Raw genomic sequence first — 112,186 nt, forward strand, 5'->3', positions numbered from 1 at the left:
ATCGAAAGTGCCCGCAAGCGCGGTGAGGCGATGGACCATGTGCTGTTTCATGGCCCCCCCGGCTTGGGCAAGACCACCTTGGCGCAAATTATGGCGCGCGAATTGGGGGTGAATTTTCGCATGACCTCTGGCCCCGTTTTGGCAAAAGCGGGGGATTTGGCCGCGATCCTCACCAATCTTGAGCCGCGTGATGTCTTGTTTATTGACGAAATTCACCGCCTGAATCCCGCAGTCGAAGAGGTGCTTTATCCCGCGATGGAGGATTTTGCACTGGATCTGGTCATAGGTGAGGGGCCCGCCGCGCGATCTGTGCGCATCGAATTGCAGCCCTTTACCTTGATCGGGGCCACCACGCGCTTGGGGCTGTTGACCACGCCCTTGCGGGATCGGTTCGGCATCCCCACGCGTCTGGTGTATTATGACATGCCCGAGTTGGAGCAGATTGTGACCCGTGGCGCGCGCCTGATGGGCGCCCCTGCCGATGAGGAGGGGGCGCGCGAGATCGCCAAGCGCGCCCGCGGCACCCCGCGCATTGCAGGGCGCTTATTGCGCCGCGTGGTCGATTTCGCCGTGGTCGAGGGGGATGGCCGCGTAACGGCGGCGATTGCAGATCGCGCCCTGACACGGCTTGGGGTCGATAAGCTTGGGCTTGACGGGGCAGATCGGCGGTATTTGCGTCTAATTGCGGAGTCTTATGGCGGCGGCCCTGTCGGGATTGAAACGCTTGCAGCCGCCCTTTCCGAAAGCCGCGATGCGCTCGAAGAGGTGGTTGAACCCTATCTCTTGCAACAAGGCCTGATCGCGCGCAGCCCGCGGGGGCGGATGCTGACGCAATCGGCCTTTGCGCATCTAGGGCTGCCCGTTCCTACCCCGCCTGCCCAGACGGGGCTTTTTGAGTGATCAGCCAAATTTCTCGGCCCATGTGGGCAGGGGATCATGTGCTGCAGGGGTGGCCTCATAGACCGCGCGGGCAATCGCGCGGCTAAGGCACAGGGCTGCCGCATTTCCCAAATGCAGCGTATCCATGAGCGGATCGCGAAGGGCGCGCGCGCCGGTTGCAGCGGCAAAGACCAAATCCCCATCCATCGGCGTATGCGTGGGGTAAATCGCGCGCGCCATTCCATCATGCGCGGCGGTGGCCATGCGGGTGGCTTGCGCTTGGGTCAAGATGGCATCTGTCGCCACAATCGCGATGGTGGTTGCCCCGTCCCGATGACCTTTGACCAAGGGGCGTGCGGATGGATCGAACGCCCCTGTTCCAAGCCCGCCAAATTCTGCACCCATTTCAAATGGGGCTGCCCAGAATTGCGGGCCATCGCCGATAGTCACGCGGCCCAATGCGTTGACAGCGACCAGAGCGCCCACCGTGATCCCGTCAAAGGTGACCGAGGCTGAGCCAAGCCCACCCTTGAGGTCGGCGGTCAGCGCGCCAGTTCCTGTGCCCACTGTCCCAAGGTCAAAATCAGCCGATGCCGCCTCAAACGCCGCACGTCCCAAGACGGCATAGGGGTTCTGACCCCATGCTTTGTCACCGCCATTGATCAGATCAAAGAGAATTGCGGCGGGCACGATTGGCACCTGTTGATCCCCAACGGCGAAGCCGCGCCCTGCGGCCCGCAAGCCATCCATCACACCTGAGGCCGCATCAAGGCCAAAGGCAGACCCGCCCGAAAGAACCAGTGCATCCACCTCCTGCACCAATCGCTCAGGCGATAAGAGCGCCGTTTCTCGCGTGCCAGGCGCACCGCCCATGATATGCACCCCTGCCACAAACGGGCGCTCGGCTGTCAGAACAGTGACCCCTGTTTTGATCACATCATCCTGAGCGTGGCCGACATATAGGCCCGCGACATCGGTGATTAAGTTTTTCGCGCCTTTCTCAAACATCGCAATCCCCCTAGATGCAGCGCCCGCCATCAACCTCCAAGGCGGCACCTGTGATCATTGAGGCCTCATCCGAGCACAAGAAGCACGCGGCATTGCCCATATCCTCGGGCGTGGAAAAGCGGCCCAAAGGGATGGTTGATAGAAATTTTTCCCGCATTTCGGGCGTGTCCTCGCCCATAAAACTGGACAAAAGCGGGGTTTCCCCCGCCACAGGGCATAGCGCGTTGACGCGGATACCTTGCGGGGCCAGTTCCACCGCCATCGCCTTGGTTGCGGTGATCATCCAACCTTTTGAAGCATTATACCAATTCAGCTTTGGTCGTGGGCTGAGGCCCGCGGTTGAGGCGATATTGAGGATCGCGCCCGCTTTTGCAGTTTTCATATGCGGCACGATTTCACGGGCCATCAGATAAACAGATTTAGCATTCACCGCGAGGACGCGGTCGAACATCTCCTCGGTAACATCTTCCATCATCTGCGGCAGATGGGTGATGCCCGCATTGTTCACAACAACATCAATACGCCCCCACGCGGAGAGCGCAGATTGGGCGAGGGCGGCCACGCTCTCGCCCTTGGCGACATCGGTTTCATGGGCAAGGCTGCCCGTGACCTGTGCCATGTCATGAGCTGCTGCACCATTGAGATCGGCAATCATCACCTCGGCCCCTTCGGCGCGGAATTTGCGCACGATCCCTGCGCCAAATCCCGATGCGCCGCCTGTTACAATTGCGGTTTTTCCTGCAAGCCTCATGAAACTGTCCCTTTCTGTGGGGCCGCGTCCAAGCGGGGCGCGGTGTTGAGTAAGTTTTGTGTATAAGGATGTCTAGGGGCAGATAGAATTTGGGGCGCTGGCCCCTGTTCGACAATCACCCCATTTTCCATCACCGCAATAGTGTCGGCCATATGGGCCACAACCGTGAGATCGTGGGTGATGAAAATATACGAAAGCTGCAATTCCTGTTGCAGTGATTGTAGCAAATCCAAAACCCGTGCGCGCACGGAGACATCAAGGGCTGAAACCGCCTCATCAAGCACCACGATATCGGGGCGCGTGATCAGCGCGCGGGCAATGGCAATGCGCTGTCTTTGCCCGCCTGAGAATTGATGCGGGTATTTTTGCGCATCCTGAGGCGAAAGCCCGACCTGCTCAAGTGCAGTCGCAACGCGAGATGTGACCTCATTAGATGGGACATTTTGCAGATCAAGCGGTTCCGCGATCACGCGCCCCACCCGCCAACGGGGGTCAAAGCTGCCATAGGGGTCTTGAAACACAATCGACAGACGCCGCCGATTTTCAAGCGGCATGTTCGGATGCACCTCTGTGCCGTCTAAGACAATCTTCCCTGACTGCGCGGCCTCTAGCCCCAAAATGGCACGGGCGAGCGTGGATTTTCCGCATCCAGAGCCCCCAACGATCCCCAAACATTCCCCTCGCCTAAGGGTAAGATTTGCATCATGCACCGCAACGAAGGGTTCAGATTTGCGCAAGCCTAGGCGTTTGGGCGGATAGATGCGACTGACCCCTTCGACAGATAAGAGTGTCTCGCCTGTCAGGGGTTCGGTCTCTTTTGGGGCGGGGCGGGCGGCGGATAAGAGCGCCTTGGTGTAAGGGTCGCGCGGGCGGGACAAAAGCTGCTTTGTCTCGCCTTTTTCAATGATGCGGCCTTGGTTCATCACCGCCACCTCATCGGCCATCGAGGCCACAACGGCTAGATCATGCGTGATCAGTAAAAGCGCCATGCCATCCTCGGCAACGAGGGTTTTCAAAAGCGCTAAAATCCCCTGTTGGGTGGTGACATCGAGCGCGGTTGTCGCCTCGTCCGCGATTAAAACTTCGGGCGCTGCCGCGATCGCGGCGGCAATGGCCACGCGCTGCCTTTGTCCGCCAGACAGCTCATGCGGATAACGATCAAGCGCGATCTGCGCCAAGCCAACCCGATCTAAAACGGTGCGCGCCTGCGCCATTGCGGCCCGCCGATTGGGAGCGATCCGATGCACCATAAGGGTTTCGGCAACCTGTGCGCCGATTTGCAGAACGGGGTTCAGCGCGGTCATGGGTTCTTGGAAAATCATCCCAATCCTTCGACCGCGCAACTGGCACATTTTTCGATCTGACAGGCCCAAGAGACTGTCAGTGCCATTGAGCAGAACCGAACCATGCGCGCTGCATCCTTGGGGCAATAGGCCCATAATCGCCAGCGCCGTCATCGATTTGCCTGATCCAGATTCCCCAACCAAGGCCGTGATCCGATGCGCGGCGAGCGTCAGGGAAAGATCAGAAACCAATGCGCCCCCGTCATGGGTGATTGTCAGGTTCTTCAGTTCAAGGCGGTGCGAAGCGGTCATTTCAGGGCGCGCTCCAGTCTTGGGTCAAGGTGATCGCGCAGCCCATCCCCCGCCAAGTTCAAGCCTAGAACCAAGGCCATGATGCAGGCCCCGGGAAGAATGGCCAGCATCGGATGAGTGTAGATCATAGTTTGCGCCTCGGCCAACATGCGGCCCCAACTGGGGGTCGGCGGTTGTGCCCCAAGCCCAACATAGGAGAGCGAGGCCTCAGCCAGAATCCCAAGGCTGAATTGGATCGTGGCCTGCACGATGATCAGGTTCAGAATATTGGGCAAGATATGTTCAAGGCTGATCCGAAACTTGGATTTTCCCGCCACACGCGCGGCAAGGATGTAATCCAATGTCCAAAGTGGCAGCGCCCCCGCACGGGTCACGCGGGCAAAGACGGGGATATTGAAAATGCCAATTGCAAGGATCGCGTTAAACGCCGAGGGGCCGTAGGTTGCAGTGATCAGAATGGCGATCACCAGCGCGGGAAAGGCAAAGATCAGATCATTGCCCCGCATAATCAGTTCATCGCCAAAGCGCCCATGCTGTGCGGCTGCCAGCAGACCCAAAGGCACGCCAATGCTTGCCCCAATGCCAATGGCCGCCACCGCCACCGCAATAGAGGTTTGCGCGCCCACCATCAGCAAAGATAGGACATCGCGCCCGAATTGATCCGTGCCAAGCAGATAGGTGGCGCTTGGCCCATGCAGGCGATTGGCAATCGCAAGGCTTGTGACCTCATGGGGCACCCAGAGGAGGCTAAGGGTGGCGAGGGCAAGGAAAAACAGGCTAATCGCACCGCCAAGGATTAAGGATCGCTGCACCTTCATCTGCGCAGCCTAGGGTCAAGGGCCGCATAGGCCAGATCAACCAAAAAGGTCACAAGGATCACGGCGAACACAAGCAGCATGGTGACCGACTCGACCACGATTAAATCGCGTTGGGTGATGCCCTGAAAGATCAGGCGACCAAGCCCAGGAAGAAAGAAAACATTCTCGATGATAATGGCACCCGCAAGCAGAAACGAGAATTGCAGGCCCAAGATCGTCATCACGGGAATGCCTGCATTGCGCAACGCATGACGCCATAGGGTTTGCCTGCGGCTTAGGCCCTTGGCGCGGGCGGTGCGGATATAGTCTTGCTCTAATGTCTCTAAGAGGGCCGAACGCAAAACCCGCGCCAAAATGGCCGCCTGCGGCAGGGCCAAGGCGAAAGCGGGCAGCGTGAGCGAGGCGAGCCCCGCCCCAAAGCTGTCCCATCCCGCAAATCCACCCGCCGACACCCATTGTAATTGTATCGCGAACAGCAGCACCAACAGCATTGCAAACCAGAAATTGGGGATCGCAATGCCTATTTGCGCAGCCGCCATCACCCCAAGATCGGGCCATGCGCCGCGCTTGGCCGCGGCCAGCACCCCCACAGGGATCGCGAGGGCAGTTGACAGGATCAGCGCGTAAATGGCCAAGGGCAGTGAAACGGCAAGCCTATCTTGGATCAAATCGGCCACGGGCACGCGATAGGTGTAGGATAGGCCAAAATCTCCCTGCACTATGCCCCCGACCCATGCCAGATATCGGGGCAGAAGCCCCCCATCGAGGCCCAGTTCCGCCCGAAGGTTTGCAACCGCCTCGTTTGTGGCATTTAGGCCGAGCATGAAACTGGCGGGATCACCGGGGATCACCTCAATCAGGCAAAAGATAACCACGCTTGCCACGGCAAGGCTAAGGATCATCGCAAGCGCCCGATTGAGAAAATAGCTCAACATGGCAAAACCTTAGACCGAAGGCGTGCTAGGCCGCTAGAGGGGACTTGCGCGACTCAAGGCTTTCGCGGCAGATAGTGCCACGAGGTTGGGGACGATGGCGTCGTCCTATGGCAGACCTTAACAGCCCTGAACGCCGGGGTCTTCTGTCAAAGGAGGGTCGGCGATGCAGCGACCTGAATTCTTCCGTTTCCACAATGGCGAAAAAGCCATTCTTCCGTTTTCTCAAGCTGAGTATGATGCCCGCCTGATGGGGCTGCGCGCAATTATGGATGCGCAAGGCCTAGATGCGGTTGTGCTGAGTTCGATGCACAATATCGCCTATTACTCGGGTTTTCTCTACTGTGCCTTTGGCCGCCCCTATGCGTTGGTTGTGACCGCATCTGAGGCGGTCGTGATCTCTGCGGGTATTGATGCGGGGCAGCCATGGCGGCGCTGTGCCTGTGATGGGATCACCTATACCGATTGGCAGCGCAACAATTACTGGCGCGCCGTGGCCCATGTAGCGGGGCAGGGCAAGGCAGTTGGTTACGAATCCGATCATCTGGTCTTGAGCCAATTTGCGCTTCTCACTGAGTTCTTGGCGCCAAAATCCACCGCCGATGTCGCGCCTGCTACGATGCGCCAGCGCATGGTGAAATCTGTCGCCGAGCGCGAGTTGATCCGCGCAGGCGCGCAAGTTGCCGATGTGGGCGGTTATGCCATTCGGGACGCCGTGAAGGCGGGGGTGCGTGAGATTGATGTCGCCATGGCAGGGCGCGATGCGATGGAGCTGGAAATCGCCAAACGCTTTCCCGATGCCGAATATCGGGACACTTGGGTATGGTTCCAATCGGGGCTTAACACCGATGGCGCGCATAACCCTGTCACGGGGCGGGTTTTGCAGCGCGGTGATATCCTGAGCCTCAATACCTTCCCAATGATCTCGGGCTATTACACCGCGCTTGAGCGCACGATGTTTGTGGGCGAAGTGGATGCGGCAAGCCTTGGTTATTGGCAGGCGAATATCGAGGCGCATGAATTGGGTATGAGCCTTATGAAGCCGGGTGTCAGCTGTGCTGAGATCACCCATGCGATCAATGATTTCTTCGCGGAACGCGATTTGCTGCAATATCGCAGTTTTGGCTATGGCCATTCCTTTGGGGTGTTAAGCCATTATTACGGCCGCGAAGCAGGTCTTGAGCTGCGTGAGGATATCGACACTGTTCTTGAAGAAGGCATGGTGATTTCCATGGAGCCTATGCTGACAATCCCCGAGGGAATGGCAGGCGCGGGGGGCTATCGCGAACATGATATTTTGATAATCACCAAGGATGGGGCCGAGGATATTACGGGCTATCCATACGGCCCTGCCGAAAACGTGGTGGGGTAATTTATCGGAAGGGGCGGTCAGGTGGCCGCCCCGTTCCGTTAAAGTTTCTGCTCCAACCTTGCCCCCTGCATAGCATAAGCTGACATCAGGCTTGCGGAACGAACGGGGAATCGAGATTGCGATCATGACCACCCCGCAGGATCAAGCCCAGTTCAAAAGCGCCCTTGGTGATGGCAGCCAATGGGGCATTCGGTTGGACTGGATTGAACAACCCTCGCCCGATGGTTTGGCCCAAGCTTATCTTTTGGCGGAGGATTTCTTGGCAGGTGCGCCTTCGGCCATGATTTTGGGTGATAACCTTTTCTTTGGTCACGGATTGCCTGAATTGATGAAAGAGGCCGATCATGGCAAAGCAGGTGGCACTGTCTTTGGCTATCATGTGTCAGACCCTCAGCGATATGGCGTGGTCGGGTTTGATGCCGAGGGCCGTGTGCGCGAAATCATTGAAAAGCCAGAAGTGCCGCCTTCAAATTATGCGGTGACAGGCCTCTATTTTCTGGATGGCACGGCGCCTGCGCGCGCCAAATCAGTGACCCCATCGGCGCGGGGAGAGTTGGAGATCACCTCGCTTTTGCAAAGCTATCTTGACGATGGGCAGTTGGATGTTTGCCAAATGGGGCGCGGGTATGCGTGGCTTGACACAGGCACTCATGCCAGTCTGCTCGATGCTTCGGAATTCGTCTATACATTGCAAAAACGTCAAGGTTTGCAGACAGGCAGCCCCGATGAGATCGCCTATCACAAAGGTTGGATTTTGGCGGCCGAATTTGCCGCGCGGGCTCAGTTGTTTGGCAAGAATGAATATGGGCAATATTTGCAGGCACTCATTAAAGGGGGTTGACCTTCCAGTAACTGGAACCCTTATCTGAAGGGGGAGATACTCCAACTGAATGATAAGTGACCCTTTAGAATGCTAGACCACCAAGCGCAGCGCGTGATCCCTTTGACTGTTGAGAACCTCTCTTGTGGGGGCTGTGCTGCGCGGGCAGAAAAGGCGCTTGCGGCCTTGCCGCATATTCGTTCTGCTCAGGTCAATTTGACCACCAAAACCGCCCAAGTGACAGCCACGCCAGAGTTTGATCTGTCGGCGATGGATGCAGCGATGCGCAAGGCGGGGTATCCCGTTGCGCTTGACCCTGCGCAGACCAATCACTGGCGTTTTGCCGTGGAAAATCTCAGTTGCGGGGGCTGCACCTCCCGCGCTGAAAAAGCCTTAAATGCCCATCCCGCCGTGATCAAAGCCGAAGTCAATCTAGCCATGAAAGAGGCCTATGTCACCGCGACCCCCGATTTGGCCCTTTCCGATTTAACCGATATGATGCGCCAAGCAGGCTATCCAATCCTGCCTGAGCCATCCGCGGCAGAGGTGCAGCCCGAGAGCGGCGCAGAGGATGAAGGGCACCTGCTGAAGCGACAGTTGATCTTGGCGGCGCTCCTAACCCTGCCTGTCTTTATCATGGAGATGGGCGGGCATCTTGTCCCCGCATTTCATCACTGGCAGGATGCGACCTTTGGGGAATTTACAACCCGTCTGGTGCAATTCGCCCTGACCACCTTGGTCTTATTTGGCCCAGGTGCGGTGTTTTTCCGCCTAGGGGTGCCTGCATTGCTGCGCGGCGCGCCAGAGATGAATTCCTTGGTTGCGTTGGGGGCCACGGCGGCGTGGGCCTTTTCCACTGCGGTCACATTTGCACCAGACTTAATCCCAGAAGCCAGCCGTTTCATCTATTTCGAGGCCGCGGCGGTCATCGTCACCTTGATCCTCTTGGGACGTTTTTTGGAATTTCGCGCGCGCGGTCAGGCGGGCGCAGCTATTCGCAGCCTCATGGAACTGCGCCCTGACACCGCCACCCTCTTGCAAGATGGGGCCGAGCGGCAGGTGACAGCGTCTGAACTGCGGATCGGGGATCTGATCCGCGTCAAACCAGGTGAGAAAATTGCCACCGATGGCATCGTGACTGAGGGCGAGGCCTTGGTTGAAGAAAGCATGATCACCGGCGAGCCTGTTCCAGTGACGAAATCTGTGGGTGATAGTGTTGTGGGCGGCACGATGAACCGCGCGGGCAGCGCCATTTACCGCGTGACTGCAACAGGTGGGCAAACGGTTCTCGCGCAGATCGTGGATATGGTCACAAAGGCGCAGATGACGCGCCTGCCCATCCAATCTTTGATCAATCGCGTTGCGGCGGTTTTTGTGCCTGTCGTGATCGCTGTGGCGTTTGTAACCACGGCGCTTTGGTGGGTCTTTGGCCCATCCCCCGTGCAGGCTATGGTGATTGGCGTGTCTGTTCTCATTATTGCCTGCCCCTGCGCCATGGGTCTGGCGACACCTGTGTCTGTTATGGCAGGAACGGGGCGCGCTGCAGAATTGGGGGTGCATTTCCGCGAGGGGCGCGCACTGCAAGATTTGCGGCAAGCCGACATTGTGGCCTTTGACAAAACAGGTACCCTTAGCACGGGCGCGCCTGCGCTTGTGGCGTGTTACAACGCGCAGAACGAAGATCGCCTGATTGCCTTGGCTGCAAGTGTTGAGCGCGGATCAGAACATCCCTTCGCCCAAGCAATTGTGGCCGAGGCCGAGGCGCGTGGGCTGACCATCGCGGTGATGCAAGGGTTCCAGAACAGCATCGGTGGTGGCGTCCGCGCGATTGTCGAGGGCGCGGAGATCGCCCTAGGCACAGAGGCCTATTTGGCAGAGTTGGGTGTCAGTGTTCCAGACATTCCCCCTCAGGGCGCAAGCCTGATCCACTTGGCACAGGATGGTGCCTATGCCGGCAGTTTGGCCTTTCGTGACCCTGCTAAGAAAGATGCCCGCGACACGATTGATGCGTTGAAAAACATGGGTCTGAAGATCGCGCTTCTTTCAGGCGATGCGACGCCCGCGGTTGATGCGCTTGCCGCAGAATTGGACATCATAGAAGCCCATGCTCGCCTCAAGCCCGAAGATAAATTGGCACTTGTGGCGGCGTGGCAAAAGGCGGGGCAGCGCGTTGTTTTTGTCGGTGATGGGATCAATGACGCCCCTGTTTTGGCGCAAGCAGATGTGGGCATCGCGCTTGGCAGTGGCACCGATATCGCGATGCAGGCGGCAGATGTGGCTCTGGTGTCTGGCGCGCCATGGGGTGTTGTGGATGCCATGACCCTGTCGCGGGCCACTTTGCGCAATATTTGGCAGAATCTGTTTTGGGCTTTTGGCTATAATGTGGCGTTGATCCCTGTCGCAGCAGGGGCATTGGCCCTGATCGGAGGGCCGCTTTTGAACCCGATGTTGGCGGCGGGCGCGATGGCGGCAAGCTCGGTCTTTGTGGTGATGAATGCGCTACGCCTGCGTCATGTGGGGGGGCATTGATGAATATCTCGCAAACGGCCATGGCCACGGGGCTGCCCGCCAAAACCATCCGCTATTACGAGGAAATTGGTTTAATTGCCCCGGCGCGCGGCGAAAACGGATACCGCAGTTTTTCGCAACAAGATGTGCATAAGCTGGGCTTTCTTGGGCGCGCTCGTGAATTGGGGTTTTCCATCGAGGAATGCCGCGCGCTTTTGGCCCTGTACGAGGATCGCGGGCGCGCAAGCGCCGATGTGAAAGAGATCGCGCAACAACATTTGCAGGATATTGATGCGAAAATGGCTAAATTGGCCGCGATGCGGGCGACCTTGGCCGATCTTGTGTCGCGTTGTTCGGGGGATCACCGCCCCGATTGTCCGATCTTGGAGGATCTCGCGATTGAGCCAAGCGGGCGGGTGGATTGAAAAACTGCGCGGGCGCTTCGATTTTGAGGTTGACGCTTGCCCCCGCTTGTCCTACTTCCGCGATGCTTCTGGCGGAGTAGCTCAGTTGGTTAGAGCAGCGGAATCATAATCCGCGTGTCGGGGGTTCAAGTCCCTCCTCCGCTACCAATTCTCTTCACATAAACCCGAACATTTCTGCTGAACACAGCCTGTGTCGGTTATGTGTCTCACTCCTTATACATAGAACGCCATTGGTGAATTGTCACTCATAGGAGTGACAAATGAGTGACAAGCCAGAATAGCCAAGCGGGTTGCATGGTCATAATTGGCGGTTTTGGTGGCTGAAAGCCTCGTTTTAAAAAGATCGAAAAAAGTTGTTTGATAGGGACGACCGCTCCTGAGGGTGCATGAGATTGTGTGTTTGTGACGCCTTGTCACTTCACATGATGCAACCAAAGGAGACAATCATGAGACAACTTTTAACGGAAAGAGAAGCGGCTGAGTTTCTTGATCTTCAGCCTGCAACACTGCGTCACTGGCGCGTTCAGGAGCGCGGACCGCTCTATTACCGTATTGGCGGTGCTATTCGCTATCACCGGACAGATTTAGAAGATTTCTTACGCGATTGTCGCGGAGGGGAGGGGCTGGGCCTTTAAGCCCAGCCCTCAGCGGGCCATGACAGATCATACGTTACGCATCCTGACCCGTGATGAGGTAAAAAAGCGCAAGCCGCCAAGCTACCTCATTTCGCGCATTATTCCCGAAGGTGGCTTTGTTAGCCTGGTGGCGCAACCGTCTAACAAAAAGACATTCGTTGCCCTGAATATGGCTTGCTGCGTTAGCTCAGGCACACCTTTTCACGGCAAGCCAGTGAGACAAGGGAATGTGGTTTATATCATGGCAGAAGGTCAGTCCGGCATCGAGAAACGGCTTTGTGCTTGGGAGGCGCATAACAGCGTTGAAATTGATCCAAGCACTTTTGGCTTTATTCTAGAGCCGTTGCACCTCAACCAAACTGATGCCGTCGAAAGGCTTGTGGCCGCGCTTGATGCATATGTGGCAAGGGTCGGCCAGGTTGACTTGATTGTTGTAGATACACTGAACAGATCGCTGGATGGTGACGAGAACGCAGCTAGGGACATGTCTGATTTTGTTAAAGGCATAACGGCAATTATCGCTCGATTTAATGCAGCGGTTCTGGTGCTTCATCACCCGGCAAAGACAGGCACCGGTGGAGCCAGAGGGCATAGTTCTTTGAATGGCGCGGTCGATCTTGGTCTTGAAATTAAAAACGGCCAGAACATGAAGTTCAAATTGCACTGCGACGCCAAGCCACCAAAGGATGACGAGCCTGCGCACCCTATTGCTCTGGAAGCTGTGGTTGTAGACCTTAGTGATAAAATGGGATTTGACGACGAGGGGCACCCAATTACGTCACTAGCTCTTGAGCTTGTTGACATTGGATTGCTTGATCTTGTCAAAACTGCGCCAGTCTTAACTTTACGTCAGCAACTAGAAGAAACCTTACCCACCATCATAATTGGCTCTGTGATGAGCACGTCGGAAATCGTCGAACAGGTTCTTGATGTGGGTATTAAAGTATCACCAAAAACCGTGAACCGCTGTTTACGTAATCTTGTTAACCAAGGCGTCTTAATAAGGCCCGAAAAGGGCAAATATCAGTGTGTTGAGCCTCAAATTGACTTTGAGCCAGTGGAATAGACCATGATGGGACAAGCTCATGGGACAGCTTGTCCTTTTGTCCCAACGGACATGTCCCGAGGTATGATAGGACATGGGACAATCTCCCCGCCCCCCTTAAGGGGGCGGGGATGTTCTTTGTCCTTACCCAGAAAACTGGCTCAGAAAAATAAATAGATGAGTCACTTCAGGTATTTAGACCACGCGCAGAGGCCTTCTGGTCCCCTGCGCGGAACTTATGCCACTAGTGTTTTCAGGAGGTCGGATTTAGTGTTGTCTTCAATCCCAAGACTTGCTTCAAGTCGTTCGCACTCTGCCATGATGCCATCTAATTTTTCTACAATCCGCTTCATTTCTTTCAGTGGAGGTATAGGGATGAGCACTGCATTGAGAATCTTCAGGTTGATGTTTTTCTGGGCAGTCGCAGGTGCGTATTCAGCGAGGTTTGCTTTTGCAGTTCGCAAGAAATATTCAAAGAATCTCGCGTTATCAAATAGCTCATTTGGAATGAAACCTACAACACTGTCCGGAAAACAAGCATCGAAGGAAAGTATTCCAGTATCTGCAATATTTGCCGCTATTGTTATGCAGAGTGTGCCCTCTGGCCATAATCGACTTTGGTCTAAGCCTTTGTCGTTATACTTGTCGCTGAAGGTTGTGATCTTACCTTCCGATCTAGCAACATCACCCGTTTGAACAAAAGGATATGTTCCATTTGAATACAGCGTTGGGTCATTTCGCGGTCGGTGTTTAGACTTACCTCTTCCAAACTCCCCTAAACTTGAAAAATGAGCCCATGACCAGCCATCAGGTAAATCAAAAGGCTTGTCAGCGGGTGTTATTTCATCGCTGATCGTTTTGCCCATGTCATGTGCTATCTTTTTCAAAGTTACATGGGCTGGTTCGTCATCAGCTAATTGCTTGCAGAGCTTTCCGCGCATCGCAAGTTCCAGCATGGTCTGCTTATATTTCTCAATTTGGGTCTTTGTAGATAGTTGCAATTGTGTTGAGTAATTTAATACTTCGTTCTGAATTTGCCCCCCAGAAACTAGCTTAGAATTAGTTGAGCTGGTGAATTGAGATTTCAATTTCAGTTCTGTATCTCTGGCATCTTCCAACTCATCGCAAAGGGCCATGAGCTCATCGACCTTGGCCACGATGCGCTTTTGCTCTTCGAGAGGTGGCAGCGGAAATGGGCAGGCAGAGAAGTAAGCAGACGGAACGCGTTTTTGACCTGCGGTACCTGTCATCAATGGTATGCCGTTTCCAATAAAAAAACCTGATTTGAGGAATGCAAGGACGTAGCGTGGTTCGACCAGATAGGGGCGCACTACCAATAGCTCGGTCGTGCCCGCCCCAATTCCATTTTCCAAGTTTGTGAAAATCGCCGATTTGCCATTTTCAAAACACGGTGTGATTTTTGCCAAACCGACATCCCCTTCACAAAATCTTGTGAAACCAGTCTTGATTTTGGCCCATGGTTTAGCCTCGGACAGGTGAGAATGACCGTACTCAGCAAAGATAGATGCCATTTCCACAAAAGACGCGGTCTTATGATCATCAGCTTCTATTTTTGGATTGACGTGTCCAATCTCGGTCAGGGTAGTCCATTTCCAACTGTCAGGTATTTCATATTTCAGGTGATTGAACGCTTCTGTGTCGACGCGTCGCGCTCGTCCAGCAGCCGATGGATTTTTTGATTTAACGATTAGAATTCGCTTGAGCAATTCTGGAGCAGGTTCATCGAGTTTGTTCTGACTGACCAACTTGCCTTGTATTGCGACACTCAACACGTATCTGCGAATGGTCTCAAGACAGCCAGCCTCTGCCTTCACTTTCTCAAAAATCTCTTCAAATTGCTCTGGGGTCATCGTGCCAAAGCCTCAGACAGAATGGATTTGAGCTTGTCCTGCAAGGCAGCGGTTTCGGCTTCTGCTTCATGCAATTTGGCCAGCAGGGTTTCCGGGTCTTCCAGCTCAGCTTCAACGGTGTTCGGGTTTTTAATGTCGAGGTTGAAGTCACGCTCTTTCACGTCATTGATACTGACTTTCCAGGCCAGTTCGTTTTCTATGCGGCCTTCACGTTTTTCACCGCCCCACCAGTCTATACAATCCTGGAAATAGGCAAAGCGGATGGGCTTGGTCATGGAATAGGCTTTTTGCCCTGCCACCACTTGGTGTTCATAAAACCAGATGTCTTTGGTCGGCTCACCTTTTTCAAAGAAGAGCAAATTGGTGCCGATAGAGGCATAAGGCTTAAAGACAGAGTTCGGTAAGCGCACGATGGTGTGTAGATTACACTCTTCCAGCAAATGCTCTTTCAGCGCGTTTTTAATGCCATCACCAAACATGGTGCCGTCAGGCAAAACCACTGCCGCACGACCATCTTTTTTCAAAAGCCTAATAATGAGTGCCAGAAATAGATCAGCTGTTTCTTTGGTGCGGAAATTTGATGGAAAGTTGTTTTCAATTCCATCTTCTTCTTTGCCGCCAAAGGGTGGATTGGTCAGAACAATGTCAACGCGGTCTTTTTGCTCCCAGCTGATGTAAGGCCGCGCCAATGTGTTGTCATGGCGCACAAAGCTGGGGTCTTCTACACCATGCAGCAACATGTTTGTTGTGCAGAGCATATGGGGGAGAGGCTTTTTCTCTACCGCGCGCAGGCCGGATTGCATTTCTGCTTCCTGCTCTGGCCGTTTGACATAATGGTCACGCATATGGCGCATCGCACAAGTTAGAAAGCCACCCGTGCCGCATGCCGGATCAAACAGACTTTCACCCGGTTTTGGGTCAATGCGATCCACCATAAACTGCGTGACAGCACGCGGTGTGTAATATTCCCCCGCGTTTCCTGCATTCTGCAGATCATTCAAAATCTGTTCATAAACCTCGCCAAAATGACTGCGCTGGCTGAGGTCATTGAAATCAATCTCGCTGACTTTGTTGATAACCTGGCGTATGAGTTGACCCGACTTCATGTAATTCAGCGCATCTTCAAAAACGCTGCGAACAACACGGCGGCGCGGGGCGTTCGTGCCTTCGATGGGCAATTCCTTAAGCTCTGGAAACAGCTCATCATTTATGAAATTCAGTAAAGTTTCGCCGGTGATGCCTTCGGGGTCAGCAGCCCAGTTACGCCACTGAAATTCAGCTGGGACAGGGGATATATAATCACTTCGCAGCAGCTCTAATTCTTGGTCTTGGTCATCCAGAATTTTGAGAAAGAACATCCAGCATAACTGGCCAATGCGCTGGGCATCGCCGTCAACACCGGCATCTTTACGCATAATATTCTGAATGGTTTTGATTGAGTTGCTGACCGACATATTTACATTGCTTCTTTATAAAGTTCTGCCTGCAATTCCTGCACAGCCTTTTCAAATTCATCTTTTCCGCCAAACGCTTTCACAAGCTGGAGCGGCGTTCCCAGCTCACTAAATGGTGCAATACGCAATACATTGGCGTCATCAAGATTCATGACGCCTTCATCCGCATATTTGGCCAGCAGCGCGTCCAATACGGCTTTGGCTTGCTCACCATATTTTGTAAAGACATCGCGCTTCTTGACGTTCTCAGCGCGTTCGCGGCGAGTGAGAGGCTTTTTGTCAAAAGCCACATGGCAAACAAGGTCAAACGGGTCTAGTTCCTTGCCTATTTCGCTGGCTATTAACTCAAGAGGTAAGCCTTCAACTTCAAGTTCTTCTAGCAAAGCAGCCTTCCGCTTTGATGCTTCCCAGCGACGGATGAAATCATCCAGGCTGGCAAAATGCTTCGTTAGTGCGCGCTTGGTAAAGTCCCGTAAAGACTCCGTGACAAGCTTTCCATCTGCGTCGAGATATTGCACACGCTCGGTGACGATAGTCGCGCTTACGCCATCGACATACACCTTTTTGATTTTCCCGCCGCCAGGCGGTGGATCAGTGATTGTGCCTCCGCCGCCATCATCGCCCCCTGGCTCCGATGGATCATCTGGGTCGTCTTCGCCGCCGGTGGGTGGCTCTGGTGGGTCTATCGGGTCATCTGGCCCTGGTTCATATATTTGAACAGGATCACCATCAAAGTCAGGGTCAGCAAAATGGCTGGTTGCACCTCTAAAATCGATCAATGTGAAATACAGTTTGTTGGTATCTTCATGAACACGAGTGCCACGGCCAACGATTTGCTTGAACTCAGTCATCGAATTCACTTCACGGTCAAGGACGATCAAACGGCATGTCTGAGCATCTACGCCGGTTGAGAGCAGCCGCGATGTCGTTACCAGAACCGGGTATTTGGATTCAGGGTCAATGAAATTATCGAGTTGTTCTTGGCCTTCTTTATCATTGCCCGTTATGCGCATCACATAGCGTGAATTCTCGGCTACCAGTTTCGGGTTTTCATTGATAAGAGCCTGTCGCATGCGGCCTGCATGCTCTTGGTCGACACAAAAAATAATCGACTTCTGATAAGGGTCACCGCTCTCACGCAAGAAGTCAGAAATTTTCTTGGCGACGAGCTTAGTGCGCTCATCCAAGACAAGCTTGCGGTCAAAGTCTTTAGTGTTGTATTCGCGATCTTCGACTTCTTCTCCATCTCTATCTAGCTGCCCTGCCTCTGGCCTATAACCTTCGACATCGCGGTCAATATGAACCTTCACAACTTTATAAGGGGCTAGGAAGCCGTCTTCGATACCCTGCTTGAGTGAGTAAGTGTATACCGGCTCACCGAAGTAATCGATGTTTGAGATATATTTAGTTTCTTTAGGCGTTGCTGTAAGGCCGATTTGGGTTGCCGAGGAGAAGTGCTCTAGGATTTCACGCCATGCGGAGTCTTCCGCGGCACTTCCGCGATGGCATTCGTCAATCACAATCAAATCAAAGAAGTCAGGCGAGAATTCTTTGAACAGCTTCTTCTTTTCCTCTGGCCCTGTGATGGCTTGATAGAGTCCCAGATAAATCTCATAGGCGGTATCAATACGTCTCTTTTTCCCGATGGCCGTCGTGATCTCTTCGGTGCTACCGTCATCGCGTTCAATAACTTTTGAGCGGGTTGAGAGTTTGGCCATAGCTCCGCCAAAAGGGCGGAAGTCATTTACCATGGTTTGGTCTACAAGCACGTTCCGGTCAGCCAGAAACAGAATGCGTTTTTTCTTCCCCGCTTTCCATAAACGCCAAATGATTTGGAAGGCTGTGTAGGTCTTGCCCGTGCCAGTAGCCATAACGAGCAACAGTCGATCCTGGCCTTTTGCTATTGCCTCCATGACGCGATTGATTGCCGTCATTTGATAGTAGCGTGGTTCCTTACCGCTACCGTCGTCATAGTAATCTTGGAGGAACGTTGGCTCTTCAGCCGTTGTCAGTCCTTTCCACGCACGATAGCGCGACCACAGTTCTTCAGGGGATGGGAATTCATCTAATCCGAGATTCAATTCCGGTGTCGAGGTGCTTCCGGAAAGGTCGTGGAAAACGAAGCCATCACCATTTGACGAAAAAGCAAAAGGCACATCCAAAGACTCTGCATAGCCTATGGCTTGCTGGATACCGTCCCCTACGGCGTGGTTGTTGTCTTTAGCTTCCACAATGGCGATGGGAATTTTACTTTTGTAGTAGAGGACATAATCAGCGCGTTTCGCTTTGCCTCTTGAAACAAGCTTACCGCGAACTGTTATGCGGCCTTTGGTAATGGTGACCTCTTCTCGAATTTGTGACATTGCATCCCAACCGGCTTCGACCAGCGCGGGGCTGATGAATTTGGTGCAGATATCACGTTCGCTGAGAGATTTTTTGTCCATTTATTCGTCAAGCTCAACGTATGTTCGGTTGTATATGTCTTGGAGCAACTCACCATTAAACCGCCAGTGTGGGGTTGGCTGCACTGAATAGCTTAATCCCAGTAAATCTCGTGTCGCTCGGGTGAGTGACATTTCAGTGCCACGGAAAATTACTTTCTTTGGCCCAGAGACTTCGACGGTATCTTCTGTATTTGTGGATTGAAGAATAGAGCCTGGCGGAATAGACATTTCGTCAAAATTTAGATTGGGGCGGCGTGATATTAGCCTCTTCGCCGCGTCTCGAGATTGTTTGTCTATCGTCTCGTTCTCAGCATTAATTTGTGGCGTCACATCTTCAGTCCCAAGTTGATCAAGCAGAACTGAAGCTTGCACAGCATCAATTTCGAAAAATTCTCTCTGGCTATTAACGCGGCTTGGTCCAAAAGCTGTGTGGAGAGCAGACTCTATAGCGGCTTCGTCTTCTACCTTTACAGCCTTCACGCATTCGAATGGGACAGGCACACCAGTGGAATAAAGCTCGCTCATACGAACTTTGGGATCGTCTCTGGTTGTTTTTCCAATTTTTACCAATCCTGGCATTGCAGGGTTGGTAAGCAGATAGACTATTCCGGCCAAGGATCGCCTCACATTTCCAAATTTTGCTCTGCAATAGAGACAGGAAGGGGAGGTAACGAAACCTAAAGATACATAAGCCGGTGAGGTGCCCCGCCCCCTATCAAAACACAGAGCCGAATTTCGTCAGCACAGTGTTTCACTCAAACGATTACTTAAAGGCTACACCAATCAATATTTATAAACAATCTTAGACAGTTAGTTAGGGTAAAAAATTGAATTTTTAGGCAGTCCCTATCTCAGTTTTTTAGCTATTTGGATTGCATCCAGGTGGGTATATCGAAAGAGCATTCGGGGGTCTTTATGCCCTGATATCGCAGCGACCTCAGCGATTGAAAGACCTTTTTCGAAGAATCGGCTGATAGCTTCATGCCGTAAATCATGAAATCTCAAATCTGTAATGCCGGCGCGAGCTCGAAGTCGGTCCCAAGCAAGACGAAAGGCATTATCATTAATTGGAAAGGGGAGGACAGTCCCCCTTTCTCTTTGCTCGGACAGCACACACAAAGCCTTTGAGGACAGCGGCACGTTCCTTGATGAGCCATTTTTGGTATGTGCCAATGAAGCAATTTGATTGTCGAAGCAAATGCTCTCCCACTTGAGGCTCAGTATTTCGCCACGTCTCATGCCGGTCTCAATGGCAAACACGACCACAGGCCAGACATTTTGATTTGTCGTTCGTTTGGATGCTGCTTTTAATCTATCGAATTCAAACTGTTTTAAGCGTCTCTCTCTGGGTTTGGGTGACGGTGGCAGCTTTATCCGCTCTGCTGGATTGTTCTCAAGCAACAAGCCCCATTCACCGATCGCGACTTTTATACAATGACGAATGATTACCAAGTCATACTGGCTTGCCCTTACGCCGTCTTTGAGTCGCCGGTCTCGAAAGTTTGCCAGTAGTTGCGAGCTCAATTGGCTTATCTGAGTGGTGCTAATTGGGTCAGATAGTAATCGGTTGATCCGCCTATGCTCTGCTGCTTGTCCTCGTTTTTGGGGAGTGACAGTGTCACGATATTTTATGAGCAGTTCTTTTAAATCCACACCATCTGGCAACAATTTGCCAAAGCTCCCATTGGCTAATCTAAGTTCTTGTTCTCTTGACCATTGTTGAGCGAGTAGTTTGCTCGGAAATGTTTTGGCCAGGGTTCCAATTGACTTGTGTCTGACAATCGCTTGCCACTTTGCATTTCTTTTCCTGAAAGTTGCCACTTAAGCCTCCTTAAGTGACACAGAAGTGACAACAGAATTGTTATAGGTTCAAAAAGTGAAGAAAGTCAGTTAGCTCAGTTGGTTAGAGCAGCGGAATCATAATCCGCGTGTCGGGGGTTCAAGTCCTTCCTCCGCTACCAAGCCATTCCACATTCAGCACTGTGATTGACGCAGCAGCGGCGCTCGTGCGCCGCCACGTTCATCTTAGCCCAATTCCGCCAAACGCGCGAAGGCGGTTTTAATCTTGGCTTCTTCTTCCTCACGGGCCGCAAGGTTTTCGCGGGCCTCCGCGACCACATCTTCGGGGGCGCTTGCCACGAATTTGGGGTTGTTCACGCGGCCCCTCAGCCCGCCGATTTCCTTGGCCAACTTATCCAGCAGCTTTTGCAAGCGCGCCTTTTCCTCGGCCACATCAATCAGATCAGCCACGGGCAGGCCGAATGTGCCGCCCTCAACCGCAACTGTGACCGCCCCTTTGGGCATCGCCGTTACATGGGTCAGCTCCGAGATGCGGGCAAGCCGTTCGATCATCGCTGCGTTATTGTCCCACGCGGCCTGACCGCGCACATCGAGATCAAGTTGCAGCAATTGCACCTTAAGCCCTACGGGGACGTGCATTTGCGCGCGCACGGAGCGAATTTCTTCGATCAGCGAAATCACCCAAGTCATTTCGCGTGCGGCCTCGGCATCGACCAGGTCCGCGCCATAGTCGGGCCAATCTGTATGCACCAGCATCTTGGGACGATCTGCAATCTCGCCCCATAGGTCTTCGGTGATGAAGGGCATTGTGGGGTGCAAAAGGATCAGACATTGGTCGATCACCCATGCCATGGTCGCGCGGGTTTCGGCGATGACAGCCGCGTCATCAGAGGCAAAAAGCGGCTTGGCGAATTCGACATACCAATCGCATACTTTGCCCCAGACAAAGGCATAAAGCCCGTTTGCCGCATCGTTGAACCGATATTGCGACAGCGCCTCGTCATGGGCCGAACGCGCCTGCGAGGTTTCGCCGATGATCCATTTGTTCACAGTTTGGCTGACCGATTTTGGATCAAACCCTGCAACAGGTTTGCAATCGTTCATTTCCGCAAACCGCGCGGCGTTCCACAGTTTCGTGCCGAAATTGCGATAGCCTGCGATGCGGTCTTTCGACAGTTTCAGATCGCGCCCCATCGCGGCCATGGAGGTCAGCGTAAAGCGCAGCGCATCCGCGCCAAACTCGTCAATCAATTCGAGGGGATCAAGCACGTTGCCGATGGATTTCGACATCTTGCGCCCCTTTTCATCGCGCACCAGCGCGTGGACGTAAACGTCACGGAAGGGAATGTCATCGACCACGGCCAATTGCATCATCATCATCCGCGCAACCCAGAAGAAGATGATGTCAAAGCCCGACACAAGCGTTGAGGTCGGGAAATAGCGTTCCAATTCTGGTGTCTTTTCAGGCCAGCCAAGCGTGCCAATGGGCCAAAGGCCAGAGGAGAACCAAGTGTCGAGAACATCGGGGTCGCGGGTCAGGGATTTGCCGCCTGCCATCGCCTGCGCTTCCGCCTCTGTTGGCGCGCAATACATTCCGCCTTCGTCATCATACCACACAGGGATCTGATGCCCCCACCAGAGTTGCCGCGAGATCGTCCATGGCTCGATATTCTCAAGCCAGTGGAAATAAACCTTGCGGTGTTGTTCGGGCATGATCCGCGTGCGGCCCGTGCGAACGGCCTCTAGCGCAGGTTCCACGATCTTGGCGGTGTCGACAAACCATTGGTCGGTCAGCATCGGCTCGATCACGACCTTTGAGCGATCCCCGAAGGGCTGCGTGATGGTCTTTTCTTCGACCAAAGGCACCAAGGCATCCGCGCCCTCTGCATCCGCTTTCAGCGCGGTTTTGCCAAGGCGGGGATCATCGGCGCGCGTCATCACGGCCAGACCTTCGGCGGTGATTTCGGCCACAACCGCATCACGGGTGGCGTAACGCTCCATCCCGCGCAGATGGTCGGGAACAAGGTTCAGCGCGTCCACTTCGGCCTCGGTCAGGGTCTTGTCCCCATTGGCCACTTCCTGCGCAATCTTCGCGGCCTCGGCATAGGCTGCGCCATCGGCGCGCAGATGCGCGCGCGTGTCCATCAGGCGATAGCAGGGGATATTGCCACGCTTGGCCACGGCGTAATCGTTGAAATCATGCGCGCCCGTGATCTTAACCGCGCCCGAGCCAAAATTCGGGTCGGGATATTCATCGGTGATGATCGGGATCAGGCGGCGATGTTCCTTTGGCCCGACAGGAATTTCGCAGAGCATGCCCACGATGGGCTTGTAGCGTTCGTCATCGGGATGCACCGCCACCGCGCCATCGCCAAGCATGGTTTCGGGCCGTGTGGTGGCAATCGAGATATAATCGCGCGTCTCGCGCAAGGTGACGTTTCCGTCCTCATCCTTCTCGACATATTCATAGGTGGCCCCACCCGCGAGCGGATATTTGAAATGCCACATATGGCCTGTCTGGTCGATATTCTCAACCTCAAGATCGGAAATCGCAGTCTCGAAATGCGGATCCCAGTTCACCAACCGCTTGCCGCGATAGATGAAGCCTTTGTTATACATATCGACAAAGACCTTGATCACCGCATCGTGGAAATTGCCCTCTTCGCCTGCGGGCGCATTGGGTGCGCCTGACATGGTGAAAGCCTCGCGTGACCAGTCGCAGGAGGCGCCAAGGCGCTTGAGCTGTTCGATGATCGTGCCGCCAGATTTCTTTTTCCACGCCCAAACATGAGAGAGGAATTCCTCGCGGCTCATATCGCGGCGCGATTTGCCCTCCTTGGCCAATTCGCGCTCGACCACCATTTGCGTGGCGATGCCCGCGTGATCGGTGCCAGGCTGCCACAGCGTGTCAAAGCCGCGCATTCGATGCCACCGCACAAGCACATCTTGAAGCGTGTTGTTGAACGCATGGCCTACATGCAGCACGCCCGTCACATTGGGGGGCGGGATCATGATGCTAAATGCCTCAGAGCCTGCTTTGGCATTGGCCCCTGCCTTAAAGCATTCCCCTGCTTCCCATTTCGCGGAAATCCGCGCTTCGGCTGATTTTGCGTCGAATGTCTTTTCCATTTGATCTGCCTTCGGGCTGCATCGGCGTGTGGGTTCTAAGTGCCTCCCTTACCCAATGGGGCGGGTGAGGCCAAGGGGCAAGGGGGCGCTTCTCCACGGGAAATGATGAGAAAGCGGCGGGCGAGACTGGACAGATCGATCTGGCCCGCTACTGTGCGACATAAGCGAAGGCGCGTTTCGCAGGTCAGCGCCATGCCAGTAGGAGGGATCATGAAAAAGTTTGGATCAAGCCAATCGGTGAAACGCCTTGAAGATGCTCGTCTTTTGACGGGGCAGGGGCGCTATATTGATGATATTGCGCCAAAGGATGCCTTGGTGGGGTTCGTGCTGCGCAGTCCTGTTGCACATGGCACTATCACCACTCTTGATCTCGATGCCGCGCGTGCCGCGGATGGGGTGCATATGATCATCACGGGCGCTGATATCGAGGCGGCGGGGTATCTGAATGCGATGCGCTATGTCACCGTGAAAAACGGCGATGGCAGCGATGCGGCTGCCCCGCGCCGCCCCGTCCTGACCACCTCGCGGGTGCGGTTCGTGGGCGAGGCCGTGGCCTTTATCGTGGCAGATAGCCTTGCGCAGGCGCGCGATGCGGCTGAACTGATCGAATTGGATATTGATGACCTGCCCGTGAAATTAGATCTTTCTGCAGGCGGCGCGGCGCTGCATGACGAAGCGCCTGATAACGTGGCCTATAATTGGGAACATGGCGATGAGGCGGCTGTCAAAACTGCGATGGCACAGGCTAAACATCGTGTCAGTCTGCGCATTGAAGACAACCGGATCATCGTTAATTCAATCGAGCCGCGTGGGTGCTTCGCGGAACCGCAGGGTGAGCGTATTCATCTGGGCGTAAATGGTCAGGGGGTCTGGGGCACAAAGGGCGATCTATCCAAATTCTTTGGCATTGATCCTTCGCACGTCCGTGTGACCACGCCCGATGTCGGCGGCGGGTTCGGGATGAAGACCATGGGCTATCCCGAATATTTCCTAACCGCGATGGCCGCCCGCCATCTGGGCCGCCCTGTGCGGTGGATGTCCGACCGCACCGAGGCCATGTTGGCCGATAACGCGGGCCGCGATTTGGTCACAGTGAGCGAGCTTGGCTTTGACGAGAATTATCGCCTCGTGGCCTATCATTTGGACAGTTGGTCAAACCTTGGGGCCTATGTCTCGCAATATGGGCAGCTGATCCAATCAAACCTATTCGCCCGCGTTTTGACCGGCACCTATGACATTCAAAATGTGTTTTTCCGCAACCGTGCGGTATTTACCAACACTGCGCAGGTCGATGCCTATCGCGGGGCGGGACGCCCTGAGGCGATTTTCTGCCTTGAGCGCAGCATGGATCACGCTGCCCGCGTCTTGGGGGTGGATCCCGCCGAATTGCGCAGGCGCAATTTCATTTGCCCCGATCAGATGCCCTATCGCACCGCAACGGGGGAGTTATACGATGTGGGCGAGTTTGGGGCGCTTTTGGATCGTGCTTTGGAAAAAGCGGATCTGTCGGGATTTGACTCACGCCGTGCGGCCAGCGCCGCGAAGGGCAAACTGCGCGGCGCGGGAATTTGTTACTATATCGAGTCAATCCTAGGCGACCCCGATGAGCGGGCCAAGATCGAACTCACCGATGCCGGCGCGCGCGTTTATGTCGGGACGCAATCAAACGGGCAGGGCCACGAAACGGTCTATCCGCAGCTTGTCCATGATCAAACGGGCCTTCCGCTTGAGGCGATTGAGATCGTGCAGGGTGATAGTGATTTGATCGAAATGGGTGGCGGCACGGGTGGATCGCGCTCGGTCACTGTGCAGGGCATGGCGCTACGCGCCGCAGGTGATAGCCTCATCGGTGGCTTGCGCGATTTCATGGCGGATCATCTCGATGCGGATGATGTCAATTTCGATGCCGATGAAGGTGTCTTCCGTGCGCCTGGCTCAAATGTGGTGGTTACGCTCCTAGAGGCTGCAGAGGCCGCGCGCGGTGCGGGCCGTGCTGATCTGTGTGTGGTGCAGGAATATGTCAAACTGCCCGGGCGTTCCTATCCCAATGGGTGCCATATTGCTGAGGTCGAGATTGACCCCGAAACGGGTGTGATGGCCGTGGATCGCTACACTGTGGTAGATGATTTCGGAAATATGATGAACCCAATGCTGGCCGAGGGCCAAGTGCATGGTGGCGTTGCGCAGGGGATTGGTCAGGCGGTTTGCGAGCGCGTGGTTTACGACGCAGATGGTCAGCTGTTGACAGCAACCTTCATGGATTACGCGATGCCGCGCGCCGATAATATGCCCTTTATTGGCTTCTCCATCCGTCCTGTTCCTTCAACCGCGAACCCATTGGGGATGAAGGGCTGTGGCGAGGCAGGCACAGTGGGTGCGTTGGCGGCAGTTTCCAATGCGGTCAATGATGCGCTTGCGGATATGGGCGCCAAGGTTGAGATGCCCTTCACCCCCGCCCGCCTGTGGGAGGCCATCGAAGCCACCCGCGCGATTGCGGCAGAATAGGGTTATGTCCCGCGCGGTTTGGCCCGCAGGGTTGGGTCAGCCGCGCGTGGATCTTCGGGCCAAGGGTGGCGGGGATATTGCGCGCGCATATCCTTGCGCACATCCGCATAAGAGCCTTCCCAAAATTGCGGCAGATCTTGCGTCACCTGAATAGGGCGCTGCGCAGGAGAGAGCAGCGTGAATTTAATGGGCAAGCGATCTGGCCCTATGCGCGGATGCTCGGTCAAGCCAAAGACCTCTTGAATGCGCAGTGCAATGGCGGGTTGGGCATCGCCGTAGTCAATCGCGACTTGCCGCCCCAAGGGGGTTGTCCAATGCGCAGGTGCAAGGCGATCAAGCTCGGCCAAGGCCTCATATCCCACCAACAGCTTCAGCCCCTCGCTTGGGTCGAACCGCCCCAGATCATCTGCGGTGCGCGCCGTGCCGAGGAAGGGCAAAGCCCAATCTTCAAGCTGTGCCAAAAGCGCCTCATCGCTGACATCGGTCAAGCCCGCGAAGGCAATACGCGCCCGCAGAAATGTTGCGCCGCGTGTCCACCCTAACGCGTTTAGGCCAAGGTCGCGAATACCCGCGCAGAGGGCTTTTGCAACATCCGCGGGGTTTGGCTTGGGGTCATGCCTCTCGTCTAGGATGAGTGCGCCAAAGCGTTCTTGCAGCTTGGTTTCAACGCGCCGCAGGCGCGGGTTCCAGTCGCAAATCTTCTGCCATGCAATTTGATCGCCATAGATGTCGCGCAACTCGGCTTCGGTCAGGGCAAGCGCGCCCCTGATCCGGGCTTCGCGCGGGTTGCCATCAAGGTCACTGGCAACAATCAAGCGCGCGCCTGCCAATTCATCGCCTGCGTCAAAGATGGCACCTTTTCCACCTGAAAGAATATATCGCGGGGCGTCCCCCTTGCGGCGCATCCCGATGCGGTCGGGATAGGCCAAAGCCAGATATTGCGCGTCACTTAACCCGCGACCTTTGGCCAAGGGTTTGAGGCGCGCCATTTCCTGACGGATACGCGCAAGGGCAGGGGATTTTCCTGCAGGGCCATCCAAAAGGCGCAGACGGAGCTTCAGATCACTTTGCGAAGTTTGCCCCTGCAGGGGGTCACGCTCGCCCAAAAGGGCCGCAATTCGGGCGGCGCGCGCATCCCCAGACAACAGCATATGCGCGAGACGCGGGTGCAAGGGCATTGCAGCCATCGCGCGCCCGTGAGCCGTGATCCGCCCTTCGGCGTCCAAACCCCCAAGCCCCTGCAACAAGGCCCGCGCCTCGGCCAGAGCGTCCAGAGGGGGCTGTGTGAGAAAAGCCAAGCCATCCGCGCTACCCCAAAGGGCCAATTCCAATGCCAAGCCTGTCAAATTGGCGGCCTCGATTTCGGCGGGGGGGAAAGCGGGTAGCGCGCCTTCGCTGCCCTTTGTCCAATTTCGATAACAAATGCCTGCCGAGACACGACCCGCGCGGCCACGGCGTTGATCCGCCTCGGCGCGGCTGACGGGTTCGGTTACAAGCCGTGTCATGCCTGAGGCGGGGTCAAACCGCGCGCGCCTTGCGCAGCCACTGTCGATGACCACGGATATATCCGCAATGGTCAGTGAGGTTTCTGCGATGGATGTGGCAAGCACCAATTTTCGCGAACCATCTGCCTCGGGGGTAATGGCCGCGCGTTGCGCGGCTAAGGGCATTGCCCCATAAAGTTGATGCAGGCGAATATCGCGGGGTAAATCAAGCAGGGCTGCGGTGCGCGCAATCTCGCCTTGACCCGGCAAAAAGGCCAAGATGCCCCCCTCCGTTTTGTGTAGGGCCTGCAGGATCAGATCGGCCATCGCGCGCTCAAGCCGCGTCTCCTTGGGTAGGGGGGCGGGCAGATGATGGGTCACCACCTCAAAGGCTTGGCCCGCTGACGTGACAAGGGGCGCGTCATCAAGGAGTGCCGCCACGGGGGCCGCATCCAATGTGGCCGACATGACCAAGATCTTTAGATCTGGCCTAAGCGCGCCGCGTAATTCCCAACTCAAGGCAAGACCAAGATCAGCATTGAGCGACCGCTCGTGGAATTCATCAAAGATGATCGCGCCAATTTCAGGCAGGTCAGGCGCGTCTTGGATCATGCGGGTGAGAATGCCTTCGGTCACAACCTCAATCCGCGTGGAAGGGCCTGTTTTGCTGTCGCCGCGCATGCGGTAGCCGATGGCCTGCCCCACCCCCTCGCCCAAGGTTTGCGCCATGCGTTCGGCAGCGGCACGCGCGGCCAAACGGCGTGGTTCAAGCATGAGGATACGACCCTGCACCGCCCCCGCCTCAAGCAGGGCAAGGGGCACACGGGTGGTTTTGCCCGCGCCGGGCGGGGCCTGCAAAACAGCGCGGCCTGCGTGCGCAAGGGCGGCGATCAGCTCGGGCAGGATATCATCAATCGGCAGGCGCATGGGGCGGCAAAAGTCTTTCGGGGTGGACGTAGCTTGGCCGAACAGGCAGAAAAGCGCTTGTAAGGTCAAGGAGTAATCAGCCCTGATGACGGCAGAATTGGATATTCTCGATCTCAAGGATCGGATTTTGGCGGGTGAACGCCGTGCGCTCGCCCGTGCCGTGACCTTGGTCGAAAGCAGCCGCGCCGATCATCGTGCGCAGGCGGCCGCACTTTTGGACGCGCTGCGCGGCCATGGGCGTGAGGCGCTGCGCATCGGCCTCTCAGGCACGCCCGGTGTAGGGAAATCCACCTTTATCGAGGCATTTGGGATGATGCTGACCGATGCAGGGCTGCGCGTGGCGGTTTTGGCGGTTGATCCCAGTTCTGCGCGCTCAGGCGGGTCAATTTTGGGCGATAAGACACGGATGGAGCAGCTCTCGCGCGTGCCCTCTGCCTTTATCCGCCCCTCACCCAGTCAGGCAAGCCTCGGCGGCGTGGCGCGCCGTACCCGCGCGGCGGTGTCGCTGTGCGAGGCGGCGGGGTTTGATGTGGTCTTGATCGAGACAGTGGGTGTGGGCCAATCCGAAACGATGGTGGCCGAGATGTGCGATCTTTTCGTGCTGCTTTTGGCGCCCGCGGGCGGGGATGAATTGCAAGGGGTCAAGCGCGGGATCATGGAAATCGCTGATCTGATCTTGGTGAACAAGGCCGATGGTGATTTGCGCGCCACCGCCACCCGCACAGTGGCCGATTACGCAGGCGCGCTGCGGCTGTTGCGCAAACGCCCGCAAGACCCCGAAGGGTTCCCCAAGGCACTGGCCGTTTCTGCCGTGGAAGGGGCAGGGATTGAGACCGCATGGGCCGAGATGCAGAATTTGGCGCAGTGGCGAAGGGAGGCGGGCATCTGGGAAGAAACCCGCGCCACGCAAGCGGCCCATTGGTTCGAGACAGAATTGCGTGAGGGGTTATTGGCGCGATTGCGCGAGGATATAACTATCCGCGCCGCCATCGAGACCCGCGCGCGTGATGTGGCAGATGGCAAAATCAGCCCCGATGCGGCGGCGGCGGAGATTTTGGGAAAAATGACCCCTTAGCCCGTTTTCCGTATGAGCGCGACTTTGGCGATCAACAAAAGCCAAGGCAGGCCGTGCATTACTGATCCAAGAAACTCCGCAGCTTTCTGCTCCGCGAGGGGTGCTTCAGCTTCCGTAGGGCCTTGGCCTCGATCTGCCTGATCCGCTCGCGCGTTACGGAAAACTGCTGCCCCACTTCTTCTAGCGTGTGATCCGTGTTCATTCCGATGCCAAAGCGCATCCGCAGCACGCGTTCTTCACGCGGCGTGAGCGAGGCCAGAACGCGGGTCGTGGTTTCCTTCAGGTTTTCCTGAATGGCGCTGTCCAAGGGTAGAACGGCGTTCTTGTCTTCGATGAAATCGCCAAGCTGGCTGTCTTCTTCATCGCCAATCGGGGTTTCCAAGGAAATAGGTTCCTTGGCGATTTTCATAACCTTGCGCACTTTCTCAAGCGGCATTTGCAGCTTTTCGGCCAACTCCTCGGGCGTGGGTTCGCGGCCGATTTCGTGCAACATCTGACGGCCTGTGCGCACCAGTTTGTTGATCGTTTCAATCATATGCACAGGGATACGGATCGTGCGGGCCTGATCCGCAATCGAACGCGTGATCGCCTGCCTGATCCACCATGTCGCATAGGTCGAGAATTTATAGCCGCGGCGATATTCAAATTTATCCACCGCCTTCATCAGGCCGATATTGCCCTCTTGGATCAAATCCAAGAATTGCAGGCCGCGGTTGGTATATTTCTTGGCGATGGAGATCACGAGGCGCAAATTCGCCTCGACCATTTCTTTCTTCGCCTGACGCGCTTCTTTCTCGCCCTTTTGAACTTGGTTCACGATGCGGCGGAATTCGCTGATATCAAGGCCGACATATTGGCCAACTTGGGCCATATCGACGCGCAAGTCTTCGACCTTATCGCGGGAGCGTTCCATCAGGGCTTGCCACCCACGGCCAGGTTTTTCGGCCATGCGATCCACCCATGTGGGGTCAAGTTCATAGCCGCGATAGGCCTCGATGAATTCATGGCGATTGATGCGGGCCTGATCCGCCAGTTTCACCATGGCGCTGTCGATCGACATGATGCGGCGGTTGATGCCGTAAAGCTGGTCAATCAGCGCCTCGATACGGTTGTTGTGCAGGTGCAGTTCATTCACCAATTCCACAATCTCGCCGCGCAGTTTTTGATAGGTGGCCTCATCGCCCGAATCAAAGCTCGAATCTTCATTCAGCGTGGCCGAGATACGCTTGTCCTGCATTTCGGCCAGATAGATGTAATCATTGGCGATACGATCTAGGGTTTCCAAAACGCGTGGCTTAAGCGTGGCCTCCATCGCGGCCAAGCTCATATTGGCTTGATCGTCCTCGTCCTCGTCATCATCGCGGGCGATTGGGTTCCCATCCGCGTCCAATTCTGGTTCGTCACTCTGGTTCGATGCAGCACTGCCGCTGTCGCGGTTGTCGCCATCCAAACCACCAACCACGGGCGCATCATCATCTTCTTCACCGATTGAGCGGCCAAATGTGGCGTCTAGGTCAATCACATCGCGCAGAAGAATATCTTCTTCTAGCAATTCGTCCCGCCAGATGGTGATCGCCTGAAAGGTCAGGGGGCTTTCACAAAGCCCTGCGATCATGGTGTTGCGGCCCGCTTCAATGCGCTTGGCAATCGCAATTTCACCTTCACGCGAGAGCAACTCAACGCTGCCCATTTCGCGCAGATACATCCGCACAGGGTCATCTGTGCGATCCAGTTTTTCGGTCTCGCTGCTGGCCAAGGCCACTTCGCGCGAAGTGGAGGTTTCCACCAACTCACCGCCAGAGGATTTGTTTTCCTCGTCTTCGACCTCATCATCTTCGATGATATTCACGCCCATCTCAGACAGCATCGACATGACATCTTCGATCTGTTCAGAGGAGACCTGTTCAGGCGGCAAGACAGCGTTCAATTGATCATAGGTGATAAAGCCACGCGCGCGGGCCTCGGCGATCATTTTTTTGACGGCAGCTTGGCTCATATCTAGACCGATTTCGGTCTCTTCGCCTTCGGGTTTGCCGTCATCGCTGTCTTTGGCCATCGGCGATTATCCTTTTCGTTCAAGCTCGGCCAAGGTCGGCTGACGCTTGCACCTGAAATCATTGTAGTGCGAACCAGTGATTCGCAAAGCGGATTAACGTTTTTTCTTCTCCCACACACGCTCCTCTATCAAGTGGCGCAGGCGGTTTGAATATGCAGATGTGTCTTCACTGGCATCCGCTTGATCGTTTCTTTTCGGCTTTGTGGCTTGTTGTAACGCCTTTAAGGCCTGAGTTAAACGCCATGACAGGTGCGGATCGTCTTCGGTGCGATCCAACCCCTCAAGGGCTTCGGCCATTTCATGGTCGATCCCATGCCACGCGGCCAGTTTCGCGAATTCCTCCGTGAGGCAGTCTCGTGCTTTGTCTTCGGCGCCCTGTGATAAAACGGGCGGTGTAATGCGGACATGGCCCATTGAGAGCAGATTTTCAAGAAGGGGAGATAACCCAAAAGCCTCTAATTCTTGGTTAAGGCTTTCTTTGTCACGGCATCGCGTCCCCAAAAGATGCGCGCTCAGGCGGCGATATTCCTCCAGCTCAGGGTGCAGTCGGTCAAGCTGCGGCTCAAAATGATCGAGCAAGGTGGGGTAAAGACACAACAACGCCAAGATGACCGACCAACGCAGATCTTTTTCGCTAATTGCCCCTGATGCGAGGGCCGAGGCACGGGTTTCCGCCAAAGGTTCGAGAGGGAGGTCAGGGCGCATAAACCCAGCCTTGCGGGGGCTGCGGGCTGTTTTAGGTGCTGCTGAACTCTGCCGTTTTTGGCGGAACAGCTGCCATTTTAGGTCTTTGAATGCTGTATCATAGTGGTGGCGTAAATCAGGATCTTGGATCTGTGCCGTGGCGCGGCGCAAAGATTTGTCCAATTCGGCGCGCCGTTCGGGGCTGTCAAAAACACGGCCTTCGGTTTCGCGTTGCCACAAGAGGTTGACCAAGGGCTGCGCCCCGTCAATCAGGGTTTGCATTGCGCCGCGCCCTTTGGCACGGATCAGATCATCAGGGTCTTGGCCCTCAGGAAGGATGCAAAATCGCAGGGATTTTTGCGCACCCAACAAGGGCAGGGCCAAATCGATCAGGCGCATTGCGGCGCGTAAGCCCGCCTTGTCCCCATCAAGGGCGATGATCGGCTCGGGCGAAATGCGCCACATGAGTTGTAATTGATCGGCGGTGATGGCGGTGCCAAGCGGGGCCACCGCCGCCTCAAACCCTGCACGCCATAGCGCGATGACATCCATATAGCCTTCTGCCACGATCAAAGGCTGGCCCTTGCCCGCGGCTTCGCGGGCGGGGCCGTGATTGAACAAGGCGCGCCCCTTATCGAACAGAGGTGTCTCGCGACTGTTGAGATATTTGGCGCGCGCGTTCGGATCCATCGCCCGCCCGCCAAAGCCGATGCAGCGCCCGCGCGGATCACGGATGGGAAACATGATCCGATCTCGAAACGCATCATAAGGCGCGCCACCGTCATCGGGTTTGCTGGCAATCCCTGCGGTGATGATATCCTCGGCAGCGATACCTTTGGCCTGCAATGCCTCAAAGGTCCCGCGCCGTGCTGATGGGGCAAAGCCGATTTCAAACCGTGCAAGCGTGGCTTCATCTAGGCCCCGCTTTTCAAGATAATCCCGCGCGTCACGGGCCGCAGAGGATTTCAACTGTAGCTTATAGAATTGCACCGCCGCCTCGGTGGCCTGTGCCAATTTCTCGCGCGCGTCTGATTTTTCCTGTGCGCGTGGATCTCGTTCTGGCATGGGCATCCCTGCCTCACGCGCAAGAATTTCAATCGCCTCTATGAAGCTGACATTTTCAGTATCTTTCACAAAGCTGATTGCATCGCCTTTGGCCTGACAGCCGAAACAATAATAAAACCCCTTGCGATTATCCACATGGAAGGATGCAGTTTTCTCTTGGTGAAAGGGGCAAGGGGCCCACATATCCCCCTTGGCCGCATTGGATTTGCGGTTGTCCCACATGACTTTGCGCCCGACCACCTGCGACAGCGAGATGCGGGTGCGCAATTCATCCAAAAATCCAGGCGGCAAACTCATGGGACGAGTATCTGCGCGAACGCGGGCGCTGTCCAGATGCCGCCGTGCGATCCTCTGTGGAGAACCCTGTGGGCAAACTCATAGCGCGGCTGATCTGCGCGCGGCCACCCCTTGCATTGCATGGGTCAGTTCGGTCAGGGCTGATTGTGCCATGGATCGCATCACAAATATCTCGATGTGATCTCCGTTATCGAATGTCACAAATAGCGCATCAATATGGCCCAATAAACTGCGCGCAGAACGCCGTGGCCCGAAGGCGGATGGGCGCAGGTCCAAAGGACAAAGCCGCGCCAGAACCTCGGCCAGATCAGGCCCCGTCAGAGTGAACCGCGCCAAAGCCCCGCTTTGATCTGCCAAAAGCGCGTAAGGTGCCAAGGGGGCAAGGGGGGCCGAAACCCCCAAAAGAAGCGCATGATCTAACCCGTTCCAAATCAGCCGCAGTGTGTCGTTTGTGACGACTTCACCTGGCGCAGGAAATTTTAAGCTCAAATCAGATTTCAGGATCGTGTTCACTGCATCAAGGCAGTTTGGATGGGGCAAGAGTGCCGTGATGCTTTGGGGGGCATCAATGCTGAGCTGCATCGCGCCATGAGAGATTTCACTGGGGCCCGTTACAACTGGGGCTAGGGAAAGATCAGTCACGCATCCGCCCTCCGTCAGGGTCAAAGAAGGCAGGCGGGCAAATCTCGCAAAGGGTTTCTTGCCCGCGCAGATGATCAACCATTTTCACCTGATCCCCATGTCGTGAGCGCCCATCCACAAAGAAGCCAAGTGCGATTGGATGGCCCAAGGTTGGCGAGAAACAGGCGGAAGATACGTAGCCTTTTGAGGTTTCCCGACTGGGTTTTGCATCGGCCTCGACCAAATGCCCGCCCGCGAGAATTTTTGATTGGCCATCAACAGGGCGCAACCCGATTAATGCGGGGCGCGCAGGGTCAAGCAGCCCTTCGCGCGCTGCCCCTGCACGGCCGATGAAATCACTTTTCTTCTTGGAAAATAGCACCGCCATGCCCAAGTCGCCTGCGGTCACGCGGCCATTTATTTCGGCATGGGTGATAAAGCCCTTTTCAAGGCGCAAGACGTTGAGGGCCTCGACCCCATAAGGCCCGCCCCCCATCGCTTCTGCGCGGGTCAAAAGCGCGTCATAAAGGCTTGCGCCATAGCCCACGGGAACCGCAATTTCATACCCTTCCTCGCCTGAGAAAGAGATGCGGAAAATGCGGGCAGGCACGCCCAAAACATCCCGCGCGACCCATCCCATAAAGGGCAATTCATCTCGGCGCAGTCCTTTGGTCAGACCCGCCAAGAGGTCGAACGCCTTTGGCCCTGCCACCGCGAATTGCGCCCAAGCCTCTGTAGTAGAGGTCAGGCTGAGTTTCCAAGTAGGGCAAAAGACCTGTGCCACAAATTCCAGATGCGCCATGACCTCGGCTGCGGCGGCGGTTGTCGTGGTGATCACATAGTCATAGGGGCCAACGCGCGCGCAGGTTCCGTCATCCATAACAAACCCATCTTCGCGCAGCATCAAACCATAGCGCACACGCCCCTCTGGCAGGGTCGACATCATATTGCTGTAGACAAAATCAAGGAACCGCGCGGCATCAGGGCCTGACACGGCGATTTTGCCCAAAGTGGAAACATCGACAACACCGACTGCATTGCGCACATAGCCCACCTCGCGGTTGCAGGATTGCAGCCATGTTGTCTCGCCATTTTGTGGGAAATAGGACGCACGATACCAAAGGCCCGTGGCCACCATTGGGGCATTGCGGGCAATACTTGCTGCATGGCTGGTGGTCAGGCGTTCGGGTGCAAACCCTTTGCCTTGCGCGCCTGCGCCAATCGCACCAAGAGACACGGGCACAAAGGGTGGGCGATAGGTTGTCGTGCCAGTCTCGGAAATTCCACGACCCGTGGCATCTGCCAAAACCGCAATCGCGGTCGTGTTTGAACTGCGCCCTTGATCGGGCGCCATTCCTTGGGTCGTGTAGCGCTTCATATGTTCGACCGATTGATACCCTTCTTGCGCGGCAAGGCGGATATCTTTGGTGGTTACATCATTGGCGAAATCAATCCATGCCCGCTTTTTGCCAGAAACCACCCAATGGGGCCTCGCTGTCTCGCGCGAAGCGGGGGCGATTGGGCAGGGCGTATGAGGGGCCGTCAGGCCCAATTCGGACAGGGCATTGATCGCCGCTGCAAACCCCGAGGTGAAACACTCGGCGGTGCTGAAATATCCTGCAGCACTGCCTGCGTAATGCAGGGCAGGCACCCCGCCCTCAGGGGCAAGAAAACAGGATTTCTCCGCGTTCCAAATTGCGCGGGCGCCCATATGGCAGGCAAGGTGAATATTGGGGTTCCATCCCCCAGACATTCCCAAAGCGCCGATGTCCATATCGGTGGTTTTTCCCGCGGCATCACGAATGGTTATGCCCGAGATACGCGTGCGGCCGCGTGTCGCCACGACCTCCGCACCACTATAAAGGGGATAATCGCCAAGCGCAGGTGCATCGCTGCGCGGATCGATGACGGCGGCAAGGGTTGCCCCCGCGGCCTGCAAGGCAAGCGCATCGCGATGTCCTTGATCCGTGCTGACAAACAGCGCGATTTTGCGCGCAGGCAAAACGCCGTAGCGGTCGAGATAGGATCGTATTGCGCCTGCCATCATAATGGCGGGGCGATCATTGTCTGAAAATGCAATGGGCCGTTCAACCGCGCCCGTGGCCAAAATCGCAGCGCGTGCAGTGATGCGCCAGAAACATTCGCGCGGCACAGTGCCACTCGGGGCGTGCTCAAGTCCCACGCGCTCGATAATGCCATAGGTGCCACCATCATAGGCCCCCGTGACTGTGCAACGCGGCATGATCCGCACATTGGGCATGGCAGAAAGCTTGGCCGATATATGCGCGAGCCAAGTTTGCGCAGGCATATCGTCAATCGCAGCATCCTCAAGCCAAAGCCTGCCGCCGAGTTCTGTGTTCTCGTCAACAAGGATCACACCCGCGCCCGCCTCAGCCGCGACAAGGGCGGCAGTCAGGCCCGAAGGGCCAGCGCCAATGACCAGAAGATCACAATGCCCAAAGGCCTTTTCAGATGGTTCTGCCTGCATTTCGCGGGACAAGCGGCCCAAACCCGCTGCGCGGCGGATCAGGGGTTCGTAAACCGCTTCCCAAAAGCGGCGCGGCCACATGAATGTTTTGTAGTAAAACCCCGCGCTTAAGAAGGGCGCGGCCAGATCATTCACGGCCAAAAGATCAAACCCAAGCGGCCCGAGATGGTTTTGACTGTGCGCAACAAGCCCCTCATAGAGGGATTGCATCGTGGCGCGTGTGTTCGGTATTGCGGCCCCATATGGCCCGCGTGACAGTTCAACCAAGCCGTTTGGATCATCCGAGCCTGCCGTCACGATCCCGCGAGGGCGGTGATATTTGAAACTGCGCCCGACCAATGCGACATCATTGGCCAGAAGGGCAGAGGCAAGGCTATCGCCTTCGAACCCCTGAAAGGTTTTGCCGTCAAAGGTAAAATTGAGCGGCTTGTCGCGATTGATCCGTCCTTTGCCCTCAACCCGCATGATCTTGCCCTCGATCGCGTAGCAACTGTGCCCCTAGGATGGCGTGGCTGACTGTGTTTCGGGTGACAGATATCCACGCCCCGCAGCCGTGTGCATGGCGCCAAATCTCAACGATTTGGCCAGGTTGATTGTCTCGCAAATGCAGATAGCTGTGCCACGCCGCCGCGCCCGCCTCAGCCGCAGGGCGATCTGCATAGGTGATATCGCCTTTGGGACGAAATTCGCGGCTGTCTCTTTCGCCGCAAATGGGGCAGGGGATACGCATAACCGTCTCGATCTCTAATGCAAATTATGTTGGCTGCCGCGGCCTTCTTCATCCATGAGGCCCCGCCCCGTCTCAAACCGGTCGAGGCGATAGCGCTCGGCGCTTTGATGCGGCTGGTCTGTGGCCATAAGATGCGCGAAGGCATAACCCGATCCTGGCACGGCCTTAAAGCCGCCATAACACCACCCACAATTCAAATAGAGGCCATCAATCGGGCTTTTGTCGATAATGGGGCTGCCATCCGAGGACATATCCATAATCCCGCCCCAAGAGCGCAGTATTTTGGCCTGTCCGATCATCGGCATGAGCGTCATGCCTGTTTCCACCACATGCTCTGCGGTGGGCAGGTTCCCGCGCGAGGCATAGGATGCGTAAAAATCAAGGTCACCGCCAAAGACCAGTCCGCCCTTGTCAGACTGGCTGATATAGAAATGCCCCATGCCATAAGTGATCACATGGTCAATTGCGGGCTTTAGCCCTTCGGTGACAAAGGCCTGCAACACATGGCTCTCAATGGGCAGGCGCAGGCCTGCCATTGCGGCCACCTGAGAACTGCGTCCCGCCACCACAACGCCAATCTTTCGTGCGCTAATGGCACCCCGCGTGGTTTGAACACCCGTGACGCGGCCCTGATGCACATCAATCCCTGTGACTTCGCAATTCTGGATGAGGTCTACACCGCGTTGATCCGCAGCGCGGGCATAGCCCCAAGCCACCGCATCATGCCGCGCTGTGCCGCCGCGTTTGTGGTAGAGCCCGCCAAAAATTGGGAAACGGGTTTGATCATAATCGAGATAGGGTATCATGCGCCGCAATTCATCGAGATCCAACAAGATCGCATCATCGCCTTGATTGATCATCGCATTCCCGCGCCGCGCAAAGGCATCACGTTGCCCGTCTGAATGGAACAGGTTGATGATGCCGCGCTGGCTGTGCATGACATTGTAATTCAGGTCTTGCTCTAGCCCTTCCCATAGTTTCAGGGAATGGCTGTAAAATTGAGAATTGCCTTCAAGTAGATAATTTGCGCGCACAATGGTGGTGTTGCGACCGATATTGCCACCGCCCAAATAGCCTTTCTCAAGCACGGCAATATTTGTGATGCCATGATTTTTGGCGAGGTAATAGGCAGTTGCCAGACCGTGGCCGCCACCGCCAATGATAATCATGTCATACTGCGCTTTTGGAGTAGGATCGCGCCACGCGCGCGTCCATGATTTTTGCCCTCGCAATCCTTCGCTGATCACACGAAGGCCTGAATAGCGCATCTGACCTCTCCCTCTGTCCCTAGGCTCACCCTAGGACAGCAGCGCAGAAGGGTTTCGTCAAGTTGCGACAAACTCAGGTATTTTGCCGACCATCTTGGATGAAACAATCAGGGGTTAATCGCGAGGGCGTAATGTTTTGCGCGGTCAAATATTGTGTGACGATGCTAGAAACTTCGGCCTCATCATTGGCGGTGCCTGCCGCAGAAAAACCGCACGATCAATCGCGCTTTGCAATTGCGCCCGTTGAGATTTGAACCGGATCACATCCACCGCCAAGCCACCGAGGCTGACCATGACCATCGTCGACAGCACCACAAAGATCGTGACCGATCCCTGCTCGTCCCGCCAGAATCGGTTCGCGCCCAAACCATGGCGGCAAAGCTGTGCCGTTTTCGGTTTTCCCTGCATCATCCTCAATCCATTGACCTGACCCACCGCAGATTTGGCGGAGACTTTCCCGTCATGTCCCCAAAGAGCGGCGAAAATGCGGCGATTACGGGAAGAGTTTACGAAGTTTTTTGCAATCTTCGTGGCAAGGCGTAGGGTTTGAAGTGTGACACAGATCACAAACCCTTTTTGAGTGTCATGCTTTGGCAAAGTTTGGGTGCGATGAGGGGGATATGTAAATTTAATCGCACCCACGCCGTTTTGTTCGCTGTCTATGGAAGGAACAGCTATGGCCAGCATCCCTGCAAATGAACCGAGTTTTCGTCAATCCGTTGAACTGATGTTCAACCGCGCGGCCGCGTTGATGGATCTCTCCCCCGGATTGGAGGAGAAAATTCGCGTCTGCAATTCCACCTATGTGGTGCGTTTTGGCGTTAAGCTACGCGGTGAAATTAAAACCTTTACGGGTTATCGCTCGGTGCATTCCGAGCATATGGAACCTGTAAAAGGTGGCATCCGCTATGCCCCCAATGTCAATCAAGATGAGGTTGAGGCCTTGGCGTCCCTGATGACGTTTAAATGTGCGCTTGTAGAGGCGCCATTTGGTGGCTCGAAGGGTGGTCTGTGCATTGACCCGCGCGAATGGGATGCAGATGAACTCGACCGCATCACCCGTCGCTTTGCCTATGAGTTGATCAAGCGTGATCTCATCAACCCCAGTCAAAACGTGCCCGCCCCAGATATGGGCACGGGCGAGCGTGAGATGGCGGTGATTGCAGATCAATATGCTCGCATGAACACAACCGACATTAATGCAAAGGCCTGCGTTACAGGAAAACCCATTCATGCGGGGGGTATTCAAGGCCGTATCGAGGCCACAGGGCGAGGCGTGCAATATGGCTTGCGGGAATTCTTTCGCCATCCAGAGGATGTCAAGGCGGCCAATCTATCGGGCGACCTTGAGGGCAAGCGTATCATTGTGCAGGGCTTGGGCAATGTGGGCTATCATGCGGCGCTGTTTCTGCGTGATGAAGATGGCGCAAAGATTACCCATGTGATCGAACGCGATGGCGCGGTTCATAATGATCAGGGGTTGGATATCGAAGCCCTGCGCGCACAGATCGTTGCCACGGGCGGTGTGCGTGATTTCAAAGGCGGCACCTTCATCGAGAATGGCGCCTCTGCGCTTGAGGCTGAGTGCGATATCCTGATCCCTGCAGCGCTTGAAGGGGTGATTAACCTGTCCAATGCCGCGCGGATCAAAGCACCTCTCATCATTGAGGCGGCCAATGGCCCGATCACCGCTGGCGCGGATGATGTGCTGCGCGAAAAGAGCGTGGTGATCATTCCTGATCTTTACGCCAATGCGGGTGGCGTGACCGTGTCCTATTTCGAGTGGGTGAAGAACCTGTCACATATCCGATTTGGTCGGATGCAGCGTCGCCAAGAAGAAAGCCGCCATGAATTGATCGTAAATGAGCTCGAGCGGCTGTCGCGCGACACGGGCATTGGTTGGACGCTGTCGCCCGATTTTAAACAAAAATATCTGCGCGGCGCAGGAGAGTTGGAATTGGTGCGCTCGGGCCTCGATGATACGATGCGCACCGCCTATCAGGCGATGCGCGAGGTCTGGCACGATCGCCACGATGTGCCTGATTTGCGGATGGCGGGATTTTTGGTGTCCATTGCCCGTGTGGCGGCAAGCTATCGCGCAAAAGGGTTATGACCTCTTTCGGGGGCGGGTTCGCGCTTTAGGATTTCGCCCCCAAATCCCGCTCCGCCAATATGATTTTGATCAAATCAGCTACGGCCTTGGCTTCGCCTGCGGATGTGACGCCGCCCACGGCCACAGATTTCCCCCAACGCCGCCAAAGACCAGGGGCATAAACGCGGCCCCCTTCCTCGGGTTTGTGCAAAAATACGATAAAGCCCCCCGCGGGCTTCATCGCGAAAAACCCGCGATCCACGCTATCGACATTGTCGATATGGAACAGCACGCGGCCATTCTCTTCGCGTAGGCATTCGCGGGTTAGGATCAATTTGTGCGATGAGGCCTCCCACAATTTATAGGTCATCCCCAATGACCCCACGCCAAACACAATCAACAGCAAGAGCCAGAAGAGATGTTGGGGCGGGTTTGTGGCCGCAATCATGATCAGAAGAAACCCGAGGCCACCCAAACAAAACACCGCAAAGCTGCGGCGGGCAATATTGGGGGCGATATAGCCGATAATCTCGTCTTGGGCGCGTTTCTTGGCCACGAGGCATTCCTTTCGCTGAAATCTGCTCCCCGCTCATACATGGAATATCGGCCCTCGCAAAGATGCACATCTTTTTGCGGATTTGTGCAGATTGTCATGGTGCGGGATGCGCCCTAGTTTCACTCACAACACGCCCCAAAGATCTTACGGGGCATGAGAAGGAGAAAGTTTATGTCGATCCGTCCTGTTGTCGAAGCGCGCAGCGCAAAGCCCACGTTGGAAGGGGCAGGGGTGCATTTGCACCGTGCCTTTGGCTTTCAAGATCCAACCGAACTTGATCCGTTCTTGTTGTTTGACGATTTTCGTAACGAAGACCCCGCCTATTTCCAGAAAGGGTTCCCTTGGCATCCCCATCGTGGGATTGAGACCATCACCTATGTGCTGGCAGGCACGGTTGAGCATTCAGACAGCCTTGGCAATACTGGCAAATTGGGGGCAGGTTCGGTGCAATGGATGACCGCAGGGCGGGGCATCTTGCACCAAGAAATGCCGCTCGGAAACGCCAAAGGGCAAATGCACGGGTTTCAGCTGTGGGGTAATCTGCCGTCATCTATGAAAATGACAGATCCGCGCTATCAAGATGTCGCCGCGCAAGAAATCCCAGAGGTGATTGATGACGATGGCACCCGTGTCAAAGTGATCGTTGGGGAGTTTTGGGGCAAGAAGGGCCCCGTTGATGGCATTGCCGCTGATCCCCAATATTTGGACATTTCAATCCCTGCGGGCGTGAAGAAAACCTTCCGCATCGACACCTATCGCCGCGCCTTTGCCTATGTCTTCGAAGGTCAAGCCGCATTCGCGGATGCAAGCCAACCCACAGGCGTGCTTTTGGAAAAAGAGGTCATGGGGCAAGAAGTGAACATTCGCGATATGTCGGGCGATCGCACCTTGATCCGATTTGGCACAGGCGATGAGATCACTGTCCAGGCGGGGCCTGAAGGTGTGCGGTTCCTTCTGATTTCGGGTGCACCGATTGAAGAACCTGTCGCGTGGCATGGGCCAATTGTGATGAACACCCAAGACGAAATCCGTCAAGCCATTGCGGATTTGCGCAATGGCACCTTTGTGGCGCCCGCGCATTAAGTCACCTTTCCAAGGGGCGGGGGATCCCCTAAAAAGCGGTCTATGTTGAACATTGTCGAACATGGCACGCCGCAGGATCGCCCGCCTCTTTTACTCGCGCATGGTCTTTATGGATCCGCGCGCAATTGGGGTGTGATTGCGAAACGGGTCGAACGGCATTGCCTCACCGTTGATATGCGCAATCATGGCGCAAGCCCATGGTATGACAGTCACAGCTACCCTGATCTGGCCAATGATCTGGCCCAAGTGATCGAGGCGCATGGCGTCTGTGCCGATGTGGTTGGCCATTCGATGGGAGGCAAGGCGGTGATGATGCTGGCTCTGACGCGGCCCGATTTGATCCGCCGCGCCGTGATCGCGGATATTGCCCCAGTGACCTATGGCCATTCGCAACAGCCGATGATTGATGCCATGCGCGCAATTGATCTCACTGCGGTTGCAACACGCGGGGATGCAGATCGTCAATTGCAGGCCCATGTGGACGATGCGGGGGTGCGCGCGTTTTTGCTGCAATCTCTGGATGTTAAGGCACCGGCGTGGCGGCTAAACTTAGATGTTCTCTCGCGCGAAATGGCGAAGATCACAGGCTGGCCTGAGGGGGATTTCACCCCTTTTGAGGGGGATATCTTGTTCCTGTCGGGCGGGCGTTCCGACTATGTCCGCCCCGAGCATCGCCCTGCCATTAAGGCGCTGTTCCCCAATGCGAAATTCGCAAAAATTCCGCAAGCGGGGCATTGGCTGCATGCTGACACCCCGCGGGAATTTGTGGAAAGCCTCAAGGTGTTCTTGGGCTAACCTGTGCGTTTCATACGCTGCATGATATTGGTCTTCCAGGCAAATTGATGCACCAACACCGCGCCCACATGCACCAAGACCAAAAGCATGAGAAGCGACTTGAGAACCTCATGCACCTCGGCGCTTGCCTCAATCTGACCGCCCCATGCCAGCATCCCCGTGATTGGCAAGGCCAGCATCAGCGCATAAAAGGCCCAATGGGCGAGATGCGACAGCCGCGCGAAAATCGCGGGCTCTTCTGCGGGGGCATCAGGCGCGCCGCGCCGCAGGCGCAGAACAAGCCGCCAGATCACCAAAAGCAGCACCAAAATCCCAGGAATGGCGTGGCTCGCCCATCCCAAGGATTGCGCGTAAACGCCTGTTTCAAGCGCCTGCTCATAGGCCTCTTCAATGCCTTCGTGGTAGACGAATTGATAAATGATGAGGGCGGCTATGCCCCAATGCAGCGCAATCTGCGTGCCGCTATAGCCCAGTGGTTTTGACATCTCTTTTCCGTTCCTATCAGGTTAATGCCTTAATACGCCCCGCTATGATCCACGCGGCGGGCAAGGCAATGACCGCACCACCCCCTGCGGCAATGGCAATCGGCTGCCACCCGTCAAGACCTGCGGCCAACACAGCTGTTACGCCGATCCCCGCCAAAGCTGTCGCGGCCAATGTAAATATGAGGAAAAACAAGCGCATGATATGATCCTTTTGGTTCGTTCTGCACGTTTCCTAGAAGGTATCATTACCGTAAAGATCTGCCGAGCCTTGATTTAGATCAGGTTTGACGCGCCCAAAAGCGCCGACCGCCTGCAGGCCCCTACTGCCCCCACAAAGCGGTCGGTTACTTTGACAAACTTAATACACCCCAGCACACCTGCGCAACTCGCTGGCCACGATTGACGCATGAGAGGAGGTGACACGACTTATGGGGGATGTGTCAAGAGCGCAGACGCGAGAGAGGCGGGCATACCTGCCTCCCCGCGCCCTCAGTCATCCATCTTCAACGCGTTGATAAAGGCGCTTTGCGGGATTTCGACCTTGCCGAATTGGCGCATCTTCTTCTTGCCCGCTTTCTGCTTATCCAAGAGTTTCCGCTTGCGGGTGGCATCCCCGCCATAACATTTTGCGGTCACGTCCTTGCGCAGCGCGGCCAAGGTTTCGCGTGCGATGATGCGCCCGCCAATCGCGGCTTGGATCGGGATTTTGAACATATGGCGGGGGATCAGCTCTTTGAGCTTTTCGCACATCATGCGGCCCCGCTGTTCAGCGCGGTCCCGATGCACCATGGTTGATAGGGCATCAACTGGCTCATCATTCACCAGAATTTGCATTTTGACCAAGTAATCCTGCTGATAGCCCGTCATCTGATAGTCAAAGCTGGCATAGCCTTTGGTGACCGATTTCAGGCGGTCGTAGAAGTCAAACACAACTTCGTTCAGCGGCAAATCATAGACCACCATCGCGCGGTTGCCCGCATAGGTGAGGTCAAGCTGCACCCCGCGGCGGTCTTGGCAGAGTTTCAGCACATCGCCCAAGAAATCATCAGGCACAAGGATCGTGGCCTTGATCCGCGGTTCTTCGATATGATCGACATAGGTCAGGTCGGGCATATCGGCGGGGTTGTGCAATTCCACCATCGACCCATCCCGCATATGCACATGATAAATCACCGAAGGTGCGGTGGTGATAAGGTCGATGTCATATTCACGTTCGAGACGGTCGCGGATGACCTCAAGGTGCAAAAGACCTAAGAACCCGCAGCGGAAGCCGAACCCAAGCGCGGCTGAGGTTTCCATCTCATAGGTAAAGCTTGCGTCATTGAGGGCCAATTTCTCAATTGCATCGCGCAGGTCTTCGAAATCATTGGCATCCACAGGGAAAAGGCCGCAGAACACCACAGGGATCGAGGGCTTGAACCCAGGAAGCGCTGCCGCACAGCCGCCTTTATCATGGGTAATGGTGTCGCCCACACGGGTGTCGCGCACCTGTTTGATGGAGGCGGTCAAAAATCCGATTTCGCCTGGCCCGAGCTCTGCAATATTTTCCATCTGGGGGCGGAACACGCCGAGGCGGTCAATTTGATACAGCCCGCCCGTTTTCATCATACGGACGCGGTCGCCCTTTTTGATCTTGCCATCCACCACGCGGATCAGAACTACCACGCCGAGATAAGGGTCATAATAGCTGTCGATCAGCATGGCCTTGAGCGGTGCATTCGCGTCACCTGTGGGTGCAGGCAGGCGGGTGACGATTGCCTCTAGAACGTCAGGGATGCCCAAACCCGTTTTCGCGGAAATCATGACCGCGTCCGAGGCATCAATCCCGATCACATCTTCGATCTGTTCGCAAACCCGTTCAGGTTCGGCGGCAGGCAGGTCAATCTTATTGAGAACGGGAACAATCTCATGATCTGCTTCAATCGCCTGATACACATTGGCCAAGGTCTGGGCTTCAACCCCTTGGCTGGCATCCACAACCAATAGCGACCCTTCCACCGCCCGCATCGAGCGGCTGACCTCATAGGCGAAATCGACATGGCCGGGCGTGTCGATCAGGTTCAGAACATAGGTCTGGCCGTCCTTTGCAGGGTATTCGATCCGCACAGTATTGGCCTTGATGGTGATCCCGCGCTCGCGCTCGATATCCATCGCGTCAAGCAATTGCTCTTTCATATCCCGCTCGGCCACTGTGCCTGTCAATTGAATCAGGCGATCCGCCAAGGTGGATTTGCCGTGGTCGATATGCGCCACGATGGAGAAGTTACGAATGCGAGAAAGCTCGGTCATGTTGGCCCTAGGCTATGCGTGCAGTGAGCGGTCAGATAGCGCAAGGCGGGCCAATAGGAAAGAGGGCTCAGATGATAAACCCGCGCAAGCACATGCCCTGCCTGCGCGGGTTTGCGGGATCAGTTGTTATGGCCTTCGCCCATCGACCCGTGGCCGCTCATGGAATGGCCTTCGGGCATGCGATCAAGATCAACGGGGATGGTCACTGTCAGCGGGCTTGCCGTTTCGAAGGTGAACGTCACTTCGATCTCAGCGCCATTTTCCATCGGTGCATTCAGCCCCATGAACATCACGTGCTTGCCGCCACGTTCTAGGAAGATGGTTTCGCCGGCTGCAATGGGAAACCCCTCTTGGACATGCACCATACGCATCACCCCATCCCCATCGGCGATATGAGTGTGTAGTTCAACTTTGGCAGCCGCATCTGACATCACGCCTGTGATGACGTCATCTTGGCCCGTGTCGTTGGTGATTTGCATAAAGGCCGCACCTGTGGGGGCCGAAGGGCCTGTGCTGCGGGCATAGGCATCGCTGACGACCATATCGGCCAACGCAAAAGAGGGCAACGCGCTGAGGGCTGCCGCGAGGAAAAACTGTTTTTTCATTTTGGATATCTCCATCCAGATCTGTGTTGAAATTCAAATAGGGTTGAACTCACAGAAGGATGGGGGCGCGCGGGCCTGTTTGTGGCGAGGGAGAGAGGCCCCAATTAGGGTAGGGGTTTCGCGTGTCTGGTCAAATTTATGATAGCTTGCATTCGCCTGCCAACCTGGGCTCAGGATCAGCGGGGCAGCATGGGCCAGATGGCAATCAAGGCAGGCGTGTTTATGCGCGACAGGCGCCCCGTCTTGATCCAGAAGTGGCAAGCCCTGCGCATCGGTAGCGATCCAGACCTGCTCGGCCCCGAGGCATAATGTGGTTAAGTCGCCCCAAACCATTTGACCGCGCGCCATGGCATGGGCACTGCTCGTTAGCACCATCAGCGCAATCAGCGCTGTCATCAGCCAATTGGAAGCCTTGCGTGTCATGGCACCAAACAAAAACCACAAAAAATAATGTCTGGCCCTGCGCGATGGTGTCGCGCTGCCGCATAAAACCAAACACCCCGCAACCAAGGGTCGGGGGCGTTTCTTGCAGCATCCTCACCCGCGAAGGTCAGGATCTCGATAAGCGGTGATTAGGCTTGCGCAGCTTGCGCTTTGGCAATCTCGCGCTTAATCTTCAAGGCGCGGGGCGACAAGACGTCATCCTTCGCGCGCAGAAGAACAGCATCCAAACCGCCGCGCGCATCAACGGTGCGCAAAGCAGAGTTGGAAATACGCAGTTTGAAGCTGCGATCAAGAATTTCAGAGCCCAAATTCACTTCCGTCAGGTTTGGCAGGAAGCGGCGCTTGGTTTTGTTGTTGGCATGGCTGACATTGTTGCCAGACATCGGCCCCTTGCCAGTCAATTCGCAGACGCGTGACATTGGATCATCCTCGTCATAAGAACGGTGTATAACTATAAGGGGGCGCGGAAGGCTCCACGCCCCTTAATCTCGAGAGGGGATACGGGCCTTCGCCGCAGGTGTCAAGCGATTCATCGGCAAGATTTCTGCATCCGTCCGAGATCTTGGAGAGCGCAGTTTTGTCGCAAAATGCAGTAGTTTGAACCTGCCTCTACCCAATCCCTATTGATTCCCCTAGACTAGCTGTGGATAACTAACATCAAGATGCAGAATATTGAGCAGGGATAAGGAACCACCATGCGTTGCCCCTTTTGCGGAAATGTTGACACCCAAGTCAAAGACAGCCGCCCCGCCGAAGACCATGTTGCCATCCGCCGCCGTAGGCTCTGCCCAGGCTGTGGGGGACGGTTCACCACTTATGAAAGGGTGCAACTGCGCGATTTGGTGGTCGTGAAAACCAATGGTAAGCGCGAAGATTTCGATCGCGATAAGCTTGAACGCTCCATTCGTATTTCTATGCAGAAGCGTCCGGTCGAGCCTGAGCGGATTGATCAAATGATCTCTGGCATTGTGCGGCGTTTGGAAAGCATCGGCGATACGGATATTCCATCGAAAACCATCGGTGAGATCGTGATGGAAAGCCTCGCGCGGATTGATACAGTCGCCTATGTGCGCTTTGCGAGCGTGTATAAGAATTTCCAAGCTGCGGATGATTTCGAAGATTTCGTTGCTGAATTGCGCCCGCCGATCCCCCCTGAGGGGTGAGCCGCAATGATCGCGGCATCGCAGGAAGAAGATTTACGCTTCATGCGGGCCGCGCTGACACTCGGACAGCGCGGGCAAGGTCGCACTTGGCCAAACCCTGCTGTTGGCTGTTTGATTGTTAAAGATGGCTTGGTCATCGGGCGGGGCGTGACTGCACCTTCGGGTCGGCCACATGCTGAAACGCAAGCCTTGGCACAAGCGGGGGAGGGCGCGCGGGGGGCGACTGCCTATGTTACGCTTGAGCCGTGCAATCATCACGGCCAAACCCCGCCTTGCAGCATGGCCTTGATCGAGGCAGGGGTGGCCCGTGTGGTCATCGCCCAAGATGATCCCGACCCACGCACCGCGGGGCAGGGCATCGCGCGGCTGCGTGACGCGGGTATATCTGTGACGACCGATATTGCCGCGCCCGAAGCTGCGCAGGCCCATGCAGGGTTTTTCATGCGTGTGACACGCGGCAGGCCCTTGGTGCATTTGAAACTGGCAACGACGCTTGATGGCCGCATCGCAACGGCCAGTGGTGAAAGCCGCTGGATCACGGGCCCTGAGGCGCGGCGTATGACCCATGTCATGCGTGGCTGCCATGATGCCGTGATGATCGGTGCCGCCACAGCGCGGGCCGATGACCCTGACCTCACCTTGCGCGATATTGGCAGCCCGCATCAGCCGTTGCGCGTAATCCTTTCGCGCAGGTTAGATTTGCCGCGTGGGGGGCGCTTGCAAGCCTCTATCGCGAAGGCGCCGCTTTGGCTTGTCCATGGCCAAGACGCCCCGCATGAGGCCTGTGCCTATTGGGGCGAGGCAGGGGCGCATTTGATCCCGCTTGCCCAGTCCCAAGGGGGGCATCTTGAGTTGAACGCCGCATTGCAGGCGTTGGGGGATGCAGGTCTGACCTCCGTTTTCTGCGAGGGCGGGGGGGCTTTGGCCGCAGGTCTATTATCGGCGGATTTGGTGGATCGTCTCAGTGTATTTTCCGCAGGCAGCCTGATTGGTGCCGAGGGGAAGCCCGCGCTTGGTGCTTTAGGGATTTCCGAACTTGCCGCTGCACCACGGTTCTCGCGCCTTATCCATCGTGCGGTTGGGGCGGATATTCTCAGCCAATGGTCGCGCGTCTAAAACGCCTTGAGCAGACGATTTAGGCGATCCATTGCCGCCAAAATGCCTGATCGCCGGGATTAAACCCGATGCGATGACATATTGCGCCCGCCGCGGTCAATTGCTGCGCAAGTTCCGAAAAAAGGGCCCGTGAGGCCCTTGAAGAAAAAGAAACTTGCGCTGCATCGTCACCTTTTACACGCCGAAGGGGAGGCGCGCGCAAAGCGCGCACTGGGGAATAGAGAGTGGCACCGCCCGTGCCGAGCCTTATTATTTTGAGGATGCTTGGGCACATCCCACGAAAATCATGCGCTTAGATGGTGGTTGCAGTAGGGCTAAATTGTGGCACAAATTTGGCGCAGCTTTTGGGGCACGCTCTTGCCCTAAGTCAGGGGCGGCGCTAGGCAGAGGGGCAAAGAGGGTCTCAAACGAAAGGCGGGCCGATGTTCACTGGCATCATCACAGATATCGGAACGGTCACGGCATTAGAGCCGCGCGGGGATTTGCGTGCGCGCATTTCTACACATTATGACACGACACGCATTGATATCGGGGCTTCGATTTCCTGTGACGGCGTTTGTTTGACGGTTGTGTCATTGGGTGAGGATTGGTTCGCGGTCGATATCTCGGCCGAGACCGTGTCGAAAACCACGATTTCGGACTGGGTCGAGGGGCATCACATCAACCTTGAGCGGGCCTTGCGCTTGGGTGATGAGATGGGGGGCCATATCGTTTCGGGCCATGTGGATGGCGTGGCTGAATTGATTGAAATGTATGACGAAGGCCAATCCACCCGTATGCGGTTTCGCGCACCACGCGATTCGGCCGGATTTATCGCGCCAAAGGGATCTGTCGCGCTGAATGGCACATCTTTGACCGTGAACGAAGTGGAAGGTGATGTGTTCGGCGTGAATGTGATCCCCCACACGAAATCGGTCACTACATGGGGGGCAATGGCGGTGGGCGCGCGCCTCAATATCGAGATTGATATGCTCGCGCGCTATGTCGCCCGATTACAGGATTGGAAAGCTTAACACCTCTCTGCGTTGACGCGCCGCGCGAAGCACCTTAGATGCGGCGCGACTTATGACAGATCATGCGCGCGCGAGATGCTGCGCCCCAAGGATTGATACAAGCCCGATGAGCACCCCGTCAGATGACACCCCCAGCCGAGAGACTGCCCTACAAAATGCGCGGCAGATGAAATCGGCAGCCCGTCTATACGCGGTGCAGGCCCTCTTCCAGATGGAGCATTCTGGGCAAAGCGTGGACGCCGTGCGCCGTGAATTCGAGGCGCATCGCTTTGGTGCGGTTCTGGATGGCGAAGAAATGGCTGAGGGCAATATCGACCTCTTCACCCAGCTTCTTGAGGATGCTGTGGCGCGTCAGGCCAAGATCGACCAAATGACCGATCGTGCCTTGGTTGCAAAATGGCCGATTGACCGCATTGATCCCACCTTGCGCGCTTTGTTTCGCGCGGCTGGGGCGGAATTGGTTGGGTCTGATACACCGCCCAAGGTCATCATCACGGAATTTGTAGATATTGCGCGGGCGTTCTTTCCCGAAGGGCGCGAACCAAAATTCGTGAACGCCGTGCTAGATCATATCGCCCGCGAAGCACGCCCCGAAGCCTTTTAACCGCCAAAGCCATGCGGCCGATCTGTCGCAGGAATCGCAGTTGCACTGGCGTTTCTTTGCGCTAACCTCTTTTTAGGGATTCCCAAATTATCCTGCAAAGGGAGGTGCGAGATGCCAGAACATATCCGTTTCATTCTACGCCACGCGGCCATTGGTGCCGTGATTGCCTTTGCCTTTGTTGCGATGCTGTTGGGTTTCAACCTTGCCAATCTGCGTCATCTGGTTCTGAACAGCGCCGATGGGGTTCTTGCCGTTGTGATGCTTTATATCTTTTGCACCATTACCTTCGGTTCGGCGCAAATCGGGTATCGCATTATGACCCTATCAGATGATGACAAAGGCGATCAGGGTCGCCGTGATCGGGCCTTTACCCCCGAGATGCAGCCAATTCCCGTTCGTCTCCGTGAGGATAAGCGCGGCTAAGTTTAAGGCTGAGGTGACGGAACCGCATCCACCGTAGAGGCGTAATTCCCGAGAGCCTGCATATACAGGTGGGTGCCAGGTAACGCGACCAGGGCCGTGACAGAGCCAGCTCCCTCGGAAATGATTAAGGCCACCGGAATGTTGCCACAGATACGAATGGCGCAGAACCGTCACCGCATCACTTAGGTCTTTCCGTGGCTTTCGACAAGTGGGGCAGGATCGACCTAAGTCTTGCTTTTGTTCCGTATTTGTTCCAATCATGTGGCTATGACTGCCTCTGATCCGCACCCGTCCGATTTAATGACCGCAGGCCAACGTCTTGCACGGGGGGTGTGTCGGCATTTTGCGCGGCTTGGTTTCACCACATTGGAGGAGTTTTGCCCCAAACGGGGCAAGCGCGTTGATGTCATAGCACTGGGGCCCAAAGGTGAAATTTGGATTATCGAGTGCAAATCAGGCGTGGCTGATTTCCGAAGTGACGGCAAATGGGATGGCTACCTCGAATGGTGTGATCGCTATTTCTGGGCGGTTGATGCCGATTTCCCGACCGAAATTCTGCCCGAGGATACTGGGCTGATCTTTGCGGATGTTTACGATGCCGAAGTGATCCGCATGGGGCCAGAGGTAAAACTGACCCCCGCGCGGCGCAAAAAGATCACGCATGATCTGGCGCAGACTGCCGCGCGGCGCTTGGCGCGGATGCGCGACCCGATGGGGCGTTATTGATTATTTGCGCGATTTGCGTGCGGCTTCGGCGGCAAGGCGCAATTCTTCGGCGATCTCATCTGCCTCGTCAGGATCGAAATCAAGCGGAAGGTCGACACCTTCGGACTCGACATAGATGCGCACCATCCCAAGGCTTGTTGGCCCGATCTGTAGATTCGCGGCGATATCGCTTTCGCTATTGATACTCATCTCTTCCTCTCCAGATGACAAAAGGCACGGATGCATTAGCCCTTGCGGCAAAGGCCCTAATCCTTTGCGCCATGAATGACAATATCCGCGTCATCCACCCCTTGCAATCGCGGCGCGAGGGGGCTATTTCCGCCGACAGTGCCGCCTTAGCTCAGTTGGTTAGAGCGCTGGATTGTGGATCCAGAGGTCCCCCGTTCAAGCCGGGGAGGCGGTACCATCTCTCTCTCCCAGTCTGTCGTTACTGCGCGGTTGTGATTTCCAGCCGTCCGATTTCGGCCATGGTGGTCGCGTCAAACACAATGATCTGCGCGCCTTGATCGACCACCGCAATCCACCCATCGCCAAAGGTCACGGCCGTTGCTGTGATCCCTTCAGGCAGGGTAAGGTCGGTTGGAAGGGCGATTTCATTTAGCGCAGGCTTTGGGAAACGGGTGACAAAAACCGAAACCACCGTTATCAGGCCCAAGATCATCACAAGGGTCAAAACCCAAACCATACGCTGCAGCCAGACCAGATGGGATGGCAGCGCGGCAGATTGGGGATCGTCACCTGAGGAAGGCGTGTTCATGGCGGAACTCCGCATCATTAGTTTCGAGATTGGGCCAGAGCCTGCACCTCGTCTTGATAAGGCACTTGGCCGCGATGTGCCAGAAGAAGCCGCGCTCAGCCGATCCCGCCTTGCCCGGTTGATTGCGGCAGGGGATGTTGCGATCAATGGCGCAACAATCACAGATGCCCGCGCGCGTGTTGTTGAGGGCGATCAGGTCACCATTCGTGTGGCCGAGGCGTCAGAGGTGGAAACCCGTCCTCAGGATATCCCGCTTGATATTTGCTACGAGGATGACGATCTGATTGTGGTGAATAAGCCCGCAGGTTTGGTTGTCCACCCCGCACCAGGCAGTCCTGATCACACGCTTGTGAATGCGCTGCTGCATCATTTTGGCGGCAATTTATCTGGGGTGGGCGGCGAAAAGCGGCCAGGCATCGTGCATCGCATCGATAAGGACACATCGGGCCTTCTGGTCATTGCGAAATCAGATCGTGCGCATCATGGGCTGGCCGACCAATTCGCCGCCCATGGTGCCGAGCGGCATTACATCGCGCTATGTCATGGCAGCCCTGACCCCGCTGATCCCCGCCTGCGCGGTGTGCGTGGCACAAGTTTTGAGGATGGTAATATCCTGAAAATCACCACCCAATTGGCGCGCCATAAAACTGACCGTCAACGTCAAGCGGTTCTGTTCCAAGGGGGGCGTCACGCTGTGACGCGGGTCAAACCCTTGCAAAGCTATCACGATGCCTTGGCCTTGATTGAATGCAGGCTAGAAACGGGTCGCACGCATCAAATTCGCGTGCATCTTTCGCATGCAGGTCATGCGCTTGTGGGGGACCCCGTCTATGGCGGGCGGCGTAGGGTTTCGGAAAAGCTGTTTGGGCCCGAGCTTGCCGGTGCCGTGAACCAATTTCCGCGTCAGGCCCTGCACGCTGCCTCGCTTGGTTTCGCGCACCCTGCCAGTGGCGAATGGATGCGATTTGAGGCGGATTTGCCCGAGGATATGGCAACCCTCGTCACCCGCCTTGAGGCAACCTTAGCTTAGCGCGCCAAGGCCAAGCCATTTGCGCGGGGGTCGGTCGCGGCCTCAACCAGGCCGTCCAAATGGGTGACAACCGCGCCCGCATGACCAACCAAATCGCTGTAATCGGGTAAGATTTCTGTCTCATGCCCCATATCGGAAAGGGCCGTGATCCAGTCAGGATCAAACCGTGCCTCGAGTTTCAGAGAGGTCGTTGCATCGCCCCATGTGCGCCCCAACAGCCATCGTGGCGCTGTAACCGCCTGTTGCAATTCCTGACCCAAATAGGCATAGCGCGCAAAAATCGCTGCTTGGGTTTGTGGCTGTCCTTCGCCGCCCATCGTGCCATAGGCCATGACGCGCCCGTCTTCGAACACGGCCATTGCGGGGTTGAGGGTATGAAATGGCACTTTGCGCGGCGCGATTTGGTTCACGCCATCGCCCATGCCAAAGCCTGCACCACGGTTTTGGAAAAACACGCCCGTGTCGGGGCAGGTCAGGCCTGACCCAAATTCCCAGTAGACGCTTTGGATAAAGCTCACAGATGTGCCTTCCGCATCGCTGGCCCCCATCCAAATTGTATCACCGTCCTTTGGCTCATAGGGCCATGGCAATGCGCGCTTGTGGTCAATTTGCCCTGCCAGATCGTCTAGCACCTGATCTTGTAAGATCGTCTCGGGCGGTTGCCGCATGGCGCTGAGGTCACCCAATTCACGATTGCGCAGAATAAAGGCCTGCTTCGTGGCTTCGATCAGGGCGTGAATAGGCGCGACCCCTTCTTTGGCCCATGTTTGGATGCGATCATAAATCCCCAAAATCATCAGTGATGACATCCCTTGGGTGGGTGGGATCATGTTATAAAGCCTGGCTTTTGATGTCTTGACCGACAGCGGTGTCACCGCACGGGCGCTGTATGCGGTAAAATCTTCAAGACGCAAAGGGCTGCCTTGGGCCTCAAGAAAGGCCGCGTGGGTTTTGGCCAAATCGCCGTGATAATAATCTGCAATGCCCTTTTGCGCGATCTGGCGCAGCGTTGCCGCCAAAGCAGGTTGTGTAAACCGCGCACCTGCAACAGGGATTGCGCCGCCAAACAGATAGGTATCCGCAAATCCAGGCACATCTTTCAGCCCGTCCATCTTGTCTGTGATGCATTGGGATTGATTGTTGCTGACAGGAAATCCTGCCTCGGCGTGATAGATCGCATGCTCAAGAAGGCGCGACAGGGGCAGGGGGGTGGCGCTCGGGGCGGCTTCGAGCGCGGTGCGCCACCCATCCACCGATCCTGGAACAGTCAACGCGGCCTTGGCGCCGCGGGTGGGTATTGCATCGGTGAAACCAGCGGCCTCATACCACGCACGGCTTGCCAACGCGGCAGAGTGGCCTCCTGCGAAAATCGCCTGCACAGGGGCATCCTTGCGTTTGATCAGCCAAAACCCATCGCCGCCGATCCCGTTCATATGTGGATAGGTCACGGCGATTGTTGCGGCCATGGCCACCATCGCTTCAATGGCGCTGCCGCCCTCGGCGAGAATATCCTGACCTGCCTGTGCGGCCAAATGATGGGGGGCTGTCACGGCGCCCCGAAATCCTTGTGTGGTGTTAAGCATGGTTTGTCCCTCGTCACGCGTTGAGCCTTAGCTTATGTCGTGGCTGCCTCGTGACAAGGGGTGGGACGCATTGCGATCATATCCGCGTGAGCTTTGCTATAAAAAATGGCAGTATGCCTTGTTTGCCTCTGGTTGCGAGGGTACGCCTAGGGTCTTTCTGCACGCTTCCCCTTGAATGGGGGATAAAAATTCCCATCTGAGGTGAAGTTAATCATCGTTACATTCACGGTTTCTTGAAAAAATCGTGCAAATTAAGACGAACATCAGGGATCACATGCTTATGAGCAGTTATGCAAATCTTCCAGCACCATCCCCCGAACAGGGGCTGAACCGCTATTTGCAGGAAATTCGCAAATTCCCCCTGCTTGAGCCCGAACAAGAATACATATTGGCCAAGCGTTGGGCGGAAGATCAAGATACCGAAGCCGCCCATCAATTGGTCACATCGCATCTGCGTTTGGCGGCTAAAATTGCGATGGGGTATCGTGGGTATGGCTTGCCGCAGGCCGAGGTGATCTCTGAGGCCAATGTGGGCCTGATGCAGGCAGTCAAACGCTTTGATCCCGAAAAAGGGTTTCGTCTCGCCACCTACGCGATGTGGTGGATCCGCGCGGCGATCCAAGAATACATCCTGCGCTCTTGGAGTCTTGTAAAACTTGGCACGACATCAGCACAGAAAAAGCTGTTCTTCAATCTGCGCAAGGCGAAAGCGCGGATCGGCGTGTTGGAGGAGGGCGATTTGCGCCCCGAGAATGTCGCCAAAATCGCCACAGATTTGGGTGTGACTGAGGATGAAGTGATCTCAATGAACCGCCGCCTGTCGGGTGGGGATGCCTCGCTCAATGCGGTGATTGGCAGCGATGGCGAGGGTGCCACGCAATGGCAAGACTGGCTTGAAGATGAGGATGCTAACCAAGCCGAAGATTACGCCGAGCGGGATGAGTATCAAAGCCGTATGGTCTTGATGGAGCAGGCCATGGAAGTTTTGAATGAGCGCGAGCGTGAGATTCTCGCGCAGCGCCGCCTGCAAGATGTGCCTGTCACCCTTGAGGAACTGTCTGGAAAATACAATGTCAGCCGCGAACGCGTGCGCCAGATCGAGGTGCGTGCCTTTGAAAAGCTGCAAAAGAAAATGCGTGAACTGGCCGTAGAGGGCGGGATCATTCCGGCCTAACCTGCGTTCAGGCGGGTTCTGCGTTCAGGGCTGTGATGAGGGGGGTAAAGGCCTCTTCAAGTCGCTGTTGAAGATGCCAGTAAAATGCTTTTTCGGCCCGCGCTCTGCCGCTGCCTATTTGCACCAAACTACCCGTTTCAAGGGGGCCTTTGAGCATGTCATGCGGGGCCGCAACCCAGCCAAGCCCCGATTGTGCGCCAATCACGCAATCCCCAAGCGATGGCATGATCCGCGCAGGGCCAAACGCATCATGCTTATTGCCAAAATGCGCCTTGGCCTAAATATCGGGCAGAGAGGATTTTGGCGCGGTGACCAGACGGGGGGCTTTAGGATGGCAGCCTCTGGATAATTGCGCACCATTGCAGGGCTTGCGCAGGCGACAATTTCCATCGGGGGCAAACTATAGCTTGCCACACCCGAAATCGACAAAGGGCGGCTTGTGATCCCTGCATTCACCTCGCCGCGCCGTAATAAATCCAACACATCGTCAGAATTGCGCTGCACGATCTCAAAATTTTGCATTTGCGAGCGTCCCAAAGCCCGCAGGAGCAGGCCACTAATCGCCTCGCTTGGGGCAGCGATGCGGAAATGCGCGCTGATATTGGGCGCAAGCAGGCCCAAATCTTTGATCAGCTGAGCTTCCATAAGGGTAACATCTTCAATGTGGCGCAGCATCCTTTGGCCCGCTTCGGTTGGGCGGGCCGGGCGGGTGCGTTGCACTAAATTGCACCCAAGCCGTTCCTCTAATGCTTTGACGCGCTGTGACACAGCCGATTGCGTGACGCCCAAGATTTGCGCGGCCGCGTCAAAAGACCCAGTCCGCAAGACAGCAGCAAAAGCCGCAAGCGCAGCATAATCCAACATGGCAAACCTGCATTTGTGTAGAATTATTAGGCATAATTATAAATAATTCGAAGGTAAATCAAGATTTTCATCGCGTGATGCCCGCGGGATTTTGCGGCTTGTGGTTTTTTGAGATTGGCGCATCATGCGCGCTATGACGACCACCCCACGCCTCAAAAAAGAAACAGCCACGCGCCCCGTGATTGGGATGGCGTGGATGCTCTTGACGGGCCTCTGTTTCGTACTGGTGACGGCCTTGGTCAAACATGTTGGCAGTGATGTCCCGCCCGCACAATCCGCCTTTTTGCGCTATATTTTAGGCTTGGGTTTCTTGATCCCGATGATCCGCCCCATTTTGCGCGTGCGCCTGACGCGGGGGGATCTGGCGCTGTTTTCTTTGCGGGGCGTGTTGCACAGTTTGGGCGTGATTTGTTGGTTCTATGCGATGACGCAAATCCCCATCGCTGAAGTGACGGCGATGAACTATCTGAATCCTGTTTATGTCACTGTTATGGCTGTCCTCTTCTTGGGCGAACGTATGGCGCTGCGCCGCGCACTTGCGGTGCTTTTGGCCTTTGTCGGGGCGCTTGTGATCTTGCGCCCGGGCTTTCGCGAATTATCGATGGGGCATTTCGCGATGATTTTCACGGCCCTGTTTTTCGCAGGCGGCTATTTGGTCGCCAAGATCATGGCAGATCGGGTTGATGCGGCAGTGGTGGTTGGGATGCTGTCGGTCACAGTGACCATCGGCCTTGCCCCCTTTGCTTTTGCGGTTTGGATCACACCCACATGGGAACAGATTTTTTGGCTGTTCCTTGTGGCCTGTTTCGCCACGGCGGGACATTACACAATGACCTTGGCCTTTGCAGCTGCACCTTTGACTGTCACGCAGCCTGTGACCTTCCTTCAACTTGTATGGGCGACCACAATGGGGGCGGTCGTGTTTGGCGAGGCGGTTGACCCCTATGTGATTTTCGGTGGGGCGATTATCATTGGCTCGATTTCCTTTATCACATGGCGCGAAGCGGTCTTGAATCGCCGTCAAATCACGCCAGCGGTGCCGCAAACAAAGTAGGTGAATTTTGGATTGCCTGTTTCTTGGGCATCGCGCTTGTTTTTTGCACAAGCGCGCACCAGCCTGCCACGCTGCAATGCAGAAAGGGCGGCCATTTCATTGTTCCTTTACGTTGATCTGCTTCAGTCGAACCAAAGGAGTTGCGGTGAATGTCTGACTGGTTGCAGGGCTATGATGCGGTGATTTTTGGCGGGCTTGGCGCATTGGCCGATTGTGCAGAGCTTGACCTTGCCGCGTGGAACGCGGCTTTTCGTATCCATGGGTTAGAGTGGTTCTGGTCATGGGAAACATATGCATCCCTGACCCATGAGGTGGGGCATCGTCATTTGGCGGCGGCCTATGCGGCGCTGCATGGTGAAGATCATCGTGCCGATGCACTTGATGCGACCCACCAGAAAATCTTTGCAGCGAAACTGGCTCAGAACATTCACTTGCGTTCGGGTGTGCGCGATGTGCTGCGTGCTGCGGCCCATGGGGGGCGGGGTCTTGGCTTTGTCTCGCGCTCGGATTTGATGCCTGTGCGCGCGCTGTTGGGGGCAACGGCCCGTGCCCGCGAAGGAATTTCCTTTGACGCTGTGATCCTGCGCGGCGATGTCACCCGCCACGCCCCCCATCCTGAGGCCATGCAAAGCTGCATCAGGGCGCTAGAGGTTCCAGCAGACAAGGTTTTGGCAATCGTTGATCGCGGTGCCGCGGCCTATGCCGCGCAAGATGCGGAGTGCCATGTGGTGGGCTTTCCCAGCCGTTTGGCAGAAGAGGGCGAATTTCCTGCTGACCTGCCGTTGCTGCATATTTTGGATATTACAAAATTGGTCAGACCCGGCCCTGACGGGCAGGGCCAACACGCCGCTGAATAAGGCGCAAAAAAGGCTGGCCACATGGCCAGCCTTTTTTAATTCTCATGCGGGCAGATCAGATCACAGTTGATCCATGATCTCGTCAGGAATTTCAAAATTCGCTGTGACGGTTTGCACATCGTCATCATCTTCAAGCGCATCAATCAGCTTCATCAGCTTCTGCGCCCCGTCAAGATCAAGCGGTGTTGTCGTCTGGGGACGCCAGACCAATTTGGTGCTTTCCGATTCCCCCAATTGATCCTCAAGGGCGGTCGAAACATCCGACAGGTCGGTGTCGGCGCACCAGATGATATGACCATCTTCGCTGCTTTCGACATCCTCGGCCCCGGCCTCAATCGCGGCCATCATGACGCTATCTGCATCCCCTGCTGAGGCGGGATAGCTGACCTGACCTTTGCGGTCGAACATAAAGGAAACCGACCCTGTTTCGCCCAAATTCCCGCCATTCTTACTAAAGGTCGAACGCACATTTGATGCGGTGCGATTGCGGTTGTCTGTCATGGCTTCTACGATGACCGCAACGCCATTGGGGCCATAGCCTTCGTAGCGGATTTCTTCGTAATTCTCCGCATCGCCGCCTTGCGATTTCTTGATCGCGCGCTCAATCACGTCTTTCGGCACCGAGCTTGACTTCGCTTCTTTCACGGCAAGGCGCAAACGTGGGTTTTTATCAGGATCGGGGTCGCCCATCTTCGCGGCAACGGTGATTTCCTTTGCCAGCTTAGAAAACAGCTTAGAGCGCAGCTTGTCCTGCCGCCCTTTGCGATGCTGAATATTCGCCCATTTTGAATGGCCTGCCATGGCATGCGTCCTTGTGTTTGAAACTCGCGCGGGGTTTTAGCCCTGCGGCCCAGATTGCGCAAGCGCGGCTTTCGGGATGATCAGCGAATGGGGGCAACGGGGCGGGGTGATACAAATTCGTAGGTCTGGCCCCGCGCATCGGTGATGGTCACGCTTGCCACCGGGTGAAGCTCGGCTTCGGGTGCCACCGATTTGACCACCAATTCGACCACGCGGCGCAAGATATTGCTGCGCGGGTCAATCTCAACTACATAGCCAAAGCCATCAGGGCAGCCCTCAAGCGCCCCTTGCCACAGCGTCACATCCCCTTCGGGCGCGGTTGCGGTGCAGGTCGTTCCATCACTCATTCGCACCTCTAGGTCACCACGCGACAGGCGGATGTCCGTAGTTTTTGGGTTCGCTTGGGAAAGCGCGCAAGCACAAAGCGCAAAAACCAAAGGCACAAGTGCAAAATTGCGTGTCATCAAGAACCATCCTTTCACAGTGGCCAAAGCAGAGGAATGGTCAAACAGACCACGACACCTAAGGATATATTCAAAGGGATACCCACTTTGAGATAGTCAGTAAAGCGATAGCCCCCAGGCCCGTAAACAAGCATATTGGTCTGGTATCCAATCGGTGTCGCAAAACAGGCAGAGGCTGCAATCATCACCGCCACGACCAAGGGGCGCGGATCCACCCCCATCGTCTGTCCAAGCGCGATGGCAATCGGGGCCATAATCACGGCGATTGCGTTATTGGACACCAGTTCCGTCAGAAGTGTTGTGATGAAATAGATTGTCCAAATCAGAACCACGGGCGGCACATTTTCAAGCCAAGGGGCAAGACTGCCAACCAAAAGCTCGATGGCGCCTGTGTGTTCAAGTGCTGCGCCAACAGCCAGCATGGCGAAAATCAAAGCCAAAAGCCGCCCTTCGACAAAAGAGAACGCTTCCTCTGCGTCAATGCAGCGTGCAATCAGAACCACGGCCATGGCTAAGACGGCCAAGGGCAAAATAGGGGCCAAATTCAGCGCGGCCAAAACCACGATGCCTGCCATAGCCAACAGCGCGATTGGGGCTTTCTCGCGGCGATAGGGGCGTTCGGACGGGGTTGAGACATCGACCATGTCCATGTCAGCTGCAAGGCGTTGGATGTCGGCGGGATCGCCCTCCAACAACAGGGTGTCGCCCACTTGCACGACCAAATCATCTAATTGCCGGCCGATATTTTGGTTCCGCCGATGCGCTGCCAATGGGTAAACGCCATAGCGCCGCCGCAGGCGCATAGACCCGAGGGATCGGCCCACCATGCGGCACCCAGGTGTAATCAGAACCTCAACAGTGGTGGTTTCCACCGAAGACAGCTTATCAATCGTGCGCAGGTCTTTTGAGCTTTGCATCCCCAACAGCTCGGCCATCTCGGTGCGCAAAACCACGCGATCGCCCAACTGTAACGTGACCCCGTCCATGTTGCGCCGCAGCGAGGCATCCCCGCGCAAAACGTCAATCAAACGCACCCCGTCTCGGGTAAACAGCTCAACCTCGGTGACATTTTGCCCGATCAGCGCACTGTCTTCTGGAATGGCCACTTCGGTAAAGAATTTCATTTTGGCCCGATTGCCGCCCAAAAGCGTGGCCATAGAGGCGCGATCAGGCAGCAGATGCCGCCCGATTAAGGCAAGGTAAATCATGCCCCATGCGACCACGACAAGGCCAAGCGGGGTTACCTCAAAAATCGTGAAAGGCTCTAATCCCTGACTGCGCGCCACCCCATCGACCAAGAGATTGGTTGATGTGCCGATCAATGTCAGCGTGCCCCCCATGATTGCGGCATAGGAAAGCGGGATCAAAAGCTTAGACGCAGATTGTTTGAGGATTTTCGCGACTTGCACAAAAATCGGGATCATGATGACCACAATGGGCGTGTTGTTGATAAAGGCCGAGGCCAAAGCCGCAAAACCAAGCAATAGCGTCACCGCCAATTTCGGATGCGTTTTGGCCGTGCTTTCCGCCAAACGCGTCACCCGATCAAGCGACCCTGTTCGCACCAAAGCCCCCATGACAATGAACATGGCCGCAATTGTCCATGGTGCGGGGTTCGACAAAACCGCCAAACCATCACTATAGGGCAAAAGACCCGTGACCAGGAGCAGGCCAACGACACCAATGGCCACCACCTCGGTCGGGTAGGTCTCTCGCAGGAATAGGATGAACATCCCAACCAAAATGATAAGGGTTGTAATCGCCTCACCCGTTGGTGTCAGTCCCAAGTCTAGCATTGGCACCCTCGCTTGTGCAGGCCAAGGTCGGCCCGCCCACAGTCCCATCTTCCCCATCTGATCAGGAGAGCGCAAGCACCCTGTTCACGCAGTTGCCTGAGACAGCTTGCCGCCGACCCGCACCGCGCGCACGACAGTGGCGCGGCCTGTGCGGTCATCGGTTTCAATGTAAACCCCTGATAAGGTCGCCTCACCGAGGGCGGGGCTAAAACGCTCTTTTGGGATATGGGTCAAGAAACGGCGCAGCGGTTCGGCCTTATCCATCCCGATCACGCTGTCATAATCGCCGCACATCCCCGCATCTGTTTGATAGGCGGTGCCATTTGACAGGATCATTGTGTCTGCGGTTGGCACATGGGTGTGGGTGCCCACAACAAGGCTCGCGCGGCCATTGCAGTAATGGCCCATGGCCATCTTCTCGGATGTCGCTTCAGCGTGGAAATCCACGATGACCGCTTGCACCATGCCGCCCAAAGGATGCGACTTTAGGATCGGATCAAGGGCTGAGAAGGGATCATCATAGGGGTGTTTCATGAACACCTGACCCAAGGCCTGCGCAACCAATACTTTGCGCCCACCGGGGGCTGTGAAAATACGCGCGCCCTGTCCAGGTGCCGCTTTCGAGATATTCAGGGGCCGTATCACGCGCGGCTCATTTTCGATAAAGCCAAACATATCTTTTTGATCAAACGCATGATCGCCCAAAGTTATGCAATCAGCCCCAGCCGCCAGAATATCTTTCGCATGCCCACCCGACAGTCCCATGCCCGAAGTGGCGTTCTCGCCATTCACAACAACGAAATCAAGTTTCCAGTCTTCGCGCAGACGCGGCAGATGGGTGGTGATGGCGGCGCGCCCCGCGCGGCCCATCACATCTCCTAAGAAAAGGCATTTCATGGGGAAACCCCTAGTCCCCTTTGGTGTTTTGCGCAAGCGCAGCATGGTGAAGGCCGCTTTCGGTGACGACCACATCCAAGGGTTGATCTGTTGGCTCAACGGGCAAGCCGCTAAATCGTTGGGCACTATAGGCAAAGCCAATCGCGCGCAAATTAGGCTTTGCTACGCGCAGACCTTCTAGGCTGCGGTCGTAAAACCCGCCCCCATACCCAAGGCGCTGGCCATAATCGTCAAACCCGACCAAAGGCATAATGACGATATCAGGGATCAGGCTTGCCCCTTCTGGCGGGATTTCTGCGCCAAATTCCCCCGTGATCAACGGGCCATCATAAGCCCATTCTCGAAACAGCAGCGCCGCATCCTTGGCCACGATTACGGGAAGGCAGAGGCGATTTTTCTGCCCCAAACGTGCCATTGCAGGGCGGGGGTCTATTTCCGTGCGAATGGGCATATACGCGGCGATGATTGCCCCCTCGACTGGCCCGATTTCAGCCAAAAGTCGCGCGGTCGCGGCCTCAGGCGCAGGCCCTAATTCGGTATGGGCCAATTTACGCGCGGCGAAGGCAGATTTACGCAAGAGCGCCTTGTCATTCGGGGTTGTCATTTTTGCCTCTTGCCTTTGCGCCGAAATCTTCATTCAACACGATCATAAGGTCGTGCAACGGCGCAAGGATGTTTGCGCGCGACCATAACCCTGCATAAAGGCGACTTGAAGATGATGATGGTATTAGATCACGTGGCAATCGCCGCAGAAGACTTGGCTACCGCCGAGGCAGAATTGACCGCGGCCCATGGCCTGACCTTTCAAGGCGGCGGTCAGCATATGGATATGGGCACTCATAATCGCCTAATTGGGCTTGGGCCTTCGGAATATTTGGAACTGATCACCCCGTGCCCAGACATTCCCGCACCTTCGCAACCGCGTTGGTTTGATTTGGATCGGTTCTCTGGCGCGCCGCGGGCGCGGTCTTGGGTCTGCGCAGTGACAGATTTGGACGCTGCTTTGGCGCAAATTCCCTTTCCTCTTGGCAGGGTCTGGAATTTGGGCCGTGGTGATCTGCGGTGGCGCATGACGATCCCTGAAGATGGGATTTTGCCGTTTGATGGCCTGTTCCCTGCGCTGATCGAATGGCAATCGGGCGGCCACCCTGCAACGCGCCTGAATGATGTTGGGGTGCGGCTTGAGGCGCTCGCGCTAGAAACGCCACAGGCAGAGGCGCTTCGGGCCGCGCTTACGCCTCTTTTTGCGGATACCCGCCTGTCTATCGCCAAGGCGGACGCGCCTAAGATTTCCGTAACGCTTGCGACCGAAACTGGCGCGGTGGTTCTTTAAATTGTGGTTCTCTCAACAATCGACACCTTCAAAATGACCCCAGAAATTTGTCCCGCCCGTGCCGCACATATTCCTTCGATCCTTGAGATCTGGAACCATGTGATCCGTGACACGGCCTATACATTCACAAGCACGCTCAAGACGGTTGAAGATGTGGAACATATTCTCACCGATCAATGCGCCCTTGTGATGGTCGAAGGGGCGCGGGTTGTTGGGTTCGCGCGCTTTGGCCCGTTTCGTGGGGGGGATGGTTATAGGTTTATCGCAGAACATACGATCTTAATCGCCCCTTCGGCGCGCGCACGCGGGCTCGGCCCCCGCCTCCTATCGGCGCTTGAGGACGAAGGGCGAAAGGCAGGCATCGCGCGTTTCGTTGCGGGTATTGGTGGCGAAAATGACATCGCGCAGAAATTCCATAAATCGATGGGATATACCGAAACGGGGCGGATGCCGCGCATTGGGTGGAAATTTGAACGCTGGCACGATCTGGTCTTGATGCAGAAAGATCTTTGAGTGGCGGCAAAAGCCCAAAAAACTCTGACAAGCCCTGCCAAACAAGCTATGGCTAGGCCCATGTCGATCTGGGCCAAAATAACGGATGCCGTATCCGCCCTCGCCCGTGGTGAAAGCCTATCGGTTCTGTTCGAGCGCCTGCGTCGTCCGCCCGAGCGCAGTGTGGCCTTTACCATCGCAGTCATCGCGCTTGGGGCAAAAATGGCCAAGGCGGATGGTCATGTCACCCGTGATGAGGTCGCAGCCTTTCGGCAAGTGTTCCATATTCCTGCGGCCGATACTGCCGCCGCTGCGCGTGTTTTCAACCTAGCGCGCGAGGATGTAGCAGGATTTCAGGATTACGCGCGCCGCATCGCAAGGATGTTTGAGCCCGCCGCGCCAATTTTAGAGGATCTGCTTTCAGGTCTGTTTCATATCGCCCAAGCCGATGGTCACTATCACCCCGCTGAAGATGAATTTTTGGCGCGAGTGGCCGAGATTTTTGGAATTTCGCCTGCGCGGTTTTCGGCCCTGCGCGCAACATTTATCCCAGATGCGCCGCAAGACCCTTTTGCCATTTTGGGCATATCCCCTGAGGCCAGTGCAGAGGACATTCGCAGCCGCTATCGCGCGCTTGTGCGGGAAAACCACCCAGACCAGATGCAGGCCCGTGGCGTGCCGCCCGAAGCGGTTAATCTTGCTGCTCATAAAATGGCGGCGATCAACCGCGCCTATGACGAGATTGTAAAATCCCAGACCCGACAGGGGAGATAGATGCGCTTCGCCAGCTACAATGTCGAATGGTTTGATGCGCTGTTTTCGGATGATGGCAGCTTGCTTGAAGATGGCACATGGTCATCGCGCTATAAAATCACCCGCGCGGATCAAATGCGGGCCTTGGGGCGGGTTTTCATCGAGCTAGATGCCGATGCGGTGATGATCATCGAAGCCCCAGACACCAAGAAATCCCGCGACACAGCGCGTGCCCTTGAAAATTTTGCGGCCCGATTTGAGTTGCGCTGCCGTAAGGCTATCAAAGGGTTCGATAACGACACACAACAGCAAATTGCGCTTTTGTATGATCCCGATCAGATGGATGTGCACCATGATCCCGTGGCAAGCGAGGCCGCACCGCGGTTTGACGGAAAATTCCGAATTGATCTCGATATTGATGCGCGCGCCGATGTGATTGGCTTTTCCAAGCCGCCGCTTGAGGTCGCAGTAACAACCGCCAAAGGCGCAATGCGCATGATCGGTGTTCATGTGAAATCCAAAGCCCCGCATGGGGCCCGTAGCCCCGAGGAGGTGATGCGCCTCGCCATCGCCAATCGGCGCAAACAACTGGCCCAAGCGATCTGGTTGCGTGCCCGTGTTGATGACCATTTGGCCGCAGGTGATCCCTTGATTGTGATGGGCGATTTCAATGACGGGCCAGGTTTGGATGAATATGAAAAATTGTTTGGGCGCTCCTCGCTTGAGATTGTTTTGGGCTGCTATCTGCCGCGGTCGCAACAATTGTTTGATCCGCATGCCGCGCGCGCGCTGCAAAGCCTGACTGCGGCAACACAAACCAGCGCGCGGTTTTATATCCCAGAGGAAAAGCGCTATCTGTCAGCGCTGCTAGATTACATCATGGTTAGTCCCGATTTGCGCGCAAAACGGGGGCAGTGGCGCATCTGGCATCCGTTCGAGGATGCCGCCTGCTATTCGGATATTGATCTGCGCACAGCGCTGTTGGTGGCATCCGATCACTTCCCCGTTGTGGTTGATCTTGACCTTTAACTTGGCGCCCTGAGAGGAAATCTGCGCCTTAGGGGTTGAGGGCGCGGGGTTTGCACCGCATATCTTGGGAAAGATATTTCGCAGTTTATCAAAGGCAGTGACATGACCCATCATACCGATCCCCGCCAATTCGATGCCCAGTCCGAGACAGGTGGCGGGGCGTGGGCGGATTTGCCCGAATGGGATTTGAGCGACCTTTACCCATCGGTTGATGCGCCCGAACTCAAACGCGACATGGAATTTTTGACCAAAGAATGCGCGGCATTTGCCGCGGATTACGAGGGCAAATTGGCCAATCTCGATGCCAAGGCCATGCTGGACTGCGTGCTGCGCTATGAAAAGATCGACATGGTGGCAGGTCGGATCATGTCCTTTGCAGGTTTGCGCTATTACCAAAAAACCACCGATGCAGGCCGCGCGAAATTCATGTCCGATTGTCAGGACAAGATTACCAATGCGACCACCGCGCTGGTATTCTTTAGCCTTGAATTTAACCGTTTAGACGAAGCCTATCTTGAGGCGTTGTTGGCTGCGAATGCCGAACTGGCGCGGTACCGCCCCGTCTTTGATCGGATGCGCGCAATGAAGCCCTATCAGCTGTCTGACGAGATGGAGAAATTTCTGCATGACCAATCGGTCGTGGGGGCGGCTGCATGGAACCGTCTTTTTGACGAAACGATCGCAGGCATGAGCTTTGAGGTGGATGGCGAAGTGATGGGGATTGAGGCCACGCTCAATTGCCTATCTGAGCAAAACCGCGCCAAGCGCGAGGCGGGTGCGCGCGCATTGGTAAAGGGGTTCGCTGCGCAATTGCCCCTTTTTGCGCGGGTGCATAACACTTTGGCTAAAGAAAAAGAGATCGAGGATCGGTGGCGCAAATTGCCCTCCGCGCAAGCGGCACGGCATTTGGCCAACCATGTCGAGCCCGAGGTGGTCGAGGCGCTGCGCAACGCGGTCGTGGCGGCCTATCCGCGCCTTTCGCACCGCTATTACGCGCTTAAGGCCAAGTGGCTGGGCCTTGAAACCTTGGAGGTCTGGGATCGCAACGCGCCGCTGCCGATGGAGGATGAGCGCATCGTGCCATGGATCGAGGCGCGCCGTATTGTGACCGAGGCTTATTCAGCCTTTGATCCGCGCATGGCCGAATTGGCCGAGCCGTTTTTCACCGATGGTTGGATTGACGCGGCGGTGAAAGAGGGTAAAGCGCCCGGTGCCTTTGCGCATCCCACTGTGGCCGATGCCCATCCTTATGTGATGCTCAACTATCTGGGGAAACCGCGCGATGTGATGACCTTGGCGCATGAATTGGGCCACGGGGTGCATCAGCGTCTGGCGGCAGGGCAGGGCGAATTGTTGTCCTCCACGCCTTTGACCTTGGCGGAGACGGCAAGCGTTTTTGGCGAGATGCTGACCTTCCGCAGAATGTCGTCTGAGGCCAAAGATCAAGCTGCGCGCAAGGTTATGTTGGCGGGCAAGGTTGAGGATATGATCAACACAGTCGTGCGGCAAATTGCGTTTTATGATTTTGAATGCAAACTCCATGCGGCGCGGCGCGAGGGGGAGTTGACCCCTGACGATATCAACGCGCTTTGGATGAGCGTCCAGGCCGAAAGCCTTGGGCCTGTGTTTAACTTCATGGAAGGCTATGAAACCTTCTGGGCCTATATCCCGCATTTCGTGCATTCGCCATTCTACGTATATGCCTATGCCTTTGGCGATGGGCTGGTGAACGCACTTTATGCGGCCTATGAGGAGGGCCAAGACGGGTTTGAGGAGAAGTATTTTGATATGCTAAAGGCAGGCGGATCAAAGCATCACAAAGAACTGCTTGCGCCCTTTGGGCTTGACGCCTCTGACCCTGCGTTTTGGGATAAGGGCCTGTCGATGATTGAAAGCATGATTGATGAGCTAGAGGCGATGGAATAACCCCGCGCCACCACAGCCAAAGAAAAAGGGGCCGCGCGGATGCGTGGCCCCTTTTTTCTTACCCCGCCTTGGCGCGGATTGCGTCAATCGTTTCTTGGGTTTCTACCGCATCTTCCAGTCGCCATTTGAGCGCGGCACCATCCAAAATGGCCGCATTCAGATTTTCCACCTGCAACACATATTGATTGACCTTGGGGAAGCGGATTTCGCGGCGCTCCATCCCTGTTTCAATCACGAGGCGGGCTTGGTCGAACACGCCCGCATTATAGGGGGTTGGGACGCGTAAAACCCCATCGCTGCCGTGGAAGGTGACCTCTTGGAACGGGTGCATCCGCATTGACGTGAGCCATTGCGCATCAAACCCATCAAAGCCTGCACGCGCCTCTGCGGTAACTTCACAATCGCCCTCATATTCGATTTTCGCGTCATAAATCTCGCGTAAGGTTCCACCTGTTGCAAAACGGGTCGAGCCGATGGTGTAAACCCCGATATCGGGCAATGATCCGCCACCCATGGCTGCCTTATTGCGGATGTTCTGGGTATCGGCCGCATTGTTATAGGTAAAGGCCGCACGCACGCGCTGCAGCTGCCCCAATTGGCCCGATGCAATAATCTCTCGGGCCATTTGCCATTGCGGGTGATGCACGATCATAAAGGCCTCGCTTGCAACCAGACCTGATTTATCTCGGGCTTCGATCAAAGGTTGGATTTCGGGCGTGGTCATTGCGGTTGGTTTTTCAACCAAAACATGCTTGCCCGCTTGGAGGGCTTTGATCCCCCATTCAACATGCATCGTATGGGGCAGCGGAATATAGACCGCATCAATCATCGGATCCGCCAAGAGCGCGTCATAGCTGTCATGCACGTTCAGGTCAGGGGCGATCCGAGTGAAGGGCGCGGCCTTGCCGACATCGCGCGTGGCAATTCCCGCCAAACGCCCACGCCCCGCTAGATGCAGCGCAGGTGCCATCTCGTTTAGTGCAAAATTGGATGCGCCCAAAATGCCCCAATTGACGTAATGTTCCATTCTGTCCCTCCCTTATATGCCGAAACCCTAGCGCCAAGCTGTGGCGCATGCAAAGCGCAATCATTTGATTTAGCGCAAAGACCGCTGCCTGTCTGGGGATTTAGATTGGGCGTGACTGTAATGGTAAAAGGACGCGAACCGATGTCGAACACCCCGCATGAACTGGCCGAAGATTTTCCGCAGGATGCTGAGAAAATCCATGAGCAGAAAACCCAAAACACGCATTTTGCAAAACTGACGGCTGACTATCACGAGGTGAACCACGCCGTGCATCGTGCCGAGACAGGTGTTGAGCCATTGGAAGAATTGGCTGAAATAGCGCTACGCAAGGAGCGGATGCGTCTCCAAGACGAAATCGCCGCCATGTTGGCGGCGTAATCGCAGATTGAAAATTTGGGGGCGGGCCTGATTGGCCCCCCGCCTTAGCCCTCAGCAGTGCCTTCGACCTGCGCCTGAAAGCGTTCGAAGAATTGATCAGCCATTTTAGTGGCAAAGCTATCAATCAAGCGCGAGCCAAGTTGTGCGATTTTACCGCCAACTTTGGCCTCAACCTCATAGGTCAGTTCGGTGCCACCGCCCTCGGCATCGGATAAGGCCACTTTCGCGCCCCCTTTGGCAAAGCCCGCAACACCGCCTTTGCCTTCGCCTGTGATCGTGTAGCTTTCAAGCGGAACGATATCGGAAAGCGTGACCTGGCCCTTAAAGGTTGCTGAAACAGGCCCAACCTTCTGTTTGACTGTAGCAGCGAAGCCTTCCTCAGGGCTGCCTGTTAATTCCTCGCATCCTGGGATACACGCCTTGAGCACCTCGGCGGAATTCAGCGCCGCCCAAACGGTTGCGCGGTCTGCGTTCAAAATACGAGAGGCTGCTAATTCCATGGATGTCATCTCCGTCACTATGTTGCGAAAACCCTATATCCTAGGGTGGTCAGCGGTCAATTCTGCATGGTCTAAGTTTCGAGGCGATAGGGCAGTGTGCCGCGTTCATGCGGATCAACGCGCAGTTTTCCTTCGAGAGGCGGCACAGAGCGTTGGTGACAATTTTGCCGTTCGCAAATGCGGCAAGAAATCCCGATGGGCTGATAGGCCCCATCATCATCCAAGGGCATGCCATCGGCATAGATCAATTCCTTGGCATGTTTCACCTCGCAGCCCAAAGAGATCGCAAAGCGGCGCAGCGGTGCGCCCCATGCCCCGCCTGATTTCGAAACATCCCGCGCCAAAATGAAATAGCGCACCCCGTCAGGCGTTTCGGCCAATTGACGCAAGAATTGGGTAGGTGTTTCAAAAGCCTGATGGACATTCCACAAAGGGCAAGCCCCGCCAAAGCGCGCGAATTGAAAGCGTGTCGCAGAATGGCGCTTGGTGATCGTGCCTGCTTGATCGACACGGGTAAAGAAAAACGGCACCCCTTTGGCCCCTGGTCTTTGTAGGGTGGCCAGACGATGGGCAACTTGTTCAATTGAAGCGCCAAACTGGATCGATAGGCGTTCTAGATCATGGCGTGTGGTGCGCGCGGCCTCGGCAAAACGGGTATAGGGCATTAACACAGCGCCCGCGAAATAATTAGCCATGCCGACTTGGGCAATGGCGCGGGCTGTCTCCGATTGGAACCGAGCGAAATCAAGCGTTGCGTCCAACAACTGCGCCTGCCCCAAAAGCGCGTATTGATGCAGCAATTGAAAGCGCTGTGTTTCGGGCGCGGCGCGTGGCGACAGCGTTAAAACGCGCGTTTCGGTGTCATAACGGCGCAATCCCTGATCTGTCGCGCGCCGAATTGTGACGCCTTGCGCGGACAACATGGCCTCGGTATGCGCGGCCAGGTCCCCTTGCGCTTTCGTGGCAAAACGTTCGGCGGCATGATCCACGGCATCAATGTAATTGTCGCAATAATGGAAGAAATCCCGCACCTCCTCCCAAGGCGAGGGGGCAGCGCCGCTGCCATCGCGCCCCAATGCCTCATCCAAGGAAGCGAGGCGCTCTTGCGCCTGACGATAGGCGCGATGCAGGGTTAGAAAACTATGGGCAAGCGCGGGCGCGTTTGAGGCGGCCAGCCTCAGATCGGTCAGCGCGGGTTGGCCATCCGTGAAAACGGGGTCTGCCAAGGCCTCGCGCATATCAGAGATCAGGCGTTCCGCATCGCCCGAGGTCAGTTCAGTCACATCAAAACCAAATTCCTGCGCCAAGGCCAAAACAACCACAGTCGAAAGTGGGCGGTTGTTGTTTTCCATTTGGTTCAGATAGGGCAAGGAAATGCCAAGCTTGGCCGCGAAGTCCTTCTGCGTCAGTTCAAGCCTCTGACGCAATTCGCGCAATTTCGCGCCAACATAGAGCTTGCGTGTATCTTGGCCATTCGCGCGCATGGATTTGCCCCTTGGTTGGCTTTGCAAACCCTATTTTGCCAATTTGCAAGATTGCGCGCAAGCCTCACACGCGGGCACGGATCCCCTGATAGGCGAGAGCGGCGATCCCGCCAACAGCGGCAAGGCTTAGCGATGGATCACTTTGCCATTGCGAGACAATCACGCCAACCAAGGCCCAGATCACGGCTATCGGATAGGTGATGACCCTGAGCCGCGTGGTCAAGGCGGAGGCGGTGGCAAGTGCCCCCAAAAGACCCGCCCAACCTGCAATTTCGCGGGGCACTATGCCAAAGCCCGTTAAGATTGTTGCAAGCGCCACAAACCCCGCAGCCGAGAGCCATCCCGCGTATAGGCCCAAAGGTGCCCGCGCCCATGAGGTTGGGCTTATTGGTGCGCGCAAACAGGCCAGAACGGCGGTGATCAGCATGATGAAAATCAGGATTGTGGCCCAAATCGGACTGCGCAGCGCCACCTCAATCCAGATTGCGCCAATGCCTGCGCTGACGATCAGGGGCCAGCGCATGGCATCCCAGTTTGGATTGTTGGCATAGCGCCACAGCCCATAGCCCGCGCTTGCAATCAGCCACAGGTAAATGACCCCCCAAATCGCAAACGCATAGCCCGCAGGTTGCACAGGCGGGGTACTGACATCATAGGGCAGGGTTGCGGGGTCAAATCCTGTGAAAGGCGCGGTTAAAAGCGGCGCGCCTGCAAAGGCCAAAACCAAGACCAGCGTGACAGCGGCACGCAATTTTGTGGGGTTTAGGCCAGACTTAGCCAAGCGTGCCATCCGCCAAAAGCCGTGTTTTGCCGCCCAAATAGGGGTGCAGCGCCGCAGGCAGGGTGACGGAGCCATCTGCCTCTTGTCCGTTTTCAAGCACTGCGATCAAACAGCGCCCGACCGCAAGGCCAGAGCCGTTGAGGGTATGCACAAATTCAGGCTTGCCGCCGCCTGATGGGCGGAAGCGCGCATTCATGCGGCGTGCTTGGAAATCTCCGCAGCTTGAGACTGATGAAATCTCGCGATAGCAATCCTGACCCGGAAGCCATGCTTCGATGTCATAGGTGCGCACCGCGCCAAAGCCCATATCGCCCGTGCACAGCGTGACAGAGCGATAGGGGATATTGAGCGCCTCTAAAATGCCCTCAGCACAGCGCAACATCCGCTTTTGCTCATCATCCGAGTGATCGGGATGCGTGATCGAAACCATTTCAACTTTTTCGAACTGGTGCTGACGCAGCATTCCCGCCGTATCGCGCCCTGCGCTGCCTGCCTCAGACCGAAAACACAAAGAATGCGCGGTATAGCGCATTGGCAATGCGGCCTCCTCCACAATTTCGCCTGAGACGATATTGGTCAGCGTCACTTCGGAGGTTGGGATCATCCACCAGCCATTGGTGGTTTCATAACTATCTTCGCCGAATTTCGGCAATTGGCCCGTGCCGAACATCGTTTCGGGGCGCACAAGGACAGGGCCGTTCATTTCGGTCAGGCCGTTTTGATCGACATGGGTGTCGAGCATGAATTGCGCCAAGGCGCGGTGGATCCGTGCCACAGCACCCCCAAGCATCACAAAGCGCGAGCCGGACAGTTTTGCGGCTGTCTCAAAATCCATGCTTGGCGCAACAGAGGACAATTCAAAATGTTCTACAGGTTTGAAATCAAAGCTGCGCGGGGTGCCCCATTTGTGCAATTCCACATTGTCAGTCTCATCCGCCCCATCTGGAACATCAGCGGCGGGCGCATTGGGGATCGTGGCCAGCATATCGCGCAAAGCCGCATCACGGGTCTTGGCCTCATCCTCAAGGCGGGCAATCTCGTCTTTCTTTTCTGCAACAAGGGCGCGCAGGCGCTCGAATTCGGCTTCATCACCGCGGGCCTTGGCCGCCCCCACATCTTTTGATGCGGCATTGCGTTCGGCCTGCGCCGCCTCGGATGCCGTGATGCAGGCGCGCCGTGCTTCGTCCAACGCCAGAATTTCCGCAGACAGTGGCGCGAGACTGCGGCGCGCAAGGTTTGCGTCAAATTGTGTGGGGTTTTCACGAATGGCGCGAATGTCATGCATTGGATTTGCCTTTATCTCAGAACAGGGCGCAGGTTCCCTTTTGGGCGGTATGCAATATTGCGCGGCGCGGGGAAAGGGGGTGTTACAATTCTTGGCGTCTCAGGGGCTGACAGCGCCGCATCTTATACCCATATAGGGCGCGATGGCAGGATTGCCGCAGGGCGCAGTCGCAGTATTGGCCTGCCTTGCGCTTCGGACGGTGGGAAAGTAACGTGCCGCCAAATTGACGGGCTTTGGATTATCATGCACCCAAGTCCGCCAACCATCTGCCCGATCTTGGGTGAATTTGATCAAGCCTCCGCCGCTGCGGGCGCGAATATAAGGATAGACCGACCATGGAAGCATTTGCACAATTCGTGCCGCTGATTTTGATCTTCGCGATCATGTATCTGCTTTTGATCCGTCCCCAGCAGAAAAAAGCCAAAGAGCATCAGGCGATGGTTGCTGCGCTGCGCCGCGGCGATCAGGTTGTCACCGCAGGCGGCATCATGGGCAAGGTCAGCAAAGTCAAGGATGAGCGCGAGGTCGAGCTTGAGATTGCAACGGGTGTAAATGTCCGCGTTGTGCGCAACACCATCACGCAGGTTGTTTCAAAAACAGAACCCGCCAAAGAATAATCTTCGGCTGACCAAGCCCTGCCATTTGGCGGGGCTTTGTGTGAGAAAAGGCTAAGATATGCTCGATATCCCGCTATGGAAACGCATCCTGATTTGGGGCGTGGTTCTGGTTGCACTGGCTTTGGCCGTTCCAAATTTGGCCTATGATCGGGTCGAGCGTTACAATGATGCCCTTGCTGCCCTCGAAGGTGGCGCGCCCTCTACGCCTGAACTCGAAGCGGATCTGGCACTTTGGCCGTCTGTTCTGCCCTCAAGCCTTGTTAATCTTGGGCTTGATTTGCGCGGTGGCGCGCATCTTTTGGCTGAGGTGCGGGTTGAGGATGTCTATTCCGCACGTATGGACGCGCTTTGGCCCGAGTTGCGGGATGCATTGCGCGATGCCCGCGATGAGGTCGGCCCCATTCGCCGCACCGATGCCCTCGCAGGCGAATTGCGGGTGCAATTGGGTGAGGCCTCTGGCATGGCCCGCGCGGTGGAATTGGCCCGCGGTTTGGGTGGCCCTGTTGTCAGCCTAACAGGTGTAGGATCAGCCAGCCTTGAGGCGCGCGGCGAGGGCGATGTGCTGATCGTCTCGCTTTCTGAGGCGGAGAAGATCGCAACTGATGATCGCACCATGCAGCAATCGGTGGAAATTGTGCGCCGCCGTGTCGATGAGGCAGGCACCCGTGAGCCGACTATCCAACGCCAAGGCGAAAATCGGATTTTGATCCAAGTTCCCGGTGTAGGTTCTGCACAAGAGTTGAAAGACCTGATTGGCACCACGGCACGCCTGACCTTTCACCCTGTCATCACCCGCACCAGCGACCCTGAGGCCCGTGTGGACGCGCGGCAACTGCTGCTGCCCTCGATGGATGAAGAAGGCGCGTATTACATTCTAGAAGAAACCCCCGTGGTGACGGGCGATGATCTGGTTGACAGCCAACCCGGTTTTGACGCGCAAAATGGCCAGCCCAATGTCAGCTTCCGCTTTAACCCGCATGGCGCGCGCCTCTTTGGCGAATATACATCCGCTAATGTCGGTGCGCCTTTTGCCATTGTTCTGGACAATGAGGTCATTTCAGCGCCCACAATCCGTCAGGCGATCACGGGCGGCTCTGGTCAGATTACAGGAAGTTTTACGGTCGAAAGTTCGACCCAATTGGCGGTTCTTCTGCGCGCAGGGGCCTTGCCTGCTGAGATGACCTTCCTTGAGGAACGCACCATTGGCCCTGAATTGGGGGCTGATAGTATCGCAGCGGGTCGGATTGCCGCGATTGTGGCCTTTGTGGCGGTGCTGCTGTTTATGCAGGCGAGCTACGGCCTTTTCGGCCTTTTCGCCAATATCGCGCTGCTGATGAACGTGGCGATGATCTTTGGTATCCTAAGCCTTGTGGGTGCTACCCTGACATTGCCGGGGATTGCGGGGATCGTACTGACGATTGGTATGGCGGTTGATGCCAATGTGTTGGTCTTTGAACGGATCCGAGAAGAATTGAAAACTGCACGCGGCCCGGCCCGCGCGATTGAACTAGGCTATGATCGTGCGATGTCGGCGATTGTGGATGCCAATATCACAACCTTCCTAATCGCGGTGATCCTGTTCACCCTTGGCTCTGGCCCTGTCAAAGGCTTTGCCGTCACTTTGGCCATTGGGATCATCACATCTGTTTTCACTGCGCTTTATGTGACGCGGGTCATGGTCGTTACATGGTTCGAACGCGCCCGCCCCAAAAAGATCGAGGTCTGATATGAAACGTCTTAGACTGGTTCCAGAAGTCACCAATATCGACTTCTTCCGTCATGCCCGTATCACGTTTGGGGCCTCTGTCTTGGCAGTGTTTGTGTCCATTGGGGTTTGGTTCGCGCTCGGTCTGAATTTCGGGATTGATTTTTTGGGTGGCACGACCATCCGCGCCGAAAGCTCGACCCCTGTCGATGTTGGGGCCTATCGTGAAGCCCTCAGCCCGCTGGGCCTTGGCGATATCGCGATTTCCGAAGTGTTCGACCCAAGCTTTGGCGAAAACCGCCATGTGGCCATGATCCGAATTCAGGCACAGGCGGGTGAAGAGTCTGTTACGCCCGAGATGATCGCGGCGGTTGAAGCCGCATTGCAAACCATCGCCACTGATATGACATTCCCATCAGTGGAATCCGTTGGCCCCAAAGTCTCAGGTGAATTGATCACCACAGCCCTCATTGCGGTGGGCGCGTCCCTTGCGGCGATTTTGATTTATATTTGGCTGCGATTTGAGTGGCAATTTTCGGTGGGTGCAATTGCGGCGCTGGTGCATGACGTTCTGCTGACCATTGGCCTCTTTTCTCTTCTCCAAATCAGGTTTGATCTGGCGACCATTGCCGCGATTCTGACGATCATCGGTTATTCGATCAACGATACGGTGGTGATTTTTGACCGCCTGCGCGAGAATCTAATCAAATACAAAAAGCGCGATTTGCAGGATGTGATGAACCTATCGGCCAATGAAACACTCAGCCGCACCTTGATGACTTCCGGCACTACCCTTTTGGCGCTTTTGGCGCTGCTTGTTCTGGGGGGGGATGTGATCCGCAGCTTTGTTTTTGCGATTTTCTGGGGTGTCATCGTTGGCACCTATTCCTCGATCTATGTTGCAAAGAACGTGGTGTTGATGATTGGCGTAAAGCGCGATTGGTCAAAACCAGATCAGAAGGCAGGCACGACCTTCGCGGAAAAAACCTAATCCGAAGGGGGGCGTATTTCCGATGGAACTTAACGAGGTGCGCTATAATGGCGGCATGCCGATTGACGGATATGGCGCAGGCTTTTTCCGCATTGACGGGGCGGTCTATCACGGCGCTCAGCTGATCTTGCCCAATGGGCGGCAGGATTGGGGCGGCTATGACGATCCCGCGCCCCTGCTTGCAGCGGCGGGTTTAATTGATGTTGTGCTGATTGGCACAGGGGCGGAGATTGCGCATATCCCCGCCAAACTACGCGCGGCACTTGAAGGCGCGGGATTGGGTGTCGAAGTGATGGGCAGCCCCTCAGCCGCGCGCAGCTATAATGTGCTGCTTGGCGAGGGGCGGCGCATCGGTGCGGTCCTGCTCCCTGTTTAGGCAACCTCACTAAACACGGCGTTCAATGCGCTGTTCAGTTTATCGCACATTTCGTCCATTTGCTCATTGGTCAGATTGAACGGCGGACACAGAACCACGGATTGTCCTAAGGGGCGGCAAATCAAGCCGTGATCCGTGCAGGTGTTGGCGATGCGCTCACTGACCGATAAATCCGAGGCAAAGGGGGTTTTTGTGGCGCGATCCTGCACCGCCTCAAGCGCCCACATATAGCCGATCCCGCGCAACTCGCCGATATTTGGGTGCTTCGCGATCTCGCGAAGACCTGCCTCCATGCGGGGTGCGCCGATCTTCACCATATCGGCCAATCCCTCGTTCAGAACCACATCGATTGCCTTAAGCCCAACGGCGCAGCCCACAGGATGGCCTGAGGCGGTAAAGCCGTGCGGAAATTCCTCGACCGGGTCGATGGTGGATTGCAGTCGCGTGGATAATTCTGGCCCTAAAATCACCGCGCCCATCGGGAAATAGCCTGCCGTCAGCACCTTGGAGGAGATAATCGCATCAGGCACAAACTGATAAGTGTCGCATCCCCATATGTTGCCCGTGCGACCAAAGCCGCAGATCACCTCATCTGCGATGAGAGGGATGTTATGCTTGCGCAAGATCTGTTGCACGATCTGGAAATAGCCTGCTGAGGGGGGGATCACGCCGCCTGCACCCATGACGGGTTCTGCGAAAAACCCTGCGATTGTGTCGGCGCCTTCCCGCGCGATGACCTCCTCCAATTCTGCGCCAAGGCGGGCGCTGAATTCTGCCTCGGTTTCATCTGCGCGCCCTTCACGCCAGTAATGCGGACAAGTCAGGTGGATGAACCCCTCCATCGGAAGACCAAAGAGGCTGTTGTAAGGTTTGCCTGTCATCGAGGCTGAAACCGCGGTGACGCCATGATAGGCATTTTTGCGGGTCAGTATCTTGCGCCCCTGTGGCCGCCCCTCGGCCTGTGTCATGAACCATAGCATCTTGACCATGGTGTCATTCGCCTCAGACCCAGAATTGGTGTAAAACACCTTGCCGCTGTCAAAGGGGGATACCTCAATCAAACGCTCAGAGAGGGCAACAGTCTGATCTGACATCCGCCCGAAAAAGGCGTGATAGCCAGGAAAGCGGTCATATTGCGCCTTGGCGGCCTCGGCCAAACCTTTGTGATCAAACCCCGCGACCATATTCCAAAGGCCAGAGTTCGCGTCCAAATAGCGTTTGCCGTTTGTGTCGAACACATAAGGCCCCTCGCCATTGGTTAAAACGACAGTGCCGCGATCCCGAACGGATGGGAGATCGGTAAAGCCATATAGACTATATTCTTCAGCGCGGGCTTCCCATGAATTGAGTGGGCTATGATCATGCGCGGGCATCTGGTCACTCCTTCAAGCGTGTCTGTGCAGAGGCTAGCGTCGCATCTGCGCTGCTGCAATTGGGCAAACGCGCCAAAGCCATAATAAAAAGCCCGCGCAAAAGCGTGCGCGGGCCTGTCTTGCTATTGGATCAGGGGTGCTGCGTTACGTGCCGTAGGCGGCCTCCTCTGACCCCATCACATCTTCGGCCGCCATCACCAGCGCGTTGATGATAAAGTCAAGCTCGCTGCGTGTCAGGCGGGCAGGCAGGCGCACATCGCAGGCGCGCATTAACATTGCGCGGGTCTTCGGCAGGTCAGGCATCTCACCGGGAATGAATTGCCAGTTCCAAAACGCACGGGCATTGTCGGTCGATAGGCCAAAGACCTGCACCTTCACGCCGCGCGCTGCTGCTGCATCTTGAAAGGCGACCGCATCCTCATCGCGCGCAAAATCCACTAGATTAAACTGGATAGAATCTGGTGCGCGGGTTTCTGGCGCCAAGGCAGGGGGCACATTCAGCCAAGGTGATTTGTTCAACTCACCCGCGACATAGTCGTGATTGGCAAGGCCATCGCGCACACGGCGCGCCAATTCAGGCAATTGCGGACGGATCACTGCGGCAGACAGGTTTTGCAGGCGCATGTTGTAAAGCGGCAATTGGTTTTGCCAACGCGCAAAGGCCTCAGCCAATTCTGGGTCATTTTGACCATTCGGGCCTTTGTGCTTTTTCCAATTATATTCATAGGCCCCTGACATGATCACAGCGCGGGCAATCAGGTCGGGATCATTCGAGATTAAAATCCCGCCTTCGCCCGCGTTGATCATTTTATAAGACTGGAAAGAAAAACATCCAACTTTGCCAATCGTGCCAATTTTTTTGCCATGCCACAGCGTGCCAAGCGAATGGGCCGCGTCCTCAATCACGGGGATATTGCGCGCGTCACACAGCGCCTTGATGGCATCCATATCGGATGTATGGCCGCGCATATGGCTGATCAAAACCGCATCAATGTCTTGGTCGATCTTGGCTGTGAAATCGTCCAAATCAATGCGGTAGTTTTCGCCCACTTCGACCAATACAGGCTGCATCCGTGCATGCACGATGGACGAGGGAACAGCGGCAAAGGTGAAGGCAGGAATAATCACCCGCGCGCCCTGTTTCAGGCCAAGCGCCTCGAGCGATAAAAACAGCGCGGCGGAACAAGAGGACACCGCAAGCGCGTATTTCACGCCCATCAAATCTGCAAATTCGCGCTCAAGCAGCGCAACAGGCGCATCGGCGGGGGCGGTGTAGCGGAACAGATCGCCAGAGTTCAGAAGGCGGTCGATCTCGGCACGCGCGGCTTCGGGGATCGGTTCTGCGTCATAAACATTTGGCGCAACGGTCATGATTTCACCTTTTTGAAAAAGTCCCTTTCAAAAATCTTTACATAAAATGCGGTTCAAAATCTAGCGAAGCTTTTGTGACACTGGGGCGGTCAGGGCAATTCGCCACGCGTCTGTGGCATCAGTGCCGCAGCGCTAAATTCCCAATCGGTCGCGCAAAGCGAACCATGTCATTGCAAGGGCAAGGATTGGCGCGCGCAACGCGCTGCCACCTGGAAAGCGGGGCGTGGGAAGAGTTGCGAATGTCTCAAGCCCGCGCCCATCCCCCAAAATAGCCTCGGCCATGATGCGTCCCGCCATGCCTGACAGCGCAACCCCCTGTCCCGAAAACCCGCCAGCAGCGATGATATTGGGCGCGATGCGCTTGACCATCGGCAAACGGGTGGGGGTGATGCCAAGCGCGCCACCCCAAACATAGTCGATCTTCACCCCCTCAAGCTGAGGGAATAGGCGATGCATCCGTGCGACAAGCGCGGTGGCGATATCATCGGGAAAGCCAATCGAATAGCTTTCCCGCCCGCCGAATAAAAACCGCCGATCTGCGCTGAAACGATAGTAATTCACAACGAATTTGCTATCCGCCACGGCAATATCTTGGCTCAGCACCTCTTGCCATTTTTGGGGCAGGGGTTCGGTCGCAGCAATGAAACTATTAATGGGCATCACGGCCGCATTCACTTGCGGCAGAATATTGGGCAGATACCCATTTCCTGCGACAATCACCTGATCTGCTGTGACGCTGCCCTTGGCGGTTTTCAGGGTTGCCTTTGCCCCGCGGACAATTTCTGTCACCTCGCTGCATTCGTGGATGACCGCTCCTTCGGCCTCGGCCGTTCGGGCAAGGGCTTGGGCATAGGCTAAGGGGTGCAAATGTCCGCCACTTGGGTCAAGTGTGCCACCGCGATATAGCGGGGATTTGACCAATTCCGCAAATTGGGAACGATCCATTACATGGATCTCATGGTCATAGGTGCGGGCCATATAATCAGCCTCGCGGGCCAATTCATCCCGCTCGGCCATGCTATAGGCGCCATGCGCGATCCCTGAGCGATATTCTGCTTCGGGCGCGTGGGTCTTGCAAAAATCGCGCAGGTTTTTCTTTGCCGCTTCGCTAAGGGCCCATAAGGCGCGGGCCGCATCGGCCCCAAGCCGCGCCTCAAGCCAATCTTGGCCTTTGTTAAAGCCAGAATGCACCTGCCCGCCATTGCGCCCCGATGCCCCAAACCCCACGCGATGCGCGTCTAGAACCACAACCCGAACGCCACGGCGGGCAAGGGTTAGGGCCGCCCAAAGACCTGTGAACCCTGCGCCCAAGATGGCCACATCGGCGCAGATCGTGTCGGCCAATGCGGGCCGATCAGGCGCGGGGGGGACTGAGGCCGCATACCAAGAGGGGGCATGATGTCCCGAGATGTCGTTGCGATAAAGCGGGTTCATACGTTCAACAAAAGATGCTCGCGTTCCCAAGGGCTGATAACTTGCAGGAATTCTTTATATTCGAGGTCTTTGACCGTCTTGTAGACGCTACAAAATTCAGGCCCGAGGATTTCGGTCATAGCCGCGTTTTCCACAAATAAATCCAAAGCATCGCCAAGACCGCGGGGAATATTGTCATCGCCTTGATAGGCATCGCCTTTGAATTCTGCGCTTGGCATTTTGCCCTCTTGTAGCCCGATCAAACCGCAGGCCAGAGAAGCGGCAATCCCAAGATAGGGGTTGCAATCCATGCCTGGCAGGCGGTTTTCGACACGGCGGCTTGCAGGGTCAGACACGGGCACGCGCAGGCCTGTCGTGCGATTATCGCGGCCCCATTCAAGGTTAATGGGGGCTGCGAAATCAGGGACATAGCGGCGATAGCTGTTTACATATGGGGCTAGCAGGGCAATCGCAGCAGGCAGGTTGTTCTGTAGCCCTGCGATGAAATGTAGAAATTCAGGCGTTTCATCACCTGACAGGGTCGAGAAGATATTTTGCCCTGTGGCCATATTCACCACTGAATGATGGATATGCATCGCTGAACCAGGCTCGCCCTCGATCGGTTTCGCCATAAAGGTGGCATAGCAGTTGTGGCGCAACGCGGCCTCGCGGATCATGCGCTTGAAATAGAAAATCTCATCTGCCAATCGCACAGGGTCGCCATGGCGGAGGTTCAACTCAATTTGGCCTGCGCCGCCCTCTTGCAAAATACCATCAATCTCAAGGCCCATGGCTTCGGCAAAGTCGTAGATATCGTCAATCACAGGGCCATATTCATCGACCGCAGACATGGAATAGGCCTGTCGGGCGGCAGCCCGCCGCCCTGAGCGGCCCATAGGTGGCTCGATCTCGCGGGCGGGGTCGGTGTTCGGGGCCACGAGGTAGAATTCCATCTCAGGCGCCACAATCGGCGCGAGCCCTTTTGCGTTATACATTTCGACCACGCGGCGTAGCACATTGCGCGGGGCAAAGGGCACCATCTGACCTTGTTGGTCATGAATGTTATGGATCACCTGTAGCGTCCAATCGGCTGTCCATGGTGCAGGCAGGGCAGTATCCCAATCAGGGGTCAACACCATATCAGGTTCAGTGAACCCATCAGGCGAAGCATCCGCCCAATCCCCCGTGATCGTTTGGAAGAAGATAGAATTGGGTAAGTAAAACTGAGTTTGGCCTGCAAATTTCTGGCCGGGCATGGCCTTGCCACGCGCAACACCTGCAAGGTCGGAGACGATACATTCCACCTCGTCCAAGCGGCGATTTGCTAGAAAACTGCGCGCAACCTCAGGAAGCTTGTCGAGAAAACTGTCATAAACGCTGCTCATGCAGGAACCTTTGCGCTTTTCAATAGGCTTGCCATCTGTTCAGCCAAAATCCCGTTATCGGTGGGGGCTGACAGTTCGGCCTTGGCGCGCTGCAAGAGGGGGACGGGCACAATCCCTTGACCCCGATGCGCAATCAATCCCGCAACCACATCAGCCCCGAATTCTGGATGGGCCTGCACAGTAAAGGTATGCCCCCCGTAAGACAGCATCGCATGGGCGCAAAATTCATTTGAGGCAAGGGTTTCCGCCCCTTCACAGGGGGTAATGACCTGATCTTGATGCCACGCGTTCAAATGCAATTTGCGGCCATCTTTGAGGTGGTATTCTTGCCGTCCGACACACCAGCCGCCTGAAAATTTTTCAACCCGCCCGCCAAGGGCCTGCGCGATGATTTGGTGCCCGAAACATACCCCAATCAACGGAATGCGCGCGGCGTGGATGTCGCGGATCAATGCCTCGAGCGGCGGGATAAACGGATGATCCTCATAGACCCCATGACGTGAGCCAGTAATGAGCCACCCATCGGCATCAAATAGGCCTGTGGGAAACTCCATATCGACCACGTTATAGACGCGGAATTCGAAATCTTGCCCGTCCAAAAGCTGGGCAAAAAGCCGCGCGTAATCGGTGAAATCAGGTTTCAATTCATCAGGCATATGGCCTGTTTGTAAAATGCCAATGATCATGGGTGGCCTGTAAAAAAAGGATATCCAAAGGCTACGCCGCCGCGCATCGTTCGGCAAGGGGGCAGTTTAGACAGTGTCGAGGTAGAGTTGCATCTGCTCTTCGGGTGAAAGTTCGGCCATGTAATGCATCTCTTGACGCTTGGTGGCGAGGTAGTTCGCGACCAACTCCCGCGGAAAGATTTGCGCGGTCATCTGGCAGTCTTCAAAGGCCGCGATAGCCTCACCCCATGTGGTGGGTAAATGCGGGCTCGCCGCATCATAGGCGTTGCCATGGGTGGGCGCGGGTGGTGTGAGTTTGCCCTCAATCCCCGTGAGTGCTGCGCCAAGGATACTGGCCACCAAGAGATAGGGGTTCACATCACCCCCCGCGACCCGATGTTCGATCCGCCGCGCCGCAGGCGTGCCAGAGGGAACCCGCAGCGCGGTTGTGCGGTTTTCATAACCCCACGCCAAAACAGTTGGGGCATGGGCGCCTGGCACAAATCGATCATAGCTGCTGGCATGGGGGGCGAAGATCAGCATAGACCCTGCCATCCCTGCCAAGCACCCCGCAATGGCATGGTGCAGCGCCTCTGACCCTTCAGTGCTGCCATTGTCGAAAATATTGCGCCCCTGCTGATCAAGAACCGAGAAATGCATATGCATTCCGTTGCCCGCGTAATCTTCGTAGGGTTTGGCCATAAACGAGGCGGCAAAGCCATATTTGCGCGCAACGCCTTTGACCAAAAGCTTGAACAGCCACGCGTCATCCGCCGCCTTCAAAGCATCGGATTGGTGCATCATATTGATTTCGAACTGTCCGGGGCCTGCCTCGGAAATCAATGTGTCGGCGGGTATATCCATCGCCTCGCAGGCATCATAAATTTTGGTAAAAAACTGATCAAAGGCATCAAGCTGCCTGAGGGCCAGAATTTCGGCTTGATTGCGTCTTTTGCCTGAGCGGGGCGATGGCGGCACGCGCAAGTCGGGGCCGCGATCATCGATGATGTAGAATTCCAACTCAGTGGCCACAACAGGGGTCAGGCCAAGCGCCTTATACCGATCTAGAACCCGCGCCAGCGCGTGGCGCGGATCACCCGCAAAGGGGCGGCCGTCTTCGTGGAACATCCAAAGCGGCAGCAGCGCGGTTGGATTGCTCAGCCACGGCATTGGCACAAAGCCACGCTCGGTCGGCAGAAGCAGGCCATCGGGATCACCGCTTTCAAAGACAAGCGGGCTGTCATCGATATCTTCGCCCCAAATATCAAGGTTCATGACGGAGAAGGGAAATCGTGTTCCATCCTCCCATGCTTTTTGCGCATAGCGCCGCGCAATCCGTTTTCCGCGCGGCTGACCATTGAGATCAGAGGCCGCAACGCGGATCGTTTTGATCTCTGGATTATCGTTGAGATAGCTGCTCATGCGGCCAGTCTAGCGCGGCATTTTTGAAATGGCAGCGAAATTCGCGCAGGCTTGCGCGTAATTTACGCGCCTGCCTAAAGTTTGGCCACACTTTGGCGCGCAAGGGCGCTGTCGCGGTCGTTGATCCCCAACATGGGCGCCACCATACGCAATAGCGCGTCCTCATCCGCGCTGCGGTGCCCATCGGCTAAGGCAATCGCCCAAAGGGCCTCAATCACCACGATCCGATCTTCATAGGCGACCGACTCCTTGATGGCGCGTGTAAAGCGCACCGTGTCTGGGGCTTCTGCTTCAACCGCCTCGGCCTCATGGATCAGGGCATCAACGCCTGACGGGTCAAGCCCGTAGCGCGCCGCTAAGGTTTCCGCGATTTTCGCGCGTTCTGCTTGGGCATAATCGCCGTCACTGCGCGCAAGACGTACGAGTAATGCGCAAAGCGCCAGCCGCGCATCGCTGTCAGTGATGGGTTCTGGTTTGGGCGCGCCAAGGCGGCGAAGGAGATCTGCAAACATAGGCCCCAATATAAGCTGTTTTTGCGATAAGAGAACCCGCCTAATGCGCCTTGGCTTTTGCAAACACCGCTGCAATCTCGGCCAATGCGGCCTCCATGCCGAAAGGCGGGTTGAGGACAAACAGGCCCGAGCCAATCATCCCATGCCCTTCGCGGGCGGGGGGGAAGGTCTGGCGGTGAAGCATCGCATCAGCAAAGGTTTGGCGTAACTCTGTTTCCATCGGCTGATGGGCTTTGTTTGCGAGGATCGGGTACCACAAGATTATAATCCCAACATTCCATTTGCGCGCCAACTGCCCCATGATTTTTGGGATGCGGGCATAGTCGGTCTTCACCTCATAAGAGGGATCAATCAACATCAGGCCACGCCGTGGATCAGGTGGGCAAATGGATTGCGCCATCTCGAACCCGTCTTGGCGATAGAGCTGCGCCCCTCCCGCTTGGATCATTGCCGCCTGCAGGGCCTCATGTTCCTGAGGATGCAATTCCGCGAGATGTAAATTATCCACAGGCCGCAATAATTCAGCCGCCAAAAGGGGGGAACCTGCATAGGCCTGTGGGCCGTATTTTGCGGCAATTTTTTTCTGTAGGGTCGCATAAGGATGATCTGCTGCAAAACCTGCGCGCAAGCGGGCGATGCCTGCCTCTGCCTCGCCCGTTTTTACGGCTTCGGGGGCGGCAAGATCATAAAGCCCCCGCCCCGCATGGCTTTCAAGATAACTCAGCGGTTTGTCTTTGCGCGTCAGGTAATCCAATACCCATGCGAGGGCCGCGTGCTTATGCACATCGGCCAAATTGCCCGCATGATAGATATGTTGATAAGACAGCATCACGGGCCTGTCAGGCAGGCTTAGACAAGCCTGCTGACATCCTTGGCCGCCCGCACAAAGTCACGGAATAGCGGGTGCGGTGCGAAGGGTTTCGATTTCAATTCTGGATGGAACTGAACCCCGATATACCACGGGTGGTCTTTGATCTCGACAATCTCGGGCAGTTTCCCATCGGGCGAAAGGCCCGAGAAAAGCAGACCGCATTTTTCAAGTTTATCACGATATTTGATATCGACTTCATAGCGGTGGCGATGACGTTCCTCGATGGCGGTTGTGCCATAGGCCTCGGCTACGCGGCTGCCTTCTGCGAGAACCGCATCATAGGCACCCAAACGCATCGTGCCGCCTTTGTCATCATCTGATTTGCGGGTGACTTTATAATTGCCCTGCACCCATTCTTTGAGGTGATACACAATCGGCTCGAACCGCTTTTGACCCGCTTCGTGATCAAATTCCTCCGACCCTGCTTTGGCCATGCCCGCCAGATTTCGCGCAGCCTCGATCACCGCCATTTGCATACCCAAGCAGATACCCAAATAGGGGATCTTGCGGGTTCGGGCGAATTCTGCAGCCTTGATCTTGCCCTCTGTTCCGCGCTCGCCAAACCCACCAGGGACAAGGATCGCATGGAAGCCCTCAAGATGTGGCGCAGGATCTTCGCGGTCGAAAATCTCGGCATCAATCCATTCGGCGCGCACTTTGACGCGATTGGCCATGCCGCCATGGGTCAGCGCCTCGGCGATAGATTTATAGGCATCTTCCAGCTGCGTGTATTTGCCAACAATCGCCACGCGCACTTCGCCTTCGGGATTGTGGATACGATCTGATACATCTTCCCAACGGCTGAGATCTGGTTTCGGGGCGGGGGCGATTTGGAAAGCATCCAACACCGCCTGATCCAACCCTTCGCGGTGATAGGCCAAAGGTGCATCATAAATCGTGCTGAGGTCTTGTGCGGCAATCACGCTATCGGGGCGCACATTGCAAAATAGCGCAAGCTTCTCGCGCTCTTTGCGCGGGATCGGCCCCTCAGAACGGCATACCAAAATATCGGGGGCAAGCCCGATAGAGCGCAGCTCCTTTACGCTGTGTTGGGTGGGCTTCGTTTTCAACTCACCCGATGCTTTGATATAGGGCAGCAGGGTCAGGTGCATAAAGATACACTGGCCACGCGGGCGCTCTTGGCCGAATTGACGGATCGCCTCAAAAAACGGCAGGCCCTCGATATCGCCGACAGTTCCGCCGATTTCGCACAGCATGAAATCCACTTCATCCTCGCCGATGGCGATGAAATCTTTGATCTCATTGGTGACGTGGGGAATCACTTGGATGGTTTTGCCTAGGTAATCACCACGGCGCTCTTTCTCCAAAACGTTGGAATAGATACGGCCTGATGAGACGCTGTCTGTCGCGCGGGCAGAGACGCCTGTGAAGCGCTCGTAATGGCCCAAATCCAGATCGGTTTCCGCACCATCATCGGTCACGAAAACTTCGCCATGTTCAAAGGGCGACATCGTCCCAGGATCAACGTTGAGATAGGGGTCAAGCTTGCGCAAACGCACGGTGTAGCCACGTGCCTGTAGCAATGCACCAAGCGCGGCCGACGCGAGGCCCTTGCCAAGCGAAGAGACCACACCACCCGTGATAAAAATGTATCGTGCCATATACCTATATTCTCCCGCGCGGGCTATTTTGTCTGTTGGAAACAGACCGCGTTTGCCACCTGTATCACGGGATTTGACCGTATCAGGATTCGTGTCCTTAGGGCAAGCGGTCAGCGCTATATCATGTGGCTAAAAATAACAAAGACCCAATATTTATTGGGTCTTTGCGGTGAATTAAATTTAGATGCTGCGTTATTCCGCCCGTGGCGGCAGCGCGGGCGCATCCCCCAGTGCTGGGGGCAGAAGGCTATCTGCCGCAGGCGCGCTGTCGGTTGTGCCATCGGTTGCGGCCCCGTCAGCGGGGGCTGATGTGCCAATGCGGTCTAGCACAGATGTGGTGGCCGAGTTTTGCGCCGCCAAAATGGTCAATGTAACCGATGTAATCAAAAACGCAGTCGCAAAGGCCCATGTGAGTTTGCCGAGGGCTGTTGCCGCTTGGCGGCCTGTCATAAGGCCACCGCCTGCACCACCGCCGCCACCAAGGCCCATGCCGCCCCCTTCGGAGCGCTGCAAAAGCACCACGGCAATCAAGCAGATTGCGAGGATAAGATGGATGACGAGAACGATATTTTCCATGGCGGCCTCAGGTGCGTGTCTGTAACAATCCGTCACTTTTCGCGGATTACTTAGGGGATGCGATCCGCCGCCGCAAGCCAAGAGTTTCACAACTTTAAGGCGAATCCGGTGAATATTGCAACACATATGACAGTTCCATGACCCAAGGATGCGGGCCCGTCCCGCGTTCTGCCGCAGGCGGGCAATGCGTTTCGCGCTTTTCACCGAGGCTGCGTGTCGTTATAGACGCCATCGTTTGCAAGAGCCGGCCATTCTGGCCTGCGGATAAGGACGGATCGTAAAATGGCGAATGTTGTGGTTGTTGGCGCGCAATGGGGGGATGAAGGCAAGGGCAAGCTTGTCGACTGGCTCAGCGAGCGCGCAGATGTGATTTGCCGCTTTCAAGGCGGGCATAACGCAGGCCATACATTGGTTATTGATGGCAAGGTCTACAAGCTCAACGCGCTGCCTTCGGGTGTGGTGCGCGGCGGCAAGTTGAGCGTTATTGGAAATGGCGTTGTTCTAGATCCTTGGCACCTTATCGAAGAGATCGGCAAAATCCGCCAAGATGGTGTGACCATCAGCCCTGAAACATTGATGATTGCGGAGAATACCCCGCTGATCCTGCCAATCCATGGTGAGTTGGATCGTGCCCGCGAAGATGCGGCCAGCGCCGGCACCAAAATCGGCACCACAGGCCGCGGGATTGGCCCTGCCTATGAAGATAAGGTTGGTCGCCGTTCGGTGCGGGTAGCGGATTTGGCGGATGAGGCCACCTTGATCGCCCGTGTTGATCGCGCGCTGCAGCATCACGACCCGCTCCGTCGTGGCCTTGGCATCGCGCCTGTCGATCGCGATGCGCTGATCGAAAAGCTCAAGGCCATTGCGCCTGAAATTTTGCCCTACGCCGCACCCGTTTGGAAGGTTCTGAACGAACAGCGCCGCGCGGGTAAGCGCATTTTGTTCGAGGGCGCACAAGGCGCGCTGCTGGACATTGATTTTGGCACTTATCCTTTTGTGACCTCTTCCAACGTCATTGCAGGGCAGGCTGCGACAGGTGTCGGCCTTGGGCCAGGTGCGGTTGATTATGTGCTGGGCATCGTAAAAGCCTACACAACTCGCGTGGGCGAGGGGCCGTTTCCAACGGAATTGGACGATGAAGATGGCACCCGTCTGGGGACGCGTGGCCATGAATTTGGCACGGTCACAGGGCGCAAGCGGCGCTGCGGGTGGTTTGACGCCGCCCTTGTGCGCCAGACCTGCGCGACGTCTGGTGTGAATGGCATTGCGCTGACGAAGCTGGATGTTCTTGATGGGTTTGACACGCTCAAAATCTGCGTGGGCTATGAATTTGACGGCACGCGGATTGATTACCTTCCAACCGCGTCTGAGGCGCAAAAACGCTGCACACCAATCTATGAAGAGATGGAAGGGTGGCATGAGACGACCGAGGGCGCGCGCTCTTGGGCGGATTTGCCTGCCAATGCGATCAAATATGTGCGCCGTGTGGAGGAGTTGATTGACTGCCCCGTGGCGCTACTTTCCACCTCACCCGAGCGTGAAGACACAATTCTTGTGACTGACCCGTTCGCGGATTGATCTGATCACCGACCAAAGGGAGAGCTGCCTGTCATGGCCCTTGGCTATAAAACCCGCAAGCGTTTGTCCCTGCTTATCCTGATCTTCGGGCTGCCTGCCTATATCGCGGCGGGGTGGTGGCTGATGAGCTTGTTTGAGCGCCCCTCCATCTGGGTGGAGTTTGCCATATATGTGGGGCTTGGTATTTTGTGGGCCCTGCCATTCAAAGCCGTTTTCAAGGGCGTTGGACAGGCAGATAACAACGGCGACAAAGACGGTAAACACTAACGCGTTAGTACGTGGCTCTGCCTCCCGACATATCAAAAACAGCGCCGGTGTTAAATGAGCATGCACTAGAGGAAAGCCACATCACTATATCGGCGACCTCCCGTGCATAGCCAAGGCGCTTCATCGGTGACTTTGCTATCATAGTTTCCACAAAGTCAGGTTCCATCTGGTCGAGAATGTTCGTTTTTACTGCGGCAGGTGCCACACAATTCACTCGAACATTGGTTTCGGCCAGCTCTTTTGCGAGCGACTTAGTAAAGCCTATTACACCAGCTTTTGCCGCAGAATATGCAGATGCGTAGGGTGTACCCTCTTTGCCTGCAAGAGACGCCATATTAATTATGCGACCGTACCCCTCAGAGACCATACATGGAGCTACTGTTTTTGCTACGATATAAGTGCCAATTAAATTGACTTGCACAGTTTTGATCCAAGCTTCTGTGTCGTAGTTAATTGTGTTCTCAGTTGGGCCGGCATAACCAGCATTGTGTGAGAGGAAATCAATCTTGCCCCAATTGTTAATTGTGTCTTTGGTTGCATTCTCGACCTGGCTGAGGTCACTAACGTCAACTTCCTTGAAAATTGCATTTTTTCTTTTGTTCTTTGGGGGATGGAGATCCCATATGACTACCTTGGCTCCGGCATCAAGGTATTGTGAGGCAATCTGAGAGCCGATTCCGTTTGCCCCCCCCGTCACTACAGCAATTCTATTGGAAAAATCGTAAGTCACTTCTTGCATCGACTTCGGTATCCTTTTGGTTTGGTAGGTCCATCGTAACCATGTCACTACTGGGCCAAAAAACCTCCATCGACCGGGAGAGTATGCCCAGTGATCATAGATGCTGCTGACGACGATAGAAAAGCGACAGCGGCAGCCACATCTCCTGGCTCAGCAATCTTGCCTAGGGGCGTCATTTCCTCGATGCGTCGAACAGTATAGGGGTCATCAAGTAACGGTCTAATAAATTCCGTTCTCACATACGTAGGGGCAACAGAGTTGACACGGATATCATAAGGGGCCCACTCAACTGCCAAGGCACGTGTCATATTTACTATAGCTCCCTTTGACGTTTGATACGAGACATTGGGGTAAATACCCCCCCCTGAAAGCCCCATAATTGAGGCTATATTTGTGATGCATCCCGGTTGTTTTGCTTTGACCATCTTTCTGGCTGCAGCCTGAGCACATAGAAAAGATCCGGTGGTGTTGACGTTTGCAACCAAATCCCAGTCCGACTTGTTATGGTCCAGAGCCGGTTGCCGACGCGCTACGCCGGCACTATTCACCAAGACGTCTACGTTCGGGACTTTCTCGAACACTTCGTCGATTTGGTTTGCGTCGCAAATATCAAGCTCGAATGAGAGTGAGTTTGGTATATTCTCGCTTACCGATTTGGCTGCAGCTCCATCTTTGTCCAATATTATTATATGCGAACCTAAAGACGCCATATAATTTGCACAGGCTTCGCCAATACCGTTTGCTCCACCTACTACAACAACAACTTTATCTTTGAACTTGAATTGATTTATCAACTGGTAATCCTAACATTTTAAAACCAAATTCATTGGCGCAGCTTCATAAGCTATAGAGCCCCTTAGTATTTTGTTTAGCTATGCTCTATGTATTTTCCAAAAGCGTTTTTTAGCTTCTGCAGTATCACTTTGAGTGATACGCTAGGGCTAATGAGCCAAAACCAAAACGATTTTTTTCACTGTTGCAGAATTTGGATTGAACGCATTCGTGAGCGTAGAGGTGAATGATAACGAGCTTAGCTTTGGCGGGATATCAGCGTCAGAGAACAGTTTAGCCTACACCGAACGTCTTGTGTGCCTGATAGGTGGTGGAGAAATTGAAGAACAGCCAGTAAAGGCGCTGGTCAACTCTGGAGCGATTGTGGTCGCGGCTGACGGTGGTGCTAATCACGCCTTACGCCTTGGTCTGCAGCCCGTTGCCGTGATTGGCGATATGGATTCCATCAGCCCTGAGACGCGCGCCCAATTCGGGGATGTTCTGCATCACATTCCCGAGCAGGACAGCACCGATTTTGAGAAATCTTTGCGGGTTTTGGATGTTGCGGGCATCATTGGATTTGGGTTTCTCGGGCCGCGCGCCGATCATGGATTGGCCGCGATGCAGGCCTTGGCACGGCATCAAGGCGCGCCCGTCATTTTGCAAAGCGCGCAGGATGTGGTTTTCCACCTCCCTGCGCATCGTGAAATGGCTTTTGAATTACCGCGAGATACGCGGGTCTCTTTGTTCCCTTTTGCCCCTGTGGCCTGTGCCGCTGAGGGGCTGCGTTGGCCTCTCGATGGTTTGACCTTCGATCCGATGGGGCAGATTGGCACATCCAACAAGGCCGAGGGTGGGGCGCTGCGTCTGATGGCAAAGGGGGCAGGGCTGCTTGCCATTTTGCCTGCGCGCTACCGTGATCAGGTTTTGCAGAGTTTCGGTTTGTCTCTTTGACCCTCGCATCCCTGAACAAGGTTCGTTAAACATGATGTGAGATCGACAAACGCCACTGGCGCAGTGCGGCTGACCCTTTGGCATGACAATATGGAGACGCGCGAATGGCGGCTGACCTTAACCCAATTGATAAAGCAAAATATGTGGCGGCAAAACGCGCTGTTGATTTTGTTGAAGATGGGATGCGCCTTGGGCTTGGGACGGGATCAACGGCAGCATGGATGGTGCGCTGTCTGGGTGCGATGGTGCGCGAAGACGGATTGCAGGTCACAGGTGTTGCCACATCAACACGCACAGCAGAGCTTGCCCGTGAAGTTGGCATCACAGTCAAAACCTTGGACGAGGTGAAATGGCTGGATCTCACGATTGACGGCGCGGATGAGTTTGATCCAAACCTGAACCTCATCAAAGGTGGCGGTGGTGCGTTGTTGCAAGAAAAAATCGTAGCAACCGCTTCGGATCAGATGATTGTGATTGCTGACCCTGCAAAAGAGGTAACGGGTCTTGGGGCCTTCCCTTTGCCCGTTGAGGTTATTCCGTTTGGATGGCAAACCACCAAAGCCCTGATTGAGGAAGTTTTGGTTAATCTCGATGTTCTGGGTCGCAGCACATCTTTGCGCCTTTCGGGGGAAGAGCCCTATCGCACAGATGAAGGGAATTTCATCATCGACTTGCATCTCAAGCGCATTGCCAACCCGCAACAAGCCTCGCTTGTTCTGAACCAGATCCCTGGCGTGGTAGAGAATGGTTTGTTCCTCGATATTTGCGACATTATCGTGATCGGCAATGGCGATGGCAGCGTTGAGGTGCGCAATATCAACGATGGCACGGTCGAGCGGGAAAAGATCGAAATTCTTGAGGGTGACAACCTCTTTAACCTCTCCTAATCCCTCAACTCGGGCTGATTGATGACATTTGACTATGATCTTTTCGTGATTGGTGGTGGCTCTGGCGGGGTGCGCGCCGCACGCGTTGCAGCAGGTTTGGGGGCTAAGGTGGCCTTGGCTGAGGATAGCCGCATGGGGGGCACCTGTGTGATCCGCGGATGCGTGCCCAAAAAACTGATGGTCTTTGCTTCTGAATATGCGCCGATGGCAGAAGATGCAGCGGCCTATGGGTGGGACATTTCACTGGGGGCATTTCATTGGCCGAATTTCCAGCGCAAATTATCCGCCGAGTTAGATCGCCTAGAAGGCGTTTATAACGGCCTGTTGGACAAATCAAGCGTCACTGTTTTTGCGCAGCGCGCCACCCTGTCGGATCCGCATTCCGTGCGCCTTGCCGATGGCACAATCAAATCCGCGAAACATATCTTGATCGCTACGGGCGGTCGGCCTGTCCGCCCCGATGTCAAAGGCGCGGAATATGGCATCGTATCGGATGATATTTTCAACCTGCCGCAACTGCCGAAATCAATATTGATCGTGGGCGGTGGCTATATCGCGTGCGAGTTCGCCTGTATTCTCAACGGCCTTGGGGTTGAGGTCACGCAATATTATCGCGGCGCACAAATTCTGCGTGGCTTTGATGATGAGGCGCGTGGGCTGATTTGCGATCAGATGCGGGCCAATGGGATTTCTATCCATATGGGCACCGATGTGATTGGGATTGAGAAAACAGACACGGGCTTGCGTGTTGAGGCGACAAATGGCGAGATGCAAAGTTTTGATCAGGTGTTTTTTGCCACAGGCCGCCGCCCCAACACAGATGGGTTGGGGGTAGACGCCCTCGGCGTGGAATTGGGCCGTGGTGGTGAGATTGTGGTGGATCAATTCAGCCAAACCGCCGTGCCTTCGATTTATGCGATTGGGGATGTGACCAATCGTGTGAACCTGACCCCCGTTGCCATTCGCGAAGCGATGGCCTTTGTGGCGACAGTCTTTGAAGGCAAGAAGACGCCCGTGGATCATGATTTAATCCCCTCGGCGGTGTTCACGCAGCCCGAATTTGGCACTGTGGGCCTGTCTGAGGAAGAGGCCCGCGCAGCAGGCCCAATTGAGGTCTACGCGACCTCTTTCAAACCGATGCAATCCAGTTTTGCGGGGCAGTCTGATCGGGCAATGATGAAATTGGTGGTTTGCGCTGAAACGCGCCGCGTTTTGGGCTGTCACATTGTCGCCCCGCAGGCGGGTGAGATGATCCAATTGGCGGGTATTGCTGTGAAAATGGACGCAACAAAGGAAGATTTTGACCGCGTCTGCGCCGTGCATCCCACCATGTCGGAGGAATTGGTTACACTGAAAACACCCGTCCGCGTGGCTTGAAAATCAGGCGCAAAGGCACATCTGTGACAAGACGGTGATGGCCCATGTGGTGCAGCGTGGCGCGGCAGGGCACAGATTTGACTGAATATGTAAGACGAGAGATCACAAGAGGATATAGCGCAGCATGGCTGGAAATAACGGCGGCCCTTGGGGCTCTGGTGGAAATCGCGGTGGCGATGATGATGGTCGCAATGGCGGCCCGCGCCGCCCTGAACAGGGCGGTGGGCAACAGATCCCCGAATTGGATGATTTGGTTCGCAAGGGCCAAGAGCAACTCCGCGTTTTGATGGGGGGGCGCGGTGACGGCAATGGCGGCTTTGGCGGCGGCGCAGGCGGCGGTGGTTTTAAACCGACACGCAGCATGTTTCTGCTTGGCGCGGGCGCAGGCATCGTTGCTTGGTTCTTGGCGTCCTTCTACACGGTTCAGCCGTCTCAGCAGGGCGTTGAAACATTCTTTGGCAGTTTCTATCGCACCACGGGCGATGGCCCGCATTTGGCGCCTTGGCCCTTTGTGCGCGCCCAAGTGATCGAAGTCACCACGCAGCGCACCGAGGCGATTGGGTCTTCCCGCGCGGGCGAAGGGCTGATGCTGACCACGGATGAAAACATCGTCGATATTGATTTCCAAGTTGTTTGGAACATCAAAGAACCCTCAGAGTTCCTCTTTAACCTTCGAGATCCAGAGGTGACGGTGCGCTCGGTGTCTGAGGCCGCCATGCGCGAAGTTATCGCGCAATCCGAACTTTCGCCAATTCTAAACCGTGATCGCGGCTTGATCGCAGATCAGGTGCGGGATTTGATCCAAACCACGATGGATGGATATGATTCAGGCATCAATATTGTGCGTCTCAACCTTGACCGCGCTGATCCGCCCGCCGAGGTGATTGACGCCTTCCGTGACGTGCAAGCCGCAGAACAGGAACGCGACCGACTGGAGCGTCAGGCGGATGCCTATGCCAACCAAGCCCTCGCGGGCGCGCGCGGTGAAGCGGCGCAGCTGCTGGAAGAGGCCGAAGGGTATCGCGCCCAAGTGGTCAATGAGGCCGAAGGTCAAGCAAGCCGTTTCTTGGCGGTTCTTCAAGAATATCGCGGGGCGCCCGAAGTGACACGCCGCCGTATCTATCTTGAAACCATGGAGCAGGTTCTGGGTGATGTGAACCTGATCGTCATGGATGAGAATGGCGGGGGGAATGGCGTTGTGCCGTATTTGCCGCTCAATGAATTGCGCAGAACTGAGCCCGCAGCAGGGGGGAATAACTGATGTCTCGTATTGCTTTCCTAATCCCCGTTGGCGTTCTCGCAGTTGCCGTGGCGTTCAGCTCACTGTTCATCGTGGATGAGCGTCAAAAGGCGCTTGTTCTGCAGTTTGGTCAAATTCGTCAGGTCATCGAAGAGCCAGGGTTGAACGTCAAAGTGCCGTTCATCCAAGAGGTGGTGTATTATGACGACCGGATCCTGTCGCTTGACACCCAACCGATTGAGGTGACCCCGTCTGATGATCGCCGCTTGGTGGTTGATGCCTTTGCACGCTATCGGATTTCAGATTTGGTTGCCTTCCGTCAGGCGATTGGTGCGGGCGGTCTGCGCGCGGCTGAGGCGCAGTTGCAAGATATTCTCAACCCACAGATCCGTGCTGTTTTGGGTGCTGATGGTGTGACGTCAAACACGATTTTGTCGAGCGAGCGCGCAGAACTTATGGCGCGGATCACGGCGCAAGCGCGTGTCTTGGCTGAGCGTTTGGGTCTTGAGGTTCTGGATGTGCGCCTCAAGCGCACGGAATTGCCACAGCAAAACCTTGAAGCCACCTTCGCCCGTATGGAGGCCGAACGGCAGCGCGAAGCCACAGATGAACGCGCCCGTGGTGCCGAGGCTGCACAGCGCGTCCGCGCCCAAGCCGACCGCACCGTGGTTGAGATCGTGTCAGAGGCAACCCGCGAAGCGGAAATCATCCGCGGTGAAGCAGATGGCGAACGGAACCGCATCTTTGCCGAGGCCTTCTCGCAGGATACGGAATTCTTTGAATTCTATCGTTCGATGAATGCCTATAGCCAAGCCCTGCGCACGGGGAATTCCACCTTCCTCTTGGCCCCTGATAGCGAATTCTTTGATTACTTGGGGTCTTCGCAGAGCCCGCGCTGATGCTGGGATTGTCGTGGGACATTATAATTGCAGGGCTTGGTATGGCCCTGCTTATTGAGGGGCTGGTCTTTGTGCTGGCCCCTTCGCGTTTGGAAAATCTGATTGCGTTTCTCGCGGCGATCCCCGTGGAAACGCGCCGTCTCATCGGCTTTGGCGCGGTGTGTTTTGGGGTCATCGTTCTGGCCTTTGCGGTAAGTTTGTAATTTACTTTCACGGCCTTGTGATGAGGGTGTGAGATAGGGTGATAGGGATGGTTCTTGAATAGCCTTGTGGGCGGCCAAATATTCATCTGACCCTATTGGTTATGACGGAACCTAACCACAGCTCGTCTGGGCGTAGTTTGGGAGATGAAAAAGGAGTGTGCAGGTGAGACGCGATTATCAAACCACGGAATGGATGCAGCCAAGAGGTGCTGCGCGGGCGAATGCAATTGCCATCGCGCCTCCGCAGGTCTCGCGTCTGCGCCAAACGGCGCTATTACTGGCTGCCGCACTTGTGGCGCTGGGGCTGATCACCCTGCAAAGCCCCGCGCAGGCGCAATCGGCGCGGCCTGACACATTTGCAGATTTGGTGGATCAAGTAGGCGATGCGGTGGTGAATATCACCACAACCTCAATCGTTGCCGCCCGCCAACAAGGGCCGCAGGGCATCCAACCCATGCTGCCACCTGGATCGCCATTTGAGGATTTCTTTAACGACTTCATGAACCGCAACGGCCAAGGGGGCCAAGCCCCCCGCCGCTCGCAGGCGCTTGGATCGGGGTTTGTGATCTCTGAAGATGGGTTCATCGTCACCAATAATCACGTGATCGAAGGGGCCGATGAGATTTCGATTGAATTCCGTACGGGCGAGGTGTTGCAGGCTGTATTGATTGGCACAGACCCTAACACTGATATTGCGCTTCTGAAGGTAGACCCTGAAAGCCCGCTCACCTCTGTCTCCTTTGGGGATAGTGACGCGCTGCGCGTGGGGGATTGGGTTATGGCCATGGGCAACCCTCTAGGGCAGGGGTTCTCAGTTTCGGTCGGTGTCGTATCGGCACGCGGGCGGGAATTGTCGGGGGCCTATGATGATTTCATCCAGACAGACGCTGCAATCAATCGCGGAAACTCGGGCGGGCCATTGTTCAACCTCGAGGGCGATGTCATCGGCGTAAACACTGCGATCCTGTCACCCAACGGTGGCTCGATTGGTATCGGGTTTTCTATGGCCTCGGCCGTGGTCAGCGATGTGGTTGATCAATTGCAGCAATTCGGCGAAACGCGCCGCGGATGGTTGGGCGTGCGCATTCAGGACGTGACCCAAGATATCGCCGATGGCCTGTCCTTGGAGGAGGCACGCGGTGCATTGGTCACAGATGTGCCAGAAGGCCCCGCCCGTGATGCCGGTGTCGAGGTGGGGGATGTGATCCTCAGCTTTGATGGGCAGGATGTTCAGGATACCCGCGAATTGGTGCGTGTTGTGGCCGCGGCACCTGTTGGGGAAACAGTGAATATGGACGTTCTGCGCAGTGGTGACGTTGAAACCCTCTCTGTCACCTTGGGGCGCCGCGAGACTGCGGATGCAGGCGGCGCGGGGCAGCCCGAACCGATTAAACCCGCATCCGTGGATGTGCTTGGCCTGCGCCTTGGCCCTATCACCGAAGAGGATCGTGCAGACCTCGCGGCACGGGGGCTGAGCGGTGTGGTGATTGAGGCGGTCGATCCAAGCTCGGACGCGGCGGCAAAGGGCCTACAGGCGGGCGATATCGTGACCGAAGTTTCGCAAATGCCGATTTCCACCCCGCAGGAATTTGACCAAATTGTTGGAGAGGCGCGTGATGCAGGGCAAAAATCTATTCTCTTGCTGATCCGCCGCGCGGAGGATCCACGCTTTGTTGCTCTGACCCTGACGGATTAAGGTATCCCGCCAAGCAGAGACAGACACAGGCGCGGGCTGAATTTATCTTCGGCCCGCGCTATTTCTTTGCCCCAAGCGCAAGGGTTTGCTAGGGGAGGCGTGACCAGAATTTCGACTGCCCCAAGGAGGGCCAAACCCATGCGCCATTTGCCCGTTGCTTTGATCATGACCGCCACCTTCCTTGCAGGGTGTCAACCAATGAGCATGCCCCCTGTGGAGGAGTTAAGCCCCCCCCAACAGGCTTTGGCGCAGGTGATCCCGCCCCGTGGTGGGGTGGTTATGGCCGCCTTCACAGACCCGGAACTGCAGCCGCAATATCTGACCGATGACTTGGTGCAGGCCTCGGCCCGCGCTGCCGCCTGCCATCAGGACGCCTATGGCGAGGTTCTAGAGATGAAAGATATTCTGCCAATCCTGACAATATTGCCGCAAACATTGGTCTATGAAAGTCAGATTGAAACTGCGCGTGCTGTGCAAATTTCGGTGTTGACGGGCCGTGGCACGGGCGCAGAACGGCTCGATGTGACGCTTTTGCGGGATGGGGCTGTGTGGAAGATCGCGGATCTCTCGCATGATGGAAAGTTGCTCTCTGGTCAATTGGGCGGACATTGTGATTTCATCGCCCGTGAGGCATCCGCCCTTGCGCGTGCGGCAAGCCAGACAGAAGCCGAAGTTGAGGCAATAACTGACCCTGCAGAAAGTAATGCGCAAAGCGGGTAAAATCCCCTTCAGGATTGCTGAGTACCTATCGCTGATTGCCGCTTTTTCGCTTGTGTTGTTCGCGCTAACATTGTCGGTAGTGCAAGCGTTAAGATTAAGTTCAGAAATTAATCCTAATATTTCACCAAGAAGATATTTTGTGGCACAGAATGTTGAGCTATGGTATGAATTGGCATAACGCAGCCACGGGTGGAAATTTGGCCTTGACGGTGAGCGATATGGGAAATCTTGATAAACTTGAACAGCTATGTGCCTTGGCCACTGTCCTTGATGGGATGGAGCGGGATTTAGGTTTGAATGCCCTCTCTGACCTTGAAAAAAAGGTTCTTCGTGCGGCCTATTCAGTGTCAGATCGTCACAATCACTTTGCCCCGAGCGAGGTGTTAGAGCGCCTTGAGGGCGAGCGGGATGTCTCACGCAGCTCATTTTTCCGCGCCTTGAAGACCCTCGCTGAGGCGGGGTGCATTAAGCGTATGGGTAATGAAAAGCGTGCAGGGTATCAGATTATTGGCTAATGAGTATTGAATTGATACTGTATGCTGGACAAGAGAAACGTGCTCGTGGATAGTGCGCAATGGACTGGGCGTGGCCACATCAGCGGCTATGCAGCAATTGTTTCGCGGGTTTTAGTTCAACCCAGTGAGGCAAACTTTTGCGAGGTGGAGGCAATTGGATTTAAATTTTGACATCCTCACCAATGCCGCGCGCTTGCGCCATACGTTGGAAAAAATGGAGGCGTCAGTGGGCATTCACCAACTCACTGAGGCTGAGAAATATGTGCTGAGTGCCGCGGCATTGGCCGCAAAAGCAGACGGCTCATTTTCGCTTCATGATTTAGAGGCGCAGGATTTGATCGCGGACATGCCCGTGAGCACGAAATTCCGCACGCTGCGCTGCCTGATCGATAAGGGCAAGCTGAAGCGCGCAGGCGCAGGTCGTAAGTCCGATTATATAATCGTGGCTTGATCTTTTAAGTTCTCGAGTAAGGCTGTGCGTATGCGGCATGCACTTATGACCGATCTTGTGGCCTTGGTCATGTGTTCGATCTTTTACGCGATGGCCTTTGAGGCTGTATTCGTTGTGTCGGATAAATTGCAGCAGTTCGTGCTACCTGACATTATTTATGCCAGCGTGCTGTTCTTCCCTCATGGTGTTCGAGTGCTGGCGGCCTATTTGTTTGGTTGGCGAAGCATCCTCTACCTTCTGCCTATCAGCATTGTCTTTGTGTGGTTTGGGGATGATGCTGGCACGATCTTCGAAGGGCTTGTTCTGGCATTGGGGAGCCTCGTTGCCTGCGTGCTGGCCTTCGAGGTATTGAGCCGCTTTGACTTTATTGAGCGCAATTATCTCTCGGTATCAATCGATTGGAAGAGTTTAGCCCTCGCAGGTGCGTTTGGTGCAATGATGAATGCGGCCCTGCACTACACTTTGGATGTAACAGACGTGCGGGCCTCTGGCGCTATTTTTGTCGGAGATGTGTTAGGTTTTGCAGCAGTGCTCGTAGTTTCGATGCTTTTCTTCAGATTGCTCCGCGAACTCTCCTGAGCCCATCTGCAAATGCGCTGATTGGCAAGCAGACTGCCCGTGGAAGTAAATTTTTGCACACCCAAACATAACTTATCCCCACTAGCAGTATAGCTCAGTCGTCACGCCTACTCTGCGGCAAAGTTTTTACTTTGTTTGTGTGGTGCCAGGTGCTCTAACTTTTCTGATAGTGCTTTATGAAGCCGCGGGTGTACAAAATCAGGTTCCAAGTTCGCCATCATACACACTTCTCGAAAGTCTCTCGATGGGTATTCTCCAATCCAGCGCCTGACGTCTTGAAACTCTCGATCTCTGCTGCTTTCGCTTGCTTGTAAATCCTGATTTGCCCTCCACAGGACGGCTTGCCACAGTCTCAACTCTGGAATCGGATCGCTCATTGCGTGAGGCTATCATGGGTATTTTTTCTATCAAGATGAAAGATAACTGCACGTCGATATAATTTGTAGACCTAGCCCCGTAGACTAAGCCACTGTCTTGATCCAGTTAATAAACGAGCGGGTATTTTGTGTCGGTGTTTTCCAGCTTGAGATGTAATATGCCGTACCAAAATTATGGGCTAGATGTGCGAGTGGACGAAGTGTTCCATCATTAATTGCGCCAGCAGTAATTGAGCGCCACCCCAGCATGAGGCCTCGGCCATCCAGAGCTGCCTGCATGGCTTGGACATAGTTATTAAATGAGTGCCCTGCCTGCTTGGGCGCTGGCATACCCTTGGCTGCAAGATAGGCCTCCCACCCGGCCCAGTGTTGTGTGTGCGGGTTTCGCACATGTATTAAGGGGGCGCTCCATATTGGAGTGCCACTTGCTCGCAGTGTGTCGATGAGCTTAGGGGCTCCCACGGGACAGACCACTTCATCAAACAGCTTTTCGTTGTGCCCGTCGCGCCAATTCTGAGCCCCATAACGTAGGGCCAGATCGATATCTGGCGACAGTATTGGTAAGTCTGTGGGTGGCGCCTGGACGTTCACCGTTATTTCTGGGTGCAGCGCGTAAAACTGCGGGAGGCGGGGCATCAGCCAATAGGTTGCAACCCCCAGAGTGCAGGCGACTGTGATTTGCAGCTCATGTCCCGCTTGGGCTGCCTGAATGTCGCTGATGGTTGCGCGGATTTGGCTCAATCCCTCGCGCACAGAGCGCGCCAGCATCTCACCTTCTTCCGTCAAGCTTGCCGGTTTGCGGCGTCGATCCAATAGTGCGGCGCCGATATATTCCTCGAGCGTCTTTATCGCCTGACTGATCGCTGGCTGGCTCACGTTCATTTGTGCGGCGGTCTCGCGCATGGATCCGTGCCGGGCGAGTGCCTCAAAGCAGACCAATAAGCGAAGTGGGGGGAAGTGGTCCATAATATGAATATAACTCATGGCTTATGTTATATTCATAGAAATCCATCTATAATTAAAAAATCAATGTGCAATTGTAATTTTTAATTATTGTAATTATCTGGACTAAAGTAATGCTTGACGGAAAATCCTCAGTCGTAATGGCAGTAGAGTTGGGGGGTAGGGGCCTGTTCGTGACCCTGCCCAAGCGGGGGCGTCGCTACCTAAATTATTACTGGCTGCGCGACAATTGCCCTAGCTCCTTCAGCCCAATAACGCGTGAACGTAGTTTTGACATTTTTCATTTAGAGCAACCGCCACGAGCGAAAGCAGCCCGGATTGCTGATGGTATCCTGCATGTTGAGTGGGTAGACGAGGATCACGTGACGCGCATGCCGCTGGACTGGATTGAAACTTATGCAATTGGCAAGTCCCGCCCAGATCCAGCCGACCTCAAGCGTGAGGCTTGGTACAGCGATCACTACCCCAATGTTCCGCGTTTTGCGCAACCGGATCTCCTTGCAGACACTGGACAGCGCTCAGCGTGGATTGAGGCTATGCTCGTCCATGGCTTTACGATAGTCACGGACATGCCCGACAGTGACGAGGGATTGACCCAGACTGCTGAGTTGATGGGGTATGTTCGCCCGACATTCTTCGGCACTTATTTTGATGTGCGCACTCACATCAATCCAACCAACACCGCCTACACCTCGGCTGCGCTCGAGCTACACACAGACACACCCGCAGAGGAGTTTGCGCCGGGCATTCAGTTTCTTCACTGTCGTGTCAACACAGTTGAGGGAGGGCAGAGCCTTTACTCTGACGGCGTGGCAGTGGCTAATGACTTCCGGCTGCGAGACCCACGGGGGTTTGAGCTCCTCTCAACGATCTCAATTCCGTTCTTCTGTGAACACGATCACTATGATGCACGCTCACGCCAGACTGTGATTGAACTCGACAATCATGGCGAGGTGTCCGGTCTCACAATTAGCCAGCACATGGCAGATATTTTTGATCTCGATCAGACACTGTTGGACGAGTATTACCCTGCCTTCTGCCGGTTTGGCCGTATGCTCCAAGAGGACAAGTATATGATGCGCTTCATGATGAAGGGCGGCGAGTGCATGGTGTTCGATAATCACAGAATTGTTCACGGGCGCGCGGCCTATTCAGCAACGAGTGGGGATCGCTACCTGCGCGGTTGCTACGTTGATCGTGGCGAGATGCGCTCGACATATCGCGCATTGGTCAGTGAGGGGCGGTTTAAGTCATGATGGACGAACATGAAATTACCCTGCGCGCAGAATTAGCCGATGCGTTTCGAATTTGTCACGCTCTCGGCTGGAGCGAAAGTGTCGGTAACCACTTCAGCGCGGCGCTAGACCCGGATGGCAAAGTCTTTCTTCTAAATCCCCGGTGGCAGCACTTTGCGACTATCAGTCCCGAGGATCTCTTGGCCTTAAACTCAGGTGACCCATCCGTCATGACGCGGGATAATGCGCCGGATGCGTCTGCTTGGTGTATTCACGGGACAATCCACCGGCGACTGCCGAGCGCGCGTGTGGTGTTGCACGTGCACTCGCCCTATGCGACTGCCTTAGCCTGCCTTGAAGACCCCACACTCTGGCCGATTGACAATAACACTGCACGCTTCTTCGGCCGGGTTGCGTACGACCTGCAATTTGGTGGCATTGCGGACGCGCTAGAGGAAGGCGAAAGGATTGCAGAGGCACTGTCTGATAAATCAGTGCTCGTGATGGGCAACCACGGCGTCACTGTCGCGGGACCTACCGTTGCCGATGCGTTTGAGGATCTTTATTTTTTCGAGCGTGCGGCCCAGACCCTCATGCTGGCCTATGCAACTGGACGCCCCCTGGCGGTGCTAGAGGATAAAGTGGCGAGGGACACCGCAGAGGGTTGGGTGGTCTATCGTGGTATGGCGGCACGCCACTTTAACCACCTGAGGACTGCCTATGGGCTAGCAAATAACGCTGGCTAGACAAAACTCGTGACGGGCAGGCCCAGGCCACTCGCCATTTTCTTGCGATAGCGATATTGTCCGAGCGGTTCGCTTTCGATCTGAGCAACAGCCACGCCGGCCTCCTCCCAAGCTTCCTGCTTTGCAGCGGGGGACCCGTGCTTGCCCGGCATTGGCCAGCCCTTCGGAATAATTCAGCGCTTTGTGCCGCGGCTCGTAACCAGAAGGATCTGTAATTTCCTTTTTTTGTGGTGATAGCACAGTGCGCCGACTTGAACCCACTCGGGGCGCTGCACCAACAGCTTAAGGCTCTCTTCAACGATTTTTGGAATAAAATTTTTCATGCGGTGCGGATGCCGCCTCTCTGGCATTGATTAATTACACATTTTTATCCTAGTGTGTGCCTCCCGAGACCGCTACCCAAGTATTCCAAAAACTTACTTGTCCTCTCTGCGATGTTGGCATGCGCGCGTTGGCACAAAGAGAGGCGGAAAAACCTTCCCCCAGTCCACGATGCAGCTTTCAACGCAAGCATGCTGTCTCGATTTCGACGGAGTATTTTTTTATTTGTGTGGATGCGCTTGGTCTGTAATGAAGCCCGCCGATTGGGTCGCCCGCGGCGAATGAATCCATATCTGCGGCCTCGAATCCCTTTCGCGAGCAACTATTTAGCTTATTGCCTAGCACATTTTTTGGACTATAGTTATGGGAGTTGTGGACTTGCTGACTCGAATTGTCAAGAACTTTATATCTAGAGGCTGTACATGAAAATCACCCAAGTGAATATTCGCAAAGTCAAAGGGTTTACCTTGATTGAATTGCTGATTGTGGTTGCGATCGTTGGTGTTCTGGCTGCGGTTGGGATCCCTGCGTACAATAATTACATCAACAACGCTAAGGTTGCGTCTGCTGAAACTAACCACAGCCGCATCGTGAGTATGATGACTGCGCTTGCTGCAGAATGCACAATCAACGGTGGCGTCGCCGTATTTAAAAATGCTAATGGCGCCGATTCTAACGTTCAATGCAGTGGCGCCAACAATTTCGTAAGTAACTTTGCGAATCACTGCCAGGGCACTGGATTCACCAACCCGTTTTCTAGCGGCAATGCATGTGAGGCTCGAGCTAACCCCTCTGCTGATGGCATGACGTCAATATCGCGATCTGGGAGCGTGCACACTATCACTACCGACGTCGGTAGCTCAAACCTTACTTCCACCTTCACGGTGAACTAACTGGTGTGCCTCGGTCGTATGCTTAACAATTTAAGACACGCGATCCGAGGCCCACTTTCTGCTCGTCTAGTGGCGTTCACACTAATCGAGCTTCTGATCGTAGTGGCTCTTGTTGCGATTTTGGCTGCCGTCGCGGTACCTCAGTATCAAAACTACATAAAGTTACAGAAAATCCAGAGCGCGAAGCTGGATTTAGGCGTAATTTCAGCTGCCGCGGAGGACAACTTCCAAATGTACGGTAGTTTTGCGATCCCAAACGCTGGTGGTGTGGCGATTGTAGGCTCCGCCCAGGTGAGCTCTCAGATTTTACTAGATGACATTAATCTGGCGACGTCGGGTACCAACCCACCTTATTCTTTTAATTTTCATCCGTCTGGCTCTGACTTCTACGTTGTTGCGGTCCCAAGTGCAGACACATGCGTTGGATGTCCAGGTCTCAGATTGGATCGAGGGTCGTCAGAAATTATTTTTAATTAGGTTTGAGTAATGTCAGATATACACCTTCGTATCGCGAACTTGGCCAAGAATAGCGGCGTTTCCGACTTTCACATAACTGACAACATGCCGTTGCGGTATCGCGCTAACGGTTTGCTCCAGAAAGATAGCCTCAACACGCCGCCTAGTTTTGTCCATTCGCTGATGTCGGGTGTGATATCTGAAGATGAGCTAGAAGCATTTGAAATAAACGGTGACACAGATTTCGCGATTGATATTGAGGACCTACGCTTCCGCGTAAATGCCTTCAAGACGGCCTCTGGACATTGCGCAATATTGCGTCTCATCCCCTCTCGGCCGCCGTCATTAGTAGATCTCAACCTACCGCCAGTTGTGAGTGAAGTGTGTGGGCTACGGAATGGGCTGGTTCTGGTGACGGGAGCAACGGGATCTGGCAAGAGCACTTCTCTAGCGGCGATGATCCGTCACATTAACGAGACAAAACAACACAACATTATAACCATCGAAGATCCAATTGAATTCATTCATGAGCCGCAGCAGTCAAACATCGTCCAGCGTCAAGTTGGTAAGGACACTACATCATTTGCCCGTTCACTGCGCGGTGCACTGCGCCAGGACCCTGACGTGATCTTGGTCGGGGAGTTGCGCGACTTGGAAACAATTGGGCTTGCCCTCACGGCAGCAGAGACTGGGCACCTTGTGTTTGCAACTCTCCACACGTCGTCTGCGCCAGGCGCAATTACACGCATGTTAGATGTTTTCCCAGTGGAGCAACAGGCACAGATTAAGACGCAACTTGCGCAGAGTCTTCGTATGGTCCTAACACAATCGTTGCATCGAACGACTGACGGAACTGGGCGAGTGGCAAGTTTTGAGGTTCTCATCAATAATACACCTGTGTCGAACTTGATACGTGAAGGCAAAGTGCATCAGTTGTTGAATGTTATGCAAACTGGTCGCAATCTTGGCATGGTTACGATGGAGCATTCAGTGGCGGAACTTAAAAAGGCTGGTCTGATCCCGGGTGACGCAGTTGTTGGACATTAAGCTTAACGCATTCACTTTACTTGAACTACTGGTTACTCTTGCGGTCATAGGTATCGTTGCTGCTGTGGGTGCGCCTTATGGCGTGTCCCGTGTTTGTGACGCCCGCCATAACGCATTGGCGTCTGGTATATACACCGAATTGTCCAACGCACGGTTGTTTGCACTGCACAACAATCGATACACTCGGGTCAACATCGGGTCCAATGCTAACAACGGATTGTCCATTTATCGTTTTTATAGTACTGCAACTCACTTAAATTGTGGTATTGATGCAAACGGCAATGGTAGTCAGGTTTTGTCGAGGCGAGATTTTGATGCAATTGAGGCCGTGGGCATGTTCAGTAGCTACTTTTGTTTTAGCAACGAAGGTATGCTCGAGCAGAGCAACTACAACCAGGCCGCCCTGGTGGATCATCGCTGCGGCTCACGTGACTACGGGTTGAGGGTCAATTTCATTGGTAAGGCTGGTTTTTTTATTTTGGAAGAAAACTTGCCCGCTATGCAGGCCGGTTCATGGAGAGCGATTTGAACCATAATGCGGCAGCATTCGCGCTTCTCGAGGTACTGATAGCGAGCGTTATCGCTGCCGCTTCATTCGTCTTCGCGCTGGTGGCAATCGACTACAACCACCGGCAATCGGGGCTTTATAATCTCTACAGCTCGGTGATCGAAAGTGGTTCAGAATTCAACGACTTATTTATGTTGCAAGCGCACCGCGGTTCGCCAACCTCCACTCTTTCGGTAGCAATAACAGGTTCCAGCACTTCCAGCTGTGGCAGTTTCTCTCACCTTTACAGTGGCTCTACGGCAGTTTCTCTCTGTCGCGGCCTCTCTCGGCGAATTGACGCATCGACACAGGCCCCGCTTTCGCAGCTGTCTGTGGATTATGGACAAACAACGCTGTGGGGGCAGGTAGCCCGTACCGTTACGGTAGCTAACAGTATCCCGTCCACCAACCAGATCCGCTCTAGCCGTTTCATTATACCGTGGGGCGACTAACATGGAAAAGACGCTCCCCGCTTTTACCCTTTTGGAGCTGTTGATCGCCAGTGTGGTGGCTACGACCCTCTTCCTCGCGGCGACTACGGTCATGCGTAACTACAACCAAATTCTTGCAGGCAACATAGCACTAGCACAAGTTAACGGCCAGCACAGCATCGTCCAAAACTTTATGACGCGCCTGATAAATAATGCTGGCTATCAAGATTTGGACAATGGCCTAGGCAACCATCCTGGCTGCTACCTAAGCGCGTCTCCGGTCAGAATCTCAGTTGCGTATGACGAGCTTTCTGGGGCCAGACAAAGAACAGACCTCGAGTTTGTTGCAACCGGCGGGGGATATCGAGGCTTTGATGTAGGCAGTAGTGTGATAGAGTTTAGTATCCACGATTGGGATCGTGCTTCTAACACGTTCGTATTGCAAAATCAGTCAGATGGTCCGCTGGTGGACCATGTGGAGGGCTTTTACGTCTCGGCAACACCCTCTAACTGCAATCCTGAGCTGCTGATAGTCGGGGTATTGCTTCGGTCTCGCGAAGCTATTTTTCGTCGGGCGCGGGCTCAGTCGTTCTCCTCAGAATACTTCAATGTGGCGTCCGTCAATAGCGCGCATATTTTCTCGTACAACGAGTTTTTGATCACTCCCAAAAATGTATTATTTAGATGAGGCCGGCACCGGGTTACATATTGCCGACCGTGCTTGTTATTAGCTTGTTTTTAGCTATAGCTGTGACAGCAACATTTCAGGACGTTTCGAGCAGGTATCGCGTCTTGAATTCTTCAGTGGCCCGAGTGGACGAGGCTATTGAGCGAGTGAGCTGTGTTGAACTGGCTCGGTTGTATTTGGAGAATGAAATGAAGACACAAGCCTTGAGTGCCTATCTCCGAAATAACACGCGTCTACCTTCAAACTTTGCCGCTTCTGCAGGATACAGCTGTCCCAATGTGCGTCTCGTGGCCCTTACGCACACTAGCGCCGCCTCAAATACCTCAACTGCGAGCCTGAGCGCGCAGTATGGTGCGGGAACCTCTAGGACGCAGCGCTACTTACAGATCCGAGTGGAAGACGACATGAACCAGCCCGGACTTAACACCAACATTGCCGTCACTATGAGTTACGCAGAATGAATTTTAGTGCATTAAAAAATTTAGGGCTCTCTAAGAGATTGCGCCGGGATTCCGGGCCTATTCGCAACCCGATGCATGCGGAGGCGCGCCCTAAGAAACCGGAATTGCGCGCCAGCAAGACTTTACTTTCTGTTCTAGTTGATCAACGTCACTTGCTTTGCGTGCTTCAGACCTTTGACGGTGGAGGGGGGCAGATCACGGCCGTCCGCGAGTTCGGGATAGATCTGTCCGACGCGGAGGTACCCCGACCAGTGACATTTTCGGCGCTGCTGTCAGATTTTATTGGACCGAAGCACTCGGTCGATGCAGCCTTTATTTATCTTGGCGAAAGCCTCACCGAGCAGCATAAGGTGGTGGCCAATGGCATGAGCCGCGAGGATGTGCTTGCTGCGATCCGCAATCAATCTTTCTGGCCGAACATGGTAGTCACTGCGCGTGAACTCGAAGAGCAGGAGGTCTGCTTTGAGCTGTTCGAGCTAGACGGATCGGAGGGTTCCGGCATCGTAGCGCAGGCAGTGTTCTTAAACCATGATCTTTTGGCCGATATCGAGAAGTCGCTGGCCAGCTTGAAACTTCAATGTTTCTCTATCTCGCCGATTGGCAGCGCAATATCTGGATGTCTTCTACACGGTTCTGAATTGGATGTAGTGGGAGTGGATATCCATTCGGATGGCCGAGCCGTTATCTATCCTAGTGGGGCTGGGCGCTACACGCCGGTCGATGTTTACCTCCCGGTGTCTGGCTCAAAAATCCAGCCATTCAATCCGGCTCTTTCCTCGGCCCCCACTACCAATGCGGATGGCGGGCCGCACCCAATTTGGGGAATGAACAATTTTGAGACAGTAGATGCCAGATACGTGATATTTAGTGCCCCTGAAGGCATCGACGTAGAAGTCCTTCGAGGGCCAAATGTCCATTCTCTAGAGAGATTTGATGCGCAGATTGACACAAACGCAGTCGAGGACCAGTTCAATCGAATATCCTCTACGCGTCTGGTTACGGAGGCCATTTACATGGCCCAGTATACGCAGATATTCACCGCGGCCGCTCCAGGCGGTCCACCCCGAGACAGTGACCTAAACTTTCGTGACAAGTCTTGGGACCTTTTTGACGGAGACCGGCGCAAGTCTGCGCTCCGTCGTTCGTTGTTCGTCTCTAGCGCACTTGGGGTGATGTCTGCGATTGCCATAACGGCTACCGCGAGGATGTTCCTGCCAGATTATAATCAAATAGCGCTCGATAATGAACAGGTTAAGTCCGAGTTGGTCGCGTTGGATAGTGATGTAATGACGGTTAGGCAGGAGTTTGAGATGCTCGCCCTGCGAGAGGAGGCGATTGCACAAATATCAGGAAACCATCGCGACGTTTACGCCGCTCTGATTTCGGTTTTGGCTCGCGTCCCGTCTCAAGTGCAGCTCTCTCGCGTGTCGCTAGCGGGGGAGGCTGGTAATGTCTCTGTAGAGGGCATTGGTATTAATGAAATTGCGGTTTCAAATTTTGTGGGACTGCTGTCGGGTGGGGGCAGGGCCCGGGCCTCTCTGTTGCAGATTTCAGTAAATGAAGAGGGCGGCTTTGCTTTTGAGGTCTCAGTTCCATATGCCGACTTGCTATAGGATTTCGTTCGATGGACTTAAACCAAGATATTGGTGCGCTCATAAGAGAGCTTTTTGCAAAGATGAGTGCACCGCGCTCGTCAAATGTTGGTGGCGTTATAAAAATGGGGCGCCTCGCCCCGGCTTTGGCTTTTGCAATCCCCGCTGTCGGGGCGGCGAGTGTCCCGGCTTATCAGTATGTTTCCAATCTGAGCCTCCCAGGAGAATACCAGAGAAACGTCGCCTTGTACGAACAAAGGGCCTCTGAATATTCTACACTTCGCGCAGAGCTTGAGGAGAAAACCCTAC

The 112,186-nt window shown here is 55.4% G+C and carries 113 protein-coding genes, 2 tRNA genes and 1 other RNA gene (2 of these 116 cut by a window edge); 57 read left to right on the top strand and 59 right to left on the bottom strand.

What is annotated here, in order from left to right; genetic code table 11:
- On the top strand, window positions 1-900 hold the 3' portion of the coding sequence (gene ruvB / locus AAC637_RS09220) for a Holliday junction branch migration DNA helicase RuvB (RefSeq protein ID WP_340303302.1). Its footprint begins 135 nt before the window's first position; the window shows 900 of its 1,035 coding nt (coding positions 136-1,035); its start codon lies beyond the left edge, outside the window; the stop codon is at window positions 898-900.
- Here the strand turns inward: ruvB and AAC637_RS09225 are convergent, their stop codons facing one another.
- From AAC637_RS09225 to AAC637_RS09245, 5 genes are read right to left on the bottom strand one after another with little or no spacing between them, the layout of a single operon-like run.
- Complete coding sequence (locus AAC637_RS09225; RefSeq protein WP_340303303.1) at window positions 901-1,887, bottom strand: P1 family peptidase; 987 nt, start codon at window positions 1,885-1,887, stop codon at window positions 901-903.
- Window positions 1,888-1,897: 10 nt separating this feature from the next.
- Window positions 1,898-2,638 (bottom strand): SDR family oxidoreductase, encoded by a 741-nt coding sequence (locus AAC637_RS09230; RefSeq protein ID WP_340303304.1) that lies wholly within the window; start codon window positions 2,636-2,638, stop codon window positions 1,898-1,900.
- Window positions 2,635-4,233 (bottom strand): ABC transporter ATP-binding protein, encoded by a 1,599-nt coding sequence (locus AAC637_RS09235; protein ID WP_340303305.1) that lies wholly within the window; start codon window positions 4,231-4,233, stop codon window positions 2,635-2,637. The genes AAC637_RS09230 and AAC637_RS09235 overlap by 4 nt, the downstream gene beginning before the upstream one ends.
- A complete protein-coding gene (locus AAC637_RS09240; RefSeq protein ID WP_340303306.1) occupies window positions 4,230-5,051 on the bottom strand; it encodes an ABC transporter permease in 822 nt (273 codons plus the stop codon). The genes AAC637_RS09235 and AAC637_RS09240 overlap by 4 nt, the downstream gene beginning before the upstream one ends.
- The gene (locus AAC637_RS09245; RefSeq protein WP_340303307.1) at window positions 5,048-5,986 is read right to left on the bottom strand and encodes an ABC transporter permease; all 939 of its coding nucleotides are present in this window, start codon (window positions 5,984-5,986) and stop codon (window positions 5,048-5,050) included. The genes AAC637_RS09240 and AAC637_RS09245 overlap by 4 nt, the downstream gene beginning before the upstream one ends.
- A gap of 163 nt (window positions 5,987-6,149) precedes the next feature.
- Between AAC637_RS09245 and AAC637_RS09250 the strand changes: the two genes are divergently transcribed.
- From AAC637_RS09250 to AAC637_RS09280, 7 genes are all read left to right on the top strand, one after another.
- Window positions 6,150-7,355: an aminopeptidase P family protein gene (locus AAC637_RS09250; protein ID WP_340303308.1), complete on the top strand. Its 1,206-nt coding sequence runs from the start codon at window positions 6,150-6,152 to the stop codon at window positions 7,353-7,355.
- 79 nt (window positions 7,356-7,434) lie between these two features.
- Window positions 7,435-8,196, top strand: coding sequence for a sugar nucleotidyltransferase (locus AAC637_RS09255; RefSeq protein ID WP_340303668.1), 762 nt, complete (start codon window positions 7,435-7,437; stop codon window positions 8,194-8,196).
- 69 nt (window positions 8,197-8,265) lie between these two features.
- Entirely contained in the window at window positions 8,266-10,704 is a 2,439-nt protein-coding gene (locus tag AAC637_RS09260; protein ID WP_340303309.1) for a heavy metal translocating P-type ATPase, read from the top strand.
- Complete coding sequence (gene cueR, locus AAC637_RS09265; protein ID WP_317655599.1) at window positions 10,704-11,108, top strand: Cu(I)-responsive transcriptional regulator; 405 nt, start codon at window positions 10,704-10,706, stop codon at window positions 11,106-11,108. Before AAC637_RS09260 ends, cueR begins: the two co-directional genes overlap by 1 nt.
- 70 nt (window positions 11,109-11,178) lie before the next feature.
- A tRNA-Met gene (locus AAC637_RS09270) sits at window positions 11,179-11,255 on the top strand.
- 299 nt (window positions 11,256-11,554) lie between these two features.
- Entirely contained in the window at window positions 11,555-11,743 is a 189-nt protein-coding gene (locus tag AAC637_RS09275; RefSeq protein ID WP_155535567.1) for a helix-turn-helix domain-containing protein, read from the top strand.
- A 19-nt stretch (window positions 11,744-11,762) separates the two neighbouring features.
- Window positions 11,763-12,809, top strand: coding sequence for an AAA family ATPase (locus AAC637_RS09280; protein WP_340303310.1), 1,047 nt, complete (start codon window positions 11,763-11,765; stop codon window positions 12,807-12,809).
- A gap of 215 nt (window positions 12,810-13,024) precedes the next feature.
- Here the strand turns inward: AAC637_RS09280 and AAC637_RS09285 are convergent, their stop codons facing one another.
- The 6 genes from AAC637_RS09285 to AAC637_RS09310 form a co-directional block, all read right to left on the bottom strand.
- Window positions 13,025-14,659 (bottom strand): restriction endonuclease subunit S, encoded by a 1,635-nt coding sequence (locus AAC637_RS09285; RefSeq protein WP_340303311.1) that lies wholly within the window; start codon window positions 14,657-14,659, stop codon window positions 13,025-13,027.
- Window positions 14,656-16,113 carry a class I SAM-dependent DNA methyltransferase gene (locus AAC637_RS09290; protein WP_340303312.1) on the bottom strand — a complete coding sequence of 486 codons (1,458 nt, stop codon included), beginning with the start codon at window positions 16,111-16,113 and terminating at the stop codon, window positions 14,656-14,658. Before AAC637_RS09290 ends, AAC637_RS09285 begins: the two co-directional genes overlap by 4 nt.
- 2 nt (window positions 16,114-16,115) lie before the next feature.
- On the bottom strand, window positions 16,116-18,557 hold the full coding sequence (gene hsdR, locus AAC637_RS09295) for an EcoAI/FtnUII family type I restriction enzme subunit R (RefSeq protein ID WP_340303313.1): 2,442 nt from the start codon (window positions 18,555-18,557) through the stop codon (window positions 16,116-16,118).
- A complete protein-coding gene (locus tag AAC637_RS09300; RefSeq protein ID WP_340303314.1) occupies window positions 18,558-19,184 on the bottom strand; it encodes a GIY-YIG nuclease family protein in 627 nt (208 codons plus the stop codon). It abuts the gene before it with no gap.
- A 219-nt stretch (window positions 19,185-19,403) separates the two neighbouring features.
- Entirely contained in the window at window positions 19,404-20,378 is a 975-nt protein-coding gene (locus AAC637_RS09305; RefSeq protein WP_340303315.1) for a site-specific integrase, read from the bottom strand.
- 204 nt (window positions 20,379-20,582) lie between these two features.
- Window positions 20,583-23,486 carry a valine--tRNA ligase gene (locus tag AAC637_RS09310; RefSeq protein ID WP_340303316.1) on the bottom strand — a complete coding sequence of 968 codons (2,904 nt, stop codon included), beginning with the start codon at window positions 23,484-23,486 and terminating at the stop codon, window positions 20,583-20,585.
- A gap of 210 nt (window positions 23,487-23,696) precedes the next feature.
- Between AAC637_RS09310 and AAC637_RS09315 the strand changes: the two genes are divergently transcribed.
- Window positions 23,697-25,991 (top strand): xanthine dehydrogenase family protein molybdopterin-binding subunit, encoded by a 2,295-nt coding sequence (locus AAC637_RS09315; protein WP_340303317.1) that lies wholly within the window; start codon window positions 23,697-23,699, stop codon window positions 25,989-25,991.
- A 2-nt stretch (window positions 25,992-25,993) separates the two neighbouring features.
- On the opposite strand, the gene hrpB is transcribed toward AAC637_RS09315, so the two are convergent.
- Window positions 25,994-28,402 carry an ATP-dependent helicase HrpB gene (hrpB, locus tag AAC637_RS09320; RefSeq protein WP_340303318.1) on the bottom strand — a complete coding sequence of 803 codons (2,409 nt, stop codon included), beginning with the start codon at window positions 28,400-28,402 and terminating at the stop codon, window positions 25,994-25,996.
- 85 nt (window positions 28,403-28,487) lie between these two features.
- Between hrpB and meaB the strand changes: the two genes are divergently transcribed.
- Entirely contained in the window at window positions 28,488-29,477 is a 990-nt protein-coding gene (gene meaB, locus AAC637_RS09325) for a methylmalonyl Co-A mutase-associated GTPase MeaB (RefSeq protein ID WP_445322732.1), read from the top strand.
- Window positions 29,478-29,535: 58 nt separating this feature from the next.
- Here the strand turns inward: meaB and rpoD are convergent, their stop codons facing one another.
- The 7 genes from rpoD to AAC637_RS09360 form a co-directional block, all read right to left on the bottom strand.
- Window positions 29,536-31,533, bottom strand: a complete 1,998-nt coding sequence (gene rpoD, locus AAC637_RS09330; protein WP_340303319.1) for an RNA polymerase sigma factor RpoD — start codon at window positions 31,531-31,533, stop codon at window positions 29,536-29,538.
- A gap of 93 nt (window positions 31,534-31,626) precedes the next feature.
- On the bottom strand, window positions 31,627-33,579 hold the full coding sequence (gene dnaG, locus AAC637_RS09335) for a DNA primase (protein WP_340303320.1): 1,953 nt from the start codon (window positions 33,577-33,579) through the stop codon (window positions 31,627-31,629).
- 78 nt (window positions 33,580-33,657) lie between these two features.
- A complete protein-coding gene (locus AAC637_RS09340; RefSeq protein ID WP_340303321.1) occupies window positions 33,658-34,221 on the bottom strand; it encodes a sarcosine oxidase subunit gamma in 564 nt (187 codons plus the stop codon).
- Complete coding sequence (locus AAC637_RS09345; protein ID WP_340303322.1) at window positions 34,214-37,153, bottom strand: sarcosine oxidase subunit alpha family protein; 2,940 nt, start codon at window positions 37,151-37,153, stop codon at window positions 34,214-34,216. The genes AAC637_RS09340 and AAC637_RS09345 overlap by 8 nt, the downstream gene beginning before the upstream one ends.
- A complete protein-coding gene (locus AAC637_RS09350) occupies window positions 37,143-37,418 on the bottom strand; it encodes a sarcosine oxidase subunit delta (protein ID WP_340303323.1) in 276 nt (91 codons plus the stop codon). Before AAC637_RS09350 ends, AAC637_RS09345 begins: the two co-directional genes overlap by 11 nt.
- 14 nt (window positions 37,419-37,432) lie before the next feature.
- Complete coding sequence (locus tag AAC637_RS09355; protein ID WP_340303324.1) at window positions 37,433-38,686, bottom strand: sarcosine oxidase subunit beta family protein; 1,254 nt, start codon at window positions 38,684-38,686, stop codon at window positions 37,433-37,435.
- 144 nt (window positions 38,687-38,830) lie between these two features.
- Entirely contained in the window at window positions 38,831-39,373 is a 543-nt protein-coding gene (locus tag AAC637_RS09360) for a TadE/TadG family type IV pilus assembly protein (protein WP_340303325.1), read from the bottom strand.
- On the opposite strand from AAC637_RS09360, the gene AAC637_RS09365 reads away from it, so the two are divergent.
- On the top strand, window positions 39,363-40,799 hold the full coding sequence (locus AAC637_RS09365; protein WP_340303326.1) for a Glu/Leu/Phe/Val family dehydrogenase: 1,437 nt from the start codon (window positions 39,363-39,365) through the stop codon (window positions 40,797-40,799). The two genes, AAC637_RS09360 and AAC637_RS09365, sit on opposite strands and share 11 nt — an antisense overlap.
- A 25-nt stretch (window positions 40,800-40,824) precedes the next feature.
- Here AAC637_RS09365 and AAC637_RS09370 read toward each other — a convergent pair whose 3' ends face one another.
- Entirely contained in the window at window positions 40,825-41,334 is a 510-nt protein-coding gene (locus AAC637_RS09370) for a hypothetical protein (RefSeq protein WP_340303327.1), read from the bottom strand.
- 171 nt (window positions 41,335-41,505) lie between these two features.
- Here AAC637_RS09370 and AAC637_RS09375 point away from each other — a divergent pair, with 171 nt between their 5' ends.
- Window positions 41,506-42,417, top strand: a complete 912-nt coding sequence (locus AAC637_RS09375; RefSeq protein WP_317655577.1) for a pirin family protein — start codon at window positions 41,506-41,508, stop codon at window positions 42,415-42,417.
- Window positions 42,418-42,459: 42 nt separating this feature from the next.
- Window positions 42,460-43,212, top strand: coding sequence for an alpha/beta fold hydrolase (locus tag AAC637_RS09380; RefSeq protein WP_340303328.1), 753 nt, complete (start codon window positions 42,460-42,462; stop codon window positions 43,210-43,212).
- Here AAC637_RS09380 and AAC637_RS09385 read toward each other — a convergent pair.
- The 6 genes from AAC637_RS09385 to rpmB all read right to left on the bottom strand — a co-directional run bounded on the left by AAC637_RS09385 (window position 43,209) and on the right by rpmB (window position 47,454).
- The gene (locus tag AAC637_RS09385; protein WP_340303329.1) at window positions 43,209-43,697 is read right to left on the bottom strand and encodes a cytochrome b; all 489 of its coding nucleotides are present in this window, start codon (window positions 43,695-43,697) and stop codon (window positions 43,209-43,211) included. The two genes, AAC637_RS09380 and AAC637_RS09385, sit on opposite strands and share 4 nt — an antisense overlap.
- Before the next feature lie 16 nt (window positions 43,698-43,713).
- Window positions 43,714-43,896, bottom strand: a complete 183-nt coding sequence (locus tag AAC637_RS09390) for a CTP synthetase (protein WP_340244382.1) — start codon at window positions 43,894-43,896, stop codon at window positions 43,714-43,716.
- A 290-nt stretch (window positions 43,897-44,186) separates the two neighbouring features.
- Window positions 44,187-45,986: a translation elongation factor 4 gene (lepA, locus tag AAC637_RS09395; RefSeq protein WP_340301437.1), complete on the bottom strand. Its 1,800-nt coding sequence runs from the start codon at window positions 45,984-45,986 to the stop codon at window positions 44,187-44,189.
- 119 nt (window positions 45,987-46,105) lie between these two features.
- Entirely contained in the window at window positions 46,106-46,591 is a 486-nt protein-coding gene (locus tag AAC637_RS09400; protein WP_340303330.1) for a copper chaperone PCu(A)C, read from the bottom strand.
- A gap of 33 nt (window positions 46,592-46,624) precedes the next feature.
- Window positions 46,625-47,014 carry a hypothetical protein gene (locus AAC637_RS09405; RefSeq protein WP_340303331.1) on the bottom strand — a complete coding sequence of 130 codons (390 nt, stop codon included), beginning with the start codon at window positions 47,012-47,014 and terminating at the stop codon, window positions 46,625-46,627.
- A 149-nt stretch (window positions 47,015-47,163) separates the two neighbouring features.
- Entirely contained in the window at window positions 47,164-47,454 is a 291-nt protein-coding gene (rpmB, locus tag AAC637_RS09410; protein ID WP_340254438.1) for a 50S ribosomal protein L28, read from the bottom strand.
- 276 nt (window positions 47,455-47,730) lie between these two features.
- Here rpmB and nrdR point away from each other — a divergent pair, with 276 nt between their 5' ends.
- From nrdR to AAC637_RS09440, 5 genes are all read left to right on the top strand, one after another.
- The gene (gene nrdR, locus AAC637_RS09415) at window positions 47,731-48,198 is read left to right on the top strand and encodes a transcriptional regulator NrdR (protein ID WP_317655566.1); all 468 of its coding nucleotides are present in this window, start codon (window positions 47,731-47,733) and stop codon (window positions 48,196-48,198) included.
- 6 nt (window positions 48,199-48,204) lie between these two features.
- Window positions 48,205-49,314, top strand: coding sequence for a bifunctional diaminohydroxyphosphoribosylaminopyrimidine deaminase/5-amino-6-(5-phosphoribosylamino)uracil reductase RibD (gene ribD / locus AAC637_RS09420; RefSeq protein ID WP_340303332.1), 1,110 nt, complete (start codon window positions 48,205-48,207; stop codon window positions 49,312-49,314).
- A gap of 422 nt (window positions 49,315-49,736) precedes the next feature.
- Window positions 49,737-50,327: a riboflavin synthase gene (locus AAC637_RS09430; protein ID WP_340303333.1), complete on the top strand. Its 591-nt coding sequence runs from the start codon at window positions 49,737-49,739 to the stop codon at window positions 50,325-50,327.
- 106 nt (window positions 50,328-50,433) lie between these two features.
- Window positions 50,434-50,931, top strand: coding sequence for a transcription antitermination factor NusB (nusB, locus tag AAC637_RS09435; protein ID WP_340303334.1), 498 nt, complete (start codon window positions 50,434-50,436; stop codon window positions 50,929-50,931).
- Window positions 50,932-51,042: 111 nt separating this feature from the next.
- Window positions 51,043-51,354 carry a hypothetical protein gene (locus AAC637_RS09440; RefSeq protein WP_340303335.1) on the top strand — a complete coding sequence of 104 codons (312 nt, stop codon included), beginning with the start codon at window positions 51,043-51,045 and terminating at the stop codon, window positions 51,352-51,354.
- A gap of 15 nt (window positions 51,355-51,369) precedes the next feature.
- Here AAC637_RS09440 and ssrS read toward each other — a convergent pair.
- A non-coding RNA gene (gene ssrS, locus AAC637_RS09445) (6S RNA) lies at window positions 51,370-51,525 on the bottom strand.
- A gap of 96 nt (window positions 51,526-51,621) precedes the next feature.
- Between ssrS and AAC637_RS09450 the strand changes: the two genes are divergently transcribed.
- A complete protein-coding gene (locus AAC637_RS09450) occupies window positions 51,622-52,080 on the top strand; it encodes an MmcB family DNA repair protein (protein ID WP_340303336.1) in 459 nt (152 codons plus the stop codon).
- On the opposite strand, the gene AAC637_RS09455 is transcribed toward AAC637_RS09450, so the two are convergent.
- On the bottom strand, window positions 52,081-52,269 hold the full coding sequence (locus AAC637_RS09455; RefSeq protein WP_340303337.1) for a DUF6324 family protein: 189 nt from the start codon (window positions 52,267-52,269) through the stop codon (window positions 52,081-52,083).
- Between the two features lie 140 nt (window positions 52,270-52,409).
- Between AAC637_RS09455 and AAC637_RS09460 the strand changes: the two genes are divergently transcribed.
- Window positions 52,410-52,486: transfer RNA gene (locus AAC637_RS09460), tRNA-His, on the top strand.
- A gap of 21 nt (window positions 52,487-52,507) precedes the next feature.
- Here the strand turns inward: AAC637_RS09460 and AAC637_RS09465 are convergent.
- Window positions 52,508-52,837 (bottom strand): DUF6476 family protein, encoded by a 330-nt coding sequence (locus tag AAC637_RS09465; protein ID WP_340303338.1) that lies wholly within the window; start codon window positions 52,835-52,837, stop codon window positions 52,508-52,510.
- On the opposite strand from AAC637_RS09465, the gene AAC637_RS09470 reads away from it, so the two are divergent.
- A complete protein-coding gene (locus tag AAC637_RS09470; RefSeq protein WP_340303339.1) occupies window positions 52,836-53,867 on the top strand; it encodes an RluA family pseudouridine synthase in 1,032 nt (343 codons plus the stop codon). The two genes, AAC637_RS09465 and AAC637_RS09470, sit on opposite strands and share 2 nt — an antisense overlap.
- Here the strand turns inward: AAC637_RS09470 and AAC637_RS09475 are convergent.
- A complete protein-coding gene (locus AAC637_RS09475) occupies window positions 53,864-55,450 on the bottom strand; it encodes a gamma-glutamyltransferase family protein (RefSeq protein WP_340303340.1) in 1,587 nt (528 codons plus the stop codon). The two genes, AAC637_RS09470 and AAC637_RS09475, sit on opposite strands and share 4 nt — an antisense overlap.
- A gap of 280 nt (window positions 55,451-55,730) precedes the next feature.
- Here AAC637_RS09475 and rpoH point away from each other — a divergent pair, with 280 nt between their 5' ends.
- A complete protein-coding gene (gene rpoH, locus AAC637_RS09480; protein WP_340303341.1) occupies window positions 55,731-56,624 on the top strand; it encodes an RNA polymerase sigma factor RpoH in 894 nt (297 codons plus the stop codon).
- A 7-nt stretch (window positions 56,625-56,631) separates the two neighbouring features.
- Here rpoH and AAC637_RS09485 read toward each other — a convergent pair whose 3' ends face one another.
- Together AAC637_RS09485 and AAC637_RS09490 are read right to left on the bottom strand one after the other, a co-directional pair.
- Window positions 56,632-56,850: a hypothetical protein gene (locus tag AAC637_RS09485; protein ID WP_340303342.1), complete on the bottom strand. Its 219-nt coding sequence runs from the start codon at window positions 56,848-56,850 to the stop codon at window positions 56,632-56,634.
- On the bottom strand, window positions 56,826-57,488 hold the full coding sequence (locus AAC637_RS09490; protein WP_340303343.1) for a LysR family transcriptional regulator: 663 nt from the start codon (window positions 57,486-57,488) through the stop codon (window positions 56,826-56,828). Before AAC637_RS09490 ends, AAC637_RS09485 begins: the two co-directional genes overlap by 25 nt.
- 124 nt (window positions 57,489-57,612) lie before the next feature.
- Between AAC637_RS09490 and AAC637_RS09495 the strand changes: the two genes are divergently transcribed.
- Window positions 57,613-58,542 (top strand): DMT family transporter, encoded by a 930-nt coding sequence (locus AAC637_RS09495; RefSeq protein ID WP_340303344.1) that lies wholly within the window; start codon window positions 57,613-57,615, stop codon window positions 58,540-58,542.
- Window positions 58,543-58,691: 149 nt separating this feature from the next.
- On the top strand, window positions 58,692-59,399 hold the full coding sequence (locus AAC637_RS09500; RefSeq protein ID WP_340303345.1) for an HAD hydrolase-like protein: 708 nt from the start codon (window positions 58,692-58,694) through the stop codon (window positions 59,397-59,399).
- Window positions 59,400-59,459: 60 nt separating this feature from the next.
- Here AAC637_RS09500 and AAC637_RS09505 read toward each other — a convergent pair whose 3' ends face one another.
- The 5 genes from AAC637_RS09505 to AAC637_RS09525 form a co-directional block, all read right to left on the bottom strand.
- Entirely contained in the window at window positions 59,460-60,200 is a 741-nt protein-coding gene (locus AAC637_RS09505; RefSeq protein WP_317655546.1) for a YebC/PmpR family DNA-binding transcriptional regulator, read from the bottom strand.
- Between the two features lie 80 nt (window positions 60,201-60,280).
- On the bottom strand, window positions 60,281-60,664 hold the full coding sequence (locus tag AAC637_RS09510) for a hypothetical protein (protein WP_340303346.1): 384 nt from the start codon (window positions 60,662-60,664) through the stop codon (window positions 60,281-60,283).
- A 14-nt stretch (window positions 60,665-60,678) separates the two neighbouring features.
- Window positions 60,679-62,460, bottom strand: coding sequence for an SLC13 family permease (locus AAC637_RS09515; RefSeq protein WP_340244354.1), 1,782 nt, complete (start codon window positions 62,458-62,460; stop codon window positions 60,679-60,681).
- 84 nt (window positions 62,461-62,544) lie between these two features.
- On the bottom strand, window positions 62,545-63,357 hold the full coding sequence (locus tag AAC637_RS09520) for a TIGR00282 family metallophosphoesterase (protein ID WP_340303347.1): 813 nt from the start codon (window positions 63,355-63,357) through the stop codon (window positions 62,545-62,547).
- A 10-nt stretch (window positions 63,358-63,367) separates the two neighbouring features.
- Complete coding sequence (locus AAC637_RS09525) at window positions 63,368-63,961, bottom strand: 5-formyltetrahydrofolate cyclo-ligase (RefSeq protein ID WP_340303348.1); 594 nt, start codon at window positions 63,959-63,961, stop codon at window positions 63,368-63,370.
- 111 nt (window positions 63,962-64,072) lie between these two features.
- On the opposite strand from AAC637_RS09525, the gene AAC637_RS09530 reads away from it, so the two are divergent.
- The 5 genes from AAC637_RS09530 to AAC637_RS09550 all read left to right on the top strand — a co-directional run bounded on the left by AAC637_RS09530 (window position 64,073) and on the right by AAC637_RS09550 (window position 68,890).
- Window positions 64,073-64,690: a VOC family protein gene (locus AAC637_RS09530; protein WP_340303349.1), complete on the top strand. Its 618-nt coding sequence runs from the start codon at window positions 64,073-64,075 to the stop codon at window positions 64,688-64,690.
- A 33-nt stretch (window positions 64,691-64,723) separates the two neighbouring features.
- Window positions 64,724-65,203, top strand: a complete 480-nt coding sequence (locus tag AAC637_RS09535; protein WP_340303350.1) for a GNAT family N-acetyltransferase — start codon at window positions 64,724-64,726, stop codon at window positions 65,201-65,203.
- A gap of 60 nt (window positions 65,204-65,263) precedes the next feature.
- Window positions 65,264-65,956 carry a molecular chaperone DjiA gene (locus AAC637_RS09540; RefSeq protein ID WP_340303351.1) on the top strand — a complete coding sequence of 231 codons (693 nt, stop codon included), beginning with the start codon at window positions 65,264-65,266 and terminating at the stop codon, window positions 65,954-65,956.
- A complete protein-coding gene (locus AAC637_RS09545) occupies window positions 65,957-66,964 on the top strand; it encodes an endonuclease/exonuclease/phosphatase family protein (protein ID WP_340303352.1) in 1,008 nt (335 codons plus the stop codon). It abuts the gene before it with no gap.
- Window positions 66,965-67,066: 102 nt separating this feature from the next.
- The gene (locus AAC637_RS09550; RefSeq protein ID WP_340303353.1) at window positions 67,067-68,890 is read left to right on the top strand and encodes a M3 family oligoendopeptidase; all 1,824 of its coding nucleotides are present in this window, start codon (window positions 67,067-67,069) and stop codon (window positions 68,888-68,890) included.
- A gap of 58 nt (window positions 68,891-68,948) precedes the next feature.
- Here the strand turns inward: AAC637_RS09550 and AAC637_RS09555 are convergent, their stop codons facing one another.
- Window positions 68,949-69,917 (bottom strand): Gfo/Idh/MocA family protein, encoded by a 969-nt coding sequence (locus tag AAC637_RS09555; protein WP_340303354.1) that lies wholly within the window; start codon window positions 69,915-69,917, stop codon window positions 68,949-68,951.
- A 141-nt stretch (window positions 69,918-70,058) separates the two neighbouring features.
- Here AAC637_RS09555 and AAC637_RS09560 point away from each other — a divergent pair, with 141 nt between their 5' ends.
- Window positions 70,059-70,295, top strand: a complete 237-nt coding sequence (locus AAC637_RS09560; protein WP_340303355.1) for a YdcH family protein — start codon at window positions 70,059-70,061, stop codon at window positions 70,293-70,295.
- Between the two features lie 44 nt (window positions 70,296-70,339).
- On the opposite strand, the gene AAC637_RS09565 is transcribed toward AAC637_RS09560, so the two are convergent.
- The 5 genes from AAC637_RS09565 to AAC637_RS09585 form a co-directional block, all read right to left on the bottom strand.
- On the bottom strand, window positions 70,340-70,795 hold the full coding sequence (locus AAC637_RS09565) for a CoxG family protein (protein ID WP_340303356.1): 456 nt from the start codon (window positions 70,793-70,795) through the stop codon (window positions 70,340-70,342).
- A gap of 71 nt (window positions 70,796-70,866) precedes the next feature.
- Window positions 70,867-72,279, bottom strand: a complete 1,413-nt coding sequence (locus AAC637_RS09570) for a helix-turn-helix domain-containing protein (protein WP_340303357.1) — start codon at window positions 72,277-72,279, stop codon at window positions 70,867-70,869.
- 64 nt (window positions 72,280-72,343) lie between these two features.
- Entirely contained in the window at window positions 72,344-73,069 is a 726-nt protein-coding gene (locus tag AAC637_RS09575; protein ID WP_340303358.1) for a hypothetical protein, read from the bottom strand.
- Window positions 73,053-74,345, bottom strand: coding sequence for a serine--tRNA ligase (serS, locus tag AAC637_RS09580; RefSeq protein ID WP_340303359.1), 1,293 nt, complete (start codon window positions 74,343-74,345; stop codon window positions 73,053-73,055). Before serS ends, AAC637_RS09575 begins: the two co-directional genes overlap by 17 nt.
- 99 nt (window positions 74,346-74,444) lie before the next feature.
- The gene (locus AAC637_RS09585; RefSeq protein ID WP_340303360.1) at window positions 74,445-74,690 is read right to left on the bottom strand and encodes a hypothetical protein; all 246 of its coding nucleotides are present in this window, start codon (window positions 74,688-74,690) and stop codon (window positions 74,445-74,447) included.
- Here AAC637_RS09585 and yajC point away from each other — a divergent pair.
- The 4 genes from yajC to AAC637_RS09605 are packed head-to-tail and all read left to right on the top strand — an operon-like array spanning window position 74,681 to window position 78,034.
- Entirely contained in the window at window positions 74,681-74,962 is a 282-nt protein-coding gene (gene yajC, locus AAC637_RS09590) for a preprotein translocase subunit YajC (RefSeq protein WP_317655526.1), read from the top strand. The genes AAC637_RS09585 and yajC overlap by 10 nt on opposite strands.
- A 58-nt stretch (window positions 74,963-75,020) precedes the next feature.
- Window positions 75,021-76,688, top strand: coding sequence for a protein translocase subunit SecD (gene secD / locus AAC637_RS09595; protein WP_340303361.1), 1,668 nt, complete (start codon window positions 75,021-75,023; stop codon window positions 76,686-76,688).
- A 1-nt stretch (window position 76,689) separates the two neighbouring features.
- A complete protein-coding gene (gene secF, locus AAC637_RS09600) occupies window positions 76,690-77,658 on the top strand; it encodes a protein translocase subunit SecF (protein ID WP_340303362.1) in 969 nt (322 codons plus the stop codon).
- Between the two features lie 22 nt (window positions 77,659-77,680).
- The gene (locus tag AAC637_RS09605; protein ID WP_340303363.1) at window positions 77,681-78,034 is read left to right on the top strand and encodes an Mth938-like domain-containing protein; all 354 of its coding nucleotides are present in this window, start codon (window positions 77,681-77,683) and stop codon (window positions 78,032-78,034) included.
- Here AAC637_RS09605 and AAC637_RS09610 read toward each other — a convergent pair.
- The 10 genes from AAC637_RS09610 to secG form a co-directional block, all read right to left on the bottom strand.
- Entirely contained in the window at window positions 78,031-79,407 is a 1,377-nt protein-coding gene (locus AAC637_RS09610; protein WP_340303364.1) for an aminotransferase, read from the bottom strand. The genes AAC637_RS09605 and AAC637_RS09610 overlap by 4 nt on opposite strands.
- Before the next feature lie 144 nt (window positions 79,408-79,551).
- A complete protein-coding gene (locus AAC637_RS09615) occupies window positions 79,552-80,778 on the bottom strand; it encodes a DegT/DnrJ/EryC1/StrS family aminotransferase (protein ID WP_340303365.1) in 1,227 nt (408 codons plus the stop codon).
- Between the two features lie 132 nt (window positions 80,779-80,910).
- Entirely contained in the window at window positions 80,911-82,212 is a 1,302-nt protein-coding gene (locus tag AAC637_RS09620) for an NAD(P)/FAD-dependent oxidoreductase (RefSeq protein WP_340303366.1), read from the bottom strand.
- A complete protein-coding gene (locus AAC637_RS09625) occupies window positions 82,209-83,576 on the bottom strand; it encodes a glutamine synthetase family protein (protein WP_340303367.1) in 1,368 nt (455 codons plus the stop codon). Before AAC637_RS09625 ends, AAC637_RS09620 begins: the two co-directional genes overlap by 4 nt.
- Complete coding sequence (locus AAC637_RS09630) at window positions 83,573-84,262, bottom strand: type 1 glutamine amidotransferase (RefSeq protein ID WP_340303368.1); 690 nt, start codon at window positions 84,260-84,262, stop codon at window positions 83,573-83,575. The genes AAC637_RS09625 and AAC637_RS09630 overlap by 4 nt, the downstream gene beginning before the upstream one ends.
- A gap of 66 nt (window positions 84,263-84,328) precedes the next feature.
- Window positions 84,329-85,663 (bottom strand): glutamine synthetase family protein, encoded by a 1,335-nt coding sequence (locus AAC637_RS09635; RefSeq protein ID WP_340303369.1) that lies wholly within the window; start codon window positions 85,661-85,663, stop codon window positions 84,329-84,331.
- A 74-nt stretch (window positions 85,664-85,737) separates the two neighbouring features.
- Window positions 85,738-86,175 carry a tellurite resistance TerB family protein gene (locus AAC637_RS09640; protein ID WP_340303370.1) on the bottom strand — a complete coding sequence of 146 codons (438 nt, stop codon included), beginning with the start codon at window positions 86,173-86,175 and terminating at the stop codon, window positions 85,738-85,740.
- Window positions 86,176-86,215: 40 nt separating this feature from the next.
- Window positions 86,216-87,004 (bottom strand): 23S rRNA (adenine(2030)-N(6))-methyltransferase RlmJ, encoded by a 789-nt coding sequence (gene rlmJ / locus AAC637_RS09645; protein ID WP_340303371.1) that lies wholly within the window; start codon window positions 87,002-87,004, stop codon window positions 86,216-86,218.
- Between the two features lie 20 nt (window positions 87,005-87,024).
- On the bottom strand, window positions 87,025-88,668 hold the full coding sequence (locus tag AAC637_RS09650; RefSeq protein ID WP_317655514.1) for a CTP synthase: 1,644 nt from the start codon (window positions 88,666-88,668) through the stop codon (window positions 87,025-87,027).
- A 192-nt stretch (window positions 88,669-88,860) separates the two neighbouring features.
- Window positions 88,861-89,244, bottom strand: coding sequence for a preprotein translocase subunit SecG (secG, locus tag AAC637_RS09655; protein ID WP_340303372.1), 384 nt, complete (start codon window positions 89,242-89,244; stop codon window positions 88,861-88,863).
- A 282-nt stretch (window positions 89,245-89,526) separates the two neighbouring features.
- On the opposite strand from secG, the gene AAC637_RS09660 reads away from it, so the two are divergent.
- Window positions 89,527-90,822 (top strand): adenylosuccinate synthase, encoded by a 1,296-nt coding sequence (locus AAC637_RS09660; protein ID WP_340303373.1) that lies wholly within the window; start codon window positions 89,527-89,529, stop codon window positions 90,820-90,822.
- 33 nt (window positions 90,823-90,855) lie between these two features.
- Entirely contained in the window at window positions 90,856-91,089 is a 234-nt protein-coding gene (locus AAC637_RS09665) for a DUF2842 domain-containing protein (RefSeq protein WP_340303374.1), read from the top strand.
- 4 nt (window positions 91,090-91,093) lie between these two features.
- Here the strand turns inward: AAC637_RS09665 and AAC637_RS09670 are convergent, their stop codons facing one another.
- Both AAC637_RS09670 and AAC637_RS09675 read right to left on the bottom strand, forming a co-directional pair.
- Window positions 91,094-91,828, bottom strand: a complete 735-nt coding sequence (locus tag AAC637_RS09670; RefSeq protein WP_340254563.1) for an SDR family NAD(P)-dependent oxidoreductase — start codon at window positions 91,826-91,828, stop codon at window positions 91,094-91,096.
- Window positions 91,829-91,875: 47 nt separating this feature from the next.
- Window positions 91,876-92,622 (bottom strand): SDR family NAD(P)-dependent oxidoreductase, encoded by a 747-nt coding sequence (locus AAC637_RS09675; protein WP_340303375.1) that lies wholly within the window; start codon window positions 92,620-92,622, stop codon window positions 91,876-91,878.
- Window positions 92,623-92,830: 208 nt separating this feature from the next.
- Between AAC637_RS09675 and AAC637_RS09680 the strand changes: the two genes are divergently transcribed.
- From AAC637_RS09680 to AAC637_RS09710, 7 genes are all read left to right on the top strand, one after another.
- On the top strand, window positions 92,831-93,553 hold the full coding sequence (locus AAC637_RS09680; protein ID WP_340303376.1) for a thiamine diphosphokinase: 723 nt from the start codon (window positions 92,831-92,833) through the stop codon (window positions 93,551-93,553).
- A gap of 104 nt (window positions 93,554-93,657) precedes the next feature.
- Window positions 93,658-94,440: a ribose-5-phosphate isomerase RpiA gene (gene rpiA / locus AAC637_RS09685; protein ID WP_340303377.1), complete on the top strand. Its 783-nt coding sequence runs from the start codon at window positions 93,658-93,660 to the stop codon at window positions 94,438-94,440.
- A 21-nt stretch (window positions 94,441-94,461) separates the two neighbouring features.
- Window positions 94,462-95,817 (top strand): glutathione-disulfide reductase, encoded by a 1,356-nt coding sequence (gorA, locus tag AAC637_RS09690; protein WP_340303378.1) that lies wholly within the window; start codon window positions 94,462-94,464, stop codon window positions 95,815-95,817.
- A gap of 124 nt (window positions 95,818-95,941) precedes the next feature.
- Entirely contained in the window at window positions 95,942-97,078 is a 1,137-nt protein-coding gene (gene hflK / locus AAC637_RS09695; protein ID WP_340303379.1) for an FtsH protease activity modulator HflK, read from the top strand.
- A complete protein-coding gene (gene hflC / locus AAC637_RS09700) occupies window positions 97,078-97,956 on the top strand; it encodes a protease modulator HflC (RefSeq protein WP_340303380.1) in 879 nt (292 codons plus the stop codon). Before hflK ends, hflC begins: the two co-directional genes overlap by 1 nt.
- On the top strand, window positions 97,956-98,159 hold the full coding sequence (locus AAC637_RS09705; protein ID WP_340303381.1) for a DUF2065 domain-containing protein: 204 nt from the start codon (window positions 97,956-97,958) through the stop codon (window positions 98,157-98,159). Before hflC ends, AAC637_RS09705 begins: the two co-directional genes overlap by 1 nt.
- Window positions 98,160-98,352: 193 nt before the next feature.
- On the top strand, window positions 98,353-99,855 hold the full coding sequence (locus AAC637_RS09710) for a Do family serine endopeptidase (protein ID WP_340303670.1): 1,503 nt from the start codon (window positions 98,353-98,355) through the stop codon (window positions 99,853-99,855).
- Here AAC637_RS09710 and AAC637_RS09715 read toward each other — a convergent pair.
- Window positions 99,852-100,022: a hypothetical protein gene (locus AAC637_RS09715; RefSeq protein ID WP_340303382.1), complete on the bottom strand. Its 171-nt coding sequence runs from the start codon at window positions 100,020-100,022 to the stop codon at window positions 99,852-99,854. The genes AAC637_RS09710 and AAC637_RS09715 overlap by 4 nt on opposite strands.
- A 31-nt stretch (window positions 100,023-100,053) precedes the next feature.
- Between AAC637_RS09715 and AAC637_RS09720 the strand changes: the two genes are divergently transcribed.
- From AAC637_RS09720 to AAC637_RS09735, 4 genes are all read left to right on the top strand, one after another.
- A complete protein-coding gene (locus AAC637_RS09720; protein WP_340303383.1) occupies window positions 100,054-100,575 on the top strand; it encodes a hypothetical protein in 522 nt (173 codons plus the stop codon).
- Window positions 100,576-100,739: 164 nt separating this feature from the next.
- Complete coding sequence (locus AAC637_RS09725; protein WP_340303384.1) at window positions 100,740-101,090, top strand: MarR family transcriptional regulator; 351 nt, start codon at window positions 100,740-100,742, stop codon at window positions 101,088-101,090.
- Between the two features lie 154 nt (window positions 101,091-101,244).
- Complete coding sequence (locus AAC637_RS09730; protein WP_340303385.1) at window positions 101,245-101,541, top strand: hypothetical protein; 297 nt, start codon at window positions 101,245-101,247, stop codon at window positions 101,539-101,541.
- Between the two features lie 45 nt (window positions 101,542-101,586).
- A complete protein-coding gene (locus tag AAC637_RS09735; RefSeq protein WP_340303386.1) occupies window positions 101,587-102,120 on the top strand; it encodes a hypothetical protein in 534 nt (177 codons plus the stop codon).
- 107 nt (window positions 102,121-102,227) lie between these two features.
- On the opposite strand, the gene AAC637_RS09740 is transcribed toward AAC637_RS09735, so the two are convergent.
- Together AAC637_RS09740 and AAC637_RS09745 are read right to left on the bottom strand one after the other, a co-directional pair.
- Window positions 102,228-102,497, bottom strand: coding sequence for a hypothetical protein (locus tag AAC637_RS09740; RefSeq protein ID WP_340303387.1), 270 nt, complete (start codon window positions 102,495-102,497; stop codon window positions 102,228-102,230).
- A gap of 84 nt (window positions 102,498-102,581) precedes the next feature.
- Complete coding sequence (locus AAC637_RS09745; protein WP_340303388.1) at window positions 102,582-103,481, bottom strand: LysR substrate-binding domain-containing protein; 900 nt, start codon at window positions 103,479-103,481, stop codon at window positions 102,582-102,584.
- 152 nt (window positions 103,482-103,633) lie between these two features.
- Between AAC637_RS09745 and AAC637_RS09750 the strand changes: the two genes are divergently transcribed.
- Together AAC637_RS09750 and AAC637_RS09755 are read left to right on the top strand one after the other, a co-directional pair.
- Window positions 103,634-104,716 carry a TauD/TfdA family dioxygenase gene (locus AAC637_RS09750; protein ID WP_340303389.1) on the top strand — a complete coding sequence of 361 codons (1,083 nt, stop codon included), beginning with the start codon at window positions 103,634-103,636 and terminating at the stop codon, window positions 104,714-104,716.
- Window positions 104,713-105,441: a class II aldolase/adducin family protein gene (locus AAC637_RS09755; protein ID WP_340303390.1), complete on the top strand. Its 729-nt coding sequence runs from the start codon at window positions 104,713-104,715 to the stop codon at window positions 105,439-105,441. The genes AAC637_RS09750 and AAC637_RS09755 overlap by 4 nt, the downstream gene beginning before the upstream one ends.
- On the opposite strand, the gene AAC637_RS09760 is transcribed toward AAC637_RS09755, so the two are convergent.
- Window positions 105,438-105,593, bottom strand: coding sequence for a hypothetical protein (locus AAC637_RS09760; RefSeq protein ID WP_340303391.1), 156 nt, complete (start codon window positions 105,591-105,593; stop codon window positions 105,438-105,440). The genes AAC637_RS09755 and AAC637_RS09760 overlap by 4 nt on opposite strands.
- A gap of 591 nt (window positions 105,594-106,184) precedes the next feature.
- Here AAC637_RS09760 and AAC637_RS09765 point away from each other — a divergent pair.
- The 8 genes from AAC637_RS09765 to AAC637_RS09795 all read left to right on the top strand — a co-directional run.
- Window positions 106,185-106,655: a type IV pilin protein gene (locus AAC637_RS09765; RefSeq protein ID WP_340303392.1), complete on the top strand. Its 471-nt coding sequence runs from the start codon at window positions 106,185-106,187 to the stop codon at window positions 106,653-106,655.
- A gap of 18 nt (window positions 106,656-106,673) precedes the next feature.
- Window positions 106,674-107,132: a prepilin-type N-terminal cleavage/methylation domain-containing protein gene (locus tag AAC637_RS12700; RefSeq protein WP_445322733.1), complete on the top strand. Its 459-nt coding sequence runs from the start codon at window positions 106,674-106,676 to the stop codon at window positions 107,130-107,132.
- Window positions 107,133-107,141: 9 nt separating this feature from the next.
- Window positions 107,142-108,158 carry a type IV pilus twitching motility protein PilT gene (locus tag AAC637_RS09770; protein WP_340303393.1) on the top strand — a complete coding sequence of 339 codons (1,017 nt, stop codon included), beginning with the start codon at window positions 107,142-107,144 and terminating at the stop codon, window positions 108,156-108,158.
- The gene (locus AAC637_RS09775) at window positions 108,136-108,687 is read left to right on the top strand and encodes a pilus assembly FimT family protein (RefSeq protein ID WP_340303394.1); all 552 of its coding nucleotides are present in this window, start codon (window positions 108,136-108,138) and stop codon (window positions 108,685-108,687) included. The genes AAC637_RS09770 and AAC637_RS09775 overlap by 23 nt, the downstream gene beginning before the upstream one ends.
- Window positions 108,672-109,157 (top strand): hypothetical protein, encoded by a 486-nt coding sequence (locus AAC637_RS09780; RefSeq protein ID WP_340303395.1) that lies wholly within the window; start codon window positions 108,672-108,674, stop codon window positions 109,155-109,157. Before AAC637_RS09775 ends, AAC637_RS09780 begins: the two co-directional genes overlap by 16 nt.
- Before the next feature lies 1 nt (window position 109,158).
- Window positions 109,159-109,824 (top strand): PilW family protein, encoded by a 666-nt coding sequence (locus AAC637_RS09785; protein WP_340303396.1) that lies wholly within the window; start codon window positions 109,159-109,161, stop codon window positions 109,822-109,824.
- A gap of 457 nt (window positions 109,825-110,281) precedes the next feature.
- Entirely contained in the window at window positions 110,282-111,898 is a 1,617-nt protein-coding gene (locus AAC637_RS09790) for a hypothetical protein (protein WP_340303397.1), read from the top strand.
- Window positions 111,899-111,909: 11 nt separating this feature from the next.
- A protein-coding gene (locus tag AAC637_RS09795; RefSeq protein WP_340303398.1) for a hypothetical protein crosses the window boundary here: on the top strand, window positions 111,910-112,186 show its 5' end (the start). 383 nt of this gene lie beyond the right edge of the window; the window shows 277 of its 660 coding nt (coding positions 1-277); the start codon lies at window positions 111,910-111,912; the stop codon falls past the right edge of the window.

The organism is Roseobacter sp. HKCCD7870, from assembly GCF_037830315.1.
Lineage (GTDB): Bacteria > Pseudomonadota > Alphaproteobacteria > Rhodobacterales > Rhodobacteraceae > M30B80.

What these genes read in the sequence shown, in the direction of transcription:
- AAC637_RS09225 (WP_340303303.1), bottom strand. Translation starts at nt 1,887, where the DNA reads ATGTTTGAGAAAGGCGCGAAAAACTTAATCACCGATGTCGCGGGCCTA.
- AAC637_RS09230 (WP_340303304.1), bottom strand. Translation starts at nt 2,638, where the DNA reads ATGAGGCTTGCAGGAAAAACCGCAATTGTAACAGGCGGCGCATCGGGA.
- AAC637_RS09235 (WP_340303305.1), bottom strand. Translation starts at nt 4,233, where the DNA reads ATGACCGCTTCGCACCGCCTTGAACTGAAGAACCTGACAATCACCCAT.
- AAC637_RS09240 (WP_340303306.1), bottom strand. Translation starts at nt 5,051, where the DNA reads ATGAAGGTGCAGCGATCCTTAATCCTTGGCGGTGCGATTAGCCTGTTT.
- AAC637_RS09245 (WP_340303307.1), bottom strand. Translation starts at nt 5,986, where the DNA reads ATGTTGAGCTATTTTCTCAATCGGGCGCTTGCGATGATCCTTAGCCTT.
- AAC637_RS09250 (WP_340303308.1), top strand. Translation starts at nt 6,150, where the DNA reads ATGCAGCGACCTGAATTCTTCCGTTTCCACAATGGCGAAAAAGCCATT.
- AAC637_RS09260 (WP_340303309.1), top strand. Translation starts at nt 8,266, where the DNA reads ATGCTAGACCACCAAGCGCAGCGCGTGATCCCTTTGACTGTTGAGAAC.
- cueR (WP_317655599.1), top strand. Translation starts at nt 10,704, where the DNA reads ATGAATATCTCGCAAACGGCCATGGCCACGGGGCTGCCCGCCAAAACC.
- AAC637_RS09275 (WP_155535567.1), top strand. Translation starts at nt 11,555, where the DNA reads ATGAGACAACTTTTAACGGAAAGAGAAGCGGCTGAGTTTCTTGATCTT.
- AAC637_RS09280 (WP_340303310.1), top strand. Translation starts at nt 11,763, where the DNA reads ATGACAGATCATACGTTACGCATCCTGACCCGTGATGAGGTAAAAAAG.
- AAC637_RS09285 (WP_340303311.1), bottom strand. Translation starts at nt 14,659, where the DNA reads ATGACCCCAGAGCAATTTGAAGAGATTTTTGAGAAAGTGAAGGCAGAG.
- AAC637_RS09290 (WP_340303312.1), bottom strand. Translation starts at nt 16,113, where the DNA reads ATGTCGGTCAGCAACTCAATCAAAACCATTCAGAATATTATGCGTAAA.
- hsdR (WP_340303313.1), bottom strand. Translation starts at nt 18,557, where the DNA reads ATGGACAAAAAATCTCTCAGCGAACGTGATATCTGCACCAAATTCATC.
- AAC637_RS09310 (WP_340303316.1), bottom strand. Translation starts at nt 23,486, where the DNA reads ATGGAAAAGACATTCGACGCAAAATCAGCCGAAGCGCGGATTTCCGCG.
- AAC637_RS09315 (WP_340303317.1), top strand. Translation starts at nt 23,697, where the DNA reads ATGAAAAAGTTTGGATCAAGCCAATCGGTGAAACGCCTTGAAGATGCT.
- hrpB (WP_340303318.1), bottom strand. Translation starts at nt 28,402, where the DNA reads ATGCGCCTGCCGATTGATGATATCCTGCCCGAGCTGATCGCCGCCCTT.
- meaB (WP_445322732.1), top strand. Translation starts at nt 28,488, where the DNA reads ATGACGGCAGAATTGGATATTCTCGATCTCAAGGATCGGATTTTGGCG.
- rpoD (WP_340303319.1), bottom strand. Translation starts at nt 31,533, where the DNA reads ATGGCCAAAGACAGCGATGACGGCAAACCCGAAGGCGAAGAGACCGAA.
- dnaG (WP_340303320.1), bottom strand. Translation starts at nt 33,579, where the DNA reads ATGAGTTTGCCGCCTGGATTTTTGGATGAATTGCGCACCCGCATCTCG.
- AAC637_RS09345 (WP_340303322.1), bottom strand. Translation starts at nt 37,153, where the DNA reads ATGCGGGTTGAGGGCAAAGGACGGATCAATCGCGACAAGCCGCTCAAT.
- AAC637_RS09350 (WP_340303323.1), bottom strand. Translation starts at nt 37,418, where the DNA reads ATGCGTATCCCCTGCCCCATTTGCGGCGAAAGAGACAGCCGCGAATTT.
- AAC637_RS09355 (WP_340303324.1), bottom strand. Translation starts at nt 38,686, where the DNA reads ATGCGCTATTCAGGCCTTCGTGTGATCAGCGAAGGATTGCGAGGGCAA.
- AAC637_RS09365 (WP_340303326.1), top strand. Translation starts at nt 39,363, where the DNA reads ATGGCCAGCATCCCTGCAAATGAACCGAGTTTTCGTCAATCCGTTGAA.
- AAC637_RS09360 (WP_340303325.1), bottom strand. Translation starts at nt 39,373, where the DNA reads ATGCTGGCCATAGCTGTTCCTTCCATAGACAGCGAACAAAACGGCGTG.
- AAC637_RS09375 (WP_317655577.1), top strand. Translation starts at nt 41,506, where the DNA reads ATGTCGATCCGTCCTGTTGTCGAAGCGCGCAGCGCAAAGCCCACGTTG.
- AAC637_RS09380 (WP_340303328.1), top strand. Translation starts at nt 42,460, where the DNA reads ATGTTGAACATTGTCGAACATGGCACGCCGCAGGATCGCCCGCCTCTT.
- AAC637_RS09385 (WP_340303329.1), bottom strand. Translation starts at nt 43,697, where the DNA reads ATGTCAAAACCACTGGGCTATAGCGGCACGCAGATTGCGCTGCATTGG.
- AAC637_RS09390 (WP_340244382.1), bottom strand. Translation starts at nt 43,896, where the DNA reads ATGCGCTTGTTTTTCCTCATATTTACATTGGCCGCGACAGCTTTGGCG.
- lepA (WP_340301437.1), bottom strand. Translation starts at nt 45,986, where the DNA reads ATGACCGAGCTTTCTCGCATTCGTAACTTCTCCATCGTGGCGCATATC.
- AAC637_RS09400 (WP_340303330.1), bottom strand. Translation starts at nt 46,591, where the DNA reads ATGAAAAAACAGTTTTTCCTCGCGGCAGCCCTCAGCGCGTTGCCCTCT.
- AAC637_RS09405 (WP_340303331.1), bottom strand. Translation starts at nt 47,014, where the DNA reads ATGACACGCAAGGCTTCCAATTGGCTGATGACAGCGCTGATTGCGCTG.
- rpmB (WP_340254438.1), bottom strand. Translation starts at nt 47,454, where the DNA reads ATGTCACGCGTCTGCGAATTGACTGGCAAGGGGCCGATGTCTGGCAAC.
- nrdR (WP_317655566.1), top strand. Translation starts at nt 47,731, where the DNA reads ATGCGTTGCCCCTTTTGCGGAAATGTTGACACCCAAGTCAAAGACAGC.
- ribD (WP_340303332.1), top strand. Translation starts at nt 48,205, where the DNA reads ATGATCGCGGCATCGCAGGAAGAAGATTTACGCTTCATGCGGGCCGCG.
- AAC637_RS09430 (WP_340303333.1), top strand. Translation starts at nt 49,737, where the DNA reads ATGTTCACTGGCATCATCACAGATATCGGAACGGTCACGGCATTAGAG.
- nusB (WP_340303334.1), top strand. Translation starts at nt 50,434, where the DNA reads ATGAGCACCCCGTCAGATGACACCCCCAGCCGAGAGACTGCCCTACAA.
- AAC637_RS09440 (WP_340303335.1), top strand. Translation starts at nt 51,043, where the DNA reads ATGCCAGAACATATCCGTTTCATTCTACGCCACGCGGCCATTGGTGCC.
- AAC637_RS09450 (WP_340303336.1), top strand. Translation starts at nt 51,622, where the DNA reads ATGACTGCCTCTGATCCGCACCCGTCCGATTTAATGACCGCAGGCCAA.
- AAC637_RS09455 (WP_340303337.1), bottom strand. Translation starts at nt 52,269, where the DNA reads ATGAGTATCAATAGCGAAAGCGATATCGCCGCGAATCTACAGATCGGG.
- AAC637_RS09470 (WP_340303339.1), top strand. Translation starts at nt 52,836, where the DNA reads ATGGCGGAACTCCGCATCATTAGTTTCGAGATTGGGCCAGAGCCTGCA.
- AAC637_RS09465 (WP_340303338.1), bottom strand. Translation starts at nt 52,837, where the DNA reads ATGAACACGCCTTCCTCAGGTGACGATCCCCAATCTGCCGCGCTGCCA.
- AAC637_RS09475 (WP_340303340.1), bottom strand. Translation starts at nt 55,450, where the DNA reads ATGCTTAACACCACACAAGGATTTCGGGGCGCCGTGACAGCCCCCCAT.
- rpoH (WP_340303341.1), top strand. Translation starts at nt 55,731, where the DNA reads ATGAGCAGTTATGCAAATCTTCCAGCACCATCCCCCGAACAGGGGCTG.
- AAC637_RS09485 (WP_340303342.1), bottom strand. Translation starts at nt 56,850, where the DNA reads ATGCCATCGCTTGGGGATTGCGTGATTGGCGCACAATCGGGGCTTGGC.
- AAC637_RS09490 (WP_340303343.1), bottom strand. Translation starts at nt 57,488, where the DNA reads ATGTTGGATTATGCTGCGCTTGCGGCTTTTGCTGCTGTCTTGCGGACT.
- AAC637_RS09495 (WP_340303344.1), top strand. Translation starts at nt 57,613, where the DNA reads ATGCGCGCTATGACGACCACCCCACGCCTCAAAAAAGAAACAGCCACG.
- AAC637_RS09500 (WP_340303345.1), top strand. Translation starts at nt 58,692, where the DNA reads ATGTCTGACTGGTTGCAGGGCTATGATGCGGTGATTTTTGGCGGGCTT.
- AAC637_RS09505 (WP_317655546.1), bottom strand. Translation starts at nt 60,200, where the DNA reads ATGGCAGGCCATTCAAAATGGGCGAATATTCAGCATCGCAAAGGGCGG.
- AAC637_RS09510 (WP_340303346.1), bottom strand. Translation starts at nt 60,664, where the DNA reads ATGACACGCAATTTTGCACTTGTGCCTTTGGTTTTTGCGCTTTGTGCT.
- AAC637_RS09515 (WP_340244354.1), bottom strand. Translation starts at nt 62,460, where the DNA reads ATGCTAGACTTGGGACTGACACCAACGGGTGAGGCGATTACAACCCTT.
- AAC637_RS09520 (WP_340303347.1), bottom strand. Translation starts at nt 63,357, where the DNA reads ATGAAATGCCTTTTCTTAGGAGATGTGATGGGCCGCGCGGGGCGCGCC.
- AAC637_RS09525 (WP_340303348.1), bottom strand. Translation starts at nt 63,961, where the DNA reads ATGACAACCCCGAATGACAAGGCGCTCTTGCGTAAATCTGCCTTCGCC.
- AAC637_RS09530 (WP_340303349.1), top strand. Translation starts at nt 64,073, where the DNA reads ATGATGATGGTATTAGATCACGTGGCAATCGCCGCAGAAGACTTGGCT.
- AAC637_RS09535 (WP_340303350.1), top strand. Translation starts at nt 64,724, where the DNA reads ATGACCCCAGAAATTTGTCCCGCCCGTGCCGCACATATTCCTTCGATC.
- AAC637_RS09540 (WP_340303351.1), top strand. Translation starts at nt 65,264, where the DNA reads ATGTCGATCTGGGCCAAAATAACGGATGCCGTATCCGCCCTCGCCCGT.
- AAC637_RS09545 (WP_340303352.1), top strand. Translation starts at nt 65,957, where the DNA reads ATGCGCTTCGCCAGCTACAATGTCGAATGGTTTGATGCGCTGTTTTCG.
- AAC637_RS09550 (WP_340303353.1), top strand. Translation starts at nt 67,067, where the DNA reads ATGACCCATCATACCGATCCCCGCCAATTCGATGCCCAGTCCGAGACA.
- AAC637_RS09555 (WP_340303354.1), bottom strand. Translation starts at nt 69,917, where the DNA reads ATGGAACATTACGTCAATTGGGGCATTTTGGGCGCATCCAATTTTGCA.
- AAC637_RS09560 (WP_340303355.1), top strand. Translation starts at nt 70,059, where the DNA reads ATGTCGAACACCCCGCATGAACTGGCCGAAGATTTTCCGCAGGATGCT.
- AAC637_RS09565 (WP_340303356.1), bottom strand. Translation starts at nt 70,795, where the DNA reads ATGGAATTAGCAGCCTCTCGTATTTTGAACGCAGACCGCGCAACCGTT.
- AAC637_RS09570 (WP_340303357.1), bottom strand. Translation starts at nt 72,279, where the DNA reads ATGCGCGCGAATGGCCAAGATACACGCAAGCTCTATGTTGGCGCGAAA.
- AAC637_RS09575 (WP_340303358.1), bottom strand. Translation starts at nt 73,069, where the DNA reads ATGGCACGCTTGGCTAAGTCTGGCCTAAACCCCACAAAATTGCGTGCC.
- serS (WP_340303359.1), bottom strand. Translation starts at nt 74,345, where the DNA reads ATGCATGACATTCGCGCCATTCGTGAAAACCCCACACAATTTGACGCA.
- yajC (WP_317655526.1), top strand. Translation starts at nt 74,681, where the DNA reads ATGGAAGCATTTGCACAATTCGTGCCGCTGATTTTGATCTTCGCGATC.
- AAC637_RS09585 (WP_340303360.1), bottom strand. Translation starts at nt 74,690, where the DNA reads ATGCTTCCATGGTCGGTCTATCCTTATATTCGCGCCCGCAGCGGCGGA.
- secD (WP_340303361.1), top strand. Translation starts at nt 75,021, where the DNA reads ATGCTCGATATCCCGCTATGGAAACGCATCCTGATTTGGGGCGTGGTT.
- secF (WP_340303362.1), top strand. Translation starts at nt 76,690, where the DNA reads ATGAAACGTCTTAGACTGGTTCCAGAAGTCACCAATATCGACTTCTTC.
- AAC637_RS09605 (WP_340303363.1), top strand. Translation starts at nt 77,681, where the DNA reads ATGGAACTTAACGAGGTGCGCTATAATGGCGGCATGCCGATTGACGGA.
- AAC637_RS09610 (WP_340303364.1), bottom strand. Translation starts at nt 79,407, where the DNA reads ATGCCCGCGCATGATCATAGCCCACTCAATTCATGGGAAGCCCGCGCT.
- AAC637_RS09615 (WP_340303365.1), bottom strand. Translation starts at nt 80,778, where the DNA reads ATGACCGTTGCGCCAAATGTTTATGACGCAGAACCGATCCCCGAAGCC.
- AAC637_RS09620 (WP_340303366.1), bottom strand. Translation starts at nt 82,212, where the DNA reads ATGAACCCGCTTTATCGCAACGACATCTCGGGACATCATGCCCCCTCT.
- AAC637_RS09625 (WP_340303367.1), bottom strand. Translation starts at nt 83,576, where the DNA reads ATGAGCAGCGTTTATGACAGTTTTCTCGACAAGCTTCCTGAGGTTGCG.
- AAC637_RS09630 (WP_340303368.1), bottom strand. Translation starts at nt 84,262, where the DNA reads ATGATCATTGGCATTTTACAAACAGGCCATATGCCTGATGAATTGAAA.
- AAC637_RS09635 (WP_340303369.1), bottom strand. Translation starts at nt 85,663, where the DNA reads ATGAGCAGCTATCTCAACGATAATCCAGAGATCAAAACGATCCGCGTT.
- AAC637_RS09640 (WP_340303370.1), bottom strand. Translation starts at nt 86,175, where the DNA reads ATGTTTGCAGATCTCCTTCGCCGCCTTGGCGCGCCCAAACCAGAACCC.
- rlmJ (WP_340303371.1), bottom strand. Translation starts at nt 87,004, where the DNA reads ATGCTGTCTTATCAACATATCTATCATGCGGGCAATTTGGCCGATGTG.
- AAC637_RS09650 (WP_317655514.1), bottom strand. Translation starts at nt 88,668, where the DNA reads ATGGCACGATACATTTTTATCACGGGTGGTGTGGTCTCTTCGCTTGGC.
- secG (WP_340303372.1), bottom strand. Translation starts at nt 89,244, where the DNA reads ATGGAAAATATCGTTCTCGTCATCCATCTTATCCTCGCAATCTGCTTG.
- AAC637_RS09660 (WP_340303373.1), top strand. Translation starts at nt 89,527, where the DNA reads ATGGCGAATGTTGTGGTTGTTGGCGCGCAATGGGGGGATGAAGGCAAG.
- AAC637_RS09665 (WP_340303374.1), top strand. Translation starts at nt 90,856, where the DNA reads ATGGCCCTTGGCTATAAAACCCGCAAGCGTTTGTCCCTGCTTATCCTG.
- AAC637_RS09670 (WP_340254563.1), bottom strand. Translation starts at nt 91,828, where the DNA reads ATGCAAGAAGTGACTTACGATTTTTCCAATAGAATTGCTGTAGTGACG.
- rpiA (WP_340303377.1), top strand. Translation starts at nt 93,658, where the DNA reads ATGGCGGCTGACCTTAACCCAATTGATAAAGCAAAATATGTGGCGGCA.
- gorA (WP_340303378.1), top strand. Translation starts at nt 94,462, where the DNA reads ATGACATTTGACTATGATCTTTTCGTGATTGGTGGTGGCTCTGGCGGG.
- hflK (WP_340303379.1), top strand. Translation starts at nt 95,942, where the DNA reads ATGGCTGGAAATAACGGCGGCCCTTGGGGCTCTGGTGGAAATCGCGGT.
- hflC (WP_340303380.1), top strand. Translation starts at nt 97,078, where the DNA reads ATGTCTCGTATTGCTTTCCTAATCCCCGTTGGCGTTCTCGCAGTTGCC.
- AAC637_RS09705 (WP_340303381.1), top strand. Translation starts at nt 97,956, where the DNA reads ATGCTGGGATTGTCGTGGGACATTATAATTGCAGGGCTTGGTATGGCC.
- AAC637_RS09710 (WP_340303670.1), top strand. Translation starts at nt 98,353, where the DNA reads ATGCAGCCAAGAGGTGCTGCGCGGGCGAATGCAATTGCCATCGCGCCT.
- AAC637_RS09715 (WP_340303382.1), bottom strand. Translation starts at nt 100,022, where the DNA reads ATGATCAAAGCAACGGGCAAATGGCGCATGGGTTTGGCCCTCCTTGGG.
- AAC637_RS09720 (WP_340303383.1), top strand. Translation starts at nt 100,054, where the DNA reads ATGAGCATGCCCCCTGTGGAGGAGTTAAGCCCCCCCCAACAGGCTTTG.
- AAC637_RS09725 (WP_340303384.1), top strand. Translation starts at nt 100,740, where the DNA reads ATGAATTGGCATAACGCAGCCACGGGTGGAAATTTGGCCTTGACGGTG.
- AAC637_RS09735 (WP_340303386.1), top strand. Translation starts at nt 101,587, where the DNA reads ATGACCGATCTTGTGGCCTTGGTCATGTGTTCGATCTTTTACGCGATG.
- AAC637_RS09740 (WP_340303387.1), bottom strand. Translation starts at nt 102,497, where the DNA reads ATGAGCGATCCGATTCCAGAGTTGAGACTGTGGCAAGCCGTCCTGTGG.
- AAC637_RS09745 (WP_340303388.1), bottom strand. Translation starts at nt 103,481, where the DNA reads ATGAGTTATATTCATATTATGGACCACTTCCCCCCACTTCGCTTATTG.
- AAC637_RS09755 (WP_340303390.1), top strand. Translation starts at nt 104,713, where the DNA reads ATGATGGACGAACATGAAATTACCCTGCGCGCAGAATTAGCCGATGCG.
- AAC637_RS09760 (WP_340303391.1), bottom strand. Translation starts at nt 105,593, where the DNA reads ATGCCGGGCAAGCACGGGTCCCCCGCTGCAAAGCAGGAAGCTTGGGAG.
- AAC637_RS09765 (WP_340303392.1), top strand. Translation starts at nt 106,185, where the DNA reads ATGAAAATCACCCAAGTGAATATTCGCAAAGTCAAAGGGTTTACCTTG.
- AAC637_RS12700 (WP_445322733.1), top strand. Translation starts at nt 106,674, where the DNA reads ATGCTTAACAATTTAAGACACGCGATCCGAGGCCCACTTTCTGCTCGT.
- AAC637_RS09770 (WP_340303393.1), top strand. Translation starts at nt 107,142, where the DNA reads ATGTCAGATATACACCTTCGTATCGCGAACTTGGCCAAGAATAGCGGC.
- AAC637_RS09780 (WP_340303395.1), top strand. Translation starts at nt 108,672, where the DNA reads ATGGAGAGCGATTTGAACCATAATGCGGCAGCATTCGCGCTTCTCGAG.
- AAC637_RS09785 (WP_340303396.1), top strand. Translation starts at nt 109,159, where the DNA reads ATGGAAAAGACGCTCCCCGCTTTTACCCTTTTGGAGCTGTTGATCGCC.
- AAC637_RS09790 (WP_340303397.1), top strand. Translation starts at nt 110,282, where the DNA reads ATGAATTTTAGTGCATTAAAAAATTTAGGGCTCTCTAAGAGATTGCGC.